The 81,220-nt window shown below is 63.8% G+C and carries 78 protein-coding genes and 1 tRNA gene; 46 read left to right on the top strand and 33 right to left on the bottom strand.

Annotated elements, in window-relative coordinates; translation table 11 throughout:
• Positions 1–209: 209 nt before the first annotated feature.
• Entirely contained in the window at positions 210–1,103 is an 894-nt protein-coding gene (locus tag NKI63_RS24375; RefSeq protein WP_352649396.1) for a sugar phosphate isomerase/epimerase family protein, read from the top strand.
• A 46-nt stretch (positions 1,104–1,149) separates the two neighbouring features.
• Here the strand turns inward: NKI63_RS24375 and NKI63_RS24370 are convergent, their stop codons facing one another.
• On the bottom strand, positions 1,150–1,605 hold the full coding sequence (locus NKI63_RS24370) for a Crp/Fnr family transcriptional regulator (protein WP_352690298.1): 456 nt from the start codon (positions 1,603–1,605) through the stop codon (positions 1,150–1,152).
• Between the two features lie 125 nt (positions 1,606–1,730).
• On the bottom strand, positions 1,731–2,414 hold the full coding sequence (locus NKI63_RS24365; RefSeq protein ID WP_023680479.1) for a response regulator transcription factor: 684 nt from the start codon (positions 2,412–2,414) through the stop codon (positions 1,731–1,733).
• Between the two features lie 144 nt (positions 2,415–2,558).
• Between NKI63_RS24365 and NKI63_RS24360 the strand changes: the two genes are divergently transcribed.
• Positions 2,559–3,095: a L,D-transpeptidase family protein gene (locus NKI63_RS24360; protein WP_352509125.1), complete on the top strand. Its 537-nt coding sequence runs from the start codon at positions 2,559–2,561 to the stop codon at positions 3,093–3,095.
• A 76-nt stretch (positions 3,096–3,171) separates the two neighbouring features.
• On the opposite strand, the gene NKI63_RS24355 is transcribed toward NKI63_RS24360, so the two are convergent.
• Positions 3,172–3,411: a hypothetical protein gene (locus NKI63_RS24355; protein WP_254817801.1), complete on the bottom strand. Its 240-nt coding sequence runs from the start codon at positions 3,409–3,411 to the stop codon at positions 3,172–3,174.
• 162 nt (positions 3,412–3,573) lie between these two features.
• Between NKI63_RS24355 and gcvA the strand changes: the two genes are divergently transcribed.
• Positions 3,574–4,494, top strand: a complete 921-nt coding sequence (gene gcvA / locus NKI63_RS24350; protein ID WP_352509120.1) for a transcriptional regulator GcvA — start codon at positions 3,574–3,576, stop codon at positions 4,492–4,494.
• A 3-nt stretch (positions 4,495–4,497) separates the two neighbouring features.
• Here the strand turns inward: gcvA and NKI63_RS24345 are convergent, their stop codons facing one another.
• From NKI63_RS24345 to tsaD, 6 genes are all read right to left on the bottom strand, one after another.
• Entirely contained in the window at positions 4,498–4,914 is a 417-nt protein-coding gene (locus NKI63_RS24345) for a DUF1761 domain-containing protein (protein WP_352509119.1), read from the bottom strand.
• Between the two features lie 48 nt (positions 4,915–4,962).
• The gene (locus NKI63_RS24340) at positions 4,963–5,619 is read right to left on the bottom strand and encodes a class I SAM-dependent methyltransferase (RefSeq protein WP_352509124.1); all 657 of its coding nucleotides are present in this window, start codon (positions 5,617–5,619) and stop codon (positions 4,963–4,965) included.
• Entirely contained in the window at positions 5,616–6,041 is a 426-nt protein-coding gene (locus NKI63_RS24335) for an EVE domain-containing protein (RefSeq protein ID WP_352456302.1), read from the bottom strand. The genes NKI63_RS24340 and NKI63_RS24335 overlap by 4 nt, the downstream gene beginning before the upstream one ends.
• A gap of 134 nt (positions 6,042–6,175) precedes the next feature.
• Positions 6,176–6,472, bottom strand: coding sequence for a YciI-like protein (locus NKI63_RS24330; RefSeq protein ID WP_352509118.1), 297 nt, complete (start codon positions 6,470–6,472; stop codon positions 6,176–6,178).
• A 26-nt stretch (positions 6,473–6,498) separates the two neighbouring features.
• Positions 6,499–7,509, bottom strand: coding sequence for an NAD(P)H-dependent glycerol-3-phosphate dehydrogenase (locus NKI63_RS24325; protein WP_352509117.1), 1,011 nt, complete (start codon positions 7,507–7,509; stop codon positions 6,499–6,501).
• On the bottom strand, positions 7,506–8,591 hold the full coding sequence (tsaD, locus tag NKI63_RS24320) for a tRNA (adenosine(37)-N6)-threonylcarbamoyltransferase complex transferase subunit TsaD (protein ID WP_352823663.1): 1,086 nt from the start codon (positions 8,589–8,591) through the stop codon (positions 7,506–7,508). The genes NKI63_RS24325 and tsaD overlap by 4 nt, the downstream gene beginning before the upstream one ends.
• Positions 8,592–8,692: 101 nt before the next feature.
• Here tsaD and hemC point away from each other — a divergent pair, with 101 nt between their 5' ends.
• The 6 genes from hemC to NKI63_RS24290 all read left to right on the top strand — a co-directional run bounded on the left by hemC (position 8,693) and on the right by NKI63_RS24290 (position 15,201).
• Positions 8,693–9,619: a hydroxymethylbilane synthase gene (gene hemC, locus NKI63_RS24315; protein ID WP_352509116.1), complete on the top strand. Its 927-nt coding sequence runs from the start codon at positions 8,693–8,695 to the stop codon at positions 9,617–9,619.
• A 1-nt stretch (position 9,620) separates the two neighbouring features.
• Positions 9,621–10,328: a uroporphyrinogen-III synthase gene (locus NKI63_RS24310; protein WP_352509115.1), complete on the top strand. Its 708-nt coding sequence runs from the start codon at positions 9,621–9,623 to the stop codon at positions 10,326–10,328.
• A 503-nt stretch (positions 10,329–10,831) separates the two neighbouring features.
• Entirely contained in the window at positions 10,832–12,322 is a 1,491-nt protein-coding gene (locus NKI63_RS24305; RefSeq protein WP_352701267.1) for a COG4223 family protein, read from the top strand.
• 8 nt (positions 12,323–12,330) lie between these two features.
• On the top strand, positions 12,331–13,947 hold the full coding sequence (locus NKI63_RS24300; RefSeq protein ID WP_352509113.1) for a heme biosynthesis protein HemY: 1,617 nt from the start codon (positions 12,331–12,333) through the stop codon (positions 13,945–13,947).
• A gap of 39 nt (positions 13,948–13,986) precedes the next feature.
• Positions 13,987–14,466, top strand: a complete 480-nt coding sequence (locus NKI63_RS24295) for a tellurite resistance TerB family protein (RefSeq protein ID WP_352509112.1) — start codon at positions 13,987–13,989, stop codon at positions 14,464–14,466.
• A gap of 18 nt (positions 14,467–14,484) precedes the next feature.
• On the top strand, positions 14,485–15,201 hold the full coding sequence (locus NKI63_RS24290) for a glutamine amidotransferase (RefSeq protein ID WP_292657163.1): 717 nt from the start codon (positions 14,485–14,487) through the stop codon (positions 15,199–15,201).
• On the opposite strand, the gene NKI63_RS24285 is transcribed toward NKI63_RS24290, so the two are convergent.
• Entirely contained in the window at positions 15,202–16,443 is a 1,242-nt protein-coding gene (locus tag NKI63_RS24285) for an MFS transporter (protein ID WP_352823650.1), read from the bottom strand. It abuts the gene before it with no gap.
• A gap of 341 nt (positions 16,444–16,784) precedes the next feature.
• On the opposite strand from NKI63_RS24285, the gene NKI63_RS24280 reads away from it, so the two are divergent.
• Positions 16,785–17,072, top strand: a complete 288-nt coding sequence (locus NKI63_RS24280; protein ID WP_352509122.1) for a GIY-YIG nuclease family protein — start codon at positions 16,785–16,787, stop codon at positions 17,070–17,072.
• 364 nt (positions 17,073–17,436) lie between these two features.
• Here NKI63_RS24280 and NKI63_RS24275 read toward each other — a convergent pair whose 3' ends face one another.
• The 5 genes from NKI63_RS24275 to NKI63_RS24255 form a co-directional block, all read right to left on the bottom strand.
• Entirely contained in the window at positions 17,437–17,901 is a 465-nt protein-coding gene (locus NKI63_RS24275; RefSeq protein WP_352509111.1) for a Ros/MucR family transcriptional regulator, read from the bottom strand.
• A 164-nt stretch (positions 17,902–18,065) separates the two neighbouring features.
• Complete coding sequence (locus NKI63_RS24270) at positions 18,066–18,770, bottom strand: ROK family protein (RefSeq protein ID WP_352509110.1); 705 nt, start codon at positions 18,768–18,770, stop codon at positions 18,066–18,068.
• 19 nt (positions 18,771–18,789) lie between these two features.
• Positions 18,790–20,166: a glucose-6-phosphate dehydrogenase gene (gene zwf / locus NKI63_RS24265; RefSeq protein WP_254817787.1), complete on the bottom strand. Its 1,377-nt coding sequence runs from the start codon at positions 20,164–20,166 to the stop codon at positions 18,790–18,792.
• A gap of 22 nt (positions 20,167–20,188) precedes the next feature.
• Positions 20,189–21,205 carry a phosphogluconate dehydrogenase (NAD(+)-dependent, decarboxylating) gene (gene gnd / locus NKI63_RS24260; protein WP_352751454.1) on the bottom strand — a complete coding sequence of 339 codons (1,017 nt, stop codon included), beginning with the start codon at positions 21,203–21,205 and terminating at the stop codon, positions 20,189–20,191.
• Between the two features lie 14 nt (positions 21,206–21,219).
• Positions 21,220–23,646: a glucan 1,4-alpha-glucosidase gene (locus NKI63_RS24255; protein ID WP_352509107.1), complete on the bottom strand. Its 2,427-nt coding sequence runs from the start codon at positions 23,644–23,646 to the stop codon at positions 21,220–21,222.
• 212 nt (positions 23,647–23,858) lie between these two features.
• Here NKI63_RS24255 and NKI63_RS24250 point away from each other — a divergent pair, with 212 nt between their 5' ends.
• The 10 genes from NKI63_RS24250 (at position 23,859) to NKI63_RS24205 (ending at position 36,822) form a co-directional block, all read left to right on the top strand.
• A complete protein-coding gene (locus NKI63_RS24250) occupies positions 23,859–24,872 on the top strand; it encodes an ABC transporter substrate-binding protein (protein ID WP_254817784.1) in 1,014 nt (337 codons plus the stop codon).
• 74 nt (positions 24,873–24,946) lie between these two features.
• Positions 24,947–26,440, top strand: a complete 1,494-nt coding sequence (locus tag NKI63_RS24245) for a sugar ABC transporter ATP-binding protein (protein WP_352480036.1) — start codon at positions 24,947–24,949, stop codon at positions 26,438–26,440.
• Position 26,441: 1 nt separating this feature from the next.
• Positions 26,442–27,416, top strand: a complete 975-nt coding sequence (locus NKI63_RS24240) for an ABC transporter permease (RefSeq protein ID WP_352480003.1) — start codon at positions 26,442–26,444, stop codon at positions 27,414–27,416.
• A gap of 2 nt (positions 27,417–27,418) precedes the next feature.
• Entirely contained in the window at positions 27,419–28,366 is a 948-nt protein-coding gene (locus NKI63_RS24235) for an ABC transporter permease (protein ID WP_023678189.1), read from the top strand.
• A 120-nt stretch (positions 28,367–28,486) separates the two neighbouring features.
• A complete protein-coding gene (locus NKI63_RS24230; protein ID WP_352690280.1) occupies positions 28,487–30,550 on the top strand; it encodes a 3-hydroxyacyl-CoA dehydrogenase NAD-binding domain-containing protein in 2,064 nt (687 codons plus the stop codon).
• A 175-nt stretch (positions 30,551–30,725) separates the two neighbouring features.
• Positions 30,726–31,931, top strand: coding sequence for a 3-oxoadipyl-CoA thiolase (gene pcaF / locus NKI63_RS24225; protein WP_352509105.1), 1,206 nt, complete (start codon positions 30,726–30,728; stop codon positions 31,929–31,931).
• A 169-nt stretch (positions 31,932–32,100) separates the two neighbouring features.
• Positions 32,101–33,132 carry a BMP family protein gene (locus NKI63_RS24220; RefSeq protein ID WP_352509104.1) on the top strand — a complete coding sequence of 344 codons (1,032 nt, stop codon included), beginning with the start codon at positions 32,101–32,103 and terminating at the stop codon, positions 33,130–33,132.
• Between the two features lie 209 nt (positions 33,133–33,341).
• Positions 33,342–34,826 carry an ABC transporter ATP-binding protein gene (locus tag NKI63_RS24215; RefSeq protein ID WP_502896211.1) on the top strand — a complete coding sequence of 495 codons (1,485 nt, stop codon included), beginning with the start codon at positions 33,342–33,344 and terminating at the stop codon, positions 34,824–34,826.
• Complete coding sequence (locus NKI63_RS24210; protein ID WP_352509103.1) at positions 34,826–35,881, top strand: ABC transporter permease; 1,056 nt, start codon at positions 34,826–34,828, stop codon at positions 35,879–35,881. Before NKI63_RS24215 ends, NKI63_RS24210 begins: the two co-directional genes overlap by 1 nt.
• Entirely contained in the window at positions 35,878–36,822 is a 945-nt protein-coding gene (locus tag NKI63_RS24205) for an ABC transporter permease (protein ID WP_352509102.1), read from the top strand. Before NKI63_RS24210 ends, NKI63_RS24205 begins: the two co-directional genes overlap by 4 nt.
• A gap of 16 nt (positions 36,823–36,838) precedes the next feature.
• Here NKI63_RS24205 and NKI63_RS24200 read toward each other — a convergent pair whose 3' ends face one another.
• Positions 36,839–37,606: an SDR family NAD(P)-dependent oxidoreductase gene (locus tag NKI63_RS24200; protein ID WP_352509101.1), complete on the bottom strand. Its 768-nt coding sequence runs from the start codon at positions 37,604–37,606 to the stop codon at positions 36,839–36,841.
• A 264-nt stretch (positions 37,607–37,870) separates the two neighbouring features.
• Between NKI63_RS24200 and NKI63_RS24195 the strand changes: the two genes are divergently transcribed.
• Together NKI63_RS24195 and NKI63_RS24190 are read left to right on the top strand one after the other, a co-directional pair.
• Complete coding sequence (locus NKI63_RS24195; RefSeq protein WP_023678176.1) at positions 37,871–38,026, top strand: hypothetical protein; 156 nt, start codon at positions 37,871–37,873, stop codon at positions 38,024–38,026.
• A 130-nt stretch (positions 38,027–38,156) separates the two neighbouring features.
• Positions 38,157–39,104, top strand: a complete 948-nt coding sequence (locus tag NKI63_RS24190) for an LLM class flavin-dependent oxidoreductase (protein ID WP_352509100.1) — start codon at positions 38,157–38,159, stop codon at positions 39,102–39,104.
• A 34-nt stretch (positions 39,105–39,138) separates the two neighbouring features.
• Here NKI63_RS24190 and NKI63_RS24185 read toward each other — a convergent pair whose 3' ends face one another.
• From NKI63_RS24185 to NKI63_RS24175, 3 genes are read right to left on the bottom strand one after another with little or no spacing between them, the layout of a single operon-like run.
• Positions 39,139–40,089, bottom strand: a complete 951-nt coding sequence (locus NKI63_RS24185) for a dihydrodipicolinate synthase family protein (protein WP_352823640.1) — start codon at positions 40,087–40,089, stop codon at positions 39,139–39,141.
• The gene (locus NKI63_RS24180; RefSeq protein ID WP_352509092.1) at positions 40,079–41,074 is read right to left on the bottom strand and encodes a Gfo/Idh/MocA family protein; all 996 of its coding nucleotides are present in this window, start codon (positions 41,072–41,074) and stop codon (positions 40,079–40,081) included. Before NKI63_RS24180 ends, NKI63_RS24185 begins: the two co-directional genes overlap by 11 nt.
• Positions 41,071–42,042 (bottom strand): Gfo/Idh/MocA family protein, encoded by a 972-nt coding sequence (locus tag NKI63_RS24175; RefSeq protein WP_352823637.1) that lies wholly within the window; start codon positions 42,040–42,042, stop codon positions 41,071–41,073. Before NKI63_RS24175 ends, NKI63_RS24180 begins: the two co-directional genes overlap by 4 nt.
• A 97-nt stretch (positions 42,043–42,139) precedes the next feature.
• On the opposite strand from NKI63_RS24175, the gene NKI63_RS24170 reads away from it, so the two are divergent.
• From NKI63_RS24170 to NKI63_RS24140, 7 genes are all read left to right on the top strand, one after another.
• Positions 42,140–42,853, top strand: a complete 714-nt coding sequence (locus NKI63_RS24170) for a FadR/GntR family transcriptional regulator (RefSeq protein ID WP_352509090.1) — start codon at positions 42,140–42,142, stop codon at positions 42,851–42,853.
• Between the two features lie 20 nt (positions 42,854–42,873).
• Positions 42,874–44,454, top strand: a complete 1,581-nt coding sequence (locus tag NKI63_RS24165; RefSeq protein WP_352755943.1) for an ABC transporter substrate-binding protein — start codon at positions 42,874–42,876, stop codon at positions 44,452–44,454.
• A 65-nt stretch (positions 44,455–44,519) separates the two neighbouring features.
• Positions 44,520–45,479: an ABC transporter permease gene (locus tag NKI63_RS24160; protein WP_352823633.1), complete on the top strand. Its 960-nt coding sequence runs from the start codon at positions 44,520–44,522 to the stop codon at positions 45,477–45,479.
• Between the two features lie 23 nt (positions 45,480–45,502).
• Positions 45,503–46,381 (top strand): ABC transporter permease, encoded by an 879-nt coding sequence (locus NKI63_RS24155; RefSeq protein WP_352509098.1) that lies wholly within the window; start codon positions 45,503–45,505, stop codon positions 46,379–46,381.
• Positions 46,382–46,399: 18 nt separating this feature from the next.
• Entirely contained in the window at positions 46,400–47,317 is a 918-nt protein-coding gene (locus NKI63_RS24150; RefSeq protein ID WP_352823630.1) for a dihydrodipicolinate synthase family protein, read from the top strand.
• Positions 47,314–48,324 carry an ABC transporter ATP-binding protein gene (locus NKI63_RS24145; protein ID WP_352509097.1) on the top strand — a complete coding sequence of 337 codons (1,011 nt, stop codon included), beginning with the start codon at positions 47,314–47,316 and terminating at the stop codon, positions 48,322–48,324. The genes NKI63_RS24150 and NKI63_RS24145 overlap by 4 nt, the downstream gene beginning before the upstream one ends.
• Positions 48,324–49,292 carry an ABC transporter ATP-binding protein gene (locus tag NKI63_RS24140; RefSeq protein WP_352509086.1) on the top strand — a complete coding sequence of 323 codons (969 nt, stop codon included), beginning with the start codon at positions 48,324–48,326 and terminating at the stop codon, positions 49,290–49,292. Before NKI63_RS24145 ends, NKI63_RS24140 begins: the two co-directional genes overlap by 1 nt.
• Before the next feature lie 253 nt (positions 49,293–49,545).
• On the opposite strand, the gene NKI63_RS24135 is transcribed toward NKI63_RS24140, so the two are convergent.
• The gene (locus NKI63_RS24135) at positions 49,546–49,866 is read right to left on the bottom strand and encodes a DUF167 family protein (RefSeq protein WP_352509085.1); all 321 of its coding nucleotides are present in this window, start codon (positions 49,864–49,866) and stop codon (positions 49,546–49,548) included.
• Between the two features lie 13 nt (positions 49,867–49,879).
• Complete coding sequence (locus tag NKI63_RS24130; RefSeq protein WP_023678162.1) at positions 49,880–50,170, bottom strand: YggT family protein; 291 nt, start codon at positions 50,168–50,170, stop codon at positions 49,880–49,882.
• 164 nt (positions 50,171–50,334) lie between these two features.
• Between NKI63_RS24130 and NKI63_RS24125 the strand changes: the two genes are divergently transcribed.
• The 4 genes from NKI63_RS24125 (at position 50,335) to NKI63_RS24110 (ending at position 55,997) form a co-directional block, all read left to right on the top strand.
• Positions 50,335–50,410, top strand: a tRNA-Ala gene (locus NKI63_RS24125).
• A 233-nt stretch (positions 50,411–50,643) separates the two neighbouring features.
• Positions 50,644–51,102 (top strand): hypothetical protein, encoded by a 459-nt coding sequence (locus tag NKI63_RS24120; protein WP_352480022.1) that lies wholly within the window; start codon positions 50,644–50,646, stop codon positions 51,100–51,102.
• Positions 51,103–51,222: 120 nt separating this feature from the next.
• Complete coding sequence (locus NKI63_RS24115) at positions 51,223–54,435, top strand: AfsR/SARP family transcriptional regulator (RefSeq protein WP_352823627.1); 3,213 nt, start codon at positions 51,223–51,225, stop codon at positions 54,433–54,435.
• A gap of 224 nt (positions 54,436–54,659) precedes the next feature.
• A complete protein-coding gene (locus NKI63_RS24110) occupies positions 54,660–55,997 on the top strand; it encodes an LGFP repeat-containing protein (RefSeq protein WP_352509083.1) in 1,338 nt (445 codons plus the stop codon).
• 297 nt (positions 55,998–56,294) lie between these two features.
• Here NKI63_RS24110 and NKI63_RS24105 read toward each other — a convergent pair whose 3' ends face one another.
• From NKI63_RS24105 to NKI63_RS24090, 4 genes are all read right to left on the bottom strand, one after another.
• A complete protein-coding gene (locus tag NKI63_RS24105; protein ID WP_352751474.1) occupies positions 56,295–58,349 on the bottom strand; it encodes a M3 family metallopeptidase in 2,055 nt (684 codons plus the stop codon).
• 90 nt (positions 58,350–58,439) lie between these two features.
• A complete protein-coding gene (locus NKI63_RS24100) occupies positions 58,440–58,847 on the bottom strand; it encodes a nuclear transport factor 2 family protein (RefSeq protein ID WP_352509095.1) in 408 nt (135 codons plus the stop codon).
• 14 nt (positions 58,848–58,861) lie between these two features.
• Positions 58,862–59,506, bottom strand: a complete 645-nt coding sequence (locus tag NKI63_RS24095; RefSeq protein WP_352690251.1) for a carbonic anhydrase — start codon at positions 59,504–59,506, stop codon at positions 58,862–58,864.
• A gap of 211 nt (positions 59,507–59,717) precedes the next feature.
• On the bottom strand, positions 59,718–60,254 hold the full coding sequence (locus NKI63_RS24090; RefSeq protein ID WP_352690250.1) for a TetR/AcrR family transcriptional regulator: 537 nt from the start codon (positions 60,252–60,254) through the stop codon (positions 59,718–59,720).
• 150 nt (positions 60,255–60,404) lie between these two features.
• Here NKI63_RS24090 and NKI63_RS24085 point away from each other — a divergent pair, with 150 nt between their 5' ends.
• Entirely contained in the window at positions 60,405–61,682 is a 1,278-nt protein-coding gene (locus tag NKI63_RS24085) for an efflux RND transporter periplasmic adaptor subunit (protein ID WP_502900501.1), read from the top strand.
• On the top strand, positions 61,679–64,762 hold the full coding sequence (locus NKI63_RS24080; RefSeq protein ID WP_352690248.1) for an efflux RND transporter permease subunit: 3,084 nt from the start codon (positions 61,679–61,681) through the stop codon (positions 64,760–64,762). Before NKI63_RS24085 ends, NKI63_RS24080 begins: the two co-directional genes overlap by 4 nt.
• 70 nt (positions 64,763–64,832) lie before the next feature.
• Here the strand turns inward: NKI63_RS24080 and NKI63_RS24075 are convergent, their stop codons facing one another.
• Complete coding sequence (locus NKI63_RS24075) at positions 64,833–65,297, bottom strand: L,D-transpeptidase (RefSeq protein WP_254817760.1); 465 nt, start codon at positions 65,295–65,297, stop codon at positions 64,833–64,835.
• A 599-nt stretch (positions 65,298–65,896) separates the two neighbouring features.
• On the opposite strand from NKI63_RS24075, the gene NKI63_RS24070 reads away from it, so the two are divergent.
• Entirely contained in the window at positions 65,897–66,064 is a 168-nt protein-coding gene (locus NKI63_RS24070) for a hypothetical protein (RefSeq protein WP_254817759.1), read from the top strand.
• Between the two features lie 76 nt (positions 66,065–66,140).
• On the opposite strand, the gene NKI63_RS24065 is transcribed toward NKI63_RS24070, so the two are convergent.
• Positions 66,141–66,827 (bottom strand): response regulator transcription factor, encoded by a 687-nt coding sequence (locus NKI63_RS24065; RefSeq protein WP_292663715.1) that lies wholly within the window; start codon positions 66,825–66,827, stop codon positions 66,141–66,143.
• Between the two features lie 46 nt (positions 66,828–66,873).
• Here NKI63_RS24065 and NKI63_RS24060 point away from each other — a divergent pair, with 46 nt between their 5' ends.
• Both NKI63_RS24060 and NKI63_RS24055 read left to right on the top strand, forming a co-directional pair.
• The gene (locus tag NKI63_RS24060; protein ID WP_254817757.1) at positions 66,874–67,653 is read left to right on the top strand and encodes a response regulator; all 780 of its coding nucleotides are present in this window, start codon (positions 66,874–66,876) and stop codon (positions 67,651–67,653) included.
• 44 nt (positions 67,654–67,697) lie between these two features.
• Positions 67,698–69,785: a PAS domain S-box protein gene (locus tag NKI63_RS24055; protein ID WP_352690246.1), complete on the top strand. Its 2,088-nt coding sequence runs from the start codon at positions 67,698–67,700 to the stop codon at positions 69,783–69,785.
• Between the two features lie 88 nt (positions 69,786–69,873).
• Here the strand turns inward: NKI63_RS24055 and NKI63_RS24050 are convergent, their stop codons facing one another.
• Positions 69,874–70,278 (bottom strand): hypothetical protein, encoded by a 405-nt coding sequence (locus NKI63_RS24050; protein ID WP_352649429.1) that lies wholly within the window; start codon positions 70,276–70,278, stop codon positions 69,874–69,876.
• A 413-nt stretch (positions 70,279–70,691) separates the two neighbouring features.
• Between NKI63_RS24050 and NKI63_RS24045 the strand changes: the two genes are divergently transcribed.
• Positions 70,692–71,894, top strand: coding sequence for an aromatic ring-hydroxylating oxygenase subunit alpha (locus tag NKI63_RS24045; RefSeq protein WP_352690245.1), 1,203 nt, complete (start codon positions 70,692–70,694; stop codon positions 71,892–71,894).
• An 11-nt stretch (positions 71,895–71,905) separates the two neighbouring features.
• Here the strand turns inward: NKI63_RS24045 and NKI63_RS24040 are convergent, their stop codons facing one another.
• The 3 genes from NKI63_RS24040 to NKI63_RS24030 all read right to left on the bottom strand — a co-directional run bounded on the left by NKI63_RS24040 (position 71,906) and on the right by NKI63_RS24030 (position 73,911).
• Entirely contained in the window at positions 71,906–72,673 is a 768-nt protein-coding gene (locus NKI63_RS24040) for a DUF429 domain-containing protein (RefSeq protein ID WP_352690300.1), read from the bottom strand.
• Between the two features lie 92 nt (positions 72,674–72,765).
• Entirely contained in the window at positions 72,766–73,650 is an 885-nt protein-coding gene (gene pdxY, locus NKI63_RS24035) for a pyridoxal kinase PdxY (RefSeq protein ID WP_352690243.1), read from the bottom strand.
• Between the two features lie 9 nt (positions 73,651–73,659).
• The gene (locus tag NKI63_RS24030; RefSeq protein ID WP_352509075.1) at positions 73,660–73,911 is read right to left on the bottom strand and encodes a hypothetical protein; all 252 of its coding nucleotides are present in this window, start codon (positions 73,909–73,911) and stop codon (positions 73,660–73,662) included.
• 162 nt (positions 73,912–74,073) lie between these two features.
• On the opposite strand from NKI63_RS24030, the gene NKI63_RS24025 reads away from it, so the two are divergent.
• From NKI63_RS24025 to ppa, 6 genes are all read left to right on the top strand, one after another.
• Positions 74,074–74,718, top strand: a complete 645-nt coding sequence (locus NKI63_RS24025; RefSeq protein ID WP_352509074.1) for a LemA family protein — start codon at positions 74,074–74,076, stop codon at positions 74,716–74,718.
• 85 nt (positions 74,719–74,803) lie between these two features.
• Positions 74,804–75,613: a TPM domain-containing protein gene (locus tag NKI63_RS24020; protein WP_352509073.1), complete on the top strand. Its 810-nt coding sequence runs from the start codon at positions 74,804–74,806 to the stop codon at positions 75,611–75,613.
• Positions 75,614–75,683: 70 nt separating this feature from the next.
• Complete coding sequence (locus NKI63_RS24015; protein ID WP_502896210.1) at positions 75,684–76,508, top strand: TPM domain-containing protein; 825 nt, start codon at positions 75,684–75,686, stop codon at positions 76,506–76,508.
• A 10-nt stretch (positions 76,509–76,518) separates the two neighbouring features.
• Positions 76,519–77,157 carry a TPM domain-containing protein gene (locus tag NKI63_RS24010; RefSeq protein WP_352509071.1) on the top strand — a complete coding sequence of 213 codons (639 nt, stop codon included), beginning with the start codon at positions 76,519–76,521 and terminating at the stop codon, positions 77,155–77,157.
• 117 nt (positions 77,158–77,274) lie between these two features.
• The gene (locus NKI63_RS24005; RefSeq protein WP_254817749.1) at positions 77,275–77,781 is read left to right on the top strand and encodes a GNAT family N-acetyltransferase; all 507 of its coding nucleotides are present in this window, start codon (positions 77,275–77,277) and stop codon (positions 77,779–77,781) included.
• A gap of 116 nt (positions 77,782–77,897) precedes the next feature.
• Positions 77,898–78,428, top strand: a complete 531-nt coding sequence (gene ppa / locus NKI63_RS24000; RefSeq protein WP_023721304.1) for an inorganic diphosphatase — start codon at positions 77,898–77,900, stop codon at positions 78,426–78,428.
• Positions 78,429–78,445: 17 nt separating this feature from the next.
• Here ppa and NKI63_RS23995 read toward each other — a convergent pair whose 3' ends face one another.
• Together NKI63_RS23995 and NKI63_RS23990 are read right to left on the bottom strand one after the other, a co-directional pair.
• Positions 78,446–79,036 carry a hypothetical protein gene (locus tag NKI63_RS23995; RefSeq protein WP_352509070.1) on the bottom strand — a complete coding sequence of 197 codons (591 nt, stop codon included), beginning with the start codon at positions 79,034–79,036 and terminating at the stop codon, positions 78,446–78,448.
• Between the two features lie 97 nt (positions 79,037–79,133).
• Positions 79,134–79,739 (bottom strand): TetR/AcrR family transcriptional regulator, encoded by a 606-nt coding sequence (locus tag NKI63_RS23990; RefSeq protein WP_352509069.1) that lies wholly within the window; start codon positions 79,737–79,739, stop codon positions 79,134–79,136.
• 82 nt (positions 79,740–79,821) lie between these two features.
• Here NKI63_RS23990 and NKI63_RS23985 point away from each other — a divergent pair, with 82 nt between their 5' ends.
• On the top strand, positions 79,822–81,105 hold the full coding sequence (locus tag NKI63_RS23985; RefSeq protein WP_352509068.1) for an MFS transporter: 1,284 nt from the start codon (positions 79,822–79,824) through the stop codon (positions 81,103–81,105).
• Positions 81,106–81,220: the final 115 nt, after the last annotated feature.

The raw sequence follows: 81,220 nt of genomic DNA, 5'->3' as shown, positions 1-81,220 counted from the left end.
CCCCACCCACCTACACAAACACTTCCGGTGGGGTCGGCAGGTTATTTTGTTAATAACACACAGTAAAACCCGGGCGCCCCCCCCCCCCGAAACCCCACCCACGCGTGGGGGGGCGGGCAGCCCCCCCCCCACCTTTTTATCGGAGCAATGGATTGCCAAAAGCCGATTTGGACTTGGGTCCGCTACTCCTGGAATGACCGGAGACAATCATGTCGCGCATCGGAATCCACTCATTCGTCTGGTCGGCGAGCTCGGCGCAGAGCGACCTCGAGCGGACGCTGGCCAACACCAGGGAGGCCGGCTTCGACCTGATCGAATTCTCTTATCTCGACCCCGCCAATGTCGACATTGACGGCTTGGCCAAGCGGATCGGCGATCTCGGCCTCGGCGTCGCGATCAGCATCGGACTGCCGGCCGACGGCGATATTTCGAGCGCCGACAAAACGATTGCCGCGCGCGGAGTCGAAATCCTGAGACGTACGATCGCGCTGACCCGCGATCTTGGCGGGCAAAAGGTCGCCGGCATCCTCAGCACCAGCCATGGATTGCAGAGCGAGGCGCCGACGCGCGACCAGTGGAACCGCAGCGCCGGCACGCTTGCCGAGGTGGCCGAGACAGCAAAATCAGCCGGCGTCAGCCTCAACCTCGAGATCGTCAACCGCTTCGAAAGCAACCTGCTCAACACCGCCGCGCAAGGCATGGCCTTCATCGCGGACAGCGGCTCCGACAACATCTTCCTGCATCTCGACAGCTTCCATATGAACATCGAGGAGGCCGATGTCGGCTTGGCCATTCGCAACGCCGCAAGCAAGATCGGCTATGTCCATATCGGTGAGAGCCATCGCGGCTTCCTCGGCACCGGCAATATCGATTTTGCCGCGATATTCGACGCGCTGACCGCCATCGGCTACAGCGACGACCTCAGCTTCGAATCCTTCTCGTCGGAAATCGTCGATGAGAACCTGTCGCGGAAAACCGCCATCTGGCGCAATCTGTGGACCGACAATATGGAGCTGGCCAAACATGCGCGCCGCTTCATTGCGCTCGGACTGGAGACGGCGCGGCGCAAGGCCGAGCTTGTTTCCGCAACGCACCGGCCTTGAGAACTCGCAGTTCCGAAATCGATCTGGTTAGACCAGAGGCGCTGTATTAGCCGGCAAAACGCGGCCCAAGTTCCTCGATGCGGCGGATCATCGCCTGGAAGTCCTCCGAGATGCGCTGGTGCAGGTGAACCGCCAGCTCCGGGTATTCCTCAAGGATGCGGCGGAACATCTTGCGGCTGAGCCGCAGCACTTCCGAATCGATTTCGGCAGAGGCGCTGGTCAGCCGGTTGGTATCGGCGATCAGCGCCAGTTCGCTGAGCATGGTGCCGGGGCCGGCGGTGCCGATCGGGATGCGCTCGCCGTCGTGCTCGCGGTAGAGGACGATGCGGCCGCTGATCACGATATAGGCGCAATCGGCCTCGTCGTCCTCGCGGTAAAGCTTGTGGTCGGCTTGCAACCTGGTGGTTTCGGCGCCGAAGGCGAGCAGACGCAGCTGTTCCTGCGTAAAGCCCTCGAAGAGCCTCACGGTGGACAGGATGCGGATGTCGTCATCCAGCGCCATCTAGCTATGTCCCCGAACCGTCAGTCCGACTCCTCCCCTACGAGGCCGATCCAAAACCACCTCCAGCCTCAGGACCGTACCCGAAAAGCGCCCCGCCCGGATCGCTTATTTGAATAATGAAATGTTTAAGGAACCAGCTTGTAGCCGCCGCTTTCTGTCACGAGAATTTCCGCGTTGGAAGGATCGCGCTCGATCTTCTGGCGCAGCCGGTAGACGTGAGTTTCGAGGGTGTGAGTGGTGACGCCGGAATTGTAGCCCCAGACTTCCTCCAGCAGCACGTCGCGGGTCACCACCTTCTGGTCGGCGCGGTAGAGATATTTGATGATCGAGGCTTCCTTTTCGGTCAGCCGTACCTTGGCGCCGCGCGGGTCGATCAGAAGCTTCTGGCTGGGCTTGAACGTGTAGGGGCCGACCGAGAAAGTGGCGTCCTCGCTCTGCTCGTGCTGGCGCAGCTGGGCGCGGATGCGGGCCAGCAGCACGGCAAAGCGGAACGGCTTCGTCACATAGTCGTTGGCGCCGGCCTCGAGGCCAAGGATGGTGTCGGAATCGGTATCGTGGCCGGTCAGCATGATGATCGGCGCCTTGTAGCCGCCCTTGCGCAATATCTTTACCGCCTCGCGGCCATCCATGTCGGGCAGGCCGACATCCATGATGAGCAGGTCGATGAGCCCGCCGCGCGCCGTGGCGACGCCTTTGGCGGCGGTCGCTTCCTGCAGGACATCGAATTCCTCATAAAGCGACAATTGCTCGACAAGGGTGCCGCGCAGGTCGTCATCGTCGTCGACGATCAGAATGGTGCGTGAAGTCATGGATCAATCCGTTGTTTTGAAAAGAGATTTCAGTTGACCGCAGCCTGTTTATGCGGAAGCTGACCGGCACAACAGCCGTTCACAGTGATTTGTTCCGTGGCACGATCATACAAGAAAAAACACGATCGCAATGCAGTCGGCGCAATTTTGCCGAAAGGGCTCGCCGTGCTCACCGTGCGCGCGCGCCCAGGCCATGCCAGCCAAGGCTTTCTGCAGGCCGGCAAACTGGTGTTTCCATGTGCGCTGGGGCATGGCGGCATCTCGGCGGCCAAGCGCGAGGGCGACGGCGCCACGCCGCTTGCCTCGATGCGGATATTGTCGGGATATTTTCGCGGCGACCGTTTTGCCGGCGGCCGCCGGACGCGGCTCGCGATGACGCCGATTGGCCGCGACCTCGGCTGGTGCGAAGTGCCTGGGGACCGCAACTACAACCGCCCGGTCAAAATCCCCTATGGCGCCAGCCATGAGCGGATGCTGCGCACCGACGATCTCTATGACGCCTGCCTGGTGCTGGACTGGAACATTGTGCCGCGGCGGCGCGGGCGCGGCAGCGCCATCTTCTTCCACCTGGCGCGCCCCGGCTTTACGCCGACGCAAGGCTGCGTCGCGGTAACGGCTCGCACCATGGCGCGGCTGCTGCCGCTGCTGTCGGAACGGACGGTGATAAGGGTGGCAAGGTAGGGGAGAATAGTGAGCGAATTGGTCGGGAAGGATATTCGCGGACCCGCCGCTTAGCTTCACTACTCACTACACCGTCCTAGCGCTTCCTCGGCAGCTGCCAACCCGTGTCGAGAAGGCCGAGCCGACCGAGTTCGCGGTCCATGGCGCGTGCGATGTCCTTGCGTTCGCCGCCGATGTCGCGCAGCTGGCGATCAGAGAGATCCTCGACATTCTCGTAGGGAAGATTGACCGCGATTTTTGCGTAGCGAAACCAGTCAAGCACGGCGCGCAGCCAGGCCGGGCGGAGGGTAACAGGGCGCAAGGTGATGTCAGACATGGTGCAATCCGCTTCTCCGGACATCAAATCCGGTTTGATGTTTCTTCGATGACCAGATCATGACCGATTGAAATCAAAACGGGAAACGAGTAGTTTTTTCTGCATCTTCAAGTTTTTTTTGAGAATTGGAATGCTCGACCGAACTCTCCTCGTCTGGCACTAATGGCGCGCCTGCTGCCTGGAACCCGTGCGCTGCGGACGCTGGAGGCAGCGGCCCGGCATCTCAATTTCACCCGCGCCGCCGACGAGCTCGGCCTGACGCCGGCAGCGGTCAGCCATCAGATCAAGGAAATCGAGGATCAGCTCGGCATCGTGCTGTTCACACGCACCAGCCGCACGATCCGGCTGACCGAGGCGGGTGCGGTGCTGTTCGAAGCTTCGACCGATGCGCTCGACCTGCTTGGCCGGGCCGTCTCACGGGCGCAGAAGACGGCACGCGGATCGGCGCTGCTGAAGGTCACCCTCGATGCGCAATTCGCGACGAAGTGGCTGATGCGGCGCGTCGACGATTTTCGCAAGCAGCATCCGGCGATCGAGCTGCGTTTCGACATCAGCTACGAGGTGCGCGACTTCGATCGCGACGACGTCGATCTCGGCATCCGTTTCGGCACCGGCAAATATCAGGGGCTTCGCTCGCACCGGCTGTTCGAAAACGTTATCATTCCGGTCTGCAGCCCGGCCCTGTTGCGGGCCGGGCCGCCGCTCAAGGAGCCGCGCGACCTGTTTCATCATACGCTGGCGCATATCGAGTGGTCGCGCCAGGGCGTCACCTGGCCGAACTGGAGCATGTGGATGGCGGCGGCGGGCGTCGACGATTTCGACGACAGCCGGACCATCGTGTTCGGCAACTCGACGGATGCCGTCCAGGCCGCGCTCGACGGCAACGCGGTCGCGCTCGCCGATTTCGCCATGGTGGCAAACGACCTTTCGGAAGGTAGGCTGATCCGGCCGTTCGAACTCGGCATCAAGGTCGCGCCCGAATTCGCCTATTTCCTGGTCTATCCGGAGACCGCGGCGAATGATCCGCGCATCGTCGCCTTTCGCGATTGGCTTCTCGAGGAAATCGCCAGGACCCCGAGCTGACGGTCAGCCCGCCGCCGCGCCGAACCAGCCGATCACCGCGCCGATGAGAAGCAGCACGCCGAGCCAGTGACCAACATCGATGAGCGTCAGATCCCAGCCGAAACCTTCGTAGCGATGGTTGACCGAAAGCGTGGTGGCGACGAACCCCAGCCAGAGAACGAAGCCGAAGATCACCCCGGCAAGCAGGCTCGGCTCGCCGCCGGTCACGGCGCCGATGATCAGCGACATGACCAGCGCCATGACGAGCTCCGCGATGAAGGAGACGACGAAGGGCAGCATCGATTTGCTCATCGTCGCCGGATCAAGCTTGGCGGCCTTCAGCCACGGCTTGCTCAAGCCCATGTACCAGGCCCCGCCGAACAACCACGCCACGACGGCGGCGACGATTACCGCCAGCCAATTGATTGCTGAAAAATCCATGGTTCCCTCCGGTCGATTGCGCGATGGAACGCCTGTTCGGCGATGCCGTCAAGCAAGGCGCCAGACGGTGGTGCGCTTGACCTCGGCGTCCTCCAGCGCCCGGGTCACCGCCACTTCGTAGACGTCAAGCGGCTCCAGCCCGGTCTTCGGCAGATAGGAGCGGCCGGGATCGCCGACGAGAATGTCGGCACCGCGCGCCCTCAGCCGGGCGAACCACGGCATCAGCCTGTCGGCGAAAGTTTTGTCGTAGAAGACGTCGCCGGCCAGCACCACGTCCCAGCCGGCATCGCTGCCGATGCAGTCGCCGATGAGGAATTTTATCTCGGTCCCATTTGCCTCGGCATTGAGGCGGATCGCGGTCGCGCAGAACGGGTCGATATCGGCGGCGATCACCTCGGCAGCTCCGGCCTTCACCGCGGCAATGGCGACAACGCCGGAGCCGGAGGCGAAGTCCAGCACGCGCTTGCCGCGCACCGCCGCCGGATTGTCGAGGATGTAGCGGGCAAGGCCTTGGCCGCCGGCCCAGGCAAAAGCCCAGAAGGGCGGCGGCAGGCCGATTTCGGTCAGCTCGTCCTCGGTCCGCCGCCACAGTTCGTGCGCCTCGTCGGCCAGGTGCAGGCGGATCTCCGGCACATGTGGCGGCGCCATCAGCGCCGTGTTGTCGAGGATGAATTTCCTGGCGCTGTCCGGCGTCAGCGCCGTCATGGCGCCGGCGTCAGGCCGCCCATGCGGCAAACCTCTTGCCATTCGGCCGGCGTCACCGGCTGCACAGACAGCCGCCCGAGCCGCACCAGCGCCATGTCGGCCAGCTTTTGATTGGCCTTGGCTTGCTCCAGCGTCACCGGCTTCGGCATGGCCTTGAAGGCGCGGATGTCGACGCACTCCCAGCGGGGATCGTCGGTGGTGCTGTCCTGATGGGCCAGAGCGCAGACTTCGGCGATGCCGACGATGTCCAGCCCGTCATTGGAATGGTAGAAGAAGCCGAGATCGCCGATCTGCATCGCCTTCATGTTGTTGCGCGCCGCATAATTGCGCACGCCGTCCCATTGCGTGCCGGCCTTGCCCTTGGCCTTGAGGTCCTCGAAGGAGAAGACCGAAGGTTCGGATTTGAACAGCCAGTAGTTCATTGTGTTGCTCCTCCTCAGGTGCCGCCGCGACTAAAAGCGCGTCGCGTTCGACCGGCCTCATGCGACGCGCTTTAGGTTCTTGTTGTATGCATGTCGCTATCACAAAACCGCTGCACACTTTTGCGCGACATGCATCAGATATCCGCCGGCTTGTTGAAACTCCAGTTCCACTGCCGGATTTCGACGCTTTCGAACAGCCCTGCCTTGGTATAGGGGTCGGCCGCCGACAGGGCTTTTGCCGCAGCCAGATCAGGCGCCTCGACAACGGCGAGAGTGCCGTTCGGCTTGCCGTCGGCGTCGAGGAACGGGCCGGCGAAGGCCAATTTCTTGTCGCCGTTCAGCCCTTCCAGGAAGGCAAGGTGCTTGGGCCGCGTATCGAGCCGCACCTGCAGCCTTCCTGGCTTGTCCTTGCAAATCAACGCAAACAGCATCTTTCCATCTCCGCAATCGTTCGCGATCACATGTCGGTTTCGGTCTTGAGTGGCCTTGTCATCAACGCCGACACAGCCTGGTCTATGGTTATGGTGCCGTCCAGTATGGCGGCGACGGCGGCGATGATCGGCGCGTCGATCCGGCGCTCGCCGGCGATGCGGGCGGCGATTGCCGCCGTCGGCACGCCTTCGGCCAAAGGCAAGCCGGCAAGCGGCTTGCCTTGCCCCAGCGCCAGCCCATAGGCGAAATTGCGCGACTGCGCGGACGAGCAGGTGAGCAGCAGGTCGCCGAGGCCGGAAAGCCCCATCAGCGTCTCCGGCTTGGCGCCAAAGGCGGCGCCGATGCGGCGCAATTCGACGAAGCCGCGCGTCACCATCGCCGCCTGGGCGCTGGCACCGAGCCCGGCGCCGGTGACGGCACCCGCGGCAATGGCAAAGACGTTCTTCAGCGCGCCGCCGATCTCGACGCCGATTAGATCGTCGCTCGAATAACAGCGCAGATTTTCCGCCGAAAAGCGGGCGGCAAGGTCGGTGGCCAGAGCCTCGTCGCGGGCGGCGACCACGACGGCCGTCGGCAGGCCCCTGGCGACGTCGGTGGCAAAGCTTGGGCCGGACAAAGCGGCGACCGGATTTGCCGGCAGTATTTCCTCGGTGATGGACGATAGCAGCGCGCCGGTGTCGCGCTCGATGCCCTTGGCGCAGAGGACCAGCGGGACGCCTTTCGGCATATGGCTGGACGCGGCCGTCAGCATAATCCGCAACGATTGCGCCGGCGCTACCGCCAGAACGCAGTCGGCACCGTCGAGCGCCGCCTCGATGTCGCTCGTCGCCACGATGCCGGGATCGAGCGCGATGCCCGGCAGATAGCGCGGATTTTCGCCACGGTCGACCGCCGCGACGGTCTCCGGGTCGCGCGCATAGAGGCGGACGAAATGACCGGCGCGCAGCGTGGCCAGCGCCAGCGCCGTGCCCCAGGCGCCGCCGCCGAGCACGGCGACGCGCCAGCCGCTTGGCGCCTTGTGCTCGCTGCCGGTCATGCCTTGGCCCCACGCCGGCCCGAGCCGACCATCGGGGCCGAGATGCTGTCCAGCGGCCAGCGCGAGCGCGGCACGAGATCGGCGGCGTTTTCACCTGATATGCCGGCGCGCAGGCGCTCGATGCCGGCCCAGGCGATCATCGCCGCATTGTCGGTGCAGAGGTTGAGCGGCGGCGCGACGAAGCTGAACCCGGCCTGCTCGCAAAGACTCTGCAATGTCGCCTTGATGGTCCGATTGGCGGCCACGCCGCCGGCGACAACCAATGCAGGGTCGGCTTTGTCCGGGAATTGCTGACGGAACCGGGTCAGCGCCCGCGCAACACGGTCGCCCAGCGCATCCGCCACCGCCGCCTGGAACGAGGCGCAGATATCGGCAACATCCTGATCGCTCAGCGGGGCGATCGCGGTTGCCGCCTGGCGCACCGCGGTCTTGAGGCCGGAGAAGGAAAAATCGGGCTGCACCGAGCCCTTCATCGGGCGCGGAAAGGCGAAACGCGTCGCGTCACCGGTTGCCGCCGCCTTCTCGACATTCGGTCCGCCCGGATAGGGCAGGCCGAGCATCTTGGCCGTCTTGTCGAAGGCCTCGCCAAGCGCGTCATCGATCGTCGTCGCCCAGCGCTGGTAGTCGCCGACGCCGCGTACGGCGACGATCTGGGTATGACCGCCGGAGACCAGCAGCAAGAGGTAGGGAAAGTCGAGCCCGTCGATCAATCTGGCCGTCAGCGCGTGACCTTCGAGATGGTTGATGGCGATCAGCGGTTTTTTGGCTGCCGCGGCGATTGCTTTGGCCGTCATCAGGCCGACGATCAGCCCGCCGACAAGACCGGGACCGGCGGTGGCGGCAATCGCATCGATATCGGCGAGGTCGACGCCGGAATCGGCGAGCGCTGCTTCGATGATGCCGTCGAGCGCCTCGACATGGGCGCGCGCGGCGATCTCCGGCACGACGCCGCCGAAAGCGGCATGCTCCTCGATCTGGCTGAGCACGATGTTCGACAGGATTTGCGGCGTGCTGCGACCGTCCAGCGCCACCACGCTGGCGGCGGTCTCGTCGCAACTCGTCTCGATGCCCAGAACGCGGATCAATTCGTCGCTGTCCAAAAATCGTACAGATTGTACTGTCGGCCTTTCCCCGATAGGAGAAAACCCGAAAACCTGCCGGGGGTTATCACGGACGGCGCGTCATGCAAACAACCTTGAAAATCGGAACACGCGGCAGCCCGCTGGCGCTGGCGCAGGCGCATGAAACGCAGGCGCGACTGATGGCGGCGCATGGCATGCCGGCGGAAGCTTTCGAGGTGGTCGTCATCTCGACCAGCGGCGACCGCATCCAGGACCGGCCGCTGTCGGAAGCCGGCGGCAAGGGCCTGTTCACCAAGGAGATCGAGGAGGCGCTGCTGGCGCGCCGCATCGACATCGCCGTGCATTCGTCGAAGGACATGCCGACGCTGTTGCCCGAGGGGCTGGAACTGTCCGCGTTCCTACCGCGCGAAGACGCGCGCGATGCCTTCATCGGCAAGGCGGCGCGAACGATTGCCGGCCTGCCGCAAGGCGCCAGGGTCGGTTCGTCGTCGCTGCGGCGCCAGGCGCTGATCCGGCGGATGCGGCCGGACGTCGAAGTGGTGATGTTTCGCGGCAATGTGCAGACGCGGCTGCGCAAGCTCGACGACGGCATCGCCGACGGCACCATCCTCGCCTATGCCGGGCTGAAGCGGCTCGGGCTCGAAGACGTGGTCACCGACCTGATGCCGCTCGAGGTCTTTCCGCCGGCGCCGGGGCAAGGCGCGATCTGCATCGAAAGCCGCATCGGAGACCGCGACGTGGAACAGATGCTGGCAGCGATCCACGACGGGCCGACCGGCGAGGCGCTGGCCTGCGAGCGCGCCTTCCTGGCGGCGCTCGACGGGTCCTGCCGCACGCCGATCGCCGGACATGCGACGATATCGGGCGGAACGGTTTCCTTTGCCGGGCTGATCATCTCGCCCGATGGCACGCAGTCGCATGAAGTCAGGCTGCAAGGGCCGGCGCAGGAGGCGGCGCGCATTGGCGCGGAAGCCGCGGCGACCGTTCGGGCCAGGGCCGGCGAAACATTCTTCGATGGCTGGACCTGACATGCTCCGCGTCCTTGTGACGAGGCCCGAACCGGGCGCGTCGCGCACGGGGCGCCGGCTTGCGGATGCCGGCTTTCAGCCGATCCTGCTGCCATTGACCGGAACCGTGGCGCTGCCGGTCGATGCCGGCGCGCTCGCTGACGCCGCGGCGGTCGCGGTCACCAGCGCCAATGCCGTTCGCCATGCGCCGAAAGAGGTCATCGCGGCGCTCGCCGGCTTGCCGTGCCACGCCGTCGGCAGGAAGACGGCGGAAGCCGCCCGCGCTGCCGGGTTTCTGTCGGTCAGCGAAGGCCCGGGCAATGCCGAGGCGCTGGCCGATGCGCTTGCTGGCGGTTACGCGGGGCAGACGATCGTCTATCTCTGCGGGCGAGTGCGATTTCCCGGCTTCGAGGAAGGGCTGTTGGCGTCGGGCGTTCAGGTCCGCGCCGTCGAGACCTACGACACCGTTGTCCTGGATTACTCCGACGAGGCCGTTCTTGCGCGCCTGTCCGCCCAGCCGGTCGAGGCGGTGCTGCTCTATTCGGCCAAGGCGGCCACCGCTATGCAGGCCCTGGCTAGCCGGCCGGCGCTGCGTGGTGTTTTTGAAAAAACGCGCTTTTTCGGATTATCGGGGCGCATCGCCGCGGCGTTGGGCGACGTCGCCGAGATCCGGATTGCGCCTGAGCCCAGCGAGGATGCGCTGCTGGGACTTTTGCAGGCGCCGCGCTGACCGGCATCCGCCGCTGCTCTGTGCCAGCTTGTTCCAAACGTTGGCGCCGCCCCTCACCTGCCTGCCGGCATCCTCTCCCCGTATAGTGACGGGGAGAGGGTGCCTTCGCCGAGGATTTCGCCAACCTCCAGCGTTGCAGAAGAAGCGTCGAGACTCGTGAGAGCCCTTCTCCCCGTCACTGTACGGGGAGAAGGGCCCGGCAGGGCGATGAGGGGCAGTGCCAACGTGGATGACTGCGCTCGGGGCACATTTTGTTCTTGCTTTGTGCCGGCAGCTATGCTACTAATTTGGTTATGGTGCTAATTGGCTCCAACGACCCGCCCGCCGAGGCGGGTTTTTTGTGTGCCGAGCATGGGCCTTGGCTTGACACGTGGATTCGGCCCTGCGGCGTTTTGCCAAAACTGAACTCCAAGCCGTGGCGTCATCACGCCGCCCCTTTTCACCGCTTGGTGATGTGCTAGACCCTTCAAACCATCCCGAAGCGAATTTTGCGGAGCCCGAGCATGGTCAAGACGCCGAAGATGCGGCATTCCAAGAGCCGCCGTGAGCCGGTGACCATCGAGCTTGAGCCTGGCGCCGTCTCGCGAGTCGCCGACGAACAGGATGCCGTGACCTCGCAGACCGACGAGGCGCGGGCCGAGGAAGCGGCGAACGCCTCGCAGCCGGAGCCACCTGAAGAGCCGGTGCATGCGGACCAGACCGATCTCGAGCCATGGGAACATGCCGACGCAGCCGCGCCGGCCGGCACGCAAGAGCCGGCGGACGCCGGCGTCGATTCTGCCAGGGAAGCGGAAACCCCTTATCCCGCCGGTTCGGATGCGCCGGCCGGGCGCTCCACGGTTTCCGACTACAGTTTCGAAGATGCATCCAGAGGAACCGGGGCCAACGAACCGGGGATCCCAGGTTCCGGCGAGAAGACAGCTGAGACGAGGGACGACCATATGGCAGCGCAGCCGAAGCGAAGCGGCATCAACGGCATCGCCGCCGGTATTATCGGCGGCGTCATCGCCCTCGCCGCGGCCGGCGGGCTGCAATTTGCCGGCCTGCTCGGTGCGCCGGGGTCGGGCGGCGTGTCGCTCGACGCGGTCAATGGTGAGATCGTTTCGCTGAAACGCGAGGTCGCGGACCTCAGACAGGCCGGCGCCAACAATGACGCATCGGCCAAGGTGGACGGGCTGTCGGCGGCGCTGGATCAGGTGAGGGCGGACGTTGCGACGTTGAAGTCGGCGGTCGAGCAAGGCGGTGCCGGCGACAATGCCGGCCTGGCGGCACTTGGCGACAAGGTAAGGCAGATCGAGACGGCGGTTGCGGCCCTCGGCAAGGCCGGCGGCACGGCGCCGGTCGATCTCGGCCCGCTCAACGAAAGGCTGGCCGCGCTCGATGCGCTGGTGAAATCGGCCGGCGACACGGCAAAGGCGCAGGAAGGCCGGCTTGCGGCCCTGGAACAGTCGGTTTCACAGATCTCGGGCAAGGTCGATGCACAGGCTTCGCAGCCGAAGATCGCACTGGCCATTGCCGCTTCGGCGCTCAAGGCAGCGCTCGACCGTGGTGCACCGTTCGCCGCCGAACTCGAAACCTTTGCCGCGATCTCACCCGATGCACCCGAGATCGCGACGTTGCGCACCTATGCCGAAAAGGGCGTCCCGATGCGCTCCGAGATTGCCGCCGAAGCGGACGCCGCCGCCAACGCCATGGTCGCTGCCGCGACGCCCATCGACCAGAATGCCGGCATCCTGCAGAAGCTGCTGTCCAGCGCCGAATCGCTGGTCAAGGTCAGGCCGATCGGCGCCGTCGAAGGCACTGGCGTTCCGGAAACCGTCGCGCGCATGGAGGTCGCGGTCAACCAGGGCGACTACGCCAAGGCGCTCAGCGAATACGAAACCCTGCCTGAGGCGGCCAAGGCCGCCGGCGCCGACTTTGCCGGCAAGCTGAAAGCGCGGATGGAGGTCGAGACGCAGATCGATTCGCTCATCGCCGGCGCGATGAAGGCGTGAGGAACCCAATGATCCGCATCCTCGCCTTCCTTGCCGCCGTCTTTGCGCTCGGGCTCGGCTTCGCCTGGCTGGCCGACCGGCCGGGCGAAATGCTCGTCACCTTCAACGGCTATCAATACCAGGTCAGCCTGATGGTCGCCGCGGTGGCGGTCGTTGCCGTGGTTGCCGCGGTGATGATCGTCTGGTGGCTGGTCAAGGCGCTGTGGAACAGCCCCTATACGATCTCGCGCTATTTCCGCGTGCGTCGCCGCGACCGCGGCTACCAGGCGCTGTCGACCGGGATGATCGCCGCCGGCGCCGGTGACGGCGCGCTCGCCCGCAAGAAGACCAAGGAAGCGGCAAAGCTGATCCGCTCCGATCAGGAGCCACTGATCCAGCTGCTCGACGCGCAGGCCTCGCTGCTCGAAGGCGACCATGAAGGCGCCCGCGAAAAGTTCGAGACCATGCTCGATGATCCCGAAATGCGGCTGCTCGGCCTGCGCGGGCTTTATCTCGAGGCCGAGCGGCTCGGCGACCGCAACGCAGCCCGCCACTATGCGGGCCGGGCCGCGGCGGTGGCGCCGCAACTGGCCTGGGCGGCCGAATCGACGCTGGAAGACCTGACCGGGCGTGGCGACTGGGATGGCGCGCTGAAACTGGTCGATGCCCAGAAGTCGACCCGGCAGATCGAGCGCGATGCGGCCAACCGGCGTCGCGCCGTGCTGCTGACTGCCAAGGCGCAGGCGCTGATCGACAGCGATGCCAATGCTGCAAGGGCGGCGGCGCTCGAAGCCAACCGGCTGCGGCCGGATTTCGCACCGGCGGCGGTCGTCGCGGCGAAATTGCTGTTTCGGCAGAACGACGTGCGCAAAGGCTCGAAAATCCTCGAGGCGGCGTGGAAGGCCGAGCCGCACCCGGAGATCGCGGAGCTCTATGTCCATGCCCGGCCGGGCGATGCCGTGCTCGACCGGCTGAACCGGGCAAAGAAGCTGCAGGAGCTGAAGAAGAACCATGCCGAGGCCTCGCTTGCCGTGGCGCGCGCCGCGCTCGATGCGCAAGATTTTGCAACCGCCCGCCGCGAGGCGGAAGCCGCCATCCGCATGGATCGCCGCGAAGGCGCCTATCTGCTGCTGGCCGACATCGAGGAGGCCGAGAGCGGTGACCAGGGCAAGGTGCGGCAGTTGCTGTCGAAGGCGGTGAGAGCGCCGCGCGACCCGGCCTGGGTCGCCGACGGCGTCGTCTCCGAACGCTGGGCTCCGGTATCGCCGATCACCGGCAGGCTCGACGCATTCGAATGGCGGGCGCCGATGGAGCGGCTCGGCCAGTTGATCGACAGCCATGAAGAGACTCCGGAGGGACCGATGCCGGCCATCGCGGCTCCAGCCAAACCGGTACAGGAAACAGCCGAGGCGATCGAGCACACAGCCGTTGCTGCCGAGACACCGGGCACAGCGACCGAAGTGAGGACGGAAAACCGTGCCGCCGAGGATCATGTGACACCAATTACCGCGGCGGCGTTTGCCCAAGTGCCGGAAGATGCCGAAGCCGTCGAGCCGGCGCAGGAGCTGACGCGGCTGCCCGACGATCCCGGCGTCGATCCCGACGACGCGGCGGACAAATCGACGCGCCGGTTTCGTTTGTTCTGATAAGGGTCGAGTGGACCCGGGCTTATTGGGAATGATTTAATGTTCGAACGCGTTTTGTCGTTTCTAAGGGATCTGCCGTCCGGTGGTGGCGCCAGCCCCAGCGCCGACGATCCGCGCGTTGCCGCGTCCGCCCTGCTTTTCCACGTGATGAACGCCGACGGGGTGCGCCAGGATACCGAATGGGAGCGGTTCAAGAAGGTGCTGGCGGAAAGCTACTCGATCAGCGGCGACGAACTCGACGCGTTGGCGGCTGCCGGCGAGCGGGCCGACAATGAGGCGATCGACCTCTACGCCTTCACCAGCGTGCTCAAGCGCCATCTCGACGCCGAGGCGCGAAAGGCCTTCATCGGTCTGATGTGGGAGATCGTCTATGCCGATGGCGAGCTGCACGAACTCGAGGACAATACCGTCTGGCGGGTCGCCGAGCTGATCGGCGTCGAACGTCGCGACCGTGTCGAGGCGCGCCTCAAGGCGGCCGCCGCGGCTCCTGGTGCTGCCGGAACGTCAAGCGACGAATAGACAGGGTCCAGCCTTCCAATGCCGCCCAAGCCAAGCCCGAGACCAAAGATCCTGATCGTGCTGCATCAGGAGCATTCGAGCCCCGGACGGGTCGGCCATATGCTTATCGAGGAAGGCTTCGACCTCGACATCCGCCGACCGCCGCTCGGCGAGGCCTTGCCGCAGACGTTGGATGGCCATGCCGGCGCAGTGGTGTTTGGCGGCCCGATGAGTGCCAATGACGGCGACGAGTTCGTCCGCCGCGAGACCGACTGGCTTAAAATTCCGCTCAACGAGAACCGGCCGCTGCTTGGCATCTGCCTCGGCGCGCAAATGCTGGTCAAGCATCTTGGCGGCAGGGTCGAGGGCCACGGCGAGGGCCTCGTCGAAATCGGCTGGTATCCGCTTAAGGCGACCGAAGCGGGCAGCAGGCTGATGCATTGGCCGGAGATGGTCTATCAATTCCATCGCGAGGGCTTTTCGCTGCCAAAGGACGCGACGCTTTTGGCGACGGCCGAAACCTATCCCAACCAGGCCTTCCGCTATGGCGACAATGCCTGGGGCATCCAGTTCCATGGCGAATTGACCCGGGCGATGATGCAGCGCTGGGTGGTGCGCGGCGCGCACCGCTTCGAACTGCCCGGCGCACAGCCCGGCCGCGACCATCTCGGCGGCCGGCTGATCTGGGACATGCACCTCAAGCGCTGGCTCGGCGAGTTCCTGCCGATGATTTTCGGCAAGCCGGCGCTGCGGTAATCAGTTTCGCCCCCTGAGATGACGCACCTTGCGCAGCTGCGGGAACAGCACCGCCCATAGCCCGGCAACAGCGATCGCCCCGACACCGCCGACCACCACGGCCGGAACCGTGCCGATCAGCGCGGCCATGGTGCCGGCGCGGAATTCGCCGAGCTCATTGGAGGCGCCGACAAACACCTGGTTGACGGCGTTGACGCGGCCGCGAACGTCGTCCGGCGTCCACAGCTGGATCAGCGTCTCGCGGATATAGACGCTGAACATGTCGGTGGCGCCAAGCAAGGCGAGAGCAGCGATCGACAGCCAGGTGATGGTCGAGAGGCCGAACAGGACGGTGAACGCGCCGAACAGCGCAACGAAGCCGAGCATGACAAGGCCGGCATGGTTGCGGATCGGGTGTCCGGCCAGCCAGATGGCGACGCAGATGGCGCCGACGCCGGGCGCCGAGCGCAACAGGCCGAGCCCCCACGGGCCGAGTTCGAGGATATCGCGCGCGTAGACCGGCAGCAGCGCCGAGGCGCCGGACAGGAGCACCGCGAACAGGTCGAGCGAAATCGCGCCGAGCACGATCTTTTCGCTCCAGATATAGCCGAAGCCGGCGAACAGGGTCTGTACCGTCGGCCTGTCGGTCCTGCTGCGCTGGGCAGGTTTCGGGATGGTGAAGATCAGCACGGCGGCAATGAGCATCAGCACGGCCGCTGTGGTGTAGGCAGCTTCGGCCGAAAGCCCGTAGAGCAGGCCGCCGGCGACCGGCCCGACGATGGTTGCCGTCTGCCAGGCGGAAGAGTTCCAGGCGATGGCGTTGGCGAAATCCTCAGGCGGCACCAGATTGGCGAACAGCGATGACGAGGCCGGCCCGAAGAAGGCGCGCGCAATGCCGAACATGGCGAGCACGATGAAGACCGGCATCGGCCCGGAGAGGCCGCGCAGCGTCAGCAGCAGGAGGGCCAAGGCGCAGCCCGCCTCGACCAGCACCGCCAGCGCCATGATCAGCCGGCGCCCGAAACGGTCGGCAACGTCGCCGGTGACCAGCACCAGCAGCAGCGAAGGCAGGAGCTGGACGATGCCGACAAGGCCGAGGTCGAACGGGTCGCGGGTCAGATCGTAGATCTGCCAGCCGACGGCGACCGACACGATCTGGGTGGAGAATGTCGAGAGGAAGCGCGCCGCCCAATAGCTCAGGAACGGCCGGTGGCGAAAGGCGGCATAGCGCTGGTCGGATGGTACTTGGGATTCTGCGGTCATGGAATAAGGCCCCGTGGCGGCGATGTCGGCCGGCGGGGCACTTCCACGATGGGCGCTGGTCCGGCCAAAAAAGCCTTTAACGCAGTTCGGCCGGAGGCGCGCGCAAAAATCCGGCCTGGATCAACAATTTCGTTCTTGCAGATAACAAGCGGATGGCGGCGGATCGCAGATCGCAAACTTTCGAGATTAGCCGAAACACCTCTCGTTTCGTCATCCCAGGGCGGAGCAAGGAGCGAAGCGACGCGGCGCAGACCCTGGGATCCATGCCATTGCATCTGCCGAAGAATGCAACGGTTCAGAACGGCACTTGCGTCGGCACCGGCGCCAGCTACCCTTCAACCATGACCGGCTATACCTATATGACCGCAAGCCAGAAGCGCGGCACGATCTATATCGGGGTTACGAATGATCTCGGCCGCCGCATGCCGGAGCACAAATCCGGCGAGGGCTCGCGGTTCACCAGCCGCTACGGTGTGCAGCGTCTGGTCTGGTATGAGGAACATTTCGACATTGTCGACGCCATCCAGCGCGAGAAGTCGCTGAAGCGCTGGCCACGCCGATGGAAGATCGAGCTGATCGAGAAGACCAACCCTGAGTGGTTCGAGCTTTTTCGCGGGACGGGGTGGTAGCGTACGGTTCCGGTCCGCAGGCGCACTGCCGCGAGGTAACGGCATGGATCCCAGGGTCTGCGCCGCGTCGCTTCGCTCCTTGCTCCGCCCTGGGATGACGAACGGAGGGTGTTCGGCTAATCTCGAAAACTTGTAATTCGCCATCAATCGTCGTCCGATACACCGGACGCGCTGCCACTCTCCGACATCAGCGATTAGCCTTCAGCCATCCTACCTTCGTCCTAGGGCCGAGCAAGGAGCGAAGCGACGCGGCGCAGACCCTAGGATGCCATGCCGTGAGCTTCGAGCGTCGCAGCTTCCGCCGAACACAAACAGACCGACCAGCGGAACGCGTTCAATGTGCATCCCGCTCGATCTAACGGTATCAAACCGTCGCCTTGGCCTTCCTGCTCCGGCTCTTGACGGGCGCGGGCGGGGCGGCTTTGCGGCCGAGGCCGATCGCCTTGGCCAGCTGCGAACGCGAGGCCGCGTAGTTGGGAGCGACCATCGGGTAGTCCGACGGCAGGCCCCATTTGGCGCGGTAGGCGTCTGGCGTCAGCCCGAAATGAACGCCGATATGGCGCTTCAAGGATTTGAACTTCTTGCCGTCCTCGAGACAGATGATGTAGTCCGGCGTCACCGATTTCTTGGGATTGACGGCAGGCGTCAGCGGCGCGGCGACCGGCACTGCCGGTTGCCCCAGCCCACCTATGGAAGCGCTGACGCTGGCGATGAGATCGCCGAGGCCGGAAGCCGGCAAGCGGTTCTTCTCGACATATGCGGAGACGATATGGGCGGTCAGCTCGAGCAGGTCGATGTCTTTGCGAGCGTTGTTGTTGTCGTCGGTCAATCTATCTCTCCGTCCGTGGGGGTCGCAGAAATTCCTAGTCGGCAAATCTGCGCAATGCAATGACGCCGCGCCACGTCACACATTATTTTGAATAATAATACTAACGGCAGCGCGGGATTAACAACCCTGAGCCGGTGCTCGATAATATCAGACAATCAGCAATATCATATAATCAGGGATTTGTCGCGCCACAGTCGAAATCCGCCTTCGAAGGCGCGTGTGTTGTCGCCGCGTCTGCAATCGGCGGGCAAGTCGGTGAGTTCATCGACATTGCCGCCGCCGATGACCACGTAATCCGGCTGCATGGCGGTGCGAAGCCGGTCGACGACGTCGAAGACGTATTTGCGCCATTTCTTCTTGCCGCGCTTTTGCAGCCCGCGTTCGCCGACATAGTCTTCGAAACTGCCGCGCTTCTTGTAGGGAAGATGGGCAAGCTCCATCGGCTGGGCGACGTTATCGACGATCATCGCGGCCCCCAGGCCGGTGCCGAGGCCAAGGAACAGCATGCGGCCGCCTTCATAACTGCCGACGGCCTGCATCAGCGCATCGTTGACGACCTTCACAGGCTTGCCGAACTCAGCGGCGAAATCGCAGCCGACCCAGCCCTTGCCGAGATTGGCCGGTTCGGTCAGCGGCCGGTTGTGGTGCACGGGACCCGGATAGCCCATCGAGACGACATCGTAGTGCAGCCCTTCGGCGAGCGTCTTCACCGCAGCGACCATCTGCTGCGGCGTCAGCTCCGGTCCGGAAGCGGTCTTGCGCTCCTCTGCGCCGGCGCTGGTGCGGATCTTGACGTGCGAGCCGCCGATGTCGATCGCAAGCACGATCTGTTCAGCGTCGGGTGCCGGTCGCTTCACCGCTTTGGCCATCGCTTTCGCCTCCCAGAAATCATTTCGCTGGATTGATCCAGCCGTTCGGCGGCCCGAATCCAGCCATGGCTTCGGCCGGCCCCCACGTCTTTGGCGCGTAGACAGGGGGTGGCGTGGTGTCGCCGAGCACCGGACCGACGATGCGCCAGGCGAGTTCGCTGGCGTCCTGGCGGGTGAACAGCTGGCCGTTGCCGTTCATGGCGTCGCCGATCAACCGCTCGTAAGGCGGCATGTCGCCCTTGCTGTCGTCCAACGCGGTGAGCTCGACCTGTTCGCCGACCATGTCGTCGCCGGGTGCCTTGCGCCGGGCTCCGATCGAGATCGCCACTTGCGGATCGATGCGGAAACGCACGTGATTGCATTCGCCGGGTTTGATCGGATCGAAGACGTCGAGCGGCGGCCGCTTCAGCCGCACGATGACCTCGGTGGCGTGCACCGGCAGGGATTTGCCGGCGCGGATGAAGAACGGCACATCCTGCCAGCGCCAGGTATCGACGAAAAAGCGCACCGCCGCGAAGGTCTCGACCGGCGAGTTCGGCGCCACGCCCGGCTCGTTGAGATAGCCGTCGAACTGCCCGCGCACGACATCGTCCCTGGTCAGCGTCCGAATCGCCCGCAGCACCTGCACCTTCTCGTCGATCAGATCGTCGGCCGAGCGGCCGACCGGCGGCTCCATGGCGAGCAGCAAGAGGATGTTGAGCAGGTGGTTTTCGATGACGTCGCGGATGCAGCCGACCTCGTCATAGAAGCGGCCGCGCCCCTCGACACCGAAATCCTCGGCCATGGTGATCTGCACGCTCTCGACGTAATTGCGGTTCCAGATCGGCTCGAGGAAGGAATTGGCGAAGCGGAAATAGAGCAGGTTCTGGATCGCCTCCTTGCCGAGATAATGGTCGATGCGGAAGATCGACTTTTCGTCGAAGACCAGATGCAGCACCCGGTTCAGCCAGCGCGCCGATTGCAGATCGTGGCCGAACGGCTTTTCGACCATCAGGCGCGCGCCCTGGGCGGCGCCCGACTGCTCCAGCCCCTGGACGACGACCTCGAACATGGCCGGCGGCACCGCCAGATAGTGCAGCGGCCGCTCAGCGCTGCCCAGCGCGGTCTTCAGCTTCTCGAAGGTCGCAGGCGCCCGGTAGTCGCCGCTGACATAGCGAAGCAGCGAGGCAAGCCTGGCAAAGATCTTCTCGTCGATGCTGCCGATGGCATTGACGATACCGTCGCGGGCGCGCGCCTGCAGCTTGGCGAGGTCCCAGGGATCGAAGGCGACGCCGATCACCGGCTCGTTCAGCGTTCCCTTGGCCACCATGGCGTAGAGGGCGGGAAAGATCTTCTTGTGGGCGAGATCGCCGGTGGCGCCGAAAAGCACCAGCGTGTCGGACCGTTCCTGGCTCATGGGCGTGCCTCCCTGTCGCCCGTCACGAGCCGGCCTTCGGTTTTTCGACATGACCGCCAAAGGCATAGCGCATGGCGGACAGAAGCTTGTCGGCGAATTCGGATTCGCCTTGCGAGGAGAACCTGTCGAACAGCGCCGACGACAGCACCGGCGCCGGCACGCCGGTGTCGATCGCCGCCTTCAGCGTCCAGCGGCCTTCGCCGGAATCCGAAACCCGCCCGCCGAACTGCGTCAGCGACGAATCGGCCTTCAGCACGCCGGCCGTTAAATCGAGCAGCCATGAGCCGATGACGCTGCCGTGCCGCCAGACCTCGGCCACCTCGGCGATGTCGATGTCGAACTGGTAGTATTGCGGGTTTTCCAGCGGGCTGGTTTCGGCGTCGGCGGTGCGCTGCCGTTTGCCGGCATTCGCCGACTTCAGGATGTTCATGCCCTCGGCATAGGCGGCCATGACACCATATTCGATGCCGTTATGGACCATCTTGACGAAATGGCCGGCGCCGCTCGGCCCACAATGCAGATAACCGAAGGGAGCGGTTCCGGCGTCCTTGCCAGGGGCAGGCGAAGCGGCGTCGGCGCCGGGCGCCAGCGTGGCAAAGATCGGATCGAGATGCTGGACCGCGCTGTCAGGGCCGCCGATCATCAGGCAGTAGCCGCGCTCGAGGCCCCAGACGCCGCCGCTGGTGCCGACATCGACATAGCTCAAGCCTTTCAAGGCCAGGCGCGCGGCGTGGTCGACGGCTTCATGATAATAGGAATTGCCGCCGTCGATGATGATGTCGCCCGGCTCCATCAGGGCGGCCACCTGGTCGACGATCCGGCCGGTGATCGCCGCCGGCAGCATCAGCCAGGCGCTGCGCGGCTTCGTCAGCTTGCCGACGAAGTCCTCCATCGAGGCGGCTCCGACCGCGCCGGCGCTCACAAGCGCCGCGACGCTCGCCGGGTTGATGTCGTAGACGACGCATTCGTGGCCATCGCGCAGCAGGCGCCGAACCATGTTGGCGCCCATCCTGCCCAGTCCCATCATTCCTATCTGCATGGTCTCGTCCTGCCTTACTTGAGGGATCGATGATCTAGTGGCTGTGACGCATCGTCGATACCAACGGAAAAGTCGACATTCTCCCAACGGCCGGCATCGGACCAGAAGAATGTGAAGACAATGCTATTGCCCGGAGCGGCGTCGGCAACCGGCAACTCCGCGAAATGGATGCCGAAAAGGTTCGCGGCGGTCCCGGTGTCATGGACGGTTGCCCAATTGTCGCTGCTCCAATGAACCACCGCCCGGGCCAGAACTTCGATGCGCAGCGCCTTGCCTGCCGGGATGGTACGGATCTTGTGGTTGAAGCGCCATGCCCTGAGGCGCGACACCGTTCTGCCCTCGATATAGCGCTTGACGCCTTGTGGCGGCATGTCGAAGACGGCGCCGTCGCGGAGCGAACGCAGCAGCTTGATGTGCTCGGAATGCGCCCAAACCAGCGGCTTGGCGCTGCCGGAGGGGCCGCCATGCCGCAATTCGCGCTCCGGCATGTCTGGACCATCCCAGACCTGCTCCGGCAGCAGGCCGCCCGGCCCGGCGGAGCCCTCAAACGTCGCGAGCAGGCTTGCCGCTTTGTCCTTGCGCCCCGCCGCCAGCTCGTAGTGCGCGCGCTCGCCGACCAGCAGCGGCCAGGGCCGGCCCTGGCCGGTTCCATCGAAGGGCGCGCCGTCCGCATGCTCACCGTAGCCGTCGCCGTTGTAGCGGTACCAGAGCGGCCCCTGCGGCAGCTCGCAACGCAATTGCGCGTCGATCACCTTGACCGTGTCGAGGATGCGCGGATCGTCGGCCGCCCTGAGGCCGAAACGGACCAGCGCCAGCGCGTCGGGGCTGACGATCGCCTTGGCCGGCCGGTCCGTATCGGCCGGCGGGCGGTTCTTGATCGGGACGTAGCCGTCTTTCGGCGATGCCGCGCCGGCTTTGTCGGGCGGCGCAATGCGGACATAGTAGCCCTCGACGCCGGCTTCATCGCCCGAGGAGCTACCGGCGTCGTAGGTCCAGCGCTCGATCTGATCGTTCCAGACATCGGCGGTTTCGCGCAGGTAGTTTGCCGGCTCTGTTTTGCCGACGGCATCGAACATGTCCGCAGCCGCTAGCAATGCGGCGATCTCGACGGCAAGCGTGAACGGGCTGTAGCCGGCGTCCTCTTCCCAGCGGTCTTCGCCGGTGACGGGGCCGTTGCGCACGACGTAGGAGGCCGCGCGCTCGATCATCGGCATGAAGGAGGAGAGTACCGCAGGCGGCAAATGCCCGGCGCGGCGCAGCGCGTCGGCGAGCAGCAGCGGGAAGGCGCATTCGTCCATCTGGATGCCCGGCCAATAGGCCGAACCGTCGAGCCAGGCGTTCTGCGGCCAATGCCCGTCCGGCTGCTGGATCGAGCGCAGATAGCCAAGGATGCGCAAGGCTTCCGCCGGGTCGCCGGCGGCGAGGAAACCGCCGGCGGTTTCGACCAGATCGCGCGGCCAGACCAGGTGATAGCCGCCCAGATCGTCGTCGCCCTTGTTGAAGCCCCACGGGATCGACAGGCTGGCGACGGCTGCTCCGGTCGACGAGCGGTGTGCCGCCAGCACCGCAGCGCTGATGCGGTAGGGATTGAGGCCGGACGCCGCATGCCGGTCCAGCGGCAGCAATCCGGCCTGCCATTGGCGCCATTTTTGACCATAGGATCTGACCGCGGGCTCAAAACCTTGCCTCAGGCTGGCGAAAGCGGTTTCCGCCGCCTGTTGCGGTGTCGTGCCGAAGCCGAGCGCCAGCAATATTTTTGGATTCGCGGCCGAAAAGCCGATCTCGCCGGTCAGCGCGACATTGCCATCCTCGGCCCTGCGGCAGGCCGGATCGAGCCGGCCGCCTTGACGAAGCTGCTGCCAGCCGTCGGAGGCACCGACATAGCCGGCCGAGCACGCCTTCCACGGCAGCGACGAGGCGAGCGCCAGGCAGACGCCGCGTCCCGATGCAAACAGGACAGGCTGTCCTTCATGGCCGTCGATCCAGGCGGTGTTGCCCATCCCGGCGTTGACGAGGTGCGGCGCCAGCAGCGCGTAGACGCGGTAGTCGGCGGCCGCGCCTTTGAGCGGCGTGAAAATGATCTCCTGCAGCACGACAGGACGTTCCGGATCCGTAATGATCCGCTTTTGGATCCGGTAGCTTCCATCGGCCGCGGTGTTGACCAGCTGATAGGCAGGCACCCCGTCCTCGAGCGGTTCGATGCTGTGCTCGGCGTCTCGCTTTTCTTCCGAGAAATAGCCATCGGGTCCGGTGACGATCAGCCCCAGATCGCGGGTGCAGGCGCTGTCGAGGCGGGGATAGTAGATCTCGTTGAGAATGCCGTGACTGATGGTGAACCAGATCGGGCAGGCCGGCGAGAGCGCAGTGCCGACGCCGCTCTTGGCGCTCGAGGTCCAGCGCGCCGGAATGCCGGGTGCACCCGGGGCAAGGTTCGCTGCCATTCAAATCGGTCTCCAGTGCCATCCCTAGACCAGGAGCCGAACCGTTTTCAATGATTGCACCGCAAGTTGATCGCCGGCCATGGATTGCTGTTGACAGCTTGTCGCCCATCTGCATTTGTCTGATAATAGATAAAAAACAGCGTTGTGAGCGTATCAGCCATCAGCCAGCCATTAGCCACCAGTAAGACAGCAACTCACGGGAGGAGTATGACATGAAGAAAATATTCGTTTTGGGCGCCCTTGCGGCGATGCTCGCCTCGGGCACCGCGCTTGCCGACACCAGCGGCAAGAAAATCGCCTTCTCCAACAATTACGCCGGCAATTCCTGGCGGCAGGCGATGCTGGACAGCTACGCCATCGTCACCAAGAAGGCGGTTGCCGACAAGGTGGTCGGCGCCGCGGACGTCTTCACGACGGCCGACAAGGAAGTGCCGACGCAAGCAGCGCAAGTGCAGAACCTGATCCTGCAGGGCTATGACGCGATCGTCATCAACGCGGCGTCTCCGGATGCCCTCAACGGCGCCATCAAGCAGGCCTGCGACGCCGGCATCGTCGTCGTCTCCTTCGACGGCATCGTCACCGAACCCTGCGCCTACCGCGTCGTCGTCGACTTCAAGGACATGGGCAAGCAGGAAGTCGAGCAGATGGCCAAGTTCCAGCCCAAGGGCGGCAATCTCCTGGAAATCCGCGGTCTCGCCGGCACTTCGATCGACGACGCCATCCACGCCGGCATCCTCGAGGGTGTCGCTGCCCATCCCGAGTTCAAGATCGTCGGCTCGGTGACCGGCGACTGGGACCAGACAACGGCACAGAAAGCCGTCGCAACGATCCTGCCGTCGCTGCCGGATGTTGTCGGGGTGGTCGACCAGGGCGGTGACGGCTACGGCGCGGCGCAGGCTTTCGCCGCCGCCGGCAAGCCGCGCCCGACCATCATCATGGGCAATCGCCAGGATGAATTGCAGTGGTGGAAGGAGCAGAAGGAAAAGGACGGTTACCAGACCTGGTCGGCATCGATCGCACCGGGCGTATCGACGCTTGCGTTCTGGGTGGCGCAGCAGGTGCTCGACGGCCGCACCGACGTGCCGCACGATCTGCTGGTTCCCTATCTTGCCTTCACACAGGATGATTTCGAGGCCGCGCTGCCGAAGATTCCGAAGGGCGGCGTCGCTAGCCACGAATACACGCAGGAAGACGCCATCGCGGCGATCAAGGCCAACATCAAGTGAGCATGGCACTATTGTTGCCGCCACGGATAACCGGGTATCGTTGAGGGATGCCCGAGGCCAATGCAGACATCATCATGCCGGACGGCGCCGAAAAGCTTTTCGGCGCCGTCAGTTTGGACATCATAAGACTGGACGGAGCCGAAAAACATTTCGGCGCCGTCAGGGCGCTCGCCGGTGTCGATTTCAGCGTTCGTGCCGGAGAATGCGTCGGTCTCGTCGGCCATAACGGCGCCGGAAAATCGACGCTCATGCATATGGTGGCGGGCACGCTTGCCCCCGACAGCGGGCAGATCGCGGTCCGCGGCGGTGTCGAGGCAAGTTATTCGGTGCCGCGCGCACAGCAGCTCGGCATCCGTTGTGTTTTCCAGGAACTGTCGCTCTGCCCGAACCTCAGCGTCGCCGAGAACACGCGGATCAACCACGCGTCGCTTAATGGCTTCGGCTGGCGGCGCAAGGCGGCCGATCTGATCGCCGCCAAGCTGGACGAGATATTCCCCGGCCACAGCATCTCGGCATCCGACATCGTCGGCGATCTTTCCATCACCAGCCGGCAAATGGTGGAGGTGGCGCGCGCCTTCACGGTCACGCAGGAGCCGCTCGAACTGGTCATCCTCGACGAGCCGACGTCCTCGCTCGATGCGCATACCGCCGGCCAGCTGCTGGCGTTCGTGCGCCGCTTCGTAGCCGCCGGCAAGAGCTGCATCCTGATCTCGCATGTGCTCGGCGAAGTGCTCGGAAATGCCGACCGCATCGTCGTGATGCGCGACGGCAAGGTCGTCGCCGCGGGGCAGGCCGATCAATTCGACCGCGACAGGCTGGTGACGGCGATGGGCGGAGCTGCGGCACGCGAGAAGGCCGCCGCAGAGATTGCGAGCGGCAAGCCGGAGCCCGGTCCGCTGCGGGTCCGGGCGCGGCCGGCGCGACAGCAGGACGGCAACGAGCTCGTCGCCCGTGCCGGTGAGATCATCGGGCTTGCCGGACTTGCCGGGCATGGGCAGACCGATCTTTTGCTGGCGATCTTTGCTGCGGCTTCCCGCGCCAGGACCGGCATCGAGGTCACCGCCCCGGTGGCGCTGGTTGCCGGCGACCGCCAGTCGGACGGGATTTTTCCGCAGTGGTCGATTGCCGAGAACATCGGCATCCGTTCGCTGGCGCGATTGCGCAACGGCCTCTTGATCTCGCCGCAGCGCGAAGCCGAGCTCGCCGAGTTGTGGCAGCGGAAAATCGGCATCCGTACGCCCGACATGAACAACAACATCTTCTCGCTGTCCGGCGGCAACCAGCAGAAGGCGCTGTTCGCGCGGGCGCTCGGCTCCGACGCCAAGATCGTGCTGATGGACGATCCGATGCGCGGCGTCGACATCGGAACCAAGCTCGAAGTCTACGACCTGGTGCGCGAAGAGGCTCGCCATGGCCGCACTTTCCTCTGGTACACCACCGAAACCGAAGAGCTCGACAATTGCGACCATATCTATGTGTTCAAGAACGGCCGGATTGTCGCCAACCTTCGTCGCGACGAACTGACGGAGGAAAAAATCATCCAGTCGTCGTTCGGCGAGGCGGCCTGAGATGACAGCGGCATCCGTCGAGAATGGGCTAAGATCTTCGGCTCGCGCCACGAGGCGGGCGCGCATGCTGCGCAGCCTGCTGCCGGCACTGTCGCTGGCGCTGGTGCTCATCGCCATCGCCTGGCTCAACCCGCGCGCCATCAGCTATTTCGGCTTCAGCCTGATGCTCAATCTGGCGATCCCGATCGCACTGGCGACGATCGCGCAGATGTTCGTCATCGCCGGCAACGAGCTCGATCTGTCGATCGGCACCTTTGTCGGCTTCGTCGGCTGTGTCACGGCGACGTGGCTGAAGGACGCGCCGCTGCTCGGCGTCGTCATCCTGCTCGGGTCGATCGGGGTCTACGCGCTGCTCGGCGCGCTGATCCATCTGCGCAACCTGCCCTCTATCGTGGTGACGCTCGGCATGAGTTTCGTCTGGCAGGGCATGGCCATCCTCATCCTGCCAAAGCCCGGCGGCAAGGCGCCGGACTGGCTGCTGGCGCTGATGGCCTTCAAACCACCCTTCATTCCGTTCCCGATCATCGCGGCATTGCTGATCGCAGCCGTCGTCCACTTTGGCCTGATGCGCACCTCCTACGGCGTCATCCTGCGTGGATCGGGCGGCAATTCAGCCGCACTCAAGCGCGCCGGCTGGTCGCTGCTGCGCACCAAGATCGCGCTGTTTGCGCTGACCGGTCTGTTCGGCGTTTTGTCCGGCATGGCGCTGATCGGCATCACCACCTCGGCCGATGCCAATATCGGCAATGGCTACACGCTGCTTTCGATCGCCGGCGTCATCCTCGGCGGCGGCGAGTTCGTCGGCGGCCGGGTGTCGCCGATCGGCGCCGTCATCGGCGCGCTGACGCTGGCTCTGGCCGCATCGCCGCTCTTGACCTTCATGCACATTCCGCCCGACTGGCAGGTCGCCGCCAATGGCGCCATCCTGATCATCGTGCTGGCAGCGCGGGTGCTGATCAGCCGCAGGGAGAGGTGAGCATGGCTTCGCTGCGGACCCTGCTCGCCAGACCCTGGATCTGGTCATTCTTCGGGGCGCTGCTGGTGTGGCTGGCGACCATCGCCTTCACCGGCGGCTATGGCGGCGGCGGCATGATCACGGCGGCGCTGTCGCTCGCCGTCTTCACCGTCATTGTCGGCGTCGGCCAGATGTTCGTCATCACGCTCGGGCCGGGCAATGTCGACTTGTCGCTGCCGGCCAACATCGGCCTTGCCAGCGCCGTCGCCATGAAGGTCATGGACGGCAATGATGCGATGATTGCGGTCGGGCTGCTGGCCGCGCTTGCCTGCGGCATGGCGATCGGCGCCGTCAACTATCTGCTGATCTGGGCGCTGCGCATTCCGCCGATCATCGCGACGCTGTCGGCCAGTTTCGTTATCCAGTCGGTCGATATCAGCTATGGGCGCGGCCTGCAGATCAAGCCGCCGCCGGGCTTTGCCGACTTCACCAACTGGCAGGTGTTCGGCATCCCGGTGCTGGCGATCCTCACCGTGCTGTTCACCATCGGCGCCGGCATCGTTTTGCAGCGCATGATCTACGGACGCTCGGTGTTGGCGATCGGCCAGAACATCCGCGCCGCCTGGCTGGCCGGCGTCAATGTCGGCCGCACCCGCTTCCTCACCTACACGCTGTCGGGCGCGCTCGGCGGCCTCGACGGCGCACTGCTCGCCGGCTATTTCCGCGGCGCCAATGTCGACATCGGCAATGAGTATCTGCTGGCCTCGATCGCGGTCGTCGTCATCGGCGGCACGTCGGTAGCTGGCGGCAAGGCCAACGTGCCGGGGGTCTGGGGCGCGGCGCTGTTTCTCGTGCTGCTGTTGACCATGCTCAACACATTCGGCGTCAGCGTCGGCGTCCGCCTGGTGCTGACAGGGCTGATCATCGTCGGCGTCATCACCGCCGCCGGTGGGCAGAAGGCGCTGCGCTAAGGCAAGGCACCCGGCGGCGAGGGGATAACGATCCGGCCCGCAAAACACGTGGTTCCCATCCGCATGCCAGCGCTGTAAATCCCGTCGCGCTATTGGCCAACATCGTTGTATGAGGTTTGCGTGTCCGATTTCGTCAGCACCACAAGGCATGGCAACGTCGCGGTGGTGATCATCGACAATCCGCCGGTCAACGCGCTGAGCTTCCATGTGCGCGAGCCGTTGATGCGGGCGCTCGTTTCCCTGCGGGACGAGCCGTCGGTCGGAGCAATCGTGATCGCCTGCGCCGGGCGGACCTTCGTCGCCGGCGCCGATATCACCGAATTCGGCAGACCGGCGCAGCAGCCGGAATTGCGCGCTATTGTCGCCGTGCTGGAAACTATTACCAAGCCGACGGTCGCAGCTATTCACGGCACTGCGCTCGGCGGCGGCCTGGAACTGGCGCTCGGCTGCCATTTCCGTGTTGCCGACCGAACGGCAAGGCTCGGCCTGCCGGAAGTCAAGCTCGGCCTGCTGCCGGGCGGCGGCGGCACGGTTCGCCTGCCGCGCCTGGTTGGTCCGCTAAAGGCACTCAGCATGATCGTTTCGGGAACGCCGATCGGTGCTGCCGAGGCGCTCGCCGACGGCCTCGTGGATGCCGTCTTCGATGGCGACCTGATCGCGAAAGCGGTGAGTTTCGCCAGCGAAACGGCCGCGAAAGGCGATCCGTTCACGCCCGTGCGCGACCGCAATGATCGCCTCGACCAGGCCGACTTGCCGGCTTTCGACAAGCAGGCGGCAGCGTTTTCCAAAAAAGCACGCGGCCTCGAAGCGCCGATCGCCTGTGCGCAGTCGGTCCGCAACGCCCTGACGCTGCCCTTCGACGAAGCGCTGGCGGCGGAGCGCGACCTGTTCCTCAAGCTTGTCGCCGGTGACCAGTCACGCGCGCAGCGGCATCTGTTCTTCGCTGAACGTGAGGCGGCAAAGATTGCCGGCAAGGATGTCGTCAGGCGCAAGATCGCCCGGGTCGGCGTCATCGGCGCCGGCACCATGGGCGGCGGCATCGCCATGGCGTTCGTCAATGGCGGTCTTCCCGTGACCTTGCTGGAGACGACGCAGGAAGCATTGCAACGCGGACTGACGACGATCGACAAGAATTATGCCGTTTCCGTTATCCGCGGATCGCTGAGCGAAGACGCCAAGCGCGAGCGGCTGGATTTGTTCAGGGGCAGCACCGACTATGCCGACCTCGCCGATTGCGACCTGATCGTCGAGGCCGTGTTCGAGGAGATGGCGGTCAAGAAGGATGTCTTCGGCAGGCTCGATGCGGTGGCCAAACCGGGCGCGATCCTCGCCACCAACACCTCCTATCTCGACGTCAACGAGATCGCCGGTTCGACGTCGCGGCCGCAAGATCTCCTCGGCATGCATTTCTTTTCGCCGGCTAACGTCATGAAGCTTTCGGAAATCGTCCGCGCCGACAAGACTTCGCCCGACGTGCTGGCGACCATCGTCGATCTGGCACGGCGGATCGGCAAGGTGCCGGTCGTTGTCGGCGTCTGCCACGGCTTCGTCGGCAATCGCATGCTGGCGGCGCGCGGTGCGGAACTGGAGACGCTTCTGCTGGAAGGCGCCATGCCGAGCCAGGTCGACCAGGTGTTCACCGATTTTGGCTGGCCGATGGGGCCGTTCGAGATGAGCGATCTCGCCGGCCTCGACATAGGCTGGCGCAACCGCAAGGCGCGTGGCCAGTCGGCCGTGATCGCCGATGCGTTGTGCGAACAGGGACATTTCGGCCAGAAGACCGGCAGCGGCTTCTATCGTTATGAGAACGGTTCGCGCACGCCGCTGCCCGATCCCGAGGTCGAGACGCTGATCCGTAACAAAGCTGCCGAACGCGGCATTGCACCGCGGCCAATCGGCGCCGAGGAGATCATCGAGCGGACGCTCTATCCGATGATCAACGAGGGCGCCAAAATCCTCGAGGAAAAGATTGCCGCCCGGGCGTCCGATATCGACCTTGTCTGGGTCAACGGCTACGGCTTCCCGGTCGGCAAAGGCGGGCCGATGTTCTGGGCGAGCCTCGAAGGCGTGGACAAGATCATCCAGCGGCTGGATCACTGGCACCAGCAGACCGGCAAGGACGTCTTTCGAGTGGCACCTCTGCTTAGGCAAATGGCCGAAACCGGTTCCTGGGACGGCGGCTAGTATCAACGCCGGTCAGGCGCTGGTGATCGACGGTGGAGAAAGCATCGGCTGATCCGCCGCTCCCCGCAGGCGGCAGCTGAAATTGTCTTTGGCCTAACGGCCGGCGGCGAGATGTGCTTTCGTCTCGAGGAGAATGCGGCCAACATGGCTGGGCCGGGAAAGGGAAGGCTGCATTATGGCCGAGGCCTATATCTGCGACTACATCCGCACGCCGATTGGACGCTTCGGCGGTTCGCTGTCGGCGGTCCGTGCCGACGATCTCGGCGCTATCCCTTTGAAGGCGCTGGTCGAGCGTAATTCGGGCATCGACTGGGCCGCCATCGACGATGTCGTCTATGGCTGCGCCAACCAGGCCGGTGAGGACAATCGTAATGTGGCGCGGATGTCCCTGCTGCTGGCCGGCCTGCCCAAGGAGGTTCCCGGCTCGACCGTCAATCGCCTCTGCGGTTCGGGCATGGATGCGGTGATGATTGCTGCCCGCGCCATCAAAGCCGGCGAGGCGGAGCTGATAGTATCAGGCGGCGTCGAATCGATGAGCCGTGCTCCGTTTGTCATGCCGAAGGCGGAGACCGCCTTTTCGCGCAATGCCGAGATTTACGACACCACGATCGGCTGGCGCTTCATCAATCCGCTGATGAAGAAGCAATACGGCGTCGATTCGATGCCGGAGACCGGTGAGAACGTGGCGGAAGAGTTCGCTGTCTCCCGCGCAGACCAGGATGCGTTTGCCGTGCGCAGCCAGGACAAGGCAATCGCCGCGCAAGCCAATGGTCGGCTGGCGAAGGAAATTACGCCGGTGACGATCGCGCAGCGCAAGGGCGATCCGGTGATCGTATCAAAGGACGAGCATCCGCGAGCAGGCACGACGATCGACTCGTTAGCCAAGTTGCCGACGCCGTTCCGGCAAGGCGGCACGGTTACCGCCGGCAATGCCTCGGGCGTTAACGATGGTGCCGCAGCGCTGATCGTCGCCTCGGAAACGGCCGTGAAAAGATACGGGTTGACGCCGATCGCCCGTATTCTCGGCGGTGCCACCGCCGGCGTGGCGCCGCGCATCATGGGCATTGGTCCGGTGCCGGCCACGCAAAAGCTATGCGCCCGGCTCGGCCTGGAGCCGCGACAATTCGATGTCATCGAGCTCAACGAGGCCTTCGCCTCGCAAGGCATCGCGGTGCTGCGCCAACTCGGCATTGCCGAGGATGCGGAGCACGTCAACCCGAATGGCGGCGCCATCGCGCTCGGCCATCCGCTCGGCATGTCCGGGGCGCGCATCACGGGCACGGCTGCGCTGGAGCTGCGCGAACGCGGCGGCCGCTACGGCCTCGCGACCATGTGCATCGGGGTCGGCCAGGGGATCGCGGTGGCGCTCGAGAGATTGTGAGCAAGCAGCTCCGGTCGTTCTAAAGGTGCGATTACACGAACGTTTACAGCAGTTCCGCCCGGCCAAATTTGACCATGTGGACAAAAGCCGGGCACCGTTCCATAGTTCCTTCGCCGATATTCCAGAGAAGAGAGCCGGCTCGACACGGCGCCAATCAGAGGGGCATGCAATGGACAACGGGAAGAGCAGAATCCAATCGAAACGCGAAGGGCTTTCGCGACGCAACGTGCTGGAGCTGGGCGCGCTCGGCCTGGCGGCGGCGATGCTGCCGAGGAGCGCCTTTGCCAAGACCAAGAAGCTGAAAGTGGCGGCGATCTTCGCCACGCCGATCGAGGAACCGTGGGACAACCAGATCCATGTCGCCCTGCAGAAGGCCGAGAAGGAACTCGGCATCGAATACAAATGGTCGGAGAAGGTACAGACCGCCGATTTCAGCCGTGTCATGCGCGAATATGCGCAGGGCGGCTATGAGCTGGTGCTGGGCGATGCCTTCGCCGCCGAGCGCGAATCGCGCAGGACCGCCAAGCAATTCCCGAAGACCGCCTTCCTGTTCGGCTCCGGCGCCGGGCCGGCCGAACCGAATTTCGGGGTTTTCGACAACTGGATCCACGAGCCGGCCTATCTGTCCGGCATGATTGCCGGAAAAATGTCGAAATCGGGCACGATCGGCGCCGTCGCGGCGATGGGCATTCCGGAAGTGAACCGGCTGGTCAACGCCTTCTTTGCCGGCGCCAAGGAGGTCAATCCCAACATCAAGAAGAAGGTCGCCTTCATCGGCTCGTTCTTCGATCCGCCGAAGGCAAAGGAAGCTGCTGTCGCCCAGATCGACGCCGGCGTCGACGTCATCTATGCCGAGCGTTTTGGCGTCATCGAAGCGGCGGTCGAGAAGAAGATCCTCGCTATCTCCAACATGTCGGACCAATCGAGCCTCGGCCCCGACACCGTGATCACCGGCCCGGTCTGGGACATGTATCCGACCGTCGAGCAGGCAATCAAGCTGGTCAAGGCCGGCGTCTTCACCGCGCAGGATTACGGCGATTTCTCGCGCATGGCCAAGGGCGGCTCCTACCTCGCGCCCTACCACAAGTTCGACAAGACGCTGCCGGCCGAGGTCAAGGACTTGGTCGAAAAGAAGAAGGCCGAAATCCTTGACGGCAATTTCCGCGTCGATGTCGATGAGAATACGCCGGTCTCGGATTAGGTGCTTGCCCTCCCCCTCGTGGGGAGGGTGGCCCGCAGAGCCGGGTGGGGTCCGCGGCGACGCGCTCCATCTTTTTCAGTCAGAGGTCGAGGCAGTTGAGGTGACCCCTCCCGCCTCGCTTCGCTCGGCACCCTCCCCTCAAGGGGGAGGGATATCGGCGTCAACGCCACCAGGATCCCGCCTTGTCAACGCCTGCCCCTCTCATCGAAATGCGCGGCATCTCCAAGAGCTTTGGCGCCGTCAAGGCGAACGAAGCCGTCGATCTCAGCGTCGCGCCGGGTGAAATCCTCGGGCTGCTCGGCGAAAACGGTGCCGGCAAGACGACGCTGATGAATGTGCTGTTCGGCGCCTATGCGCCCGATGCCGGCGAGATCCTGGTGCAGGGCCGGCCGGTGACGATCAACAGTTCGGCCGATGCGCTTGCCGCCGGCATCGGCATGGTGCACCAGCATTTCCATCTCGCATCGCGGCTTTCGGTGCTGGAAAACCTCTTGATCGGTATTCCCGGCAGATCGGGCCGGATCGATCGTCCCGGCGGGCTGGCGCGGCTCGCCGAGATCGGCCGCCAGCACGGGCTGACGCTCGACCCGGACCTTCCCGTCTCGGCGCTGGCGGTCGGCGAGCAGCAGCGGCTCGAAATCGTCAAGGCGCTGTTTCGCGGCGCAAGGCTGCTGATCCTCGACGAGCCGACAGCGGTGTTGGCGCCGACAGAGGTCGACGGACTGTTTTCGGCGCTGCGCTCGATGGCGGCACAAGGGCTCGGCATCATCTTCATCTCGCACAAGCTCAACGAGGTGCGGGCGCTGACGCATCGCTGCGTCGTGCTCAGGCACGGGCGCGTCGCCGGCCGGGTCGATGCGCCGGCCAGCACGACGTCCTCGGAGATGGCGCGGCTGATGTGCGGCCACGAGATCGTGCCTCCGGCCAGAGGACCGTCGATGCCCGGTGCGGCCGTGCTGACCCTCGACGGTATCTCGACATCGCATCATTCCGGCATGGCGCTGCACGATGTTTCGCTGTCGGTTCGTGGCGGCGAGATCCTTGGCATCGCCGGCGTCTCCGGCAATGGCCAGCGCGCGCTTGCCGAGGTCATCTCCGGCGTGCGTGCGCCCGATGCCGGGAAGATGACCATAGCCGGCAAAGCGGTTTCGCGGTTCTCGCCGAGCACAGTCCAGGCGCTCGGCCTCGGCCGCATCCCGGAAGACCGCATGACGACAGGGCTGGTCACCAATCTGCCGCTTGCCGATTCCATGGTGCTGCCACGCATCGGCACGGCGGCGTTCAGCCGCAACGGCCTGCTCAAGCCGGATGCGATCCGCGCCTTCGCCGAGGCGCAGATCAAGGCCTACGACATACGTTGCCCCGGCCCGATGACGCGCGCCGGGGCGCTTTCCGGCGGCAATCTGCAGAAGGCGCTTCTGGCGCGCGAACTCGCCTTCGATCCAAAGGTGCTGATCGTTTCGCAGCCGACTCGCGGCCTCGACATCGGCGCCGCGCGCTTCATCCACGAAAAATTCCTCGACATGCGCGCCAAGGGCTGCGGCATCATCGTCATTGGCGAGGACCTGGAAGAGTTGCTGATGCTCTCGGATCGTATCGCGGTGATGTATGAGGGCCGCATCGTCGGCACGCTCGACAGTGCCGACGCCAGCGTCGCTAGACTCGGGTTGATGATGACCGGAGCGGAGGCGTGATGTTCCGTCTCGAGGCCCGCACCTCAACGCCCGCCTGGTTCAATCTGGCGCTGCCGCTGCTCGCAATCGGCGCGACGCTGATCCTGTGCAGCGGCCTCATCGCACTGGCCGGCGCCGGCGTCGTCGAGGCTTATGGCGTAATGTTTTCGGCGTCGCTGGGCGACAGCTACGCCGTCACCGAAACGCTGGTGCGTGCCACCCCGATGATCTTCACGGGACTGGCCGTGGCAGTCGCCTTCCGCGCCAAATTCTGGAATATCGGCGCCGAAGGGCAATTGCTGGCTGGTGCGGTGGCGAGCTGTGCCGTCGGTGCAATCCCGATGCCGGGGCCGCTCGCCATGCTGCTGATGGCGCTGGCGGGTGCCGCCGCCGGCGCGGCCGTCGCCCTGATCCCCGCCACGCTGCGGGTAAAATTCAGGGTCGATGACGTGGTCAGCTCGCTGCTGCTCAACTCGGTCATTTTCTACGCACTGATGGCGCTGATCGAGGGGCCATGGAAGGACAGTTTCAGCGGCTACCCGATCTCGCCGCCGATCGAGGATACGGCCAATTTCCCGGTACTCATCGAAGGCACGCGGCTGCATCTCGGCGTCGTCGCGGCGCTGGTCGCGGCACCCCTGATCTGGTTCGTGGTCGCGCGTACGACGCTCGGCTTCCGCATCAGGGTCACCGGCGAGAACCCGGAAGCCGCGCGCTATGGCGGCATCAATGTCGAGCGGGTGCTGATTTCGACGGCGCTGCTGTCTGGCGCATTGGCCGGCCTTGCGGGCGTCGGCGAGGTCGGCGGCGTGCATTTCCAGGTGATGAGTGACATCTCGCCGGGCTATGGCTATTCCGGCATCGTCGTCGCCATGCTGGCGAGGCTCAATCCGCTCGGCGTGGTGCCGGCGGCGATCTTCCTTGCCGCGGTGATGACCGGCGCCGAGGCGATGTCGCGGGCGACCGGCGTTCCGGCCTTCCTCAGCGATGTCATCCAGGGAACTGCGCTGCTCGCCATGCTGGTGGCGCTGCTGTTCACCGCCTATCGCATCCGTCGCGTGGGAATAGCCAAATGAGCGTGGTGCTGGAACAGATCTTCCAGGTCGGCTTCCTGGCCGCCATCATCCGCATCGCCACGCCGCTGGCCTTCGCGACGCTGGGCGAGATGTTCTCCGAGCGCGCCGGGGTGCTCAATCTCGGCATCGAAGGCATCATGCTTTTGTCGGCAATGACCGGCTTCACCGCGGCGAGCCTGGGCGGCAGCCTGTGGCTCGGCGTGCTTGCGGCGGTGCTGACCGGGGCGCTGATGGGTGCCGTGCATGCGCTGTTCACGGTAGCGCTCGGCCTCAGCCAGCATGTCTGCGGCATCGGCGTGACGCTGTTCTCGTCGGGCCTTGCCTATTTCCTCTACCGGCTGATCTTCGGCCAGCAATCGGTGCCACCGAACATCAAGGGGTTCGAGACGCTGCCGATCCCGATCCTGTCCGACGTACCGGTGCTTGGGCCGGCGGTGTTCAACCAGTTTTCGCTGGTCTACATGGCGATGCTGTCTATTCCCCTGGCCGCCTTCGTGCTCTACCGCACACCCTGGGGCCTGTCGGTCCGCATGGTCGGCGAAAACCCGCGCGCCGCCGATTCGGCCGGCGTCAGCGTCATCGCTACGCGCTTCCAGGCGGTGATCCTCGGCGGTGCCTTGATGGGACTGGCCGGTGCCTTCCTGTCGATGGCGCAATTCAACGCCTTCACCTTCGGCGTGGTTTCGGGGCGTGGCTGGGTGGCAATCGCGCTCGTCGTTTTCGGCCGCTGGGATCCGTGGCGATCGGCAGGCGCGGCACTGCTGTTTGCCTTCGTCGATGCCCTGCAGTTGCGCATGCAGGCGAGCGGGCTTGGCCATATCCCCTACGAGGCCTTCCTGATGCTGCCGTTCATCTTCACCATCGTCGCTATGGCGGTGATGTCGCGCAATGCGGTGGCCCCGTCGGCGCTGCTCAAGCCGTTCCGGCGCGAAGAGCGGTAGAGCGGCGCTCCGCTTTTCACATCGCCGTGAAGCCGTTGTCGACGAACAGATGCGCGCCGTTGACGAAGCTGGCCTCGTCGCTGGCCAGGAACAGGGCTGCCTTCGCGACCTCTTCCGGCTCGCCGATCCGCCCTTGTTGCGCCGCCATTGCCGCGTCGGAGACATCGACGCCGAGTTTGTCGAGATCGGCGACCTCGCGCAGGCCATGCGGTGTCCTGATGAACCCTGGACAGACCGCATTGCAGCGGATGTTGCGGTCGCGGAACTCGACGGCGATGGCACGCGCGAACATATGGCAGGCGCCCTTGGTGGTGTCGTAAAGCACCTCCATCGGCGTCGCCGCCACCGCCGAGATCGACGAGGTGCAGACGATGGAACCGCCGCCGGCGGCGATCATGCCGGGCAGCACGGCACGCGTCATCAGGAACATCGAACGCACATTGACGGCATGCAGCCAGTCCCATTCCTGCAGCGTGGTCTCCAGGAAGGGTTTGATGACGATGGTGCCGGCGTGGTTTAACAGAACCGTAACCGGGCCGAATTTTTCCGTCGCGCCCTTCACCGCCGCTTCGACCTGCGCCTCATCCGATACGTCGGCGACCCAGTGCTCGGCGACATGGCCGCGTTGCCTGATTACCGCTGCGGTAGCCGCCGCCGCTTCGCCGTTGCGGTCGACGATCGCCACCTTGGCGCCCTCGGCCGCGAAAAGCTCCGAGGCCGCACCGCCCATTCCCGTCGCGCCGCCCGAAATGATGGCGACCTTGCCGGCCAGTCTTGTGCCCATGGTATGCTCCCTGCTGCCTTGCCGTGACGTCGCGGCTTTCCGCTGAAGCGATGCTATCCCTCATCCATTGGATGGCCAAGGAGCCACAGACACATGGACCTGACGTTTCCTGCCGTCACCCCGGCATGCCGCAAAAGGCAGCGCTAAGCAGTAAAAGCACTAATGTGTCTATCATTTGGAGAAAATTGTTCTAAGGATCGCGCGAAAATAGCACTCGACAAAGTCTACTGATTTTATAGATTAAGCGCCGAGACGGAGGTCGATATGTCCTATAGCCAGAACGCTCAGACTGCCCGCAAAGGCCAAAGGCTGGGTTCCGACCAGGTGTGGCGGCCGGCCTACGCCGGCGCTTTCGCCTATCTCGTCTTTGCCCTTGCGTTTGTATTCACCGGGGCAGTGGTACTGGGGCTGATCCCCTGATTGTCAAGGCTCTGATCATCGAGGCTTCCTCGGGATAGCGGCCTGCCGTTTGCAGAAATTCCGGAGTTGATGAACCGAATGCCGGTGCGCTTTTGCGCGCCCTGATTCCAACGTGATGGAGGAGATGGCAATGCCGATCGAGTTCACGCATGTTCCCGGTAAGATCCACGCCACCAACGCCAGCTTTTTCTACGACTTTGTCGAGACCGCGACGAAGCTGTCACTGATCGAGGATGCCGGATTCCGGAAGATCGTCATCGACGACCAGGCCGGACTGCTGACCAATATGGACCTTGCCGCCCAGACGCTGGACCGGACCTCGTCCCTGGAGGTCGTGCTCACGCATTGGGCAGGCGTGATCGAACCAACCGTGGCGGCGCGGCAACTCGCTGCCCTCGACGCGAGAAGCGGTGGCCGGCTGTCGCTCAGGATGCTCAGCGAGCCGCTGAGCGACGACGATGCCGAGGCACGTCCGGCCGGCCACACAGTGGTCTGGCAACGCATCGATGAATATCTGGTGCTGCTGAAGCGGTTGTGGTCGAACGACAGGCCGTTCGACCATGAAGGCACCTTTTACAGCATCAAAGGCGGCTATGTGCCGCGCAAGGGGCCGCATGGTGCCGATGTGACCATCCGCATGGGCGGACAGTCGGGCACGGCGCTCAGGGTCGCGGGCAGGCATGCGGATGTGTTCGAGCTGGCGCCGGGCTCGCTTGCAGAAATCCGCCAGTCAATGGAGCGTGTACGCGGCGCTGCTGCCGAACACGGCCGGGCCGGCAAGCTGCGTTTCGCGCTTCCGGTCCGAATCCGTTCGGAAGACAAACCGGCCGCTTCCTGCCAGAAGGCGCTCGAACTTGCCGGGCCGCCGGCGCAGGTCGCGCTTTCGCTGCTTTCTTACGCCGCTTTGGGGATCAAGGAGTTCATGATCGTCGGCGTCGACAGGCCACGCGAGATTGCGACCGCCGGCCGCGAGGCGATCGCGCTCTTGCGCAATTCGCTGGCACGGCGCGAGGCCGATGTCCCTCAGCCGGGGGCGTTTGCGTCACGCGCGACACAGGGAGCACGCGCCGGCTGCTGAAGAGCCTCCGTCGTCCCGCGCCTTGGTGACGGGTCTACCACCATTCCGGGAAAGCCGCGTGAGCCGCCCTGACCAGCGTCGGTATTTCCTGATCGGGAACGGAGCTGTAGGGCCAGAGCAGTCGCGGCCCGAGCGGCGCCCAGCCGCCGGCCGCGGCCATCGCCTTATCGAGTGCTGCATCACCGACATTGTAACGGGTGCGAAACGGTAGGACATGTGCGGCGAGGAAGGCCTGTATGCGGGCCTCGACCTCGGCAGCGGCGGCCATGTCGGTGCGGATTATCTGCCACCACATCATCGCGCCCTTCGGGTTGAGGCAGGCAACGTTGGAATAGCTGCCATGGGCCCCTCCAGCATAGCCTGTTGCCAGCGTGTGGCCGGGGACGAAGACGGAAAATCGGTCCAGTTTGCGGCGCATGTCGGCATACCAGCCGGGGTCGCCGCCCGGCAGCTTGGCGCCGACCAGCGATGGCACGGCCGCACGCAGACTGGCGATGCCGTCGAGCGTCAGGTGGCGCTTGGCGTGCGGCGGATTGTAGAGCACCAGCGGCGTTTCAGGCGCGGCGTCGCACAGGCCGCCGGCAAAGCGCATGACCTCGTCGTCGCTGGGCGGCCACCAGTCGGGCAGCGTGAACTGCACCGCCGCCGGGCGAAGTCCGGCGACCCGCGTCAGCCGCTCCAGCGCGACGCGCGGATTGGACTGGCTGATGCCGATCTGGAAAGGAAGGCGCGCGCGGCCGGCTATGGTTGCGACCAACTCACAAAGCCGGTCGAATTCGGGCTCGGTCTGGCAATGGAACTCGCAGGCCGTGCCATTGGAAAAGACGCCGTCGACGCCTGAGGCGCAGAGTCGGGCGATCGTCTCTTCCGTCGCCTGCCAGTCGATCGCTCCGCGATCGTCGATGGCCAGCAGCACCGCGCCCCAGACGCCGCGCGGTGCGTGTGCGGGCAAGCGGGCCAGATGGTCGTCGAGGTCAGCGTCCACCGGCGATCTCGTGTTCGCGGCGGGTTTCGTTCGAGGCAAAGGCGGCCTCGATGATGGCGATCATCTTGCGCCCATAGGCACCGTCGACCGGCACCGGCGTGTCGTCGGCAATGGCATTGCGCATCGCGCGCCATTCGCGCACCAGCGCGTTATGCATCCAGTTCGGCTCAAAGGAACCGGGCAGCTCGGTCCAGACCGTCTCGCGGCCAAGCATGGTGCCGCGGTCCATGTCGATGCGCAGCGTTCCCCGCTCGCAGACCAGATCCATGGCATAGGTGGTGGCGCCGGTGCGATAGCCGACGCTCTGCACCTGGCCGATGCCGCCGCCGGCGAAGCGCAATCCGAGCAGAGCGCTATCGTCTGCTTCCTGGTCATGGAACTTGGCGCCGAGCATGCCGCTCACCGACACGACATCGTCATCCATCAGCCAGACCAGGCGATCGACCGCGTGGATGCCGGCCGTCAACAGCATGCCGCCGCCGGTCGCCTTGCGCAGATGCCAGTCGCGGCGATTGTGCTCCATCCACAGCTTGATGATCCAGCTCGATCCGGCGAGCGGCCGGCCGAGCTCGCCTTCCTCCAGAATTTGCCTGGCCGCCATGCAGGGCAGGGCGAAATGCATGAGGTGGGCGACCATCAGCTTGACGCCACCCTTGGCCACGGCGGCGTTGATCGCATCGCAGGCAGCCACCGTCGGCGCCATCGGTTTTTCGAGCAGGATATGCTTGCCGGCCTTTGCCGCGCCGATGGCCATTTCGGCATGGAGATGGTGCGGGCTGGCAATGAGGACCGCATCGACCTCCTTGTCGTCCAGCAGCCTTCGCCAGTCCGCGTAGCCGCGGCCGCCATGTTCAGCGGTGAATTGCTGCAGTGCGTCGACATTTCCTCGAGAGGCGGCGACGAGACGAATGCCGCCAACCTCACGGATTGCCCGCGCATGGCCTGCGCCGAAATCGCCGGCGCCGATAATTCCTATTCCAATCATGGTCCTGCCTTTTGATAAGCGGCGTCGATCAGCGACATCGCCGCAACATAATCTTCGATGGACACCGGCGGAGGCGCCTTTCTGGCCAGCCGGTCAAGCGTATCGCGCATGAACAGACGATAGCGCGTTGCCGGCAGTTCGACCGGCAGATCGACGATTGCCGCGTCGTCGAGCGTTGCGCAGATAACATGGTCGCCACGATCGATGAGGGTGGCATTGGCACTGACGATGCGCCACTCGAAGTCACCGCCGGGGCGCATCGAAGCAAAGGTGTAATCGGCCTCGACGATGAACAGCGCGCCGGCCTCGTCTTCCAGCACCAGAAGTGCGTGATCCTCGACCGGGCCGGGATGGATGCGGTTCGCGATCGAAACGGTCTTCAGGCCGAGCTTGCCGGTTGCGAGGCTGAGTGCCGCGTCGACGCCGTGTATGCCGAGATTCCTCAATGCACCCCCGCCACCAACCGCCGGGTCGAGCACCCAGGCGACACCGTCGGCGATGTAGCGTTGCGGCGGGCCGTTGACCAGCCGGAACTGGCAATGCGCCACGGGGCCGGCGCGACCTTGCCGGCGCAGCCGTTCAAGGCCGGCAACGGCCGGCCCGAAACGGTTGGGCAGGGGAACAGCGACGAAAGCCTGGTACTGCCTGGCAAGGTCGCGCAGCGCCATCAGTTCCCTCGTATCGCTGGCCGCCGGCTTCTCCAGGATCAGCGGTATCCTTGCCGCGATGATCGCACGTGCCCGCGCCGGCACCATCGAAGGGTGCCCCATCAACAGGATCGCATCCGGCGGGCTGGAGAGTATCTCCTTGAAATCTTCGATAAACGGCAGGTCGTGGTGCGCGGCGAACGCTTGCGCTTGGCCAGGATCCTCGTCCCAGATACCGGCGATCTCCGTGCCGTAAAAGCGTGCGGCGTCGAGGTGTATTTCGGCGTGCCAGTGGCTCGAGCCGGCGAGGGTAATCTTCATTCGGAGGCAGCAGGTTTGTTATGGGCTTGCAGGATATCCTACAAGTGGCTATACGACAAGCGGCGGGCAAGCTTCAGCGGATGATGAAGGCAGTGGGATGGCGGAACTGAAGTCGATCGAACCGTTGAGCAGACCGCCGCTGCTTCACGTCACCGTACAGGAAAGCCTCAGGGCCTATATCGAAAGCAACCAGCTCAAGGCAGGCGATCCCCTGCCGCCGGAGACGTTCCTGGCGCAGCGGCTCGGCGTCGGCCGCAACTCCGTGCGGGAAGCCATCAAGGCGCTGGAATCGATCGGCATCCTGGAGACGCGACGCGGCATCGGCGTGTTCGTCAAGGAGTTCTCGTTCAAGCCGCTGCTGGATAACCTGGCCTACGGTTTGCAGGATTCGCTGCGCGATGTCGAAGAGCTGCGCGAAATCCGTCGCGTGCTGGAAACCGGCCTCATCGCCAAGACGATCGAGATGATCAGTGCCGAGGACATCGAGGCGCTGCGCCAGTTGACCGAGCGCATGCGGCAACGTGCCGAGCGCCATGAGAGCTTCGCCGAAGAGGACCAGCAATTCCATCAGCTGCTGTTCCGCTGCCAGAACAATCACATGCTGAGCGCGCTGATCGACATCTTCTGGACGGCGTTCAACAAGGCCTCGAATTTCACCAATCTCGATAATCCGACGCCGCTGGCGACATGGCGCGACCATCACGAGATCGTCGAGGCTGTCGCCGCCAAGGACGTCGACCAGGCGCGTCGGCGGCTCGACGACCATTACCGAGGAATCCAGCAGGTTATCGCCAAGAACCGAACACCCTGAACATGCCAAGGGAGGAACCCATGCGCATCAGGACCACCGCATTCTCTATCGCAGGGCTGCTGCTCGCCAGCATTGCCCCAGTGACCAGCGTCCAGGCACAAAACGCCAAAACCATCGCCGGCGGCTTCGACGTCGGTCCCGGCGGCTTTCCCAAGAACTTCAACCCGCTGGTCGCGACCGGCGGCTACACCTGGCTCAGCACCTATTTTGAACCGCTGGTCATCTACAATGCCGGGCTGACCGAGATCGAAGGCGACCTCGCGAAGGACTACAAGATCAGCGACGACCAGCTGAGCTATACGTTCAACCTGGTCAACGAGACTTGGCACGACGGCAAGCCGTTCACCTCGAAGGACGTCAAGTTCACGCTCGAGCTTGCCAAGAACAAGGCCTCCGGCAGCCTGTTTGCAGCCCGTCTCGCCGATATCGCCTCGGTCGATGCGCCGGATGACCACACCGCAGTGGTGAAGCTATCGAAACCGAACGGATCGTTTCTATCGATCCTCTCGCAGCTGATGATCCTGCCGGAGCATGCCCTGGCCACCCTGTCCCCGGAAGCGCTGGCGACCAGCACCTGGTGGTCGACCACTCCGGTCGGCACCGGCCCGTTCAAGTTCAAACGCTACGTGAGCGACCAATATGTCGAGCTGGCAGCCGATGACGATTATCGCGGCGGCAAGCCGAAGGTAGACGTGCTCATCAACCGCTATTTCGAGTCACCGGCGGCGGCCGTCGCCGCGCTCCGTGCCGGTGAAATCCAGTTCACCTATGTCGAGCCCGACGATGCGGCCTCCTTCAAAAGCGACAGCAATTTCAAGGTGATCGAAGGTGCCTCCTACGTGGTCAACTATATCGGCCTGAATCAGAAGGTCGACCTGTTCAGGGATATCCGTGTCCGCCAGGCGATCATGTACGCGATCGACCGCAACGCCATTATAGACAGCCTCTATGGCGGTGCCGCCAAGCCGGCCAATTGCGGCTATGTCGCGCCGCATCTCGTTCCCCAGGGTCTCGAACCATATGCCTACGATCCGGCCAAGGCCAAGGCGCTGCTGACCGAGGCGGGCTGGGACAAGATCAACGGCGACAAACCGATCACCCTGCTGACCTATTACGGCTCGCCGCAAGCGGCCAACGTGATGGCCGCCATCCAGTCGATGCTGGCCGAAGTCGGCATTAACGTGGTGCCGCGCGTCGTCGATACGCCGACCTATAACGGCATCGTCTACAAACAAGGCACGCCGGACTGGAATGCCTTTCCGATGGTCTATGCCGGCCTGCAGAACGGCCCCAATCCGGCCAGCCTCAACCCCGGCCTCAACAAGTCGCAGATCCCGCCGGCAGGCTTCAACACCATGCGCATCGATTTCGACGATCTGAGCGCTGCATTGGACGCCGCCCTCGGCCAGACCGATCCGGCCAAGATCGACCAATCCTGGCAGGAGGTCTGCAAGGTGATGAACAAGGACCTGCCCTGGGCAACGCTGTGGGTGGCCAACCGCTATGGCGTGGCCTCCAACAAGCTGCGTGACTTCGTCTGGACGCCGGCGCCGGGCGGCGGCCCCTACGCAGCTCACCCGGAGCGCTGGGATATTCAGTAAGAACCCCGCAACGAAGCGAGCAGGCGGACCACTTTGGCGCCGCCTGCCACCGCCACGGATAGCCCATGTTGAGCTTCATTGCCCGCCGCAGCGCTACAGGATTGCTGATGCTGGTCGCGCTCAGCGTCCTCATCTTCATCCTGTTGCGGCTGGCGCCGGGCGATCCGATCGACGCCTATATCAACCCGTCGGTGCCGATGTCCGCCTCCGATCTCGAGGGGCTGCGCGAACGGCTTGGGCTCGACCGGCCGCTTCCCGTGCAATATCTGGCCTGGCTGCGCGCGGCGCTGGGCGGCGACTTCGGCTTTTCGATCCAGCGCAGCGGCGTCGCCGTGCTGCCGCTGGTCATGGAGCGCATCGGCCCGACGGCGCTGCTGATGGGCACGGGCCTGGCGATCGCCATCGTGCTCGGCATTTCCGCCGGCATTTTCAGCGCGGTGCGCCGTAACGAACCGTCCGACATCGCGCTGTCGGTGCTGTCGTTTATCGGAATCTCCAGCCCGGCTTTTCTGACGGCGCTGCTTGGCCTCTATTTCTTCTCGGTGCTGCTGCGCTGGGCGCCGTCCGGCGGCATGCAGACCGCGGGTGCGCCGTTCTCGATGACCGACGTGCTTGCGCACCTCATCCTGCCCGCTTGCCTGCTGTCCATCGGCCATGCCGCGCTGATCATGCGCTACATGCGCGCTTCGCTGCTGGAAGTGCTCAACCAGGATTACGTGCGGACGGCGCGTGCCAAGGGCGTGCGCGAGTTCTGGGTTATCATCAAGCATGCAACCCGCAACGCGCTCTTGCCGGTCATCACGCTGATCGGCTCGACCGTCGGCATCGCCATTGGCGGCGCCATCTTCCTGGAAAGCGTGTTCAATTGGCCGGGCATGGGACTGCTTCTGGTCAATGCCGTTGGCATCCGCGATTACCCGGTGATCATGGGCGCCACGCTGGTGATCGGCGTTTGCGTCATCCTGGTCAACCTGTTGACCGACGTCGTCTATGCCGTCGTCGACCCGCGCATTCAGGTGGCGTGATGGCAATCACTGCGCCGGACCCAATGGTCGACCCGACAGCCTTACCGCAGACCAAGGGGCCGCTTCGCCGCGCGTTCGACCGCTTTTTCGAAAACCGCGCGGCGCGTGCCGGGCTTTTGATCGTCATCCCGATCCTGCTGGCGGTTTCGACCTATTCTTTGTGGTGGCCGTTCGGCCCGAACGCCATCGACCTCAGGGCGATGAACAAGGCGCCGTCGGCCATTCATTGGCTGGGTAGCGACGGCGTCGGGCGCGACGTCATGGCCCGGTTGCTGCAAGGTGGGCGAATCTCATTGCTGGTCGCCGTCTGCTCGGTCGCCATATCGACCGTCATAGGCTTCCTGGTCGGCGCCGGCGCCAGCTTTGGCGGGCGCCTCGTCGACGGCACGGTGATGCGCTTGGTCGATCTGGCGATGACGCTGCCGCCGGTGATCTTCCTGCTGGTGCTGGCTTCGATTGCCGGCACCGGCATCGCGCCGACCATACTGGTGATCTCGCTGCTCTCCTGGCCGGTGCTGTCGCGCATGGTGCGCGCCCGGCTGCTCGAACTGCGCGAGCGCGATTTCGTCGTTGCCGCCCGCGGCATGGGCGCGGGGCTGCCGCATCTGCTGTTCCGGCACGGCCTGCCCAATTGCATCGATATCCTGGTCGTCTATGCCACCTTGCAGATCGCCAACGCCATCCTGCTCGAGGCCGGCCTGTCCTTCCTCGGCCTCGGCATCGCGCCGCCCGAAGCCAGCTGGGGCAACATGCTCAATCTCGCCCGCTCCACCGTCGTGCTTGAAAATTATCCGTGGCAATGGATGTTCCCAGGCGCCGCACTGGTGCTCACCGTGCTCGCCATCAACTTCATCGGCGACGGCCTGCGCGACGCATTCGATCCCCGCTCCGATCTCAACTGACCTCGAAGGTTCATCAAAATGCCTCTGTTTACCGGCGTCGTGCCACCTGTCGTCACCCCGCTCAATGCCGATTTCAGCGTCGATTTTCCGTCGTTCACGCGCACCATCGAGAACCTGCTCGACGGCGGCGTCCACGGGCTGTTCGTGCTGGGCTCGACCAGCGAGGTGGTCTTCCACGACGAGGCGGGCCGCAGGGCCGTCCTCGAGCACGCGGTCAAGGTCAATAACGGCCGGCTTCCGATCTTCGCCGGTGTTATCGACCCGACGACCGACCGCGTCATCAACCACGCCCGCATCGCCAGATCGGCCGGTGCCGACGCCATCGTCGTCACCGCGCCGTTTTATACCCGCACCAGCCAGCCCGAGATCGGCGATCACTTCCGCTACATCAAAGATGCGATCGACATTCCGGTCATCGCCTACGACATCCCGGTCTGCGTGCACGTCAAGCTGGAGCGCACGACCACGGTCGGTCTCGCCAGGGAAGGAGCCATTGCGGGTATCAAGGATTCCAGCGGCGATGACGGCAATCTGCGTTACGTGCTCAAGGACATGGCCGACGATCCCAGTTTTTTCGGCATGACCGGTTCCGAGATCCTGGTCGACAGCGTGCTGGCGATGGGTGCGCATGGCGTCGTGCCGGGCCTCGCCAATGTCGACCCGCATGGTTATGTCAGGCTGTGGAAGCTGACGCAGGCGGGCCAGCTTGCCGAAGCCCGCCTGGAGCAGGAGCGGTTGTTGAAACTGTTCGAGATCGTCTGGATCTCGCTCGGCAGGACCAGCGCCGGCTCGGCCGGCGTCGGCGCCTTCAAGGCGGCGATGAAGAGCCTCGGCATCATCGCCTCGAACACCATGGCGCGGCCGCAGCGCAGCCTGAACGACGAGGAAACCGCAAAGATCGACATGATCCTTCGCGATGTGGGGCTGCTCCGCTGAGCGCCACGCCGATCCTGTCGATTTCCGGCCTGCGCGCGGTGTTCCGCATTGCGGGGCGCGACATCGCGGCGGTAAGGGATGTCAACCTGACGATCGGCTCCGGCGAGACCGTGGCGCTCGTTGGCGAATCCGGATCGGGCAAGTCCGTCACCAGCCTGTCGATCATGGGATTGCTGCCGAAAGGGGTCGGACATATCGCCGAGGGGTCGATCGCGCTGCGGCGCAAGAACGGCACGCTCACCGAACTGACCAGCCTCGATGCCGAGTCGCTGCGCAAGATACGCGGCAACGAGATCGGCATGGTGTTCCAGGAGCCGATGACCAGCCTCAACCCGGTCTACACGATCGGCGAGCAGATCGCCGAACCGATCCGCATTCATCTCGGCAAATCGCACCGCGAGGCAGAAGCAGACGCGGTGCGGCTGCTGGAACAGGTCGGCATTCCCGATCCGAAGCGGCGGGCGCGGCAGTATCCGCACGAACTTTCGGGCGGGATGCGCCAGCGCGCTACCATCGCCATGGCCCTGTCCTGCGATCCGGGCTTGCTGATCGCCGACGAGCCGACCACCGCGCTGGACGTCACCATCCAGGCCCAGATCCTCGATCTTTTGGCCGAGCTGCAGGCGCAGCGCGGCATGGGCATCCTGTTCGTCACCCACAATCTCAGCGTCGTCGCCGAAATCGCCGACCGGGTAGCGGTGATGTATGCCGGGCGTATCGTCGAAACAGGTCCGGTGAGCGAAGTGTTCACCCGTCCGCGTCATCCCTATACCGCCGGGTTGATGCGTTCGGTGCCGCGGCTCGGCCAGGCCACGGCACTGAAGCTGGCGGGCACGCCGCTGCCGACCATTGCCGGGAATGTTCCGTCGCTCACGTTGCTGCCCAAAGGCTGTTCCTTCGCGCCGCGCTGCCCGATGGCTATCGCTGCCTGCCGTGCCGCGGTCCCGCCCTTGTTTGCGGCGACGCCGACCCGGCAAAGCCGCTGCCTGCGTTGGGAGGAGCTCTGATGGCCGACGTTCCCTTCCTTTCGGTCAAAAACCTGACCAAGCATTTTGCGCCGACAGCGTTCTCGCGTGGCCCGCTGGTCAGGGCGCTGGAGGACATTTCCTTCGATGTCAGGCGTGGCGAGGTGGTTGGCCTGGTCGGCGAGTCCGGCTCCGGCAAGACCACGATCGGCCGCTCGGTGCTGCGTCTGATCGAGCCGACATCCGGCCAAATCACCTATGACGGCACCGATATCACCAGGCTGGGTGCCGCCCAGCTGCGCCGCCAGCGTCGCAAGATGCAGTATATTTTCCAGGATCCCTTCGCCAGCCTGTCGCCGCGCATGACGATAGGGCAGATCCTCACCGAAGGCCTTGACATTCAAGCCATTGGCAAGAGGTCCGAGCGGCGGGCGAAGGCCGCGAAGGCACTTGCCGCGGTTGAGTTGCCGTTCGACGCCTATGACCGCTACGCCCATGAATTCTCGGGCGGCCAGCGCCAGCGCATCGGCATCGCCCGGGCGCTGACGCTCGAGCCGGAATTCATCGTCGCCGACGAGCCGGTCTCGGCACTCGACGTCTCGATCCAGGCGCAAATCATCAATTTGTTGCGCGACCTGCAGCTCCGGCTCGGCCTGACCATGCTGTTCATTTCGCACGATCTGGCCGTCGTCGAGTACATCTGCGACACGGTCATCGTGCTCTATCTCGGGCGCATCATGGAGGTTGCGCCGGCGGCCGAGCTTTATGCCCGACCGCAGCATCCCTACACGCGTGCGCTGCTGTCAGCCATTCCATCGCTCGATCCGCTGGCGAGGCAAGGCCGGCAGGTGCTCAAAGGCGATATTCCCAGTCCGGCGAACCCGCCGTCGGGCTGTGTTTTCCGAACCCGTTGCCCGTTCGCGTTGGAGGCTTGCGCCGCGGCCGTGCCGCCACTGAGGGCGACAGCCGACGGCCATCTGAAGGCCTGCATTCGCGACGACATCGCTTAGGAATAATTGCCCAGACAACGGTCAAACAGGTCCCCAATCCCAGGCGTTCATCGACATCCACCGCCCGGTTTCACGAAGCTGTTATTGTCGTTCCCGTCATTGAAACGTCAGCGATGCCGACCCATATGCACGCTGCGCCGGATGTTTCCTCCCATTCGTCCGGCGCGTTCCCCTCTGAAGGTTTTCGACCTTCACATCTGGCCGGGCTTTGCAGCCCGGCCTTTTTTCTACGGGGTTGGTGAGCGAGCCGAGATCATGGCGCAGGCGTGCCCAGCGTATCGATGCGTTTCGCCAGCGCCGCGGGATCGCCAAGCACACGGACCGTCTTCAGCCGAGCGGTGCCGCCGGCGACGATCGAGACGGCCGAAGCGGCCACGCCAAGCGCCTTGGCGACCAGCCTTTCCAGCGCTCGATTGGCGGCCCCGTTTTCCGGCACGGCGCGAACGCGAGCCTTCAGATGGCTTCGCCCATCCGCGGTCGTTTCGGCCCCCTCGAGCCTGTCCATCGCTGATTTCGGCGTCAGCCGGACGAACAGGTCGATACCGTCGGCGCGCGTCCGGAACGGCGCGCGCATGGGACGCCTGCACTCAGACGACCAGCGAAAGCACGGTGGTGAGCAGGAACTGCCGGATGAAGAACAGGATCAGCAGCAGGATGATCGGCGAGATGTCGATGCCGCCGAGATCGGGCATGAAGCGGCGGATCGGCCGCAGCGCCGGTTCGGTCAGCCGATAGAGCATGTTGCTGATGGTATCGACGAACTGGTTGCGGGAGTTGACGACGTTGAAGGCGTAGAGCCAGGAAAATATCGCCGAGGCGATGATGATCCACCAGTAAAGGTCAAGCGCCATGACAATGGTCTGAATGAGGGCGATCATGCCGGTCTCCGATTGTTGCCGACATGTAGCCACTGTAGCTGAAAGCGGCAAGAGCCGCGTTCCGACGCGTGGGCGAGGCGCACGAACGGCCGAACGGCATTTCGGCAGCAAGGGCAGCCTTGACAGGAAACCGCAGCGGCCGATAAAAGCCCAATCCGCTGGACGGGGCTGTAGCTCAGCTGGGAGAGCGCGTCGTTCGCAATGACGAGGTCAGGAGTTCGATCCTCCTCAGCTCCACCAGCGGATTTTTCGAACCCCCCGTGAATGCTGAGGAACCTTTCTTGGATTCCATGGGTCCTCAGATCAAGCAACCGAATGCATCGCGAGCCTCTGCCGGCTTGGCACTGTCGTCGCCGGGTGGATTCACATCGGCGACGTAAAGGCCCTCTACACCAATAGCGTATGCGGCCTATTGCCACTGCGCCTCCTCCTTGCCAGACTTGGCCCGTCTTCAAAACCGAGGGGAATTCACCATGACCGGCACGACAAGACGTGATTTTGTAGGTCTTACAGGAGTGGCAGCGACTGCCCTGGCCGGTGCTGTTGCAACACGAGCTACCGCTGCCGAAAGTGACGTATCGCCATCGTTCGATGAGGTTCTTCAAGAGTACAATCTAAACAACACAGAAAGGACTAGATCAAAGCTGGCGATCTATGTCGTCCTTTCTCATCTGCACGCCAGCCTCGAGAAGGAATTTAGTGACCTTGGGCTAGAGCTGCCTCTAGGAAAAAAGGCGGTGCCATCGAATCTGCCGGCCAATTTCGAAGACGCGCAGGTTGCACCCCTTCCGTGGCTCTTCAAGCCCTCGGAAGTTACCGACCACGAACGAAACGGCTATGCGACGATTGCAATGCGAATGAACGCAGTGATGGCAAGACACACCGCTGACGTGAGTGTCGGGGTTTCGCATATCATGTCGCACAAGGGATAACCGCGACCTTGCCGGCGAGCACGGCACGTCAGGCGAGCACAACGCCGGCCGGCGATTTGTTGTTGCGGGCGAACCGATTACCTGTTTTCGCGAGGCGACTGCGCTGCGAGAGTCCTCACAATGGATAAATCCTTCCGGGACGCGCCGCGCGAGATAGCAAAGCTCTCGGCACCCCGGCCAGTGGGAATTGTCAGCCGTCCGCGCGTAGTGGCGCTGCTTTCGCAGGCCCTCGACAGCGGTGCATGCTGGCTGGCTGCGCCTGGTGGATACGGCAAGACCACCGCGGTGATCGACTTTCTGGAACACGGCGGGCTGGAACAAGGCGGGCCGGAGCAAAGCGAATCGGCATACAACTGGTATCGGGTCGACACCGAGGACCAGGACGTTGCGCGGCTTTTCCATTATCTGACGCTGTCGCTCGACGGCAGGCATGCCGGCATGCCGGTCTTTGGTCCGGAATATGCCGACAATTCCGACGATTTCGCGCGGCTGTTCTTCCGCACCTATTTCTCGCGGCTTGATCCGGGCACGATCCTAGTCCTCGACGATCTGCATCGTGCCGATGCACCAGGCTTTCGCCGGACGCTGGCGATCCTGTTGCGCGAACGCCCCAATACCGTCCGCTGCATCTGCACATCGCGGATGCTGCCCGAGGGCGATGTCGCCGACCTCGTGCTGTCGGGACAGTTGCCGGTCCTCAACCAAACGCTGCTGGAGTTTTCGCCTGCGGAGGCTCGCAACCTCGTCACCGCCCGCTCGCAATCGCCGTCCGAGGTCGGCGACATTTCGGAGGCGCGCGGCTGGGCGGTGGGCCTTCTCCTGCTGGCCAATGCTGGAATGTACTACCCGCTTTCGCAGACCGGCCTTGCCGGAGGCGCCGGCCTTCGGGAGATTGTCGGACGTTATTTCCTGCGCGACATCGCGCCGGAGGACCAGGATCTGCTGATCAGGCTCAACCTTCTGCCGGAGATCAGCACGGACCTTGCCGATGCGTTCCTGGGTTCGCCGCAGGCTGCCCGCCTGCTGGTGCGGCTGCAGCATCGCCAGCTGCTGATCACGCGCGACGGTCCGGGCGGCGCCGCCTTCCAGCTGCATGACTTGTTGCGCGAATACCTTGCCGGCCTACTGGACCGGCGCGTGACGGAAGCGGACCGTTCCAGGCTGCGCGAGCAGGCAGCAAAGGTCCTGCACGAGGCCGGCAAAACCGACGCGGCAATCGTGCTGGCGTTGCAGGCGGGCGCCTGGCCGCTGGCACGCCAGCTCATTCTGGAGTGCGCTAACGGCGTTCTCTCGCAAGGGCGCAGGGCCAGCTTCGTCGAATGGTGCAACAGGCTGCCCCCCGACGAGATGGACGGGTGGGTCCATTATTGGCTGGGCGTCGCCTTCGCGTCGGACGATGCGAAGGCCGAGCCGCACTTCTCCAAGGCATGGCAAGCATTCGAGAACACCGACATGCGCGGACAATGCCTGACGGTCGCGCGGGCGGTCGTAGTCAAGACCGCCAGCTGGCGTACGCATGAGGGGCTGGCGGATTGGACGCGCCGAGCCTCACAGGTTCTTGCCAAGGGGTTGCCGGAATTGGATCCGGAGGAACTCATGATGGTCAGGCTCGGCATCCTGCGGGCCGTCGATTTCGCCGAACCTGGCGAATTCGACGCCCATGACGCGAAGCGCCTCGTGAATGATATCCAGCAGCGCCTGACACATCTGCCGATCGAGGATTCGGTCGAGTTGCGCCTGCTGGCAAGCGAAGCGCTCATCGACTACGCGACCTCGTCGGGGCAGCGCGACATTTTTGCCAATGCCGTGGACAGCGTTGCCGCCGATCTCGAACATCCGGATATCCCACCGCTTGTGCTCGGCATGTGGCTGGTGTCCTTTGGCTCGGCCAGCGGCCGTTACTTCCCCTATTCGCGGCGCGGTTTTGTCTATGCCTCGGCCGAGGATGCGTTGCGACGCGCAACGGCGATAGGCGAGCAGCACGCCTTACGGGGCGTCGAGTTCAGCGCCCTCTACCAGCTCCAATTGCTGATGAAGCTTCACAACAGGTTCTCGGAGTTCAATGCGCTGGTCTCCCGACTGGGCGAGATCGCGGACAGCAGGTTCACCACCCAGGTCGCGGTCGTCGCCGACTGCCATGCGGCGATGCACACGCGCAACGGCGACTTCGCCAAGGCCTATCTCGACTGCGATGTCGTCATGGATGCGATCGAGCGGGCGAACGAGCCGATGATCGAGCGCTGGCCGCATTACGTCACCAAATACCAGGTCCTGCTGGCCGACCGGCGTCCGGCGGAGGCGATTGCGCTACTTCAGGGGATCGCCGAAAGGCTGAGCGGCGGCCCTCGCCAGCGTGTCGAACTCAGCATTCTAGCCGCACGGGCCCTGGAGCAGAAGTGGAACGGCGGCGCGTCCTATGGCACTCGTCTGGCTGAATTCATGGCGGCATTGCGCGAGGTCAATCCCTCGGCGATCTTGCTCAACCTGCCGGACTTGCTAGCCGAGCTGATCGCCGATGCGCTGGAGCGAAAGATCGATGTCGATCTCTGCCGCCGCGTCGTTCGGGCGCGATATCTGGTCCCGCCCGCTGGTCGCCCCGCCCAGTGGCCTTGGCCGCTCAGGATACACTTGATGGGAGGCTTCCGCCTCGAGATCGATGGCGCCGAGGTCGCGCCCGGTGCCAAACCTACCCGCGCTCTCGACATATTGCGCATTATCTGCCTGTCGAGGGATCAGGTCTGTTCGGTGGAAACCCTGCAGGATTGGCTCTGGCCCGACCTCGACGGCGACCAGGCCAAAGCGGCCTTGGAGCAGGCGCTGCATCGTCTGCGCAAATTGCTCGGGCAAGGCGAACTCGTAACGCTGAGAGAAGGCCGTTTGCGGCTCGCTGCCGACAAGGTCTGGATCGATCTGCAGGATTGGGAAGACCGGCTGAAACCCGTTCTGTCGGGCCAAAGAGACAGCGCAATCGAGGAGCAGGAGATGCTGCTGGAAGGCTTTGTCGGCCCGCTTTTCTCGAATGGCCCGACGCCCGCCTGGTCGAACGCCGCGGCCGACCGGGTGCGGGACGGGTTGGTGGAGCTTGCCGTGCGGATCGCCAAACACTGGCAGAGCCGAGGCAACGCAGATCGGGCACGCCAAGCGTGCCGGCGTGCGCTCGATTTCTACCCGGAATCGGCCAAACTCCATGGCACGCTCATCCAGGAGAGCCTCTCCAGAAACGACCACGCCGGCGCCATCGAGGATTACCGGCGCTATGAACGCGCGCTCGCTTCGACCGGCGATGACGAGCCCTCGCCTTTGCTGCGTTCGCTCGTGCGCCCGTTTCTCTAGACCGGTTCATCGTTTCACGGAAACGCCGAACCGCTCTATCTCTTTATTTTTTCGCAGTTCCGGACGGAAAACCGTTCCACACTTTTCCTGGAATTGCTCTGGCGCAGCTCAGAACTCTGTAAGCCGTCCGTAAGTCGCGGTCTGGGAACCTCGGCCCGTCGATCAAAACCGATCGCCGGAGGCCTGAAGCCCCCGATACCAACACTCACAGGAAGGAAAAGGTCATGCCGTATACTGCCAGAGCAACTTCGAGAGTGCGTGCCGGCACCATCCGCGCTGGAGCCACAAGACTTTCCGACCAGCTCAGGATCGGGCCTTGGTCGCTCCTCTCGCCCGAAGCTGTCATACAGCAAAAGTACAACTCCCTTGGAGGCGCCGGCTTCGCCGAGATCGACAGGAAGGAGACTGGAAAAGCCTGGTATCTCAAGAACGGCTCATGCATTTGTTACAACGATGCCATGCACGACGCCTTTGAGATCCACGGCGACATCTACAGGAAATGGATTGCGCTTGGCGGTCTCGCGTGGGGCATTCCCTGCACCGACGAAACCGGAACTCCCGACGGCGTCGGGCGATACAATCACTTCAACAACAATATCGCTTCGATCTACTGGACACCGAATACCGGTGCTCAAGCGATTTGGGGGGCAATTCGCAGCAAATGGGCAGCAATGGGCTGGGAGCGCTCGGTTCTCGGCTATCCGGTCACCGACGAAACCGGAACTCCCGACGGCGTCGGGCGCTACAACCATTTTGCCAATGCCGGCTCGATCTACTGGACACCGAACACCGGAGCCAACGTGGTGTACGGTGACATCCGCAAGAAGTGGGAAAGCCTGGGCTGGGAACAGTCATATCTGGGGTACCCAACCACCGACGAGACCGAATTTGCCGACGGTGGCCGTGCCAATCTGTTTGAAAACGGCGGCATATACTGGTGGCCCGACACCGGCGCGATCGACCTTCGAGATGTCGTCGTCCACTATACCGGCCTCCATTGCTTCGGCGAGACCGACTGGGATCAGGGGTCGAGTGCGGACGAGCCCTATGTCATCGTCAGCGTGACAACGCCGCAGATCGCCGACACCAAGCGCAGCCAGGTCTATGGCGACGTCGATGCGGGAGATACGAGACCCGACCTGATGGAGGTCTATCGAGGCAAGCCCTACGGCATCAATATCGGTACGGTGCTGATGGAAAACGATTTCGGCGATCCAAACAAGTACAAGGACGAAGTGCAGAAGGTCGTGATGGGCGTCCATACGGCGGGTACGCTGGCTTTGGGCCTCATTCCGGTGGCAGGACCTATCATTGCCGCAATAGCCGGCCCGGCCCTGGGATCCTTGATGCCATCGATCGGCGGCGCCATCAGCGATCTCTTCGATTGGGGCGATGACAGGATCGGGAGCGCGACAGTGACCATCTCCGCAAAGCAGATGGTGTTGCTCGCGGCACGTACGAACAATACCACCTTCAGCGGGATTGGGTTCAAAGTGGAAACGCCCCTGATTTCCGGCGAAGGGGCGTCCTACAAAGCCTATTTCGGCTTTGTGCCTGCCTAGTCTAGGCCAATCGCCCCGGCAAAAAAGCTTGCCGGGACAATCAACTTACCAGCCCCGCCTTCCGTTGGCGGGGCTGACGTTCGCGACTGAGAGATTTATTTCCGTAGCGGTCGTCACAAGGCGGTCCGGATTCGCCAGCGGCCGATCAGCATAGCGGGCAGTCACCTCAACGACACTGCCGCAGCCAGCGAGGCCGAGCCGGGACCGACAGAACCGGATCAGGCGGCGCGCAACCCGACGCCATGACGGCCGACATCAATCAGGATAGAAGAGAACCGTGACAAGAGCGGGCACGCATCACACCAGTCCGCGCTTGGCCATCATTGCTTCCGGTGAAGGCATCTTGCCGCGGAAGGCGGTGTAGAGTTCTTCGGGATCCTTCGAGCCGCCGGCGGCGTAGATGTTCTTGCGCAGCCGCTCGGCCAGCGCCGGATTGAACGGATCGCCCGTCTCCTCGAAGGCGGCGAAGGCGTCGGCATCGAGCACTTCCGACCACATGTAGGAATAATAGCCGGCCGAATAGCCGTCGCCGGCAAAGATGTGGCCGAAATGCGGGGTGCGGTGACGCATGGCGATGGTATCGGGCATGTTAAGCCCTTCCAGCGTTTCGGCTTCGAAACGAAGCGGCTGGTCCGGTGCATCCGGCCGGGCGTGGTAAGCCATGTCGACCAACGCCGAGGCAGTGAACTCGACCGTGGCGAAGCCCGCGCCGAAGGTGCGCGCCGCCAGCATCTTGTCGACCAGCGCCTTTGGCATCGGCTTGCCGGTCTCGACATGCAGCGCATGTTTTTCCAGCACCGCCGGTACCGTCAGCCAGTGTTCGTAAAGCTGCGAAGGCAGTTCGACGAAATCGCGGCTGACCGAGGTGCCAGCGACCGACGGCCAAGTGACGTCGGTCAGCATGCCGTGCAGAGCATGACCGAATTCATGGAACAGCGTCTTGGCTTCATCGACCGACAGCAAGGCGGCCTCGCCGGCCGGCGGCTTGGCGAAGTTCATGATGTTGTGGATGACCGGCTTCGAGCCAGGGCCAAGCCTATAACCGGATTTCAGCGCGCTCATCCAGGCGCCGGAGCGCTTCGAAGGCCGCGCGAAATAGTCGGCGAGGAACAGGCCGCGCTCGCTGCCGTCGGCATTCTTCACCACGAAAACACGTGCGTCCGGATGCCAGGTGGCAATGCCCTTCTTTTCTTCGAAAGAAATGCCGAACAATCGTGTTGCCACATCGAAACAGGCGTCGATGATGCGGTCTAGCTGCAGGTACGGCTTCAGCTCGGCCTCGTCGAAGGCGAATTTCTCTGCGCGCAGCTTCTCCTGATAGAAGCGCCAGTCCCAGGCAGCGAATTTTTCGTTGCTGCCGGCCTCGGCCGCCAGCCGCTGCAATTCGGCTTGGTCGCTTGCGGCCTTTTCCACCGCCTTTTCCCAGACCGGATCGAGCAGCGCGTGCACCGCCTCCGGCGTCTTGGCCATAGTATCGTCGAGCTTCAATGCGGCGTAGGAAGCATAGCCGAGCAGCTTCGCTTTCTCGGCGCGCAGCCGCAGCATCTCGCGCACCACTTCCGTGTTGTCGGCAGCGCCGCCATTCTGACCACGCATGATGAAGGCGCGGAACGCTGTCTCGCGCAGATCGCGGCGTTCTGAGAAGGTCGAGAACGGCTCGTAGATCGAACGCGACAGAGTGACGGCGTAGCGGCCCTTCTGGCCGCGCATCTCGGCGGCTTCCGCCATCGAGCTCTTCAGGAATTCCGGCAGGCCGGCAAGGTCGGCTTCGTCGAGGAACAACGCCCAGTCGCGCTCGTCGGCAAGCACGTTCTGGCCGAAATTGGTGCCGAGCGACGACAATTCCTCGTTGATCGAGGCCAGCCGCTTCTTGCCTTCGGCGTCGAGCATGGCGCCGGAGCGAACGAAGTTTTTCCAGGTCTTTTCCAAGACCCGCAGCGTTTCGGCATCGAGCTTCAAAGCATCGCGGCGCTGATGCAGGTGGTCGATGCGGGCGAACAGGCGTTCGTTCATCGAGATTGCCGAGAAGTGCCGCGACATCTTCGGCGAGATGTCGCGCTCCAGCGCCTGGATCGCCTCGTTGGTGTGGGCGCCGGCGCGGCACCAGAAGATCGACGAGACATGGTCGAGAGCCTCGCCGGCAAGCTCGAGCGCGGCAAGCGTGTTTTCGATGGTCGGCGTCCCGGTGTTGCCGGCAATCGCCTCGATCTCGGCTTCATGCGCCTTCAGGGCCGCGTCGAAGACCGGAGAAAAATCGCCATCGCCGATGCGCGTGAAATCGGGCAGGCCGAGCGGCCCTTGCCATGCGGTCAGCGGATGGGCAGCGAGGTCGACGGTGGACGGCATGGGCAAACTTTCGCTGAGTGGCGGGAGAAGATGAATCGTCACCGATGTAAGGCGCCGGCCGGTTGCGCGCAACAGCGGGTCCCGTTCATGGTTCCGTCAGTAACCGTCGCAATTTTCGGCGATCGCGGCTTGCGAACTGGCGCTGATCTGGTCGTTGGCGACCGCGAAAGTCTCCTGCATCAGCATGTCGTTGCTGGGAAAATCATAGCAGGCGATCACAGTGGTGACGCCGCCCTCCGTCTTCTCGATCCGGTGGCGGATTTCGGCCCCGGCGACGGCGCCCTGCCACTCGGCGATCGAGGCGATGAATTCCTGCTTGCTTTGCACGACGCCGAGGTCGTCGAGCTTGATGCGGACGTTGTCGGCGAGCAGGTCCGACAATTCGGTGCGGTCGGCGACCAGCAGTGCCGAATACCAGCGGTCTATGATCGCGCTATCGTCGGCGCTGGCAACATTTGCTGAGCACAGTAGTGCCGCCGCCGCGAACGCGAACCGAGCTCGCATCATGCCCTCGTCTCCTACTCCGTCTCCGGCCGCTCGAAATCGCCTGTGTCCTTGTTCATCACCCAAAGCTCGCCGGTCGAGATGTCGAACCAGGCGCCGTGCAGCGACAGCCGCCCCTTGCCTTCGAGGATCGAAACACAAGGGAAGGTGCGCAGATTGGCGATGGAATAACGGATCGAGATGCGCTCCAGCGCCGTCTGGCGCTCGGTCGCGGTCATGAAGGTGCTCGACGATACGGTCTCGGCCGCAGGTGCGATCAGGCTCATCCATCTGCCGATGAAATCGCCCGGCGACAAGGGTGCGGCCGTGGTGTCGAGTGCCGCGCGGATGCCGCCGCAGCGGCCGTGGCCCATCACCACGATGTTCTTGACCTTGAGGCTCTGCACCGCAAATTCGAGCGCCGCCGATGTCGAGTGGAACTGATCGTCTGGCGCATAGGGCGGCACCAGATTGCCGACATTGCGCAGCACGAACAACTCGCCCGGCCCGGCATCGAAGATCGCTTCGGGCGCGGCACGGGAATCGCAGCAGGCGACGATCATTGTTTCCGGTGCCTGGCCCTCCCGCGCCAGCGAGCGATAACGGCCGCTTTCGGTGAGATAGCGGCCGCTCATGAAACTGCGGTAGCCGGTGAGAAGATGCTCGGGAAGATGGGGCATGGGCAGCGGTGGGAGCCTTTCCGGGTTGAAGGCAGCTCGGTTCAATCCCGAAAGGCTCTAGCGCATCGGCCCGAAAATCGGAACCGATTTTCGGAAAGCACCGAGACGCAGGTTCAAAGCGTGGAGCTCACTCTGCCCCAAGTGGACGGCACCTCGCTCCAGCCACATCCCGACAGTCGAAGCAACTGAACCCGGCCAGCGTATTCCTAGACTATTCCGCGATCTCCAGCAGGGTCGATATCAGCAGCCGGCGCTCGTCGGCGGAAAGAATATCCGAACCGAACAGATTCATGCTGCGAAGTCCCTCGATGGCGAGATAGCAGATCAGCAGCGCCTTGAGGTTCGGCGTCTCCTCCTTCAGCCGTTCGAACACCTGCCGCCTGAACGATTTTATCGGCGTCAGGAAGTCGGGATCCTCGGCGATAGCCGAAAATATCCAGGATGCCGATGGCTTCGTCTCCTCGGCATGCTCGGCCGAAAGCCTGATATAGGCGGCGAGCGGGCTCTCGCCGCTGCCGCTGTTCTTGCGGGCGGCCTCCAGCGCCTGTTGGAATGCGCTGAGATAATCCTCCACCAGCGCCTGCATCAATTTCGCCTTGGTCGGGAAATTGTAGAGAAGACCACCCTTCGACACGCCGGCACGGCTGGCAACAGCGTCCAGCGACAGGCTGCCAGGACCCGTCTCGCGCGCTACCGCGGCGGCAGCAGCGAGAATTTTTTCGCGCGAATTTGCTCTGCGGACCTTCATCAATCGTTCCCCGTTCATTGGCTTAGGCGGAATTGACAAGACCGTCCAGACGGTACAGTAAGATCGCCATCATTTGAAAGTGGGACCAGTCACAGGTATGTGTTCCGGTCATCCGACCGTTATGCTGGGCCATGGCCGAGGGAACTGTTCGTGATCAAGCGCTTCATCATCGCCTTCATTCTGCTCGTGCTGGTGTGCGGCGGCATCGTCGGCTTCAACCTGTTTCGCGACAATGCGATCAAACAGTTCTTCGCCACCATGAAGCCGCCGGCCGCGACCGTGTCGACAGTCATCGTCAAACCGATGTCCTGGACGCCCGGCATCGAGGCGATCGGCACTGTCAGTGCCGTACGCGGCGTCGACCTGACGGTCGAAACTGCTGGCATCGTCAAGGACATCCTGTTCCATGCCAATCAGAAGGTCGCCGCCAACGCCGTCCTGCTGCAGCTTGACGATGCCGTCGAGCGAGCCGACCTCGTCGCGTCGAAGGCGCAAGCCACCTCCGACCAGACGACGCTGATGCGCGCTCTCGAGCTGCAGAAGCGCGGGGTCGGCACCGATGCCACGCTCGACACGGCGCAGGCAGCAGCATCGGTCTCCGCCGCGCAGGTAAACAAGCTGCAAGCGGTGCTCGACCAAAAGCAGTTGACCGCCCCCTTCAAGGGCACTGTCGGTATTCCGAAAATCGACCTTGGCCAGTATCTCACACCCGGCACCGCCGTGGTGACCTTGCAGGACATGGATACGATGCGTGTCGATTTCACCGTGCCGGAGCAGCAGCTTCCGCAGCTGAAGATCGGACAGACGGTGCGGTTGGGCGTCGGCGGCGGCGACATGCCGTTCACCGGCAGCATCCGCGGCATCGATCCGAAGATCGACCCGACCAGCCGGCTGGTGACGGTAAGGGCGGAGGTCGGCAATCCCGAAGGCAAGCTGACGCCGGGCCAGTTCGTCCAGGTGCGCGTCGAACTGCCCGAGGAGAACGACGTGCTGGCGCTGCCGCAGACGGCGCTGACTTCCAGCCTGTACGGCGACTTCGTCTTCGTGGTGCGCCCGGCCAAACCCGCCGAAGCCAACGGCGCGGCTCCCGAGGCAAAGCCGGAAGAAAAGCCGGCTGCAGATGCTGCCAAGCCCGCAGCCGAAGCACCCGCGGCAAAACCCGAAGAAAAGCCGGCCGCTACCCCAGCCAAACCGGCAGCGGAAGGCAAGCCGGCAGCGGAAGAACAGAAGCCGCAGCTCGTGCTCGCCCAGGTGTTCGTCAAGCCAGGCCGCCACAACGCCGGCCTGGTCGAGATCCTGGAAGGCATCCAGCCCGGCGACGAAGTCGTTACGGCCGGCCAGAACCGGCTCTCCAACGGCATGTCCGTTGCCGTCGACAACACGATCGATCCGAGCAAGCCGGCGAACCAGCAGGCAGCCCAGCAATGAGCTTTTCCGATCTCTTCATCCGCCGCCCGGTCCTTTCGACCGTGCTTGCCTGCATGATCCTGCTTCTGGGTTTTCAGGGCATCTTCAACCTTTCGATCCGGCAGTATCCAGAGGTTGAAGAAACGGCCATCACCATCACCACGGCCTATCCCGGCGCCAGCGCCGACCTGATCCAGGGGTTCATTTCCGCGCCGATCGCGCGTGCCGTCGCTTCGACCGAAAACATCGATTATGTCACGTCGTCGAGCCGGCCGTCCTCCAGCACCGTGACGGTGCAGATGAAGCTCGGCTCCGACCCCGACGTCGCGCTGAACGAAGTCTTGTCGAAGGTTCAGAGTGTTCGCGGCGATCTGCCGGACGAAACCAAAGACCCGGTGATCGTCAAGGGCACCGGCCAGCAGTTCGCGATGATGTACATATCGATGCAGAATCCGAACATGACACCGGAACAGCTCACCGAATATATCGAGCGTGTCGTGCGGCCGCGTATCTCGACGGTCGAAGGTGTCGCCGACGTGCAGATTTTCGGCGCCGCCGAATATTCGATGCGTGTCTGGATCGACCCGATCAAACTGGCGGCGCGCGGCGTGACGGCGGCGGAAGTGCTGACCGCCATCAACGAATCGAATTTCCTCTCCGCGCCCGGCGATACCGAAAACGAATATGTGGCTTCCTCGATCACGGTTCGCTCGACCCTGCAGACGCCGGAGGCTTTCGCTGCCCTTCCGCTCCGCTCGAAAGACGGCAATGTGGTGAGGCTGCGCGACGTGGCCCGCGTCGAGCTCGCCGCGGCGAGCACCGACACCAGGGTCACGTTCAACGGCAAGCCCGGCATCTTTCTCGCCATCTTTCCGACGCCCGCCGCCAATCCACTGACCACCGCGGCGGCGATCCACAAGATTGTGCCGACCATCCAGGAGACGCTGCCGCTCGGCATGACGATCGAGATCGTCTACGATTCGACCGAGCAGATCAGCGCGTCGATCGAGGAGGTGTTCAAGACCATCGGCGAGGCGGTCGCCATCGTCATCGTCGTCATCCTGCTCTTCCTCGGCTCGTTCCGCTCGGTGCTGATGCCGATCGTGACCATTCCGCTGTCGCTGATCGGCGTCTGTTTCCTGCTGTTTTCTTTGGGTTATTCGATCAACCTTTTATCGTTGCTGGCCATGGTGCTGGCGATCGGACTGGTTGTTGACGATGCCATCGTGGTGGTGGAAAACATCCACCGCCACATGGAGGAAGACGGCTTGTCGCCGATGCAGGCGGCCTTCAACGGCATGCGGGAGATCTCGTCCGCCGTCGTCGCCATGACGATAACGCTGGCCGCGGTGTTCGCGCCGCTGGCCTTCACCGGCGGCCTGACAGGCGCACTGTTTCGCGAATTCGCGGTGACGCTTGCCGGCTCGGTGGTGCTTTCGGGGGTCGTCGCCCTAACCGTCACGCCGATGATGTCGGCACGCATCCTGAGGGCCGGCTCGCACAGCCGCTTCCAGCGCATTGTCGACAACACGTTCGGGCGCGTCGAACACGTCTACGAGCGGCTGGTCAGCGGCTCGCTGAAATATCGCCCGGTGACGCTGATGATCGTCATCGCACTGGTCGCCACGACCGGCTTCATGTTCACAAAGACCGCGAGCGAACTGGCGCCGGAAGAAGACCAGGGCTTCTTGCTGTCTATTGTGAACGCGCCGCGTTACGCGACGTCGGACTACACCGAGACCTATGTGAACCAGATTCTCGGGCTGGTGAATGATATCCCCGAAACCAGGGCACGGTTCTCCGCCGTCGCGTTCCAAGGCCCGACCAACAGCGCTTTCGTCGGCTTTGCGTTCAAGGACTGGGCCGAGCGCGCGCGCAGCTCGAAGGAACTTCAGGAAGACATCACTGCCCGCCTTGCCAAGGTGGCAGGCGTCGAGGCTTTCGTCTTCGCACCACCGACGCTGCCCGGCTCCGGCGGCGGCCTGCCAATCACGATGGTGGTGCGCTCGACCGGCGAGGCCTCCCAAGTGTACGAGGCCGCCGAGAATATCAAGAACAAGGCGCAGGCCTCCGGTCGCTTCCTCGCCGTGCAGAATTCCATGTCCTACGATGCGCCGCAAGTGACAGTGACGATCGACCGCGACCGCGCCGCGGCACTCAACCTGCCGATCGCCGAAATCGGCCGGACGCTGACCCTCTTGGTCGGTGGCGCCGAGGTGGCGCAATTCGACCGCGAATCCAACAGCTACGACATCATCCCGCAGGTGCCGCAGCAATTCCGCGACAATCCCGAAAAACTTGGGGAGTATTTCGTGCGCAGCGTCTCGGGTGAGATGGTGCCGCTCTCTGCGGTGGTGAAGATCTCGACCAACGCGTCGCCGGCGGCGATCGAGCAATTCAACCAGTTGAATTCCGCAACGATTTCCGCCTTGCCGCTGCCTGGCGTCACCACCGGCGACGGTTTGAAAGCGATCGAGGATATCGCCAAGGAGAGCCTGCCGGACACTTTCTTCATCGACTATACCGGTCAATCGCGGCAGGAGAAGGAACAGGGCTACACGATCATCATCGCCTTCGCGGCGGCAGTGCTCGTCATCTACCTGGTGCTGGCGGCGCAGTTCGAAAGCTTCCGCGATCCGTTGATCATCATGATGGCGGTGCCACTCTCGATCTTCGGCGCGATCGTGCCGCTTAATATCGGGCTCGGCACCCTCAACATCTACACCCAGGTCGGCTTGATCACCTTGATCGGCCTGATCACCAAGCACGGCATCCTTCTGGTCGAGTTCGCCAACCAGCAGCGTGAAATGCACGGCATGCGGCGGCGCGATGCGATCATCGCCTCGGCCAGGGTGCGGCTGCGGCCGATCCTGATGACGACGGCGGCGATGGCGCTAGGCGTGGTGCCGCTGATCATCTCCAGCGGCGCCGGTGCCGCGGCACGCTATTCGATGGGCCTGGTGATCTTCACCGGCATCCTGGTCGGAACCATGTTCACGCTGTTCGTGGTGCCGATGTTCTACACCTTTATCGCCAGCAAGGACCTGCCGCATCACGCCGAAAAGCCGGATCCGAAGCTGATGCCGGCGATGCCGGATTAGATTGTACTGATATTGTACAATAAAAAGGCCGGATTTCCGGCCTTTTTGAGAGCGACGAGAGCAGCATCGCTCATTTGACGATGACGATGCTGGTGTTGGCCGGGCCGAAGACCTCGACGAGCTGGTAGAAATCGGCGGCGTTGTCCGGATGCAGACGCACGCAGCCATGCGAGGCCGGCTGGCCGAGGCGCTTGATGGCGCTTGTCGCATGTACGGCGTAGCCGCCGTTGAAGAACACCGAATGCGGCATCGGGGCGTTGTCGTATTTCTTCGAATACCAAATTTCATGCATGCGGGTCGGCTTGAACGAACCGGTCGGTGTGACGTGCGTCCTGTCGCCCGTCGAAACCTTCCAGGCGAATGTCGGCCGGCCGTCGACCAGAATTTCCATGGTCTGCTGCGATAGCGACACACGCGCGACGATCTTGTTGGCGGCGGCGTGGGCTGCGCCGTTGCCGGCACTGACAAGCAAGGCAGTACCGGTGATGACGGCGGCGGCGATGTTGATGAGCTTGGCGGAAATGGCAGTGTACATGATGTCTCCCCTATTCTGCCGGTCGGGGCCGGCGCAATTCATGACCGGCTTATCGGGGCGTCATGTTTCAAGCCGATTTCGCAAGATGCTCGTTTGTGTTTCGATTCTGTTTCCCCTGGTTAACAGAAAAGGTCCGTGCAAAGCAGCTTGCAGTCGCACGACGTCGTCATGACGGGTGGCGTGTTTGCCTAGGCGGATCGGCCAAACCGCGGCGCCAATACGCGATTGCCTTTCGTTTGATAGGAATTCACCTGACTCCGAAACCGAGCTGCAACAAAGCGCAGCGTCGGCGGCATGATCCGGATACAGCGAACAGGCAAAGTTGACCTAACGAAAACAGCGGGCAACGAACGATCGGAAGCCAACACTGTTTCGCTACGGCCTGGATTGATCTGGACACTTTCCAGCCTGCGCGTCGACCGGCTCAAGCCCCTCTGGCGGGGGCGGCTTAGGGCCGTTGAGGATGCGCGGCGCCTCCGGCAACTTGCAGCCGAGAGGACCGAAGGCCCGCGCCGCAACGGGGGGCTCCGCTGGCGGCGCGGGCGCTTCGGGGGTTCCCCTGAAGTGCCCGTAAATTCCAATTTTGAGGAACGAACAGGATGAAAACGAAATTCGCCGCTTCCGTGCTTTCCGCCCTGCTTTACGTCCAGGGGCTGCTCGGCATTGCCGGCCTCGCCACCGTGCTGTTGAAGGAACGTGCTCATGCCGGCGAGGTCAGTACGACCGGTGACATGCCGTCCGGCCCGTCGCTTCTCGTGGTGCGCTGAAGAGCATCGGACCCCAAAGTGGAAACCGGTTTTGGGAAAACCCGATGCTCAAGACAAAAGGGTGGCTGTCCTGCATTCAATCGGCGAATTGCGTCGGCGGATCGAACCGGTAACCGGCACCCCGTATGGTGGTGATGGTTTCGGTATCGAGCTTGCGGCGCAGCCGCACGATGCGCGAATCGATCGACCGATCGAAGGCTTCGGCATTTTCGGCGGGCGCGGCGGCGATGATGTCGTCCCGCGTCAGCACCTTGCGCGGGCTGGCCAGGAACAGCCTGAGCAGCGCCACCTGCCCGGGGGACAGCTGTTCTTCCGTTCCCGAGCGGTGCATGACAATGGCCGATCGGAGATCGACGGTCGCGTTCTCCAGCACGATCAGTTCCCCGGCGCTCCTGCCGCGCCGAGCCAGAAGGCCGCCGACGCGAGCCGCAAGCTCCCTGACATTGAGCGGGCTTTCGACGACGTCGGCGGCGCCGAGTTCGAGCGCCAGAACCTTGTCGACCAGATCGGCCGGGCGGCAGATCAGGATGAAATCCGGGCCACCTTCGCCGCCATGTCGCCTGAGCAGGTCTCGCCCCTCCGCCTGGCTGACGCTGTCGCCGACAACCACGACATCGATACCCTTTTCCGAAAGCAGCGATTCGGCTTCCCACGGCTGTCGCGCCGCACGGACGTCATGACCGCGCCGCTCGAGATGATCGGCGAGATCGGTGGCAATTACTTCAGCGACGGAAACAAGCGCGATAACGGATCGTGCAGCCATGTTTTTCTACCCCGCATACGGCAACCCAAGAAGAGTGCTGGACATCATGTTTATACCCAATCTACTTTCCACTGAAAGCGGGAGCGAAAGCATCGTGCGTGCACGAATTGTCATCGTCGAGGACGAGCCCGACCTGAGGGACGCGGTCGCCGAGTATCTCGGCGCCAGCGGCTATGATGTGGCCACGGCCGAAAGTGCGGCGGCGGCGCGCGACCTCTTGGAAGTGCAGTCCTTCCACCTGGCCATTCTCGACATCGCCATGCCGGGCGAGGACGGCTTGTCGCTCGGGCGCTGGATGCGCTCGAAAATGCCGATCGGCATCATCTATGCGACGGCCGCCGGTACCGCGCTCGACCGCATCGTCGGACTGGAGCTCGGCGCTGACGACTACATCGTCAAGCCTTACGAATTGCGCGAAGTGCTGGCCAGGGTGCGCAGCGTGCTGCGTCGCGTTCCGGAGCCGACCGAGCCACAAAAGGCCAAGGCTGAAACATCCGGCGGCCGCCGGTCCGTGAGCTTCGGACCCTTTCACGCCGATCTCGACGGCAGGCTCGTCACCGGCGCCAACGGCGCGGTCATTGACATGGCCAAGAGCGAGTTCGACGTGCTGGAGGTGTTCCTGACGCGCGCCAACCGGCTGTTGACGCGGGCGGCGATCTCCGAGGCGATCGGTTTCGTCGAGGATCCGGAATCGTCCCGCGCCGTCGACATCCGCATCATGCGGCTGAGAAAGAAGATCGAGGCGGATCCGGCCAATCCGAAATTCCTGCGCACGGTGCGCGGCGAGGGCTATATCTTCTCGCTGCCAGTGGGCGAAAATAACTAAGGCGACGGCTTGAGGAAGCCGCGGCCAGGAAATGACGGCTGATCATGACGGCTGAAACAACACGCGTGGACGTGCAGGGCGCCAGGCAGGGCGCGGCGATGGTGGCCGTGCATGTGGTTCGCCGGCTGCGCGAAGCCGGTGACTGGCAGCGCGAGATGGAGGGTATCCTCCAAACGCTTTGCGAAGCCATGGATTGTCACCGCGGCATCCTGTTTCGCCTGCGCGAACTGCCCGGCCAGGGCTTCGCCCAGTCGGTCGCCGCTTATTGGATCGCCCCCCGGTTTGGCGGCGAGCTGGCGTCACCGACCGTCATCATGCAGTCGGTCGTCGATTCGGACCCATTGCTGGAACGGCTGGCGGAGGACGAGCGTCAAGGCAAGATCTTCGCCGGGCACACACGCGATCTCGAAGGCTTTCTGCGGACGGATTTCGAAAAGCAGAACATCAAGTCGTTCCTCTCGGTGTCGGTCTTTTCGCACGGTAATTTGTGGGGCACGCTGGCGATCAACGACTGCATCCACGAACGCGAATGGACCGACCAGGAAGAGGCGGCGTTGCACATGGTGGCACTCGCCATCGGCGATGCCATCGAACGGTCGCCGTCCGACGCGCATGCCAGCGACGTCATTCGCCGCACCATGCTGCAGGCTTCGCTCGATGCTATCATCGTCATCGACGAGACCGGCTCGATCATCGAATTCAATCCGGCCGCCGAGAAGATGTTCGGCTATCGGCGCAGCGATATCCTCGGCAAGGACCTGCTCGATACGGTCGTGCCGGAATATTATCGCAAGGGCTATGCGTCGGGCGCCGAATACATGTCGGGCCGCGGTGCGCCGATGGTCGGCCAACGGCTTGAAACGGTCACCCAGAATGCCGCCGGCGAGGTTTTTCCGATCGAGCTGACGGCAACCGAGATGCGGGTCGCCGATCGCCAGCTGATCTTCGGCTCCATCCGCGACCTGCGCGACAAGTTGCGGGCTGAGGAGGAAATCAACCGCCAGCGCGAAAAACTGCACCAGAACGAGAAGATGGCGGCAATGGGGTCGCTGCTCGCCGGCGTTTCGCACGAGCTCAACAATCCGCTGGCCGTGGTTGTCGCCCAGTCGACGCTGCTGCACGAATTCGCCGCCGATCCGCAGACCAAGGTGCGCGCCGAAAAGGTGCGCGCCGCTGCCGAGCGCTGCGGCCGTATCGTCAAGAGCTTCCTGTCGATGGTCCGCCTGCACCCGGCTGCACAGGCAGAAACCGACCTCAACCAGGTGATCCGCGCCGCACTCGAAGTGACCGCCTATGGCGCACGGTCGAGCGGCATCATCATCGACACCGATTTCGCCAGCGGCCCACTGCTGGCCATGGCAGATGCCGACCACGTGACGCAGGTAGCCGCCAACTTCCTCATCAACAGCCAGCATGCCTTGGCCGGCGTTGCCGGCGACCGCCGGATCAAGGTCCGGACGTTTCGCAGCGACCGCGGCAATCCCGGATTCTCGGTCGAGGACAACGGACCAGGCGTGCCGGAAGCGATACGTTCACGCATATTCGAATCCTATTTCACCACCAAGCCGGTCGGTGTCGGTACCGGCATCGGTCTGTCAATCTCGAAATCGATCATCGAGCGGCACAATGGCAATATCTGGTTCGAGGAGGTTTCGCCGAGAGGTGTGCGTTTTGTCGTGCAGCTGCCGGCGATCGCGGCCGGCGCGGCCGCCGCCGGCGAAGCTCCGTCGCGGTCGAGCGGCTTGCGTCACGCGCTGATCATAGACGATGAGCCGGATGTCGCCGCGTCGCTGTCCGACATTCTGGAGTTGATGGGCATCAAGTCGCGGATCGTGCCGGCCTGGGTCTCGGCCGCCGCTACGCTGAGTGGCCATGTCCCGCCGGACATCGTGTTTTCCGATTTGCGCATGCCCGGCACCAGCGGCATAGCCGTCTATCGCGAGCTACTCGGCGAATTGCCGGGTCTAGCGCGGCGCTTCGTGCTTGTCACCGGCGATCTGATCGGCGCGAAAGGCGAGATCGAGGCGCTGCCGGCGCCGCAACGGCCGCCAATCCTCGAAAAACCGTTCAGCACGCTGGATGTGCGCGGCGTGCTCTCGGCCATTGCCGAGCAGGCCGCTCTGGGCGGCTAGACTCCGCCATCTCTCCCGGAAGAAAAAGGCTCCCGGCCGACATTGCGGCGGGAGCCTGACTGGAGTGCTGGAGGGCGCTCGCAAAAAATCAAAAAACGTTCGGCGTATCGGCCAGCGGGGCGGCGTTGGCGATCATGCGGACCGGCCGTGCCTTGCCCGACTGGGCGGCGATGACGCGCAGGCAGTCTAGGCTCTCGGCGCCCCAGGCCTGCCCCTTGCAGGCGAAATCGATCTCCGAAATCGGCAGGCGCGCCGTCTTGGTGGTGGTCGTCGCGCCATCGATGAGGTTGGCCGGCGGGTTCAGTGAGGCGAAGGCCGGACCGACAGTCGGCGTCAACGCCATGCCGGCAAATGCGGCAGCCGCCAGCAGCATGAACATCGCCATTGGATGATCACTGGCGCGCTGGCGCAGCGCCAGCTTCGGGCGCCGGTCGCTACGCTGGGGACCCTGCTGGCGAAGGTCGGTATCGGTGATCTGGATTTTCGTACGCATCGTCGTTTCCTTCGGTCTTCTTCTTTTCTCTGTTGAAACGAACCTAATCGCACCTTGTAACCGGCCAACGATGATGGATTAACGATTGTGTAACCGGCATGAAACCAAGCCCGCGGCCATTCCTGGGCAAAGCGATCAGGCGTAGCTGCAGCACAGGTGGCATTCTCGTTTTCCGCTACCCACGGCACCAGATCCACGTCGCCTTGCCAGGCCCACGGAGCGTCGGGCGCTCAACAAGCGTGAGGGGATTAACGTCCGGAATTCCCGGGATTTTCCCGGCTTCGATCGTTCGGACTCGGCTCTCAAATCCGGCTCGATTTCCCGCCAAGAATTCTCCCCATTTTTGCAAGCCATTGCATTTCAACGGAAAATATGCTTTTATTGAACGATCATTCAATAAATAAAGAGCCTTTATGAACCCGCATCTGCGTGACGTGGCAATTCCCAACGATTGGGATCGGCGGGGGCTGCCGGGCTGGAGCTATCATTCCGACGCCTTGCTCGAACTCGAGAAAGAGCACGTCTTCCGCAATCATTGGCAGATCGCCGGCCATGTCTGCGACGTGCCGAACGCCGGCGACTATCTGACGATGGATGTGGTCGGCGAGCGGGCGCTGATCGTGCGCGGCAAGGATGGCGTTGTACGCGCCTTCAACAATATGTGCCGCCACCGCGGCAGTCGCGTTGTCGCCGACAGTCAGGGCACTTGCAAGAACGCGCTGGTCTGCCCTTTCCATGGCTGGGTCTACAATCTCGACGGCACACTGCGCGGTGCTGCCCGCCCGCGTTCCTTCCCCGACCTCGACAAGACCGAATTCGGCTTGATGCCGCTCGAGCTCGAAATCTGGATGGGCTTCATCTTCATCCGCTTCCGCAAGGGTGGGCCGCAGCCATCCGTGGCCGAGCTGTTGAAGCCGATCGAAGCCGAGATTGCTCATTACGGCGTGGTCGAGATGGTGCCGTCCCGGGGCATCTGGACCCAAAATACGCCGGTCAACTGGAAGTCGGTGCGCGACGTCGACAATGAAGGCTACCACGTCGCCATGGCACATCCGGCGCTGCAGGATCTTTACGGTGCGACCTATTTCGACGAGCCGTTCGTCAACGGCGTGTCGCGCTCCTTCGCCACTTACAATCCGCATGCCGGACGGCGCTGGAGCGTCGCGCAATATATCAAGCTCGCACCCGAGGCGAAGCACCTGCCGGAGCACCTGCGCAAGGCCTGGATCTACTACAGCATCTTCCCGAACAACGTGCTGTCGATCATGCCGGAATCGGTGCAGTTCTATCAGGAATTCCCGCTGTCGACGGGTGAGACGCTGCTGCGCGGCGCCATCTACCGCTATCGCGACGAGACCAGGCAACAGGCGGCTGCGCGCTACCTATCCCACCGCATCGATCGCGACACGCTGGCCGAGGACGTGCAGCTCTCGATATGGTCCAACGAATCTATGCTGTCCGAAGCCTTCGGAGGTTTTTACCTCTCCGATCTCGAATATGGCGTGCGCACCCACCACGACCATTTGCGTAAGCAAATTCCCGTGCTCGGATTGGAGACCGCGCCCGAGGAGAAGGATATGTGGGCACTCAACGAGGCGCTCAGATCACGCTCCTGACGCCCTGGTCCTCAGGCCCAAATGGCGACCGGAATGCCTAAACGATCGGCGAGCGGCGGATCCGGAAACGGCATTGCCTCGCCTCTGACGATGCGTCCGGCAACCACCATCATTGCCGCGGCGTCGAGGAAATCGTCGGCAGCCGCGCCGCGCGGCGGCGTCTGTTCGAGAAAATCCTCGCTATAGCCATGCTGGGCAAGCAGCGCCTTGCGTTCGGCCATGCCGGCCGGATTGATGTTGCCCCTGATCTTCTTGGGCAGGCGCATAGCGCGGTCGCCGTTCAGTTTGCAGAAGGCAACTTCCGGATGCGATTCGAAGACGCGGCTGCGCAGTTCGGGCCGCGCGATCAGCAGCGAATCGATCTCGCGGATCTTGGCGAAGATGCCGAAGGCCTGGATCGAGACGCCGCGCGGCGGATCTGATGTCGTCCTGGCCACCTCGCTTGCCTTGCGATGTGCGGCGTACCAGGCATCGACCGTGGTGAAGGCTTCGATCTCGGCGTAGAGCGCGGCGCGGGAGGGGATGGCAAAGACACTGGACTGCCGAGCCCCGAGCAGCGGCCGCACCAGCGCCTCCGGGCCGCGACCGCCTCTTTGCGAGAAATCGGGCAGGCCGATCGGCATATCGACCGCCACGATCGCATTGACGGGCAGTCGGTCGAGCAACGCCGCGAAGCTTGGGAAAACGGTTGTAGACGGTGCCGCACCGGGATCGCGGCGGACGGCAATCCAGCCAGCCTTGCAACCGTCGACGCCGACAAGCACAACGTCCTCGGGCACAACGTCCTCGGGCACAACGCTCTCGGGCACAACATGGTCGGGCACAACATCCTCGGGCGCATCGTCCTGCGGCACGGCGTTTTCGGCCCGAGTCACGCCCGGCGGTCCCGTTCCGGATGCAGGAGATGGCGAAGCTGCACCATCGCCATTGGGTGCGACAGGCTCTGGGCATCGGTCTCGAGCTGCAACTCGTCGCCGCCGCGCTTGGCGGTGCGCGCCAGGATCTCGTAGACCGCCGCGGTGGTCGATTGCAGAGCCTTGGCGGCCGGCTGGCCGGACAGGATCCGCGCCAGGTAGACGGCAGCCGTCAGGTCGCCGAGCCCATTCGGCGGCTTGTCGATGAGCCGGTGTTCGGCAAGCAGCGCCTCCCTGCCTGTGAGCAGCAAATTGCCGGTGCCGCCGGCCATCATCGCCGGCGCCGAAGTGACCAGCATGGCCGGTGGGCCGGCCTGCAGGGCCGCAGCCATTGCCGATTTCAGGTCTGGCAGCGGCGCTCCGGCCATCCATTCCAGCTCATAGCGGTTGGGCGTGGCGATATCGGCGATCGGCATCAGCCGGTCGCGCATGGCGATAGCGGTCGGCTCAGGTACGTAGAGGCCGCCCGAATCGCCCATCACCGGGTCGCAGATATAGAGGGCTTCCGGTGTCTTCGCCTTGACCGCGCCGACCAGCGAAGCAACGGCGTCGGCCTGGCCAGCCTCGCCGAGATAGCCGGACAGCACGGCGCCGACCTCGCCCAGCCACGGCGCGCGCTCGAGGTCGGTCATCAGCGCCTTGAACTGGTCCATCGGCGGCACGATGCGGGTGGCCCGGCCATGGCCCGGATGCCAGGGCAGGATGACGGTCGGCACCGCCCAAACCGGAAAGCCGAGCGTCTCCAGCGCAAAGACGGCGGCACGGTTGCCGACCGAGCCACGTGCGACATGGCTGGAGACGACGATGACCGCGCGCGGCGCGTCGGTTTTTTCGGCACTCATTGATTTTTCCTAACTGCCCCTGGTGACGAAAAGCACGAGCCAGATCAACAGGCCGATGGCAATAAGCAAGCCCGCTGCCCGACCGATGCGGGTGCCCCAATATTCGATCGGATCCGACCGGTCGGCATCGGCCGCGGTGACGCGGTCGCGCGCACCTCTGGCTGTTCGCGCGAGGAACGAGGTGCCGCCCGGGTCGGTCTCGCGCGCCACCCGCTCCATGATGCGGCGCGATTCCGCGTCGCTGCCGTGGCGTTTCGCCATGGTGATACCCCGTTTCATGCCGAGCTTAACCCGTTCGCCTTGTCTGTCACAGGGCCTGACGGTGAATGGCAGAAACCAGTAACACTTCTCGGCCGAAGTCATTTTCTTACGCAAGGATTGTGCTAATGCTTCGCCTGCCAATGCTATCGAGGGGACCTTATCATGCTTGCCCAGCGCCTTTGTTCACCGCCAATCTTCCGTAATTTAGCTGCGTTCCTGGTCATGGCCGTCATGCTGCCGCTGCTTGCGGGCTGCGGCTACAACACCATCCCGACAGCTGAGGAAAACGCCAAGGCAGCATGGAGCGAGGTGTTAAATCAATACCAGCGCCGCGCCGATCTCATCCCCAATCTTGTCAACACGGTCAAGGGATACGCCGCGCACGAGAAGGATACGCTCGACGCCGTGGTCGAAGCGCGCGCCAAGGCGACGCAGGTGACCGTGACGCCGGAAACGCTGAACAATCCGGAAGCCTTCAAGAAATTCCAGGACAGCCAGGCCGGCTTGACCAGCGCGCTGTCGCGCCTGCTGGCGGTGGTGGAGAACTACCCCGATCTCAAGGCCAACCAGAACTTTCTGGCGCTGCAAGCACAACTCGAAGGCACCGAGAACCGCATCACGGTCGCTCGCCGCGACTATATCCAGGCAGTGAGAGAGTACAATCTGACGCTGAGGACCTTCCCGTCGGTGATCTGGGCGACCTTGTGGTTTCGCGGCAACCAGCCGTTTGCGAATTTCACCATCGAGGAGGATAAGATGCAGCCGCCGAAGGTCGATTTCGGCACCAACACCACGCAAGGCGGGTGAACGGCGCCTGTTGAGCCTGGGCCTGTTGGCCTTGTATTCCTTCGCGCCCCCCTCTGTCCTGCCGGACATCTCCCCACAGCGGGGGGTGGGAAGAAACGCCGCCCTGATTTTTCTTGGCTTCGTTCTAACCTTTCTCCTGCTCCCTCTCATCGTTCTCGCCGCCGAATTGCCGGCGCTGACCGGACGGGTCGTCGACAATGCCGGCATCATCGATGCCGCAACCGAGGCGGCGCTGACGCAGAAGCTTGCCGATTTCGAGACCAAGGGTTCGGACCAGATCGTGGTCGCGACCATCCCCAGCCTCGACGGTGAGGAGATCGAGCCTTACGCCAACCGGCTGTTCCGCGCCTGGAAACTGGGCCAGGCGAAGGAGAACAACGGCGTCCTGCTTCTGGTGGCGCCGAACGACCGCAAGATGCGCATCGAGGTCGGCTATGGGCTGGAAGGCACGCTGACCGACCTGCACACCAAGCTGATCATCGAAAACGACATGGTGCCGGCCTTCCGTGCCGGCGATTTCTCTGGCGGCATCAGCAAGGCCGTCGACGACATGATCATGGTGCTGGAGGGCAATCCCGAAGAGCTGGAAGCGCGCGGTAAACGCAACCAGCAGGCGCCGTTCAACAGCGACGATCTGTTCTTCACGATCTTCATAGCCATCTGGGCAATCATCTTTTTCGGTGGCCTCGCAGCCTCCATCCTGCCGCCGATCTTCGGCCAGAAGATCGGTCCCGGCCGCTATCGCTGGCTGGGCATGACCTTCGAGCCAAACCGGCGGTCATCCGGCGGCTGGTCGGGAGGTTCCGGCGGGGGATGGTCGTCGGGTTCAAGCGGTGGCGGGTTTTCCGGCGGCGGCGGTTCGTCCGGTGGCGGCGGCTCCTCGGGAAGTTGGTGACGAGATGACAAGACACGCCATCAGCCCGGTGGAATTCGGCCGTTTCATCAAAACGATCGGCACCGCGCTTATGGGCATGGCGGTGCTGCTGGTCGGCTTCGCGGCCATTGCCGCCGAATTGCCGGCGCTGACCGGACGAGTCGTCGACAATGCCGGCATCATCGATGCCGCAACCGAGGCGGCGCTGACGCAGAAGCTTGCCGATTTCGAGACCAAAGGTTCGGACCAGATCGTCGTCGCGACCATCCCCAGCCTCGACGGCGAGGAGATCGAGCCTTACGCCAACCGGCTGTTCCGCGCCTGGAAACTGGGCCAGGCGAAGGAGAACAACGGCGTCCTGCTTCTGGTGGCGCCGAACGACCGCAAGATGCGCATCGAGGTCGGCTATGGGCTGGAAGGCACGCTGACCGACCTGCACACCAAGCTGATCATCGAAAACGACATGGTGCCGGCCTTCCGTGCCGGCGATTTCTCTGGCGGCATCAGCAAGGCCGTCAATGACATGATCATGGTGCTGGAAGGCAATCCCGAAGAGCTGGAAGCGCGCGGCAAGCGCAATCCGGCGAATGACAATCCTGTCGATCCCATCTTCGTTCTGTTCATCGTCCTGTGGGCGACGATGTTCTTCGGCGGCCTGGCAATGGCATTCCTGCCGCCGATCTTCGGCACGAAGCTGTCGCCGGGCGTGTACAAGTGGCTGGGCATGACGTTCCGCTACGGCCGTGGGCCAGCTTCGTCATCCTCCGGTGGCGCTGGCTGGACGTCGGGGACCTCGTCCGGCAGTGGCTGGTCGTCTGGAAGTTCCGGCAGCGGTTGGTCGTCCGGAAGTTCGGGTGGTGGGTTTTCAGGTGGCGGCGGTTCGTCCGGCGGCGGCGGTTCTTCAGGAAGCTGGTGAGACATCAATCATGGCAACACGACCGATCAGCCCCGAAGATCATGAGCGGATCGCCGATGCGATCCGCGCTGCCGAAGCAAAGACCGACGGCGAGATCTACTGCGTCGTGGCGCATGCCAGCGACGGCTATTTTTTCCCGGCCGCTTTCATGGCGATGCTAGGCATGCTCATCGTCAGCCTCGCCGTCGGTTACGGGCTGGAAGCCTGGTGGCTGTCGATCCGCTTGCCGCATTTCGTCATCGCCGAGCTGCTGGCGCTTGCCAGTGTGCTCATTCTGTTGTGGGCATTGCCCGCATTGCGCATCCATTTGGTGCCGAGGCGTCTGCGCTACCAAGCCGCCCACGCCAATGCGATGAAGCAGTTTCTCGCCCGCAACGTCCACCGCACCACGGCGCGCACGGGCGTGCTGGTGTTCGTCTCGATCGCCGAGCGCTATGCCGAGGTGGTCGCCGACAGCGGCATCGATTCTCGTGTCGGCCAGCATGTCTGGGACGGTGTCGTCCGCGACCTTACGGCGCATGCCGGCGACGATCGGCTTGCCGACGGGTTCGTCAAGGCGATCGAAGCGGTCGGTGCGGTACTGGCCGAGCATTTTCCGGTCTCGACCGGCGACAGCAACGAACTGGACGACCATCTGGTCGAGATTTGATCTCGCTAAAAGCGGTTTTCCAGCGTCTCAAGGACGCACTGTTCGGCTGTGTGAAAGCATCGCGGCGGCCGACCGGACTCTTGCAATCGGGCGCGGCGGGTTTATGGTTAACCAATCATGAATACGCTGAGCATCGACATCAGGAAAGCCGAACCACGCGATGCAGCCGCCATTGCCGACGTGCATCTCGAGGCCTGGCGCGGCGCCTATTCGGGCATCATCCCGCACCGTACACTGACATCGATGATCAACCGCCGCGGTGCCGATTGGTGGGCAAATGCCATTCGCCGGGCCGCCACCGTCTTGGTCGTCGAAATCGGCGGCAAAATTGCCGGATACGCGACGATCGGCAAGAACCGAGCACGTGAGCTCAGGCAGCAGGGCGAGATCTACGAGCTTTACTTGCGGCCGGAGTATCAAGGCATCGGGCTCGGCAGCCGGCTGTTCGCAGCCGCACGGGCACGGCTGGCCGACCATGGCCTGAAAGGCATGGTGGTTTGGGCGCTGGAAGACAATCAGAACGCACTTGCCTTCTATGCCGGCGCCGGCGGCCGCGATGTGGCCGAGGGCGTCGAGATCTTCGAGCAGAAGGCGCTGAAGAAGGTCGCTTTCGTCTGGGAATGACGGCCAGCGCATGATCCGGCCGGTTTCGGTTCGGACGATCCCCCCAGTACCATTCGCCGCATTGCACCATTCGCCATCGGCCGCTATCGATCTTCAATCGAGAGAGGGATAAAGCGATGCGGATCGAAGCGATTGCCAGCGGAAAGAACCCGCCCGAGGACGTCAACGTCATTATCGAGGTGCCGATCGGCGGCGAGCCGATCAAATACGAGATGGACAAAGAGGCCGGCACGCTGTTCGTCGACCGCTTCCTTCACACTTCGATGCGCTATCCCGGCAATTACGGTTTCGTACCACACACGCTATCGGGCGACGGCGACCCGATCGACGTGCTGGTCTGCAACACGCGCGCGCTGGTGCCAGGCTGCGTCATCAATGTGCGGCCGATCGGCGTGCTGGTGATGGAGGACAATGCCGGCCAGGACGAGAAGGTCATCGCGGTGCCTTCGCCCAAGCTGACCTTACGCTACGAGGACGTCCACGAATACACGCAATTGCCTGACATTACCCGCCAGCAAGTGCAGCATTTCTTCGAGCACTACAAGGATCTCGAACCCGGCAAATGGGTTAAGATCGAAGGCTGGTACGATGCGGCCTATGCCAAGAAGATGATCGTCGAGGCAATCGAGCGGGCCAAGCGCAAATAATTATCGGGCGCAAATAATCAGTTGTCGACGCGGCCGAAAGCGGGCGCGTCGCCGATCACTACGCGCTTGTCCTTGCCGCAGGCGAAGGTGCGTGCCTTCTCGTCGGCAAGCTTGCGCGCCTGATCGTTGGCGGCGGGATTGCCGGTGGCGAGCACAAGGCCGATCGTGCAGCCTTCGTGGGCGTCAGGCTGGGCAACCTTGGCGACGATCAACACTTCCGTCGACTTGTTCTCGCCCTCGGTATCGCTGATCGAGCGACGATGAATGACGGCGAACGGAATGGTAGTTTTGCCGTTGGTTTCGATCCGCCACTCGACTTTAGGTCCAGCCGAGTTGAGGCCGGAAAAGCTTTCCCAGACCGTGGTCATATCGCCGGGTGGAAAGCCGTAGAACAGCGATTCCCGCGCGTCGTCGTAGGAAACCATCACCGGGTAGCCGCCATAACCCGAACAGGCGAGGTCGGCCCAGTCGCCGTCGCCTTCCTCCGCCTGGGCATAAGTCACGCAGTCCTTCTCCCAGACGAGATCGGTATAGACGCTGGATATGTCGCCAGCCCGGGCGGCGTTGCAGAAGCCGGCGAAGGCAAGCGGGATCAAAAGAGCGCGCATGGCGGACAACTCCGTTCGGGCTGCCGCAGCGTACCGTCAAATCTAGCAGCAGCCTAGACGAACTCAGGCTGCTCACAGTGATCTGGTAAACGGAACGCTATTTCTTCAAGCTTGCCTCGATCAGAAGGTCGGCGTTGCGGGCGACCGACTGCGCCGGCCCGCCGACACCGAACAGCTGGCCGCTGATATAGGCGCCCTCGATCAGGAGCAGCAGCCCGTCGCCTAGCGTGTCGGCGTCGCCGGCGCCCATCTCTGCCGCCATGGCACGCAGGCGCCGGCGCAATTCCCGCTTGTTGGCTTCGCTCACGACGCGGGCTGGATGGCCATGTTCGGGATATTCGACCGCGGCATTGGTCATGCCGCAGCCGCGATAATCGGGCCTTTGCGTACGCTTGCCGACACGCGTCAGGAAGGCGAGGATCTGCGCGCGCGGATCGCCGGGATGGGCATTCACCGCCTCGTCGAAGCGCTCCCAAAATTCGAGGTCATAGTGCCGGAGATAGGATGCGGCCAACTCATCCTTGGACGGAAAGCTGCGGTAGAGGCTGGGCTTGGTGACGCCGGCACGCCGCACGATCTCGTCGACGCCGATCGCCCTGATGCCTTGCCGGTAAAACAGGTCGCGCGCCACCTGGAGAATCCGTTCGGCGGCGCGAGGCGGCGGTGCGTCATTCGCCTTGATCGTTGGTTCAATGCTTTTCATGTCTGGTGTACCGATTAGCTGGTTGACAATGTTACCGGTCGGTACGTATGTTTCGCGCTCCTGCAACGTACCGGTCAGTAACATGATAGCTCAATCCCGCCCGTTTGGCCAGCGCTACGCTTTCGTCGTGGTCGCCGTCATCTTCCTTTGCCTGCTGATCGCAGCGGGCCTGCGTTCGGCGCCGGCAGTCATGATGCTGCCGCTGGAGAACAGTTTCGGCTGGCGGCGCGACGTCGTCTCACTGGCCGCTGCCACTGGCATCTTCCTCTATGGCCTGACCGGGCCGTTTGCCGCGGCGCTGATGGAGCGGATCGGGCTGCGCCGCACCTTGCTTGCCGCGCTGCTTTTGATGTCGGGATCGACCGCGCTCAGCCTGTTGATGACCAAGCCGTGGCATCTGCTCCTCACCTGGGGCGTGTTTTCCGGCGTCAGCTCGGGCGCCGTCGCCACCGTGCTCGGCGCAACCATCGTCAACCGCTGGTTCAAGACCAATCGCGGCCTGGTGATGGGACTGATGTCGGCGTCCAGCGCCACCGGGCTGCTGGTCTTCCTGCCGTTGCTCGCCTCGCTCGCCCAGTCAGGCGGCTGGAAGCCGGTCGCCATCGCCATTGCCGTGGCCACCGCCTGCCTGGTGCCGCTGGTCTATATGCTGGTGCCGGAGCGCCCGGCCTCGATCGGCATGGTCCGCTATGGCGCCGATGCCAACGACGTGCCGCCGGCGCCGCCGGCCGCGCAAGGCAATTTCCTTTCGCATACGCTGAGCACGCTGCGCCGCGCCGCCGGTACACGTGTGTTCTGGTACCTGTTCGCCACTTTCTTCGTCTGCGGCTTCACCACCAACGGGCTGGTCGGCACGCACCTGATCGCCTTTTGCGGCGACATGGGCATAGGCGAAGTGCAAGCCGCCGGCCTGCTGTCGATGATGGGCATTTTCGACCTGATCGGCACGACGCTATCGGGCTGGCTCACCGACCGTTTCGATCCGCGCAAGCTGCTCGGCGTCTATTACGGCATCCGCGGCCTGTCGTTGATCTATCTGCCCTATTCCGGCTTTTCGGCAACCAGCCTGATCATCTTCGCCGTGTTTTACGGACTGGACTGGATCGCCACGGTGCCGCCGACGCTGAGGCTTTCCAACGAGGCGTTCGGCGACCGCAGCGGACCGATCGTCTTCGGTTGGATCGTCGCCGGCCATCAGGTTGGCGCCGCGACAGCGGCCTTCTTCGGCGGCACCATGCGCGAGCTGCAAGGCAATTACGAGCTTGCCTTCCTGATCGCCGGTATGACGGCAATAGCCGCCGCCTGCATCTCGCTGCTGATCAACACCAGCCGCCCGGCCTTCGAGCCGGAACCGCAGGCGGCTTGAGTTGCAACGGCTGAGCGCTAATCTTCCCCCTGTTTGGACCGGGGACATCGCGAACAGGTGTGCGAGGACATCGCGAACAGTTTGGCGCGCTTTGCGCTGGGGGGTTCGGGATGCC

Source organism: Mesorhizobium sp. M0410, from assembly GCF_040321435.1.
Taxonomy (GTDB): Bacteria; Pseudomonadota; Alphaproteobacteria; order Rhizobiales; family Rhizobiaceae; genus Mesorhizobium.
Note: the sequence above shows the minus strand (reverse complement) of the source record. Positions and strands in the feature narration are given on the sequence as shown.

Bases quoted from the DNA above. Each gene is read 5' to 3' on its own strand.
- NKI63_RS24375 (WP_352649396.1), top strand. From the start codon at position 210: ATGTCGCGCATCGGAATCCACTCATTCGTCTGGTCGGCGAGCTCGGCG.
- NKI63_RS24370 (WP_352690298.1), bottom strand. From the start codon at position 1,605: ATGGCGCTGGATGACGACATCCGCATCCTGTCCACCGTGAGGCTCTTC.
- NKI63_RS24365 (WP_023680479.1), bottom strand. From the start codon at position 2,414: ATGACTTCACGCACCATTCTGATCGTCGACGACGATGACGACCTGCGC.
- NKI63_RS24355 (WP_254817801.1), bottom strand. From the start codon at position 3,411: ATGTCTGACATCACCTTGCGCCCTGTTACCCTCCGCCCGGCCTGGCTG.
- gcvA (WP_352509120.1), top strand. From the start codon at position 3,574: ATGGCGCGCCTGCTGCCTGGAACCCGTGCGCTGCGGACGCTGGAGGCA.
- NKI63_RS24345 (WP_352509119.1), bottom strand. From the start codon at position 4,914: ATGGATTTTTCAGCAATCAATTGGCTGGCGGTAATCGTCGCCGCCGTC.
- NKI63_RS24340 (WP_352509124.1), bottom strand. From the start codon at position 5,619: ATGACGGCGCTGACGCCGGACAGCGCCAGGAAATTCATCCTCGACAAC.
- NKI63_RS24335 (WP_352456302.1), bottom strand. From the start codon at position 6,041: ATGAACTACTGGCTGTTCAAATCCGAACCTTCGGTCTTCTCCTTCGAG.
- NKI63_RS24330 (WP_352509118.1), bottom strand. From the start codon at position 6,472: ATGCTGTTTGCGTTGATTTGCAAGGACAAGCCAGGAAGGCTGCAGGTG.
- NKI63_RS24325 (WP_352509117.1), bottom strand. From the start codon at position 7,509: ATGACCGGCAGCGAGCACAAGGCGCCAAGCGGCTGGCGCGTCGCCGTG.
- hemC (WP_352509116.1), top strand. From the start codon at position 8,693: ATGCAAACAACCTTGAAAATCGGAACACGCGGCAGCCCGCTGGCGCTG.
- NKI63_RS24310 (WP_352509115.1), top strand. From the start codon at position 9,621: ATGCTCCGCGTCCTTGTGACGAGGCCCGAACCGGGCGCGTCGCGCACG.
- NKI63_RS24305 (WP_352701267.1), top strand. From the start codon at position 10,832: ATGGTCAAGACGCCGAAGATGCGGCATTCCAAGAGCCGCCGTGAGCCG.
- NKI63_RS24300 (WP_352509113.1), top strand. From the start codon at position 12,331: ATGATCCGCATCCTCGCCTTCCTTGCCGCCGTCTTTGCGCTCGGGCTC.
- NKI63_RS24295 (WP_352509112.1), top strand. From the start codon at position 13,987: ATGTTCGAACGCGTTTTGTCGTTTCTAAGGGATCTGCCGTCCGGTGGT.
- NKI63_RS24290 (WP_292657163.1), top strand. From the start codon at position 14,485: ATGCCGCCCAAGCCAAGCCCGAGACCAAAGATCCTGATCGTGCTGCAT.
- NKI63_RS24285 (WP_352823650.1), bottom strand. From the start codon at position 16,443: ATGACCGCAGAATCCCAAGTACCATCCGACCAGCGCTATGCCGCCTTT.
- NKI63_RS24280 (WP_352509122.1), top strand. From the start codon at position 16,785: ATGACCGGCTATACCTATATGACCGCAAGCCAGAAGCGCGGCACGATC.
- NKI63_RS24270 (WP_352509110.1), bottom strand. From the start codon at position 18,770: ATGGCCAAAGCGGTGAAGCGACCGGCACCCGACGCTGAACAGATCGTG.
- zwf (WP_254817787.1), bottom strand. From the start codon at position 20,166: ATGAGCCAGGAACGGTCCGACACGCTGGTGCTTTTCGGCGCCACCGGC.
- gnd (WP_352751454.1), bottom strand. From the start codon at position 21,205: ATGCAGATAGGAATGATGGGACTGGGCAGGATGGGCGCCAACATGGTT.
- NKI63_RS24255 (WP_352509107.1), bottom strand. From the start codon at position 23,646: ATGGCAGCGAACCTTGCCCCGGGTGCACCCGGCATTCCGGCGCGCTGG.
- NKI63_RS24250 (WP_254817784.1), top strand. From the start codon at position 23,859: ATGAAGAAAATATTCGTTTTGGGCGCCCTTGCGGCGATGCTCGCCTCG.
- NKI63_RS24245 (WP_352480036.1), top strand. From the start codon at position 24,947: ATGCCGGACGGCGCCGAAAAGCTTTTCGGCGCCGTCAGTTTGGACATC.
- NKI63_RS24240 (WP_352480003.1), top strand. From the start codon at position 26,442: ATGACAGCGGCATCCGTCGAGAATGGGCTAAGATCTTCGGCTCGCGCC.
- NKI63_RS24235 (WP_023678189.1), top strand. From the start codon at position 27,419: ATGGCTTCGCTGCGGACCCTGCTCGCCAGACCCTGGATCTGGTCATTC.
- pcaF (WP_352509105.1), top strand. From the start codon at position 30,726: ATGGCCGAGGCCTATATCTGCGACTACATCCGCACGCCGATTGGACGC.
- NKI63_RS24220 (WP_352509104.1), top strand. From the start codon at position 32,101: ATGGACAACGGGAAGAGCAGAATCCAATCGAAACGCGAAGGGCTTTCG.
- NKI63_RS24215 (WP_502896211.1), top strand. From the start codon at position 33,342: ATGCGCGGCATCTCCAAGAGCTTTGGCGCCGTCAAGGCGAACGAAGCC.
- NKI63_RS24210 (WP_352509103.1), top strand. From the start codon at position 34,826: ATGTTCCGTCTCGAGGCCCGCACCTCAACGCCCGCCTGGTTCAATCTG.
- NKI63_RS24205 (WP_352509102.1), top strand. From the start codon at position 35,878: ATGAGCGTGGTGCTGGAACAGATCTTCCAGGTCGGCTTCCTGGCCGCC.
- NKI63_RS24200 (WP_352509101.1), bottom strand. From the start codon at position 37,606: ATGGGCACAAGACTGGCCGGCAAGGTCGCCATCATTTCGGGCGGCGCG.
- NKI63_RS24195 (WP_023678176.1), top strand. From the start codon at position 37,871: ATGTCCTATAGCCAGAACGCTCAGACTGCCCGCAAAGGCCAAAGGCTG.
- NKI63_RS24190 (WP_352509100.1), top strand. From the start codon at position 38,157: ATGCCGATCGAGTTCACGCATGTTCCCGGTAAGATCCACGCCACCAAC.
- NKI63_RS24180 (WP_352509092.1), bottom strand. From the start codon at position 41,074: ATGATTGGAATAGGAATTATCGGCGCCGGCGATTTCGGCGCAGGCCAT.
- NKI63_RS24175 (WP_352823637.1), bottom strand. From the start codon at position 42,042: ATGAAGATTACCCTCGCCGGCTCGAGCCACTGGCACGCCGAAATACAC.
- NKI63_RS24170 (WP_352509090.1), top strand. From the start codon at position 42,140: ATGGCGGAACTGAAGTCGATCGAACCGTTGAGCAGACCGCCGCTGCTT.
- NKI63_RS24165 (WP_352755943.1), top strand. From the start codon at position 42,874: ATGCGCATCAGGACCACCGCATTCTCTATCGCAGGGCTGCTGCTCGCC.
- NKI63_RS24160 (WP_352823633.1), top strand. From the start codon at position 44,520: ATGTTGAGCTTCATTGCCCGCCGCAGCGCTACAGGATTGCTGATGCTG.
- NKI63_RS24155 (WP_352509098.1), top strand. From the start codon at position 45,503: ATGGTCGACCCGACAGCCTTACCGCAGACCAAGGGGCCGCTTCGCCGC.
- NKI63_RS24150 (WP_352823630.1), top strand. From the start codon at position 46,400: ATGCCTCTGTTTACCGGCGTCGTGCCACCTGTCGTCACCCCGCTCAAT.
- NKI63_RS24140 (WP_352509086.1), top strand. From the start codon at position 48,324: ATGGCCGACGTTCCCTTCCTTTCGGTCAAAAACCTGACCAAGCATTTT.
- NKI63_RS24135 (WP_352509085.1), bottom strand. From the start codon at position 49,866: ATGCGCGCGCCGTTCCGGACGCGCGCCGACGGTATCGACCTGTTCGTC.
- NKI63_RS24130 (WP_023678162.1), bottom strand. From the start codon at position 50,170: ATGATCGCCCTCATTCAGACCATTGTCATGGCGCTTGACCTTTACTGG.
- NKI63_RS24120 (WP_352480022.1), top strand. From the start codon at position 50,644: ATGACCGGCACGACAAGACGTGATTTTGTAGGTCTTACAGGAGTGGCA.
- NKI63_RS24115 (WP_352823627.1), top strand. From the start codon at position 51,223: ATGGATAAATCCTTCCGGGACGCGCCGCGCGAGATAGCAAAGCTCTCG.
- NKI63_RS24110 (WP_352509083.1), top strand. From the start codon at position 54,660: ATGCCGTATACTGCCAGAGCAACTTCGAGAGTGCGTGCCGGCACCATC.
- NKI63_RS24100 (WP_352509095.1), bottom strand. From the start codon at position 58,847: ATGCGAGCTCGGTTCGCGTTCGCGGCGGCGGCACTACTGTGCTCAGCA.
- NKI63_RS24095 (WP_352690251.1), bottom strand. From the start codon at position 59,506: ATGCCCCATCTTCCCGAGCATCTTCTCACCGGCTACCGCAGTTTCATG.
- NKI63_RS24090 (WP_352690250.1), bottom strand. From the start codon at position 60,254: ATGAAGGTCCGCAGAGCAAATTCGCGCGAAAAAATTCTCGCTGCTGCC.
- NKI63_RS24080 (WP_352690248.1), top strand. From the start codon at position 61,679: ATGAGCTTTTCCGATCTCTTCATCCGCCGCCCGGTCCTTTCGACCGTG.
- NKI63_RS24075 (WP_254817760.1), bottom strand. From the start codon at position 65,297: ATGTACACTGCCATTTCCGCCAAGCTCATCAACATCGCCGCCGCCGTC.
- NKI63_RS24070 (WP_254817759.1), top strand. From the start codon at position 65,897: ATGAAAACGAAATTCGCCGCTTCCGTGCTTTCCGCCCTGCTTTACGTC.
- NKI63_RS24065 (WP_292663715.1), bottom strand. From the start codon at position 66,827: ATGGCTGCACGATCCGTTATCGCGCTTGTTTCCGTCGCTGAAGTAATT.
- NKI63_RS24060 (WP_254817757.1), top strand. From the start codon at position 66,874: ATGTTTATACCCAATCTACTTTCCACTGAAAGCGGGAGCGAAAGCATC.
- NKI63_RS24055 (WP_352690246.1), top strand. From the start codon at position 67,698: ATGACGGCTGAAACAACACGCGTGGACGTGCAGGGCGCCAGGCAGGGC.
- NKI63_RS24050 (WP_352649429.1), bottom strand. From the start codon at position 70,278: ATGCGTACGAAAATCCAGATCACCGATACCGACCTTCGCCAGCAGGGT.
- NKI63_RS24045 (WP_352690245.1), top strand. From the start codon at position 70,692: ATGAACCCGCATCTGCGTGACGTGGCAATTCCCAACGATTGGGATCGG.
- pdxY (WP_352690243.1), bottom strand. From the start codon at position 73,650: ATGAGTGCCGAAAAAACCGACGCGCCGCGCGCGGTCATCGTCGTCTCC.
- NKI63_RS24030 (WP_352509075.1), bottom strand. From the start codon at position 73,911: ATGGCGAAACGCCACGGCAGCGACGCGGAATCGCGCCGCATCATGGAG.
- NKI63_RS24025 (WP_352509074.1), top strand. From the start codon at position 74,074: ATGCTTGCCCAGCGCCTTTGTTCACCGCCAATCTTCCGTAATTTAGCT.
- NKI63_RS24015 (WP_502896210.1), top strand. From the start codon at position 75,684: ATGGGCATGGCGGTGCTGCTGGTCGGCTTCGCGGCCATTGCCGCCGAA.
- NKI63_RS24010 (WP_352509071.1), top strand. From the start codon at position 76,519: ATGGCAACACGACCGATCAGCCCCGAAGATCATGAGCGGATCGCCGAT.
- NKI63_RS24005 (WP_254817749.1), top strand. From the start codon at position 77,275: ATGAATACGCTGAGCATCGACATCAGGAAAGCCGAACCACGCGATGCA.
- ppa (WP_023721304.1), top strand. From the start codon at position 77,898: ATGCGGATCGAAGCGATTGCCAGCGGAAAGAACCCGCCCGAGGACGTC.
- NKI63_RS23995 (WP_352509070.1), bottom strand. From the start codon at position 79,036: ATGCGCGCTCTTTTGATCCCGCTTGCCTTCGCCGGCTTCTGCAACGCC.
- NKI63_RS23990 (WP_352509069.1), bottom strand. From the start codon at position 79,739: ATGAAAAGCATTGAACCAACGATCAAGGCGAATGACGCACCGCCGCCT.
- NKI63_RS23985 (WP_352509068.1), top strand. From the start codon at position 79,822: ATGATAGCTCAATCCCGCCCGTTTGGCCAGCGCTACGCTTTCGTCGTG.